This is a genomic window from Duganella sp. AC237 (assembly GCF_979254035.1).
Genome location: NZ_CEEDEW010000003.1, coordinates 2511135 through 2626477 on the forward strand (window position 1 = coordinate 2511135; position 115343 = coordinate 2626477).

Consider the following 115343-nt stretch of genomic DNA (forward strand, 5'->3'; position numbering starts at 1 on the left):
CGCCGGTTGCGACGAAGCGAAGGAAGAAGTCAACGAGATCGTCGACTTCCTCAAGGATCCGAGCAAGTTCCAGAAACTGGGCGGCCGTATTCCACGCGGCGTGCTGATGGTCGGTCCTCCAGGCACGGGTAAAACCCTGCTGGCGCGCGCCATCGCCGGCGAAGCCAAAGTACCGTTCTTCTCGATCTCCGGTTCGGACTTTGTTGAGATGTTCGTCGGTGTCGGCGCCAGCCGTGTTCGCGACATGTTCGAGAACGCCAAAAAGCATTCGCCTTGCATTATCTTCATCGACGAGATCGACGCGGTCGGCCGTCACCGCGGCGCCGGCATGGGCGGCGGTAACGACGAACGCGAACAGACCTTGAACCAGTTGCTGGTCGAGATGGACGGCTTTGAAGCGTCGTCCGGCGTGATCGTGGTCGCCGCGACCAACCGCGCCGACGTGCTGGATAAAGCGCTGCTGCGTCCGGGCCGTTTCGACCGTCAAGTCTCGGTCGGCCTGCCGGACATCCGTGGCCGCGAGCAGATCCTGAACGTGCACATGCGCAAAGTGCCGATCGGCACCGACGTCAAGGCCGACATCCTGGCCCGTGGCACTCCTGGTTTCTCGGGCGCCGATCTGGCCAACCTGGTCAACGAAGCGGCACTGTTCGCGGCACGCCGCAGCAAGCGCCTGGTCGACATGATCGACTTCGAAGATGCCAAGGACAAGATCTTCATGGGTCCGGAGCGCAAGTCGATGGTCATCCGCGAGGAAGAGCGCCGCAACACCGCGTACCACGAGTCGGGCCACGCGGTCGTCGCCAAGCTGTTGCCGAAGGCCGATCCGGTCCACAAAGTGACGATCATGCCGCGTGGCTGGGCGTTGGGCCTGACCTGGCAGCTGCCTGAGCACGATAATATTTCGGGCTACAAGGACAAGATGCTCGAAGAGATTTCGATCCTGTTCGGCGGCCGCATCGCCGAGGAAATCTTCGTCGGCCAGATGTCGACCGGCGCTTCGAACGACTTCTCGCGCGCCACCAAGGTGGCCCGTTCGATGGTGACCCGCTTCGGCATGTCCGACGCGATGGGCGTGATGGTCTACGAGGACAGCCAGAACGACGGCTTCTTCGGCGGCGCGTCGAAGACGATTTCCGAGGCGACCCAGCAAATGGTCGACGCCGAGATCCGCAACATCCTGGACCAACAGTACAAGCTGGCGCGCTCGCTGCTCGAAGCGAACCGCGACAAGGTCGAGGTCATGACCAAGGCGCTGCTGGAATGGGAAACCATCGACGCGGACCAGATCAACGACATCATGGCCGGCCTGGAGCCGCGCGCGCCGAAGCCTGGTGTGACGATCCGCAAACAGCCGCCTAGCGACGGCGGCACCGGCGTGACGCCCAGCGTGACGGCACCAGCCTAAGCAGTGGACCGCACGGTCCGCTGGCAGAGACAAGGGTGAGGAGAAATCCTCGCCCTTTTTCATTCCCCCACCCATTTTCTTCATGCGATCCACATTACAGTTCGGCCGATTCAATTACCCCCTGCAAGGCGAGTCCGCGCGCGCCCGCGTGATGGGCATCCTCAACGTCACCCCCGATTCGTTTTCCGACGGCGGCCACTACCAGTCGCTGGAGTTCGCCATCTCGCACGCCGAGCAAATGATAATCGACGGTGTAGACATCATCGACGTCGGCGGCGAATCGAGCCGCCCGGGCGCGCCGCCGCTGCCGCTGGAAGACGAGCTGCGCCGCGTGATGCCGGTGCTGTACGCGCTGCGCGACCAGGGGCCGGCGATCTCGGTCGACACCTACAAGCCGCAGGTGATGCGCGAAGCCATTATCGCCGGCGTCGACATGATCAACGACATCAACGGCTTCCGCGCGCCGGGCGCGCTGGAGGCGGTGCGCGACAGCGACTGCGCGCTGTGTATCATGCACATGCAATCCGATCCGCAACATATGCAGCTGGCGCCGTCGTACACCGACGTAGTGGCCGAAGTCATCGCTTTCTTGCGGGAACGGATCGATGCCATGATCGCATCGGGAATTGATCCGCGTCGATTGTGCATCGATCCCGGCTTTGGCTTTGGGAAGACGGTGGAGCATAATTACGCCTTACTCAGGGCCACAAGGCGGTTGATTGCGGAACTGGATATGCCGTTGCTGGCGGGCTTGTCGCGCAAATCGATGGTTGGCGCGGTGACGGGCAAACCGGTCGAGCAGCGCATGGCCGGCAGCGTCGGCGGCGCGCTGGCGGCGGTGGCGCACGGGGCGGTGATCGTCCGCGTGCACGACGTCGCCGAAACGGTTGACGCCCTCAAGGTATGGCAAGCGGCACATTAAAATAAGCAATAATTAAATAATAACAACACGACGATAAAGAGCACACGACATGGCACGTAAATATTTTGGCACCGATGGTATCCGCGGTCTGGTCGGCGAATCGCCGATCACGCCCGACTTCGTTATGCGTCTCGGCTACGCGGCCGGCAAGGTCCTGGCGGGCGCTCCGCGCACCGGCGGCAAGCGACCGACCGTCCTGATCGGGAAGGACACGCGCATCTCTGGCTACATGCTGGAAGCGGCGCTGGAGGCCGGCTTCGCGGCGGCCGGCGTCGACGTCATGCTGGCCGGTCCGATGCCGACCCCGGCGATCGCCTACCTGACGCGCGCGCTGCGCCTGTCGGCGGGCGTGGTGATCTCGGCGTCGCACAACCCGTTCCAGGACAACGGCATCAAATTCTTCTCCGACCAGGGCACCAAACTGCCCGATTCGGTCGAACTCGACATTGAAGCCGCCTTGGACCTGCCGGTGGTCTGCGTGCCATCGGAAAAACTGGGCCGCGCCAAGCGCCTGGACGACGCCCAGGGCCGCTACATCGAATTCTGCAAGAGCACCTTCCCGAACGAGTTGGACCTGCGCGGCATGAAGCTGGTGGTCGACTGCGCGCACGGCGCCGCCTATAACATCGCCCCGCATGTGTTCCACGAGCTCGGCGCGGAAGTAATTGCCATCGGCAATAAGCCGGACGGCTTCAATATCAACCTCGGCCACGGCGCGACCGCGCCGGAAGCGATGGCTGCGGCGGTGCGCGCCCATGGCGCCGACCTCGGCATCGCGCTGGACGGCGACGCCGACCGCCTGATCATGTGCGACGCCAATGGCCGCCTGTACAACGGCGACGAGCTGCTGTACCTGATGGTCATGGACCGCATGGCCACCGGCCCGGTGGCCGGCGCCGTCGGCACGCTGATGACCAATATGGCGGTCGAGGTGGCCTTGAAAGAGAAGGGCGTCGGTTTCGCCCGCGCCAAGGTCGGCGACCGCTACGTGCTGGAGGTGATGCAGGAAAACGGCTGGCTGCTGGGCGGCGAAGGCTCCGGCCACCTGCTGTGCCTGGACAAGCACACCACCGGTGACGGCATCATCTCGGCGCTGCAAGTGCTCTCCGCGCTCAAACGCGCCGGCAAATCGCTGGAAGAGTGCACGGCCGAGCTGGTGCTGTTCCCGCAAACCCTGGTCAATGTGCGCGTTGCCCCGGGTTTCGACTGGACCAAGAACGCCGCCATGGTGGCCGAAAAGGAAAAGGTCGAGCGCGAACTGGAAGGCAGCGGCCGAGTGCTGATTCGCGCCTCGGGCACGGAACCTTTGATCCGCGTGATGGTCGAAGCACGTAACGCCAAGGACGCGGATTCGATGGCCCAGCGCATCGCCGACAAAGTGGAAACGCAGTTGGCGGCATAGGGTGCCAACTGGGTTCAGCAATGAAAGATTAATCCGGCCCTCACATTGACGGCGAGGGCGCCAAGCGTTAGAATACTGTCTTCGGAGTGTAGCGCAGCCCGGTAGCGCACCTGGTTTGGGACCAGGGGGTCCAAGGTTCGAATCCTTGTACTCCGACCAAGAACTTTTAAAACGGGTTGTCTCTGACAACCCGTTTTTCATTTCCGCGATGAGTTCTCGTCGCGTTATCTCTGCCCATAGCTCAGTTGGATAGAGCATCAGCCTTCTAAGCTGAGGGTCGCAGGTTCGATTCCTGCTGGGCAGGCCAAAACATTCCCTATCTCGTTATTTCAGAGCCGGTCGTCGCAGTTCAGTGAATGAATCTCGCTGCCGCGAATGCGATGCCTGAAATGGCAACCGCTGTTCCGATAAACCATTTCAGCAGCGTGCCTTCCATCTTTGCAAGATCCTCTTTCGTTGCATAGTTTGATTTCACCACTGCTAAATCAACGTCCAGCGCAGATAGCAGGTCCAGGATATTTTGGTTTATCGATATTAGGTTCGCTATTCGGTTTTCCATAGCGGGATCTTTCGATCAAAAAACTAATTAAAAAATCTTGCTGCAGCAAAGGCTAATCCCGCAATAGTGACCGCCGTGCCGATGAACCATTTGAGCAAAGTGACCTCTAATCTTGCTATGTCTTCTTTTACTTTTGCGACGTCCTCTCTTGTCGCGTAATTTAATTTGATTACGGCCAAATCTACCTCAAGAACTGTGACCCGTTCCAAAGTTTTCTCAGCCATTAGTTCAAGCGACGAAGTCCGTGTTTCCATTGGATTGCTGCTCCCTCAATTCTTTTTTGCGCTACCAAGCCCGACCTATTCGTTAGACAGCGTCCTGAAGGGAAGGTTCAGCTGCCAACATCTAACTCAGAAGTCAGAGGGGCGTGCCAAAAATTAGCGCAATCGCACCGATTTCTGGCACATGATCCCTTAGAAGCGGTAGCGGGCGGTCAGCTGCACCGAGCGGGGTGAGCCGGGCAGGTTCAAATTCTTGCTGCTGCCGTGACCCGCTACGATGTAAGCGCGGTCGAAAAGGTTTGTCAGGTTCAAGGTCAAATCGACACCCGCGTGCCGATAATAGGTCATCGCGTCCGCAGTAACGTAGCTAGGCAGCGTTACCGTATTGCCCGGATTGGCGAAACGGTCGCCCACATAATTGACGCCGCCGCCAACGCCGAAACTGCCGCCAAGCGCTCTGCTCACCCATAAATTAGCGGCGTGCTTGGGAGTTAATGTCGGACGTTTTCCTTGGACGGCTTGGCCGTCATCCCGCGCGATGGAGGAAGTCATCGCTGCATCCAAGTAGGAATAGCCCGCCCATGTCTTCCAGCCATTACCCAAATCACCATTGAACGTCAGCTCTATGCCTTTGGTCCGCTGCGTGCCGAGAGGTAATAACTGGAGCGTCAGTGGGTCGGCGGTTTTAATATTCGTGCGCGTCAACTGGAATATGGATACGCCCGCCGAGGCGCGGCCATTGAACAAGTCATATTTGGCGCCGATTTCTTTATTCTTAGTAATCTCCGGCGCCATTTGTGCATTCGCCGCGGTTAATGCGAAGCCTTCACCCGAAGGCTGGAACGAACGGCTGAACGACGCGTAATACGATTGCACCGTGTTCGGCTGATAAACCAGGCCCGCGCGCGGACTCCAATTACGGTCGGTGCGGCTGACGTTCGGAACACCCACACGCCTTTCGACATTCTCCTGCTCAAACCGGTCGTAGCGAATACCTGCCAGCGCTTTCCATTGCGGCGCCAAGGTCACCATGTCTTGCAAATAAGCGCTGGCAATATTGAAGATGCCCAGGTTATTCGACGTCGGCGCGCCGCCGGCGGTGAATGGCACCACCGGATTGACCGGGTTAAACAATGACACGGTTGCCACGTTGGCTTGCGAACGCACCAGCTGATTCTTGTTCTGTTTGCCGAACTCGACACCGTACAGTATCTGATGCTGCATGCTTCCCAGTTCCGCCAGTTGCGTCAATTCAGTCTGGTTCGAGTAGCCGTCCTCATCGCGGGCGACATTGCCACGGGTGAGGGAAGCGGTACGCGCCGTCTCGTTGACCGAACCCACCAAGGTATTGTTGCGGTCGAGCGAGTAATCGTAGTGGCGGAAGGCGTTGCGGATCGACAGTTGGGGATTGAAGCGGTGGTCCAGGGTGAAACCGTAGGTCTTCACCTCCGACTCGCTGTAGTCGAAGTCTTCGGCGTTGGCCGCCCCGTAATAAGTACCCGCCGGCACGTCGACCGCGCGTCCCTGATACGAGGGGATGCCGAAGTCGGTCACGCGTTTGTCTTTCAGATACTCCGCCTGTAGCAGCAACAGCGTGTCCGCGCCCAGCTTGAACTGCACCGACGGCGCCAGCGCCTGGCGCTTGAGGAATTGCTGGTCGCGATAGCTGTCCGAGTCTTCCGCCGCGCCCGTCACCCGGAAGGCGACGCCGTTGTCGGTCAGGTTGCGCGCCAGGTCGAATTCGCCGCGTTTCTGTCCCCAGCGGCCCACTTGAAGGCTCACTTCGCTGCGGTCGATGCCCGGCTTTTTGGTGATGCGGTTGATCATGCCGCCGGACGAGCCGCGGCCATACAGCACCGAAGCTGGCCCTTTGATGACCTCGATCTGTTCGACATTGGATAAATCGCGGAAATACAGCGCATCGTCGCGCATTCCGTCGACAAACTGGTCGCTGATGGCGCTAAAGCCGCGAATGGTCACCTGGTCGCGCTGGCCGTCGCCGTGCGACAGGCCGATCCCCGGCACCGCCTTGAGCACATCCTGCATCGAGCGCGCGCCTTGATCGCGCAGCAGTTCCTGCGGCACGACGTTGATGGTTTGGGGAATGTCGCGCAGCTGGGCGTCGATCTTGGTGCCGGTGGTGGAGGTGGTGGGACGGTAGCCGTCTGCTTCGCCGCTAACGGTCACGACCGGCATGGCCTGCTCGGGCGCCGCGCCGGTCTGCGCCAGCGCGGCGTTGGCAAAGGAAAGGCTGGCCAGCATCAGGGCCAGCGGGGTCTTGGTCAGTGTCATGTGAATCCCTCGAAGTAGTTGTTGGCTGGCTACTTGGGTCGCATGACACTTCGCTGGCTAAATAGGAATAATTATCATCTGGATTATCCTCCTAAGATGCTAGTAACGCAAGAATCCGCGTTGAATCAGCGCGCCGCTGGCATGAGCTGCACTTCAATGCCAGAGTACATCGACGGCGACCGATAAATCCGCTGGGTCGCCTTTTGGAAATCCTCGGGCTTGGCTTTCGGAATGTCGACAAAAGTCTGGGGATTCAAGTCCACCAGCGGGAACCACGAGCTCTGGATCTGCACCATGATGCGGTGTCCGCGCCGGAAGGTGTGGTTGACGTCGCTCATGGTGTAGTTGACCGCCTCCACCTTGCCCGGCGTGAAGGGTTGCGGGTTCTCGAAGCCGTTGCGGAACTTGCCGCGCAGCGGATCGCCGCGCACCAGTTGCTGGTAGCCGGCCATGGTCAAGGTCGGCTTGGGCACGTCGGTGCGGTGCTCGTCGCTCTGTCCGGCGTTGGGATAGCTCGACGGGTAGACGTCGATCAGTTTGACGACCCAGTCGGCGTCGGTGCCGGTGGTGGAGACGAACAGGCGCGGCTTGACCGGGCCGCTCAGGGTCACGTCCTCTTCCAGCACCTCGCTGCGGTAGGTCAGCACGTCCGGCCGGGTCGAGGCGAAGCGCTGGTCGCCCACCATGTATTCCTTCGGCACGCCGGTCGCGGGATAGGCGGTGTACGGCACCGGCTTGCGCGGATCGGCCACATATTCGTCGAAGGCCTGGGCCGCGCCGGCAGGCTGCTTCCAGTCGAGCGTGCCGTTCGGTCCCAGATACAGGGTGCGGGTCTGGGCCTGCTTCGGCGGCCACGCAGCGTAGTTGCGCCAGACATTGCTGCCTGTTTCAAACGCATACACCTCCGACACATCCTTGTTCGGCACGCCTTTGAGATGCTGCTCGAAGAACGGGAATTCGATCTTGCTGCGGAAGTAGTCGCCGGTCTTCGAGTCGAACTGGACATGGCCCAGGCTCTTGCCGTCGTAGCGGCTCCAGCCGCCATGCGACCACGGACCCATCACCAGCCCGCTGTAGATGCCGGGATTGTTGCGCTTGATCGTGCTGTAGGTGGTCAGCGGGCCTTGCAGGTCTTCGGCGTCGTACCAGCCGCCCACCGTCAGCACCGCCGCCTTGATGTTTTTCAGGTGCGGCGCGATGTCGCGCGTTTTCCAGAACTCGTCGTAGGTCGCGTGTTCGATGGTGGGCATCAGCAGCGTGCGCTGGTTTGCCGTCATCGTGTTGGTGATGTTCGACAGCGTCAGGTGCGAGAGGAAGAATTCGTAGGCGTCGGCGGTGCCGTAGTCGAAGCGGGTCCAGCTTTTCGGCAGCGGCGTCGGGTTCGGCACGTCCACGAAGGCGGAGTAGAAATCGAAGTTCGCCGACAGCATGAAGGCGCCGCCGTGGTACGAATCGTCGTTCATGTACAGATTGGTCACCGGCGCCTGCGGCGAGGCCGCCTTGATGGCCGGATGTGAATCGATGATGCTGGCCGAAGTGTAAAAGCCCGGATACGAGATGCCCAGGATGCCAACCTTGCCGTTGTTGTTGGGCACGTTTTTCAACAGCCAGTCGACGGTGTCGTGCATGTCCTGGCTTTCGTTGCCTTCGCCTTTGGCGCGCTTGGGGTTGACGTGCGGCGTCATCTCCTGCCACTTGCCCTCGGACATGTAACGGCCGCGCACATCCTGCTGGACGAAGATATAACCGCTTTGCTCGAACTCGGGCGACGGCCCGACATGGTCCGGATAAAAATCGACACCGTAGTGCAGCTCGTCGTCGATTTCCACGCCGGCGCTGTAGGGCGTGCGTTCCATCAGGAAGGGATAGCGCTTGCTGGCGTCCTTGGGCACGTAGACGGCGGTGAACAGGCGCACGCCGTCGCGCATCGGAATGCGGTATTCGTACTTGGTGTAGTGCTCGCGCAGATTGTATTTTGCCGGCGCGTCGACCGCGGCGGCCGGAGCGGAGACGCAAAGTCCGCCCAGCACGAGCGCGTTGAGGGCAAAGGCGAGGGCGGTGAGGCGCGATGTCATGGATTCCTTGTAATCTGAAAAGCGAAGATGCATTAGTGTAATGCCAGTGGATAACTTTGGCTGCGACAAATTTTCGCACCGGCACATTTCTCTTTAAAAACATCAACTTGCCGGATGGGGGTGAGGCTTGTTAACAGCCTTATCCACAGAATTTGTTAACAACCGTCGATGATGCCATAAAAGCAATAACCTGTACTTTCGACACTTGTGTTGGTTACCGCACAGTTGATGCTGAGACAAAACTATATTCTCCGCATCACCGAATAAGGGTGTTCGGTAACTCTAATTGCTCAAATATTCACTATTGCGGAAATAAAAATGAAAATCAAAAATATCTTGTTGGCATCGATGATCGCAGGCGCCAGCCTGTTCGGCTCGGCCGCTTACGCTGCGAACGTGGGACAAACCGTCAGCATCAACCTGGAAAACGATGGCGCCGGCGGCTTCAACGCGCATTTCGGCAATACCTACGGCAGCGCTGACCGCACCAACACGTTCACCGACAAATTCATGTTTGCCCTGAACTCCAATTTCGACTCGTCCACCTCGCTGACGTCGAGCTACCTGTCGTCGAAGACCGTCAAGGATCTGCAGATCACTTCGTTCAACCTGGTGAAATATGATCCGATGACCAGCGCCGTGCTGGACACCTACGTCGGCAGCAACTTCACCGGTAATGGCGCGCATCCGACCGACCGTTGGGAACTGACCGCGACGGGCCTGTCGGCAGGCAGCTATTTCATTCAAGTTGACGGCCTGGTTGCCGGCACCGGCGGCGGCGCTTACGGCTCCGACCTGACCATCGCCGTGGCGGCGGTGCCGGAACCAGCAACCTACGGCATGATGGCCGCCGGCCTGGGCCTGCTGGGCTTTGTCGCACGCCGCAAGCAAGCCAAAAAAGCTTAACCTAGGGTAGGTGTTGCACGACGCGTCCGAGCCTACGAACTCGGACGCGTTTTTTTATGGCTGCAAGCTATCGATCAACGCCCTGCAAGCGGCCGACATGCGCCGATGCGGCGGATAAATCAGCGAAAACGGTTTGCTGCGGCCGCCTAAAGCCGGCAGCACTTCGACCAGTTGGCCGGCCCGCAGCCGTTCGTCGGCGACAAAGCGGTAAGTCTGGCAAATGCCCAAGCCTTGCTGCGCCAAGGTCACCACCCCCAACACATCATCGGCCACGCGCATGCGCGCGGGCGCCGTCCAATCGACATCCTTTCCGTCCACCCTCAGCAGCCACGGCGACAGCCGGCCCGTGCTCGGCATGGTGAACGGCAGGCACGCGTGGCGCGCCAGATCGTCCAGTCCCGTCGGCGTGCCCGCCCGCCGCAGATAGTCTGGCGATGCGACCAGGCAGATGCCGGCCTCGCCGAGGCGCTTGGCGGCCAGGCCGCTGTCGGCCAATTCCCCCAGCCGTATCGCCATGTCGTAGCCTTCTTCGACCAGATCCACATTGCGGTTGGAAATGCTTAGTTCGATCATGACTTTCGGATGCAACTCCATGAAAGGCCGCAGCAATTGAGGCAGGCGATAGTGGCCGTAAGTCGTCGGCGCGCTGATGCGTATCGTGCCCGACAGCTCGCCGCCCTGGCCCTGAATCGCGCGCTCGGCATCGGCGATCAGTCCGAACGCGCTGCGCGCCTGCTCCAGATACAAGGTGCCGGCCTCGGTCACGCTCAGGCAGCGCGTCGTGCGGCGCATGAGTTGCACGCCCAGCCGCGCTTCGAGCCGGGCAACGGCGCGGCTGAGCACAGAGGGCGTCGTACCCAGCGCCACCGCCGCGGCGCTGATGGTCCCCTTGTCGACGATGGTCACGAACGCTTCCACATCCCCCATATGATCGAATTGCCGCGCCATTCCCACCTTTCAAGAACAAATGATTTGAGTTTTCGGTTATTTACACACTTTACAGTCATCAATAAAGTAACGCCATAGCAAAACACCTCAGCAGGAGTACTTTCATGACAAATGCCATCCGCAACGCCTTCGCCACCGCCGCCACCGTCGCATTGGGTTTCTCGGCCTTGGGCGCCAACGCCGCCAACGTACTGGTCGTCCTGTCGGACGCGTCGCAGCTGGAACTGCGTGACAACCGGACCTTCGACACCGGCTTCTACGCCAACGAACTGATGCAACCAGTCAAGAAGCTGCTGGACGCCGGCCACACGATCACCTTCGCCACGCCACTGGGCAAGGCGCCGTCTCTGGACCGCCATTCGGTCGATAAGATGTACTTCGACAATGACGAGGCCAGCATGCAACAGCATCTGGCGTTGCTGGAAAAGTTACGCATCACGTCGGCGGAGCAATCGCCGGTGGTCAGCCTGGCACGGGTGGAGCAGGGCGGTTACGCCCGCTATGACGCGCTCTATGTTCCCGGCGGCCACGCGCCGATGCAGGATTTGCCGCACAGCGCCGCGCTGGGACGCTTGCTGCGCGACTTCCACGCGCGCGCCAAGCCGACCGCGCTGGTGTGCCATGGCCCGATCGCCTTGTTGTCGGCGTTGGAGCGGCCCGAGCAGTTCACCCGCAAGCTGATCTCGCCGGCCGCCTCCGTGGGGGCGGCGCCGGCATGGATTTATGCCGGCTACCAGATGACCGTCATTAGCAATAGCGAGGAAGCGGCGGCCAAGGGCATGTTGAACGGTGGCACAATGAAATTCCTGCCGCAGACGGCCTTGCAGCGCGCGGGCGGCATCTACAGTAGCGCCGCGAACTGGCAAAGCAAAGTGGTGGTGGACCGGGAGCTGATCACCGGCCAGAATCCAGCCTCGGCGTCGGCCGTGGCGGACCAGCTGCTGGCGCGCCTGAAGCGATGACGCAAGCGCGGCCGCGTCATCCGCAGGCCGGACGAGTCCGCTCGAGAGCACAATTCACCTCCTTGTGCGAAAATCCGGCCATGGCGCCGTGGCGCGCCGCACTCACCGGAACCATATGACCGACCGCTATTTTTACCAGCCATCACAGGGCCACGGCCTGCCGCACGATCCCTTCAACGCCATCGTCGGACCGCGTCCGATCGGCTGGATTTCCTCGCGCGGCGAACAGGGTAACCTCAACCTGGCGCCCTACAGTTTTTTCAACGCCTTCAACTACACGCCGCCGCTGATCGGCTTTTCCAGCCAGGGACGCAAGGACACGCTGCGCAATATCGAGCAGACCGGCGAGTTCGTGTGGAATCTGGCGACGCGCCCGCTGGCCGAGGCGATGAACGCCAGCTGCGCGCCGGCGCCGCCGGAAGTGGACGAGTTCGTGCTGGCGGGACTGACGCCGGCGCCGTCGCGCATCGTCGGGGTGCCGCGCGTGGCGGAAAGTCCGGTCGCGTTCGAATGTAAATGCACGCAGATCATCCGCCTGCAAAGCGCGTCGGGGGAGCCGACCAATGGCTGGCTGATCATGGGGGAGGTGGTGGGCGTGCACATTGCCAACGAACTGCTGCGCGACGGCATCTATGACACGGCGGGCTCGCGCACGATTTTGCGCGGCGGCGGCCCGGCCGATTACTTCGAGATAGGACCGGACAGCCTGTTCCGCATGCGGCGGCCAGACTATCCGTAAGGCACATTAATACGTGTAGAACATCTTCTGCACGGCCTTGCTGTCATTGGTTTTGGTCAATGCCAGCATCAGCAGGATGCGCGCTTTTTGCGGATTGAGCGTGTCGGCGGCAACGAAGTCGAGCTCGTCGTCGTTGGCTTCGCCGTTGCGCGCCAGGATGCCCTGGCCGACGCGGCTGCCACGCACGATCATCACGCCCTGTTTGCGGGCGGCGATCAGCGCCGTCTTGACCGAGGCGGCCAGGCTGCCGTCGCCGACGCCGGCGTGGATGATGCCCTTGGCGCCGGCGGCGACCAGCGCGTTCAGCGCGACCGGGCCGACGTTGGCGTAGCCGTAGACGATGTCCACTTGCGGCAGTTTGTCCAGTTTGCTGATGTCGAATTCGGTGTCAGCGGTGTGCTTGCGGGTCGAGGCGCGGTAGAAGTAAGGCTTGTTGCCCTGGATGTAGCCCAGCAGGCCCAGTTCGGTGGTCTTGAAGCTGTCCGGGGTCGAGGTGTTGGTCTTGCTCACGTCGCGCGCGCTGTGGATCTGGTCGGCCATGGCCACCAGCACGCCTTTGCCGGCGGCGTCGGGACTGGCGGCCAGCAACACGGCGTTGTACAGGTTGATCGGGCCGTCGGCCGACAGCGCGGTGCCCGGGCGCATGGCGCCGACCAGCACGACTGGCTTCTTGCTTTTCACGACCAGGTCGAGGAAGTAAGCGGTTTCTTCCAGGGTATCGGTGCCGTGGGTGATGACGATGCCGTCCACGTCCGGCTGCGCCAGCAGCACGTTGACGCGCTTGGCCAGGGTCAGCCAGTGTTCGTTGGTCATGTTTTCGCTGGCGATCTGGAACACCTGCTCGCCCTTGACCTGGGCGACCTTGGACAGTTCCGGCACCGCCTTGATCAGGGTATCGACGCCGACGGTGGCGGCGGTGTAGCCGACCGTGGTGGTGCTGCTGGCGCCGCTGCCGGCGATGGTGCCGCCGGTGGCGAGGATGGTCACATTGGCCAGTTTGTCCGCTGCCTCCGCATAGCTACCAAGCAACAAAGTACAGGCCAGTAAAACTTGGTAAACACGGTTGGTAATATTATGGTTATGTAACATGCGATCTCCTGATCAAACTGTAAAGCTTGGGATAGTAACAAATACACAGTCTGTCAACAATGCAAGGTGTTGCGGCGTTACGGTTGACAGACCTGCTATATTAGAGGTGATTGAGGGAATTACAAAAGAGAAAACATTATGACTTTAGCAAACACCCTTCGCCGGGGTGCGGTGCTGTCGGTGGCCTTGGCGCTGCTGGCTTGTGTGACCGCCTGCGGCAAAAGCCAGGCGCAGAAGCAGCAGGAAGAGGTTCTGACACAGACCAGTTTGGGCGAGAAATATGTGAAGGAAAAGATCCGCGACCCTGGTTCGGCGCAATTTCGCAACCAGTTCATCGGCAAGGGCGGCGCGCCCTGCGGCGAAGTCAACGCCAAGGATGCCTTCGGCGCCTACATCGGGTTCCAGCGCTACATCTCGGTCGCCCGCGGACTGACCTTGCTGGCGCAGGACGTAGCCCCGGCCGAGTTCGAGGAGTCGTGGCGCGAACTGTGCCGCTAGCGGCGGCGTCCCCGTTGGGCCGCCCAACAGCTTACGCCTCGCGCAACCGCTTGCTGTATTTGGTTGCGCGGCGCACCGGCGGATGCTTCCCGGCCGGATGCGCCAGCGCCTCCGTCGCCCGGTCATAGCCATACTGCCACTGGTCGTTCATGTGCTGCACAAAGGTGTCGTACGTCGACGGCATCGCCAGCTCGATGCGGTTGCGGCGCCAGTGCAGCTTTTGCTGCAACTGCTGCTTGGCCAGCACCCGCGACACATCGGACGAGTCGATGCGCAGGTCCGCCAGATACGTGTTGGCATACCGCAGGCGCGCGTTGCCGTTCAATCCCAGCACCGCGCGCCAGGCCGGTATCGAGAACACCTGGTCGAACGCCTCCTTGAACTCCATGATCACCTCGTCGCCGAGCCGGCGCGCGATTTCGACCGGGAACAGATCCAGCACGCCGCCGATGTATTCGTCGCCGCCATACTGGCGGCAGCGGAAGTAGATCATGTCGGCGATCGAGATGCGCGCCGCCTCGGCGATCGGTACGCCGCCGTCGATCAGCAGATCGGCGGACACCGCGTGCCGCCCCCATCGCGCGTCGGCCAGGGGCGAGGACATGCCGCGCAGCGCGGTCGCGGCACGCTCGCCGCAAAACACGGTTTCCGCGAACAGCTTGCGCTCGCCGCGCGGCTGGCCCACTTCCGAAGGATCGAACAGCAGCTTGCCGCCGATGATGGCGACATCGACTTCCGGCGCGCCGCTGGCGGCCGGGAAGGGAAGCTGCGGCGGAATGTCGAACAGGTAGTCGCCGAACAGGTCGGGGATGACGGGCACGCTCGCCGGCGACAGCCTGCGTTTGGCGGCGCGCGCCAGGGTGCCGATCAGCGCGGCGTGGCGGGTCGATTTCAGGCCGCACCAGAACTCGTACATAGCGCGCGAGGCCAGCCACCCGCGCTGCCCGCCCGGGTCGGGCAGGTTGTGGATGATGGTCGCGGCGATGGCGCCGCCGCAACTGGCCAGCAGGATGTCCGGCGCCTTGCCGGCTTGCCTCAGCGCCGCGTACATGCCGATGTAGATGCCAAACCGGAAGCCGCCACCCCCCATCACCATGCATCGTTCATACGGTTTATAGACTTTTTGTACAGGTTCGATTTGTGCGTGCGTCATGGATGAAACCTTACCACAGCACAGCCTTCAATCAAGCGCCGGACCGACGCTTGTCCCACATTTGAATCACCGCCCTTGCCGCACTTGATCCTACAGTTGATATTCCAGCATCACGCGCAGCGTGGCGCTGCCGGGCGTGACAGTCACCCGGTGCCGCATGCCTTCGGCGTCGGCGTAATCGTGCCACTCGGTCGCGGTTTGTCGCAGCAGGTTGCTGCCGGCGATACGCAACTGCGTCTTCGCGTCGATTTTCCATAGCGCGTAAAGATCCAGCTCCCGCTTGGCGCTGCTGCCCAGCCGGACCTGACGCGCCTGCCGCACCGCGCCGCCGGCCTGGTAATTCAGATTGCCGCCGAAGGTCAGCGCCGAGCCATCCGGGCGATAATCCGCGCCGAGGTTGGCGGTGAGCGGCGTCTGCGTCTCCAGCCGGTTGTCGGGTCCCGGCACATTGTCGACGCGCGACCAGTTGCGCGCCAGGTTGGCGCGCAGGTCGATCGCCGGCGCGCCCCGTACAAGGCGGCGCAGCGGCAGCTTGGCCTCCAGCTCCACGCCGCGCACGCTGGCATTGCCGTTGTTGAACGGCGCCTCGACCCATTCGCCATCCTGCTCGAACAGGCGCGTGATCGTGACGTCGCGTATCCGCCGCAGATAAGTGCTGACGCTGACCAGCGCACCGTCGCCCAGATAGTGTTCGTAGGCCGCGTCCAGCCCCCACGCCAGTTCCGGGCGCAGATTCGGGTTACCCTGTTCATCGGGGTTGGTGGGATTATTGTTGTTGTCGTTGGTGTAGCGGCGCGGCACCAACTTGGCCAGCGGCGGCGCCTTGTAGGTGCGGCTGACGGCCAGGCGCAGCACGTCCTTGTTCGGCAGCGCGTAACGGGTTTGCAGCGACGGACTCCAGACCGCCGAGCGCGAGTCCAGCGCATCGGGCGCGTTGGCCGCGTCGGCGCGGCTGGCGGTCTCCAGCCGCTCGTGGCGCAAGCCCAGATACAGCGAGTAGTTCCTGGTCGCCTCCCATTCGTCCTGTATGAAGAAGGCCAGGCGGTTGACGTTGGCGCGGTAGTCGGCGTTGTTGGCGCCGGTCTGCGCGCCGCCGGCATCGAAGGTCCTTTCGTTGCGGTCCTCGTCGCGCACGGCGCGGCTGACATCCCAGCCCAGCGCCAGCGCGTGGCGCTCGCCGACCGGATGGCGATACGTGCCGCTGGCTGTCACGCTGGTTTCCGACGGCCCGGAATCGACGAAGTGCCGCGCCTTGGGATTGCCCTGGTTATCCATGCCGTAGAAGTCGAAGACGCCGCTGCGACGGTTGCTGTTCACACCCAGTTTCGTCTCCAGTTTGGCGCCGTTGGACATCAGGTGGGTCCAATTGACATCGCTGCGCAGCATGACGAAGTCCGCCACGAAGTCGGCGAAGTTGCGCGGATACTCGCTGTTGCCGCCGACCAGCGCCGTCTCGTCGGCGCGGTTGCGATTGTCGACCCGGCGCAGATTGGCGAAACTTTGCCAGCTCACCGTGTCGCCACTTGCCAGCGTCCAGTTCAGGCGTGGCGTCAAGGTCAGCGAGTCCGTGCGGCCGGAATCGGTTTGCGGCGTGCGCCGCAGCACGAGCAGGGCGCCATTCGGGTCACGCTGTTCTTCAAAATCGGTAAAAGGCTTGTCCGTGTGCTTGCGCTGCATCGTCGCCGCCAGGCTGTATGAATAGCCTTTGTCCTGGTCGGAGAGCTGCGCCGTCAGCGTTGGCGTGGTCTCGCCGCCCTGGCGGGCGACGCTGGCGCTGAGCGAACGCTGGCCGCGTTTGACCGCCTTTTTCAGAATGACGTTGATGGCGCCGGCCACCGCCTGGTTGCTGAATTCGGCCGTTGCGCTGCGCATGATCTCTATCCGCTCGATCATCTCCGGGGCGATGGAATCGAGCGAGAATCCGGCCGCCACCGGTTCTCCGTTGAGCATGATCTGTGTATAGCCGTTGCCCAGGCCGCGCATGCTGATCGCGCCGCCCTGGCCTGGTGTGCCGGCGATGCTGATGCCGGGCAGCCGCTTGAGCGCGTCGGACAGGGACTGGTCGCCCTGGCGCACCAGTTCCTCATGTTGGATGACGATGGCGGTGGTGGTTTCGCGCTGGCGCTGGTCGGCGCGGGCGCCCGTGACCTGCACTTGCAGCGGCTCGGGACTATCGGCGGCGCTGGCGGCGGCGGTGATCAGCAGCAAGCTGCTGGCGATTCGGTGTAACGGCATGTGTGGTTTACCCTTGTGTGACGAGTGGGGTGATTATGCGACAAATGTCGCATACAGGTCAATCCGACGTCCATGAATTTGTAACATTGCTTCGTATTAATTCCTAATATGCTACGATTGAGTTTTTGCTAATTGCAAATAAAGTATGGTCGAAGCAGGTTGGACCGAAGGTATCGCGTCGCGGGTACCTGGTCGAATGCCGGTGAACGTGTCAGGCGCGCGATCACGGCCGGGGACGATGCGCTATACAATGCAGCTGGCCGCAGCACTCCCTGCCGTGGCCACATCTGCATTGGAAGCACATATGTATTACGGAGAGCGCTTCAACAGTATCACGCACGTTATCGGCGCGGTGCTGGCCGCCATAGGCGGCACGCTGCTGATCGTGCTGGCGGCGCGCAGCGGCGACATCTGGAAAGTGGTCAGCTTCAGCGTCTACGCGGCCACTTTGCTCGGACTGTATCTGACCTCGACCCTGTATCACAGCACGCGCGGCCGCGCCAAGGACGTGCTGCGGCGGATGGACCATTGCGCCATCTACCTGCTCATCGCCGGCAGCTACACGCCGTTCACCTTGGTCAGCCTGCGCGGGCCGTGGGGCTGGTCGTTGTTCGGCGTGGTCTGGGGCCTGGCCATTGTCGGCATCCTGCAGGAGATCTGGTACGCCAAAGGCGCGCGCGTGCTGTCCCTGGTGATCTATGTCGCCATGGGCTGGGTCGGCGTGATCGGCGCCAGTCCGCTGATCGACGCGCTGGGCTGGAACGGCTTCATGTGGCTGGCCGCCGGCGGCGTGGTCTACACGGTGGGCATCGCCTTCTTCGTCACCGACCACAAATGGCGCTACGGTCACGGCGTCTGGCATTTGTTTGTACTGGGCGGCAGCGCATGCCATTTCGGCGCGGTGCTGCTGTATGTGGCATAACCGTCGCGTAACGATTTTTTTGAGCTGAAAACGTGGATATCAATTCCGACGATCTGAAAACCTTCATCACCGTGATCGACAGCGGCACGCTCAGCGCGGCGTCGGTCCACCTGGGCCAGACCACGTCCGGCGTAAGCCGCGCGCTGTCGCGGCTCGAGGACAAGCTGGCCACCTCGCTGCTGACGCGCACCACGCGCCGCATGGAGCTGACCGAGGAGGGCCACCTGTTCCTCGAGCGCGCGCGGGCGATCCTGGGCGCGATGGAGGAGGCCGAGGAGACCATCCGCATCCGCCGCCAGAAGCCGGCCGGCCGTTTGTGCGTGGACGCGGCGTCGCCGTTCATGCTCCATTGCGTGGTGCCGCACCTGGCCGAATTCCGCGCGCTGTACCCGGACATCAAGCTCGAATTGAGCAGCAACGACCAGATCGCGGACTTGATCGAGCACCGCACCGACGTCGCCATCCGCATCGGCGCGCTGACCGATTCGACCTTGCACGCGCGCGCCCTCAGTTCCAGTCCGCTGTACGTGCTGGCCAGTCCCGAATACCTGGCGCGGCATGGCACGCCGCAAAAGCCGGAGGACCTGGCGGGCCATTCGCTGGCCGGCTTTGCGCAGTACGAGCAGGGCAACAGCTGGCCGTTGCGCCACGCCACCGGCAACAGCCTGCAGATCACGCCGTCGATCTCGGCCTCCAGCGGCGAGACCTTGCGCCAGCTGGCGCTGGCCGGGCAGGGCATCGTCTGCCTGGCCGACTTCATGACGCGCGCCGATCTCGACGCCGGCCGCCTGGTCAAGGTGCTGGAAGACAGCTACACCGGCTACCGGCAGCAGATCCACGCGGTGTATTACCGCAACACCCAACTGGCGCAGCGCATCAGCTGTTTCCTTGAGTTCCTGCAGCGTAAGCTGTGAGGTGGTCTCGATATCGCGAGTGTGTGGCGGCGTACAGATTTTGATAGCGTCACGACGTACACTGGCCTTGCGTGCTTGGAGCGCATCGTCAGATGAAAGCTCAGCAGCAGGTAAGCCGGTAGCCTCAAGTACCGGCACCAACAACAGGGTTGCTGACTGGGAGAACATCATGTCGCAGACTACGCATCCATCCAAGCATCTGGTCCGGGCCTACCTCGAGCGCCGCAAGCGCGACGTCAAGCCGCCGCCAAAGCCCGAGGAAATCCGCCGCCAGCTGGGGTGGGGCATGTTGATGTTCGAGCCCAAGCTCGGCAACGGTGGGCGTTCCTGAACCAAGGCGAGCGCTGCCGCGTTTCGCCACCCGTTTCGTCATTCACCGGCTCTTTTCCGCTATTCGCCGAATAGCGGTTCCCCCGCCTTCCGTTCCCCGGTATTGTTATGTCCATACCGAACAGGGGAACTCATATGAACGCAGAAATAGCATATCAATGGCGCAAACAGCTGGTCTGGGGGCTGCTGATGATCGCCGTCGGCTGCGCCTTCCTGCTGGAGCGCGCCGGCTACATCGACTTCGACGTCGACATTGTGCGCCTGTGGCGCTACTGGCCATGGCTGGTGGTCATGACCGGCATCATACAAATCATTCCGCCCACCACGCCGCAGTATTTATTGAGCGGCCTGGCGAACATCTTCTTCGCCGGCTGGTGGTACGTTTCCTTCAACCGCATCTGGGGCTGGGGCTTCGGCGACACATGGCCCGCGCTGATCGTCGCCTTCGGCATCGGCCTTTTGCTGCGCCCACTGTTGGACAACATCTTCGCTGCGGCAAAGGAGCAAAAATGAGCGCCTTCGCCAAAACCGATCCGAAATCGCAGATGGCCATCGGCATCGCGGTCATCGTCGTCGGCTTGCTGTTCCTGGTCGATAACCTGGGTTGGATCGACCTCGATTTCCGGCGCCACCTGCTGCCGACGGCGTTGATCTTCTTCGGCATCCTGAAACTGCTGCAAACCCGGACCTCCTCCGGCAAGTTGACCGGCGGCGGCTTGATCGCGGCCGGCTTGCTGATCTTCCTGAGCCGCTCCGGCATTTTGTATATCAGCTGGCATTCGCTGTGGCCCATCCTGCTGATCGTGTTCGGTTGCGCGGTGGTGTTCAAGTCGGGCACCGGCCGTTCGGTCTTCAAGCAGGCCGGCGGCGGGGCGAAGCCGGACCCGGACAGCGAGTTCGATCAGATGGGCGTCGACATCACCTCCTTCATGGGGGCCTTCAAGCGCCGCATCGTCACCGCCGATTTTCGCGGCGGCGAAATCACCGCGCTGATGGGCGGCTGCGATCTCGATCTGCGTCAAAGCTCGATCAACGGCGAGGCGGTGCTCAACGTCTTTTCGCTGTTCGGCGGCGTCATCATCAAGGTGCCGGTCGACTGGACGGTGGTGTTGCAGGGCACACCGATCATGGGCGGCTTCGAGGAAAAGACCGTGCCTCCGGCCGCGCCGGGAAAAGTGCTGTACGTGCGCGGCTACGCCATCATGGGTGGGCTGGAAGTACGCAATTAAGAACTAGCCGAGCATGCAGGAGAACTCCCCCGGCCCACGCGGCGCGGCCATCTACATGGTGGTGTGGCTGTTCATCGGCGTCGCGCTGGGCGCCGTGATCGCGCTCCTGGGCGACACGCCGATGGCCAACGCCATGCTGTTCGCCATTCCGATCAACCTGGTGTACGCGTTCGCGGCCGGCTACTCGGCCTACTACATGTGCCGCGCCTATCCGCTGGGCAGCCGCCGGCCGCTGTCGATCGCGCTGGTGCTGATGGCGGCAGCGCTGGTCTGCGGCATACTGTGGCTGCTGCTGGGGCATGTCTGGAACGGTGTGACCATGTTGCTGGGCGCCGACTGGGCCGGCATCGTCATCACCCGGCAGCTGTCGGCGCTGATCGTCGGACTGGGCATCCTGTTGTACGGTTTCGCGGCGGCCCTGCATTACATGGTGATCGAATTCGTGCGCGCCAAACACGCCGAGCAGCGCGAGCTCGAATCGCTGTTGATGGCGCAGGAGGCGGAGTTGCGCATGCTGCGCACGCAGATCGATCCGCACTTCCTGTTCAACAGCCTCAATTCGATCAGCGCGCTGACCTCGCAGGACCCCAAGGCGGCGCGCCGCATGACGCTGGAACTGGCGAGTTTCTTCCGTCAAAGCCTGGGCATGGAGGCGCACAAAAAAGTCACGCTGGGCGAAGAGATGGTGCTGATACGGCACTTCCTGGGGATCGAGCAGGTGCGCTTCGGCCAGCGGCTGTTGGTGGAGGAGTCGCTGGAGGACGCGGCGCTGGCATGCCTGGTGCCGCCGATGATCATCCAGCCGCTGGTGGAAAACGCCGTCAAGCACGGCATCTGCAATATGCCGGAAGGCGGCACCGTCCGGGTAGGCGCGCGGCGCGCCGGATCGATGCTGTATATCCGCGTCGACAATCCGGTCGACGCGGAGTCGCCGCCGGCGGCATCCACAGCGGGCAAAGGCAATGGCAACGGCATCGGCCTGACCAACGTGCGCCAGCGCCTGGCGGGCGCATACAAGCACGAAGCCAGCATCCATTGGGGCTACAACGAGAACGGCTTCGGCGTGGAGATCGCGATGCCGGCGCAAACGACCGGGGGTGAAGTGTGATGGTGGAGATCAGAGCATGCGTATCGTAATCGTCGACGACGAAATGCTGGCGCGCGCGGTGGTGCGCGAGTACCTGTCGGGGCACGCGGATGCCGAGATCGTGGCCGAATGCGCCAACGGCTTTGAAGCGGTCAAGGCGATCACCGAGCTGTCGCCGGACGTGGTGATCCTCGATATCCAGATGCCCAAGCTGGACGGCTTCGAAGTGGCCGAGCTGGCGGGCGCGAAGACGCGCTACATCTTCGCCACCGCCTTCGACCAGTATGCGATCAGGGCGTTCGAATTCCACGCGCTCGACTATCTGCTCAAACCCTTCAGCCAGCAGCGTTTCGACCAGGCGCTGGCGCATGCGCGCGCCAATCTGGGCAAGATGGGCGGCCCGGCGGATGCCGCGATGGATAACATGGTGCGCGAGGCGGCAGGGCGCAACAAGCCGCTGGGCCGCGTGCTGATACGCGACGGCGCCAAGGTGCATGTCATCAGCAGCGACAAGATCGACTATATCGAAGCGCAGGACGATTATGTGCAGATCAGGGCGGAGGGCAAATGCTACCTGAAGAACCAGCGCCTGGCGGAACTGGAGGGGCAGCTCGACGGCGAACAATTCCTGCGCATCCATCGCTCATACATCGTCAACATCGCCTGCGTGGAGCGGATCGAACAAGCCACCAAGGACAGCCACGTGGCGATCCTGCGCGACGGCGGCAAGCTTCCGGTCAGCCGCAGCGGTTACCAGAAAATCAGGGATGCGGTTCGGTAGGTGTGGCCGGGCGGCTAAACGGCTTGCTTTGTTGGCGCGCCGCGATGCCCAGCATGCTCAGGCCGAGCATGACCGTCAGCACCGCCGACGGCTCCGGCACGGAAGACACGGGCAGCACCAGCCGCGTGTCGTTGGCGGTGGCGATCACCGGGCTGGCGCTGTAGTCGTACTTGGACAAGTAGGCTTGAGGATCGATGCTGGCATTCCAGACGGGCGACGGGCCGGTGGCGACGTCATCGTTGGCAACGATAATCACGGCGGCGAATGATGGTGAGCTGATCAGCGATAGCGCGCACAGCATGAAGCGTATTGTCTTCGGCATTGGCATATACCTGTTCAGTTATAAACAAAAGCCTTGTGAGCTCAGTCGATCATCATACTATGGAATAATTATCATTATATTATTGGATTTTCCCATTGTGACAATCATCGCAATAGTGTGCGGCTATGGTGTGGGAGTGGCGGATTCGATGCGCCACCAGGCCGGCATCAGCTGCTGGATTTCCGGGCGGCCGAAGCGGTCGTCGATCAGGTAGACGGTGCCCTGGTCGGACTGCGTGCGGATCACGCGGCCCGCCGCCTGCACCACCTTCTGCAGGCCGGGATAGGTGTAGGTGTAGTCGTAGCCGGCGCCGAAGATGGCGTCCATGCGCAAGCGGATTTGCTCGTTGACGGGATTGATCTGCGGTAGTCCCAGGGTGGCGACGAAGGCGCCGATCAGGCGCGCGCCGGGCAGGTCGACGCCTTCGCCAAAGGAGCCGCCCAGCACCGCGAAGCCGATGCCTTCGCTCTCCAGCGTGAAGCGGGCCAGGAACTGCGCGCGTTCCGCTTCGTCCATGCGGCGCGACTGGCGCCACACCGGCACGTCCGGATAGGCCTCCGCGAACTGGTTGGCCGCCTTTTCCATGTAATCGAAGCTGCTGAAGAAAGCCAGGTAGTTACCGCGCTGGCGCTGGTACTGGCCGCCCATCAAGGCGGCGATGGGACGCAGCGATTGCTGGCGGTGCTGATAGCGCGTGGAGATGTGCGACGCCACCTGCACCGACAGCTGCTCGGCCACGAACGGCGATTCGACATCGACCCAGGCGGTGGTGTCGGGCATGCCGAGCATGTCGCCGAAGTAGTTCCAGGGGCTGAGCGTGGCCGAGAACAGCGCGGTGGTGTGCGTGCTCTCGAAGCGCGGCTTGAGGAAGGGCGCCGGCACGATGTTGCGGATGCAGAGCACCGAGTTGGAATGGCTGGCGCGCGCGCCTTCGCTCTTTTCGATGTCGAACAGCGCGTGGTCGCCGAAGCTCTCGGCCAGCCGCGCGAACATCAGCGCGCCGAAGTAGAACTCCTGCAGGTCGGCGTCGGCATGGCTCGGATGGTCGGCCATGTAGTCGGAGATCGCGGTGGCCGCCGTCTGCAGCGCGCCCATGAACTTCTCGGGCAAGGAGGCGTAGCACTGGTATTCGGCCGTCTGGTCCTTCTCCAGCTGGTTCCATTGGCGGTGCACGCGGTCCAGCGGCTTTTTCAATTCCTCAGGCACCACCTTGCGCAGCTTGCGCAGGCTGGCGTGCTCCATCTCCGCCGAGTACATCTTGCGCGCGCGGGACACCATGTTGTGCGCCTCGTCCACCAGCACATTGACTTTCCAGTCGTTGAGCAAGGTGAGGCTGTGCAGCATGGCGCTGATGTCGAAGTAGTAGTTGTAGTCGCCGATGACGATGTCGCACCAGCGCGCCATTTCGCTGCTCAGGTAATACGGGCAAACGTCGTGCGCCAGCGCGACCGCGCGCAAGGTCTCGCGGTCCAGCGCCAGGAACGGTGCCTTGGGCGCTTCGTCGCATTCTGGTGCAGGCGGCAGCATGATGTCCAGCGCCGACTGGCGGGCGGCCGGCAGGCGGTCGTAGAAGCCCTTGGCCAGAGGGCACGACTCGCCGTGGCAGGCCTTGTCCGGATTGACGCAGGCGGTCGACTTGGCCGCCAGCTCCAGCGTGCGCAAAGGCAGCAGCGGCGCGCCCTCGCGGATGATGTCGACGGCGTCCAGCGCCATCTGCCTTCCCGAGGTTTTCGCGGCCAGGAAAAACACCTTGTCGACGCCATGTTCGGCGCTCGCCTTCAGCATAGGGAACAGGCTGCCGACGGTCTTGCCGATGCCGGTCGGCGCCTGCGCCAGCAGGCACACGCCGCGGTTGCTGGCCTTGTACATCGCCTCCGCCAGTTGCCGCTGGCCGGGACGGAAATCGGCGTGCGGAAAACGCATCGCCTTGAGCTGCGCATCGCGTGCCTCGCGGTGCGCCATCTCTTTTTCCGCCCATTGCAGGAACAGGCCGCACTGTTGTTCAAAATACGCGCGCAGGCCGAGCGCAGTATGCTCTTCGTGCAGCAGGGTTTCCTTCTGGCTGCCGATGTCGAAGTAGACCAGCGCCAGATGCACCTTGTCGAGACCCTGCTCCTTGCACAGCAGATGGCCATAGATCTTGACCTGCGCCCAATGGAGCTGGCGCTGGTTGTCCGGCATCTTCTTCAAGTCGCCGCGATAGGTCTTGATTTCCTCCAGCCGGTTGGCGCGGCGGTCGTAACCGTCGGCGCGGCCGCGCACATGCAGCGGGCCGAAGTCGCCGGACAAAGGAATCTCGGTTTCGTAATCCTCGTCGCGGCGCGACGTCACCAGCGCGTGGCCGGCGATGCCTTCCTGCGCGGTGGGCGAGGGCGTGAAGCGCAAATCCAGGTCGCCGGTCTTGGCGGTGAACTCGCACAGCGCGCGCACGGCGACGGTGTAGGTGGGTAGGGTAGCAATCGCGCTCATGCCGCCCATTGCAGATAGCACACCGAGATCGGCATCTGGTGCGTGGCGCAGTATTCGATCCAGCGCAGCTGGTTGTCCTGCAGGCGGTCGCCGGGGCCCTTCACCTCGATCATGTTGTAGCGCCGCTCGGCGGGCCAGAACTGGATCAGGTCGGGGAAGCCGCTGCGGTTGGCCTTGATGTCGAGCAGGATGCGCTCGAAGGCGCGCTTCAGGTGCAGCGGCGGGATGCAGTCGAGCGCCAGCCCGATCAGGTCCTCGTCGAGCGCCTCCCAGTACAGGAAGGGCGACTGGATGCCGGTCTTGGCGGCGTAATTGGCCAGGATGGTGGCGCGGTACTGGTCGCCGTCGAGCTGCGCCAGGCAGTGGGCGAATTGCTGCGCGCGGCGGCGCTGGAAATCGGCGCTGTGCAGGTCGGCGGGTCCGCGATGGTAGGGATGGAAGAAGGCGCCCGGTATCGGGCAGAACACGGCATCCCAGCACAGCAGGCCGAACAACGAGTTGATCAGCGAATTTTCGACGTAGTAGACCGGCGCGTCGTCGCGCGTCAGGTGGTCGCGCACGACGAATTCGACATAGCTCGGTTCCTGCGGCGGCGGCAGGCTCAGGTCGATGCGCAGCGCCTGTGCCAGCGGCGTGCGCGGCAACTTGGCGTGGCCCAGCTTGCGCGCCAGGCGCGGCGCCATGCGCAGCAGCTGCTGGCGTTCGGCCTCGCTCTCCGGCTGCTGCATCGCGATTTGCAGGAGGTCGAACGCTTCGCGCGGCTGCTCGTCCTTTTCCAGCACGCGGATGGCGCGCGCGCGGGCGCCGGGATAGTGGCAGCTTGCGTAGAGCGCGTGCGCGGCCTTCCAGTCGGCCAGCTTTTCCACGTGCTGGGCGATGGTGAAGGTCAACTTGTCGCGGCGGCTGCGCAGCCACTCGTTATCGTCGGAGCAGGGCGGCAGATCGCGGATCACGTCGGCCGGGTCCTCGCCGTCGACGAAGCGCTCGTGGCACTGGTGCAGCATCAGGAAATCGTCGATGTCGCGGCGGCTGCGGAAGCCGCGCGCGGCCGGAGAGAACGCCACCTTTTCGTACTGGTAGATGCCCAGGTCGGACAACACGAACTCGGTCCAGTCCTGGTGATAGTTGCCGAAGAAGATAAGGCGCAGACGGTCGCACAACTGCTGCGTCAGATGGCTATAAACATGGTCGCCGGAATTCTCGTACCAGTTGGAAAAGCGGTGCTGGCCGTCGTACTGTTCGCGCAGCGCTTCGAGCTGCTCGGCCTTGCGCAACTGCCGCACGTGCGGCGTCAGCTGGAAAATCTTGCCGATCTCGGGCTTTTGCAGCAGATCGAACAGCTGTTCCAGGTCCAGCAGCGGATCTTCCTCGATCAGGCCCAGCGCCGTCAGCGGGCGGGCGGCCTCGTGCGCGCTACCGATCTCTGCATACGCCAGCTTGCTCGCCCGGAAAAGCGTTCCCTTGCGCATGACCATGCGCACCAGCAGCGCGCGCGACGCTTGCGGCAGCGTGGGAAAGGCGGTGATGAAGTCGCGTTCCTCGGTGGTCAGCAGATCGTCGTAACGGTCGCCTATCCACGTCAGCACCTGATGGAAGTTATCCAGGTAATAAAACGCGTTATCGAGAACTTTGATCATTGCAGGGGAAGCGAGGAGAGCGATAAACTGTATTTATATACAGTGTATCGCGTTCCGAACCGCTTGCCCAGCAAAATCAACTCCGGGGTCAGGTCCACCAATTCTACACAAGCTCGGCGCTGTCACGCCGTCACAGCTTAGGCCGTGTAGAAATGGTGGACCTGACCCCGAATTGGAATCACAGCTTAGGCCGTGTAGAAATGGTGGACCTGACCCCGAATTGGAATCAAACCGATCAGGCTTGCTTGGCGGCGGGGGTGTTTTTTTCCACCATTTCGCTGGCTTTGGCGATTTGCGCCTCTACCGACTGTACCGCCTGCTTGGTGGCTTTGGTGACCTGCTCGTAGCCGTTGAAGGCGTTGTCGATGGCCGTTTTGACGATCTGCACCGCGTTTTCGGAGCCGGGACGGACGTTTTTGGTGACGTCGTAGATCAGCGCGCTCAGATTGCTCTTGGCTTCGGCCACGTGGGCGTCGGCGGCGCGGGTGAATTCTTCGCGGATCTCGGCGATGATCACGCCCAGCTGCTGGTTGTAGGCGTTGGCGCCGGCGACGCCCGGCTGCAGCTTGGCGGCGGCCAAAGTCATCGCCGCTTTCGGATCGGCCGCCTGGCTCATTTCCCTGCCGGTGGCCAGGCCTTCCTCCATCTGCGACTTGGCGGTGGCCATGTTCAGCGCGACCACCTGCTCGACGCCTTGCACGGCTTTGCTGGTGAGCGCGTTAAATGTTTCGAGTTGGAATTCAAACAGGGCTTTGGTCGCGTTGGCAAATTGCTCGGGATTCGTAAACATACAGTCTCCTCATGATGATGATGGTATGTAATGCCCCGGGGTTCTCCCGTGTTGTTGTGGGTCCATTATTTAGCAAGAACTAACTTTTCGCAACGGCTATCTTTGTACGGTCCCGCAGCCTTCTCCCAGCCGGCGCCGAGCGGGGTTTGCGAACACGCCAGCTTGCCGTCGATTTTGCTGCGGTACTGCCACCAGGGCGCCGGACCGGCGCTGAGCTGGCCGCAGCACAGCAACAGTGTCAGCAGGACGGCGACACGCGTATTGATATTGTCATGCTTTGAGCGTACAGCAAATCGGCGCCGGTGGCGATGCATGTCGATCCGACATCGTGCGGTGGAGTTCACAGCGGCGCCACCTTCGGCAGGCGCAGGGTGAAGCGCGCGCCTTCGCCCTCGGCGCTGCTGGCGTCGATGCGTCCGCCCAGCACGCCGGTGACGATGTTGTGGGTGATGTACAGGCCCAGCCCGGAGCCGCCGGAGCCGAGCCGGGTGGTGAAGAAGGGGTCGTAGATGCGCGGCAAATTGGCGGCCGGAATGCCGGCGCCGGTGTCGCTGACTTCGATGACGAGCTCGCCGTTGCCGCCGTCGCGGGCCGACAGCATGATCGTCCCGGAGGTGCGGCCGTCGAAGCCGTGCACGATACTGTTTTCGATCAGATTGTGCAGCGCCTGGCTCAGCGGACCCGGATAGCTGTCCATTTCCAGCATGTGGTCGACATTCTCTTCCAAGGTCAGGCCGTGCTGGCGCAGGCCGGCGTCGAGCGGTTGCAGCAGTTGCGAAATCGGGTCGCCCAGCACGAAGCGGGCCCGCTGCGAACTGGCGCTGTCGACGGCGATGTGCTTGAAGCTGGCCACCAGCGCCGCCGCGCGGGTGAGGTTGCGCACCACCACCTCGTCGGCGCTGGCGGCCTGGTTCAGATAGCTCTCCAGCACCGAGCGGCGCAGGCCGCTGTCCAGGTCGCGCCGCAGTTCCGCCGTGCGCTCGCTCATGCTGCTGGCCATCACCAAGCTGTTGCCGATCGGCGTGTTCAGCTCGTGCGCCACGCCGGCCACCAGCGCGCCCAGCGCCGCGAGCTTGTCGCGCCGCACCAGCTCGTCCTGCGTCAGGCTGAGGTTGTCGAGCGCGGTGCTCAGCTCTTCGTTGATGTGCTCGGCGTCCTCCTTGGCCTGCAACAGCTCGGCCGTGCGCGCCGCCACCAGTTCCTCCAGGTGCTCGCGGTGGCGCCGCAGTTCTTCTTCGCGGCGGGTGCGGACGATGGCGATGCCGGCAATATAGGTGGCAGCGCCGATCAGGCTCAAATCCTCGGGGCTGGGCGTGCGCACCTCGCGGTAGTACATCGCGAGCGAACCGAGCACGGTATCCCTGTCGAGCATGATCGGCACCGACCAGCAGGCGCGCAGCCCGTATTGGGCGGCCACCGCCTTGTAGTCGGCCCACAGCGGGTCGTTCATGATGTCGGCCACCACCACCGTTTGCTTGCGGTGGATGGCGGTGCCGCAGGAGCCGGCCACCGGGCCGATCGACAAGCCTTCGAGGGCGGCCAGGTAGTCCGGCGGCATGTTCGGACCGGCGCCGACCTGGACGGTGACGCCGTCCGGCGCCAGCAGCATCGCCGTGCACATCACGTTCTCGGACTGCGATTCGATCAGCAGCATCAGGCGGTTGAGAATCTCGCGCAGCGGCGCGGCGCGGGCGATCATCTCCAGCAGGCGGTTCTTGCCGTCGCGCAGCGCGTCGGCCAGCTTGCGCCGCGTGACATCGACCACCCGCACGTGCATCAGCCGGTGTGGCCCGGAGTTGAGCGGCACCATGCGCAGTTCGCAACACACGGCGCGGCCCAGGCTGTGCCGCATGGTCAGTTCGAACACCTGCACGCCGCCGGCCATGACTTGCTCGACGTGCGCCTCGAATACCTGTGACGAGGCGCGCCCGTCCGGCTGCGCTGGCGGACACAGCGACAGGAAGTGCGCTTGCACCAATTCGGTTGCGGTCAGTCCGAACAGTTCGCGCGTGCGGCGGTTGACGTCCAGGATGCGGTAATTGCCGCGTTGCAGCAGCAAGATGGCGTCCGGCGAGCCGGACAGCATGGCATGGTAGTTGACCTCCAGCGTGGACATGGCGGGCAGGTCCGCCGCGACCGGCGCCGGCTGGATCACCTTCAAGCGCAGCAGGATTTTTTCGGCCAGGTCGTCGGCGTTGAGGCCGAGCGGCAGATAAGCGTCGGCGCCGGCCGCCCGGGCGCGCTCGTGTTCGTCCTCGCTGGGCGAGCTCGACAACACATAGATGGGCAAATTCCGACCGCACACCTGCTGCAGGCGCTGGCAAAGCTCCAGGCCGGCGCTGCCGGCCAGTGCCGCGTCCAGCACGGCCAGGACGACGCCGCCGGCGTCCGCCTCGGCCAGCGCCTCGTCGCCGCGGCTGACCGCGCGCACGTCGTAGCCGTACCTGCCCAGCGTTTTGCCGAGCGTGACGTGGTCGTACGCCGAGCTGGTGGCAATCAGTATCGTGTGCGGCTGATCGGGTGAGAACGGCGGCATCATGGTGTGGGTCCGGTTCCGCAAGGCGGAGGTAAAAACGAGTGTATTACAAGATGGGTGGGACCCGCCAGCGTTTATGCCACCGCAACCGTGGCCGCCTCCTGCGCCTGTTTGATTTGTGGGAAGTTATCCTCGATCCAGTCGACCAGCACCTCCAGCCGCTCGGCCGCCTCGCGTCCCAGCGGGGTCAGGCTGTACTCCACGTGCGGCGGCAATACCTGTTGTGCCACGCGCAGCACCAGGCCGTCGTAGGCCAGCGCGTCCAGCGTTTGCGCCAGCATTTTCTCGCTGACGCCACCAATCGCGCGCCGCAGCTGGCTGAAGCGGTGGGTGCCGTCGAGCAGCACCACCAGCACCAGCACGCCCCAGCGGCTGGTGATGTGGGCCAGCACGGCGCGCGACGGGCAATCGGCGGCGAGCACTTCGGCGCGCTGGCCGTCGCTGAGCGCTGCAAGGCTGTTGCGCAGGGATTTGCTGGTTTTCGGCTCGGTCATGGCGGTTTCCATTCTTGATAATCTGTACTTACTAAATTGTACGTACTTACAATTCGAAAGTATAGGCTTTATGATGCTCCAAACCGCGCGGAACGTCCCTGCGGAGCTCAACTCAAAGGAAAAGTCATGATTATTGTTACTGGTGCGACCGGCCAACTGGGCCGTCTGGTGATTGCCAGCTTGTTGAAGACCACGCCCGCCGCGCAGATCGTCGCCGCCGTGCGCGACGTCGCCAAGGCCGCCGACCTGGCCGCCCAGGGCGTGCAAGTGCGCCGCGCCGATTACAATGATGCCGCGTCGCTGGACAACGCCTTCGTGGGCGCCACCAAGGTGCTGCTGATCTCGTCGAGCGAGGTGGGGCAGCGCGTGCCGCAGCACCGCGCCGTCATCGATGCCGCCGCGCGCGCCAAGGCCGGGCTGTTGGTCTACACCAGCGTGCTGCATGCCGATAGCAGCCAGCTGGGGCTGGCCGCCGAGCACCGCGAAACGGAAGCGCTGATCCGCGCCTCGGGCCTGGCTTACAGTCTGCTGCGCAACGGCTGGTATGTGGAAAATTACACCGCCGGCCTCGCTGGCGCGCTGGCGCACGGCGCGTTGGCCGGCGCGGCGGGAGAAGGGCGCATCGCCGCCGCCGCGCGCGCGGACTATGCGGACGCGGCGGCGGCAGTGCTGTCGAGCGCGGGGCCGGTCGAGCAAGTGTATGAACTGGCGGGCGACACCGCCTTCACGCTGGCGGACCTGGCGGCCGAATTGTCGCGCGAGGCCGGCAAGCAGGTGCCTTTCCATAATTTGCCGCAGCAGGAATACCGCGAGATGTTGATTGGCGTTGGCCTGCCGCCACCGGTGGCCGACCTGATCGCAGATTCCGACGCCGCCGCGGCCAAGGGCGCGCTGGACGACAGCGGCCATGCGCTGAGCAAGCTGATCGGCCGCCCGACGATCACTTTGGCGGACGCCGTCAAGGCGGCGCTGTAACTTTAGAAGTCGAGCTGGACGGTGGTAACGCCCAGCGTGGTGGCGGTTTCAACAAAACCGAGCGGGAATGAAAAAAGCTCCATCAGACCTTTCGGCTGATGGAGCTTTTTTGCGTATCCGGTAGAGTGGTGCCCACGGAGGGACTCGAACCCCCACACCTTGCGGCACATGGACCTGAACCATGCGCGTCTACCAATTCCGCCACGTGGGCACTGAACTGCTTGCTGCTTCTTGCTTGCTGCGTGTTCTGCAACAGAGGCCCGAATCTTAAAGGAGGGCAGGCACCCCGTCAATAGCAATCTGGTGCCCGGGCGAAATTATTTAAATTTCAAAGTTGCGGATGTGCTGACACCGAAGCCGGCGCGCAAATGAAAAAAGCCTCCAATCTGCCCGGAGGCTGATGGAGGCTTTTTTGCGGAATTTTGTGGTGCCCACGGAGGGACTCGAACCCCCACACCTTGCGGCACATGGACCTGAACCATGCGCGTCTACCAATTCCGCCACGTGGGCACTGTACTGCTTGCTTCGCTGCTGCGTGTTCTGCAACAGAGGCCAGAATCATAAGTGAGCCGCTCACCGCAGTCAAGGGAGAAAGCATTTTTTTGTGAAAGAAATCCGCGCGCCACACCCTGCCGCGCGCAGGGGATTTCGCGCTTGCTTGTTCAGTCGCACTTTCGTAAGCTCCAGTTTGCTCACCCGGCGCCCAAGAAACGGAGACAGGTAATGGAGATGTTGAACAACTGGTTTAACAGCCAGGGATTTATGCCGCACGGCCACTGCTTTTTGTGGATACCGTCCATCCTGTGGACCAGCGTCGTCGCCGACGCGCTGATCGCACTGGCCTATCTGACCATCCCCATCACCCTGATCTACTTCATACGCCGCCGCAGCGACATGCCGTTCAACTGGATGTTCATCGCCTTCGGCGTGTTCATCCTCGCTTGCGGCAGCACGCACCTGGCCGAGATTTGGGTGGTCTGGCGTCCCGACTACGTGCCGCTGGTGATCCTCAAGGCGATCACGGCGGTCGCCTCGGTGGTGACGGCTATCGCGCTGGTGCGGCTGGTGCCGGTGGCGCTGCTGATACCAAGCCCGGCCCAGCTGGCCGCCGTCAACGCCGAACTACTGCAAGCCAACAAGGACCTGCGCGCCGCGATGGAGCGCGCCGAAGTGGCGAACCGCGCCAAGAGCGCGTTTCTGGCGGCAATGAGCCACGAGTTGCGCACGCCGCTCAACGCCATCCTGGGCTACACGCAAATCCTCAGGCGCGACAAGCACCTGTCGCCGACGCAGCAAGCCGGCCTCGGCACGATCCATCAGGGCGGCCACCACCTGCTGGCGCTGATCAACGACGTGCTGGACCTGTCGCGGGTAGAGGCGGGCAAGATGGAGTTCCACCCCAAGCCGGTGCGGCTGGGTGAGCTGTTGACGGTGGTCGCCGACATCATGCGCGTGCGGGCAGAGCAGCGGCACTTGCATTTCGAGTTGGAACTGGTCGGCGGGCTGCCGATGGCGGTCAGCGTCGATGAAACGCGGCTGCGCCAAGTGCTGTTGAACCTGCTTGGCAACGCCGTCAAATTCACCGACCACGGCGCCGTGCGCCTGCGCGTTTCTCCCGCACCCGTGCGCGCGCCGGTCCCGGTGGTCGCGGCGGCATCTGGCCCGGCCGGCATTGCCGCCGTCGCCAAAGTCACGGCCACCGCCCATCTGCGTTTCGAAGTGCTGGACGAGGGTGTGGGCATAGACGCCTCCCTGCTGGAAAGCATTTTCGCGCCGTTCGAACAGGTCGGCGACACCGCGCGCCGCGCCGGCGGTACCGGCCTGGGCCTGGCGATCAGCCGCCAACTGGTGCGCCAGATGGGTGGCGATGTGAAAGTGGAGAGCATGCCGGGCCGAGGCAGCCGCTTCTGGTTCGATGTTCCAATGCCCGTCGTCGACGCGCCCGGCCCGGCGGTGGGTGGCGATGACATCCCGAGTGGCTACCTGGGGCCGCGTAAAACCTTGCTGGTGGTGGATGATGTCGCGACCAATCGCGCTTTCCTGCGCGATCTGTTGGGGCCGCTTGGTTTCCGCATGCAGGAGGCTGACAATGGCGCCGCCGCGCTGCGTCAGGCGAAAATCGATCCGCCCGACCTGGTGCTGATGGACATGGTGATGCCGGACATGGACGGAATTGAAACGACGCGCAGGTTGCGCGCCGAGCCAGGCACCGCCAGCACGCCGGTGCTGATTACTTCGGCCAGCTCGACGCCGGAGGAGGGACAGCGCGCGATCGCCGCCGGCGCCGATGCGTTTCTCAGCAAGCCGGTCGACGAGCACGCGTTGCTCGGTGAAATCGGCGTCCGCCTCAACCTGCAATGGATAAGGTGAGGGCAACCGGCGCGGCAATGAAAAAAGCCCCCAGCGCGCCGTGAGGCTAACTGGAGGCTTTTTGCGGAATTTTGTGGTGCCCACGGAGGGACTCGAACCCCCACACCTTGCGGCACATGGACCTGAACCATGCGCGTCTACCAATTCCGCCACGTGGGCACTGATACTACTGAACAACAACTGCTGTATTATAGCGACAGGGTGAGTTTCGCGCCAGATGAACTTTCGTTCCATACTGCGCATCAACCCGGTCTAGCAGTTTCTCGGTTAAACTCTGTTTTTCAACATTGTCGCTGCGAGAGACCAAGATTATAGAGCAATCCTGCGCAATGTCAAACACCAAATTCGATATCTGTCTGAAAAATCCTGCACAGGGGTGGCGAATTAGGCTATCCAGGCGTTTCCAAGTACACTACGCCTGTCGTCGTGTCATATATATGCACCCGACGATTTTGCCAGGCCGGATTTCCTCTGAACACTGTCAATAACAACTACAGAAATACTTTTGAACCAAACTACCCACACCATTCCCAGCCGGGAGGAAATTCTCGGCATCTTCCGCAGCGCCAAGGCGCCGCTTGACCTGCTCGCAGTAGCGAAGTCGCTCAAAGTCGCGCAAGACGCACAAGCCGTGCTGTCGCGCCGGCTCAACGCCATGCAGCGCGACGGCCAGATCGTCGCCGACGACAGCGGTCACTTCTCGCTGGCGACCGAGACCGGCTTCGTGGCCGGCCGCGTCAGCAGCCACCGCGACGGCTTCGGTTTCGTCATCCCGGACGAGCCGGGCGAAGACCTGTTCCTGCCCGAAAAAGAAATGCAGAAAGTGCTGCACGGCGACCGCGTGCTGGCCAAGGTCATCGGCGTCGATCGACGCGGCCGGCCGGAAGGCACCATCGTTGAAGTGGTGCAGCGCGCCAACACGCACGTCATCGGCCGCCTGCTCAACGAAAACGGCACCTGGATCGTCGCGCCGGAAGACCAGCGCATCGCCCAGGACATCCTGATCGAAGGTTCGATCGGCAAGGCGAAATCGGGGCAGGTCGTCAGCGTTGAGCTGACCGAGCAACCGATGCGCTTCAAGCAGCCGGTCGGCAAGATCGTTGAAGTGCTGGGATCGCTTGACGATCCGGGCATGGAGATCGAAATCGCCGTGCGCAAGTTCGGCGTGCCGCACATCTTCTCGGACGCCGCGCTCAAGCAGGCCAACAAGCTGCCCGACGTGGTGCGCGAGATCGACCTGGCCGACCGCGTCGACCTGCGCGACATTCCGCTGGTCACCATCGACGGCGAAGACGCGCGCGACTTCGACGATGCGGTCTACTGCGAGCCGGTCAAGATCGGCCGCGCCAACGCCTTCCGCCTGATCGTCGCCATCGCCGACGTCAGCCACTACGTCAAACCGAACGACGCGCTCGACACCGACGCGCTCGAACGCAGCACCTCGGTCTATTTCCCGCGCCGCGTGATTCCGATGCTGCCGGAAAAACTTTCCAACGGCTTGTGCTCGCTGAACCCGGCGGTCGACCGTTTGACCCTGGTGTGCGACGCCGTCATCACCGCCAAGGGCGAGATCAAGGCCTACCAGTTCTATCCGGCCGTGATCCACTCGGCCGCGCGCTTGACCTACACCGAAGTGGCCGACATCCTCGGCAACACCAAGGGACCGGAAGCGGCGCGCCGTCCGGGCATCGTGCCGCATCTGCTGAACCTGTACGACGTCTACCAGGCCTTGTTGAAGGCGCGCAGCGAACGCGGCGCGATCGACTTCGAGACCACCGAAACGTACATCGTTTGCAATCCGTCGGGCAAGATCGAAAAGATCATCCCGCGCACCCGCAACGAAGCGCACAAGCTGATCGAAGAGTGCATGTTGACCGCCAACGTCTGCGCGGCCGACCTGCTGATCCGCCACAAGCATCCCGGCACTTATCGCATCCACGCCAGCCCGACCGCTGAAAAGCTCAAGCAGGTGCGCACCTTCCTCAAGCAGGTGAACCTGAACTTGAACGGCGGCGACAAGCCGACCGCCGGCGATTACGCCGAGCTGATGCGTCAGGTCAAGGAGCGTCCGGACGCGTCGCTGCTGCAAACCATGCTGCTGCGCTCCATGCAGCAGGCGGTCTACTCGCCGGACAACATCGGCCACTTCGGCCTGGCGTATGAGGCCTATGCCCACTTCACCAGCCCGATCCGCCGCTACCCCGACTTGCTGACGCACCGCGCCATCAAGGCGATTTTGCTCGGTAAAAAATACGAGCCGAAGATCCCGTCGACCAGCGTGCTCAACACCAATGTCTCGAACGCCACGCGCAAGCAGCAGGCCAAGGACAAGGCCGACGGCAAAGAGAAAAAAGCCGCCGTCGACCTGACCGTGTGGGACGCGCTCGGCGTGCACTGCTCGGCCAACGAGCGCCGCGCCGATGAAGCGTCGCGCGACGTCGAAGCCTGGCTGAAGTGCTACTTCATGCAGGACAAGCTGGGCGAGGAATTCACCGGCATCATCACCGGCGTGACCAGCTTCGGCATCTTCGTGCAGCTGGATCAATTGTTCGTCGAAGGCATGGTGCACATCACCGACCTCGGCACCGATTACTTCCAGTACGACGACGCCCGTCACGAACTGCGCGGCGACCGCACCGGCAAACGCTTCCAGCTGACCGACAAGGTCGACGTGCAAGTGGTCCGCGTCGATCTGGAATCGCGCAAGATCGATCTGCGCCTGGCCGGCGTCGACGCGCCGCCGCCACGTCCGGAGAAACCGGCCAAGGACAAGGATCGTAAGAGCAACGTCAAGCCGGGCCCGACGACGTCGCAGCGCCACGAGGTCAAGACCAGCGAGCCGAAGTCGGCGCCGTCCAAGTCCAGGTCGTCCGCTCCGCAGCCGTCCGCTTCCCAGCCCGCCGCCAAACCGGCGTCGCGCTCCAGGGGCGGACGCGGCAAGTCCAATGCCGCGGCGGGTGCCGCGGTAGCACCCCGAGCAGCGCAGCCTGCCTCAAAAAGTAAGAAGAAGCGATAAATAATGAAGAACAAAATGATTTTTGGTTTCCATGCGGTGACCTCGCGTTTGCGTCATGAGGCCTCATCCGTGGAAGAGATTTTCATCGACGCCACGCGCGACGACCGCCGCATGAAGGATCTGGTCGCCAACGCCAAGGCGGCCGGTGTGCGCGTCATGCCGGTCGACTCGGCACGGCTCGACAAGATCGTCGGCACCCGCCGCCACCAGGGCGTGATCGCCTTCGCCTCGCAGCTGGCGCTGGCGCGCAACCTCGATGAACTGCTCGACGCCATCGAAGGCCCGCCGTTGTTGCTGGTCCTCGACGGCATCACCGATCCGCACAACCTGGGCGCCTGCCTGCGCGTGGCCGACGGTGTCGGCGCGCACGCGGTCATCGTGCCGAAGGACCGCGCCGTCGGTTTGAACGCCACGGCCGCCAAGGTCGCCAGCGGCGCGGCCGAAACCGTGCCTTACATCACCGTCACCAATCTGGCGCGCACCTTGCGCGACCTGAAGGACCGCGACATCTGGCTGATCGGCACCTCCGACGACGGCGAAAAAGGCCTGTACGAAGCCGACTTCACCGGCCCGACCGCCCTGGTTATGGGTTCGGAAGGCGAGGGCATGCGCCGCCTGACGCGCGAGACCTGCGACATGCTGGTCAGCATCCCGATGTTCGGTTCGGTTGAAAGTTTGAACGTCTCCGTGGCCTCCGGCGTCTGTCTGTACGAAGCGCGCCGCCAGCGCCTTGCCAAGGAAGCTTAAACAGCATCCCGGCAAAGCAGTTCCGGCGGCCCGCTTCGAGGGCCGCCGCTGTGTCACCAGCTCCCCCTCCAAGTCTGCCGCTTCTTAGCAACCTCCAACCGGATACGCTAACATGGGCGTTTCGGTTGTCATTCCGTACAGCTATGTTCAACCACCTGCGACAAGACATCAACAGCATCATCGAACGCGACCCCGCCGCCCGCAACATGTGGGAGGTGCTCACTTGCTATCCCGGCCTGCAGGCGATCGTCATGCACCGCTGGGCCAGCTGGTGCTGGTGGCACGGCATGAAGTGGCCGGGCCGCTTCATCGCCTACCTGGCGCGCATCATCACCGGGATTGAAATCCATCCGGGCGCGACCATTGGCAGACGCGTGTTCATCGACCATGGCTTTGGCGTGGTCATCGGCGAGACGGCCGAAGTGGGGGACGACTGCACCATCTACCAGGGCGTGACCTTGGGCGGCACCTCGCTGCACACCGGCAGCAAGCGCCACCCGACGTTGGCGCGCGGCGTCATCGTCGGCGCCGGCGCCAAGGTGCTGGGCGGATTCACGGTGGGCGAATACGCCAAGGTCGGCTCGAACGCCGTACTGCTCAAGCCGGTGCCGGCGGGCGCCACGGCGGTGGGCAATCCCGCGCACATCGTGCAGAAGGAAGCGGCCGCGCCGGTCAGCGCCACCGCGCATTTGTTCTCGGCCTACGGCGTGACGCCGAACGGCGACGATCCGCTGTCGAAAGCGCTGCACGGGCTGATCAATCACGCCGTCCAGCAGGAGCAGCAGATCGAGCGCATCCTGGCAGTGCTGAAGGCGGCTGGCTTGCCCTGTCAGGGAGTAGCCGAATGTGATAAATTGAATTCCGACCAATTAAACAAGCTCGTCGAATAAGGATCATGGACATGGAATCACCCGCAGGCGCAGAACTACTGGACCCGTTTGAAATCCGCGTGCTGGCCGTGCTGGCCGAAAAGGAAGCGCTCACGCCGGACAACTATCCGCTGTCGCTGAACGCGCTGGTCAATGGCTGCAATCAATTGTCGAGCCGTGATCCGGTGATGTCGATCTCGGAAGAAACGGTGGCCGAGGTCTTGCAGCGGCTGATGCAGCGCAAGTACGTCAACGGCATCACGCAGGCGGGCGCGCGGGTGACCAAGTACGAACACCGGATGCGCATCAAATGGTCGCTGGAGCAAGACAAGCTGGCGGTGTTGACGATCCTGATGCTGCGCGGCTTGCAGACGGCGGGCGAGATCCGCACCCGCACGGGGCGGTTGCACGACTTCAAATCGGTGGCGGACGTCGAGAACGCGCTGCAATTCCTGATCGACAAATATCCGCCGCTGGTCTCCAGGCTTGCCCTCGCGCCCGGCACCAAGGAACCGCGCTACGGCCAGTTGCTCGGTGGCGAAGACGCGCTGGCGCGTGAAGAAACGGCCGCCGGCCTGGGCGGCTCGGTCAGCTCCGCCTCGTCGGGCGGCCGCGTCGCCGCGCTGGAGCAGGAAGTGCAGCAACTGCGGCGCGACTTCGACGACCTCAGCGCCCAGTTTGCCGACTTCCGCAAACAGTTCGAATAATCAACTCCGGGGTCAGGTCCACTTTTTCTACACGGGCTGATCCGTTAGACCTCCGGCGCGGATCGCGGATTGCAGCGCCGCAGCGAAAATCGCCCCGCAGCTGGTACTACGGTTGAAGCCGTGTAGAATTGGTGGACCTGACCCCGGAGTTGCTGGTGGGTTAGCCTTCCTCGCGGCGGCGGCGCATCCAGATGGCCACCGCGATCATGGCGGCCCCGGCGGCGACGCCGATCCATACATTGGCGTTGCCCAAGGTTGCCCAGGATTCGCCGAAGATCTGCGGAACGGGCAAGCGGTGCGGTACGCCTTCCGTCAAGACGCGGGCGTCGTCAAACAGCAGCCACGCGCCCGGCACCACGCTGAGCAACAGACGGCAGACGATGTTGCTGACGAACCAGGCCGAGTCGATGCCGATGTGCATGGCTTTTTCGGCCCACAACAGCAGCAGCGCCGTCACCAGCGGCGTGCCGACCGCCCACAGGAACACCTTGGAGCGCGCCATGCTCGACACCATCAGCAGCCAGCCCACCGTCGGCAGCGCCCACATCACGTACAAAGGGAGCAGGCCGAGCATACGCAGCGGCGTCAGATACAGGTCCGGCGTGACGAGCAGTTCGCCGAACACGTTGGTGCCGTGCGTCAGCAACAGGAAGGCGCCAATCAACAGGATCAGCAGCGACAGCACGAAGCCGATGCCCAGCGTGATCAGCGGCGCCACGACAGCGGCGAGCAGGACCTTCGACAACACCGTCATCGCGTCCGATACCGGCAGCGATTTCCAGAACAGCAGACTGCGGTCGCGCCGCTCGTCATGCAGCGCGCCCAGGCAGTAGAAGAACACCAGCACGCCAAGCACCAGCAGCACCGGCGCGGACGAGGCCATGTACGCCTGCGCCATCGTTTCGACGACTTGCGTGCGCACCTTGCCCTCCAGCGTGACGGACAGGATTTGCGATGGCGAACCGTCACCGTTGATGCTGATGTTCTTGTCGAACGAGGCCGCGACCAGCGCCAGCACCGCGACCAGTGCGGCGATGACCGCCGGCGCCCACACCAGCATGCCCTTGTGTTCCCACATTTCGCGCTTGATCAGCCATTTCATGGTTTTCATGCGTAGGTTCCTTTCATGGTGGCGACGAACAAATCGGCGACGCTGGGGGTGCGCAGCTCGCCGAAGTTCGCCAGTTGCTCGCGCGGTACCCCGTCGAACAACATGATCGATTTGCCGAACACGGTGCGCTGGGTCATCGGTTGCAGCGCGTTGGCGGCGGCGATGAACGGTCCCTCGACCATCACTTCCGTGAAGCGCTCGCCGACTTCATCCATCGTCGCGGCCAGCGAGATCTTGCCGTCCTGGATGAACATCAGGTCGGTCAGGATGTGCTCGACCTCTTCGATCTGGTGCGTCGTGATGACGATGGTCTTGTTCTCGTCGAAATAATCCTCGAGCAGGTTCTGATAGAACTGCTTGCGGTACAGGATGTCCAGGCCGAGGGTCGGCTCGTCGAGCACCAGCAGCCTGGCGTCAATCGCCATGACCAGCGCCAGGTGCAGTTGCACCACCATGCCCTTGGACATGGCCTTGACCTTCATCTGCGGATTCAACTTGGTGATGGCCAGATACTTCTCGGCCTTGCTGCGGTCGAAGCGCGGATGCACGCCTTCCACGAAATCGATCGCATCCTTGACCTTGAGCCACTTCGGCAGGATGGCGACATCGGCGATGAAGCACACCTCGTTCATCAGCGCGTCGCGCTGGGTGCGCGGGTCCATGCCCAGCACCGAGAGCTCGCCGTCGAACTGCGTCAGTCCCAGCATCGCTTTGAGCGTGGTGGTCTTGCCCGAACCGTTGGGGCCGATCAGGCCGACAATGCGACCTGCCTCGACCGTGAAAGTGACGCCGTCCAGCGCGGCTTGCTTGCCGTATTTTTTACTGAGGTTGCTCGCGGTGATGATGGCGCTCATGAAGCACCTCCCGGTGTGGCCCGCTTGAGCAGCGATTCGGGTTGCAGGCCGAGCCGGCGAATGCGTTCGAGCATGGCTGGCCATTCTTCGCGCAGGAAGCGTTCGCGTTCGCTGGCCAACAGTTTTTCGTGGGCGCCATCAGTAACGTACATACCTAATCCCCTTCTTTTTTCGACCAAGGTTTCGTCCACGAGCTCCTGATAGGCGCGCGAGACGGTAATCGGGTTGAGTTGATAATCGGCCGCAACTTGCCTGACCGAGGGCAGGGCATCGCCCGCCTTGAGGACGCCATCGAGCATCATGCCGATGACCTTGTCCTTCAGTTGCCGGTAGATCGGCGCATTGTCATTCCAGCCTATCGTGGACATACATGTGGTCCCCTAGATGTGTGTTGATGAAGTGGTGTTGTAGTGAACTATAACAGTGATGCAAAAAAACGCAAGCAAAAATGCAACTTGATCTTTCGGCGCGACGATTTAGCCCAGTTTGGCCATCAAATCCAGCGCATTGGGGAGCGCCGCACCGGACGCGGTGTTATCGAAGATGCACCAACCGGGGTGTTTTTTTAGATACTCGGCAACTTGATTTAGATATTTTTCGTCATATGGCGAGTAATAAATTCGCGGACTACCGTGCAAGCGCGCGTAAACCATGTCGGTGGTCGGCACGAAAACGCCGGCCTGGCCCGCCGGCGGGTCGGCGATGACTCGCGTGACGCGATGCCGCTTCATCAACTCGGTCGCATCGTCGCCGAACCAGCTGCCGTGCCTCGCCTCGCAGGCGAGGGCGCATGGGAAGCTTCCGATCAAGCGCTCGAAGAACCCTCCGGCAACTTTTAGATCGAAAACCAGACTCGGCGGCAATTGCACCAGAATGCAGCCGAGTTTCTCGCCCAGCGTACCTGCCTCGGTAGAAAAACTTGCCAATAAATCATCAATGTCGACTAATTTTTGATAATGACTGATGCTTCGCGGTAACTTGACGGAAAAGCGGAAAGCATCCGGCACGCTTTCCGCCCAGCGCGCGTAGGTCGAGGCCTGATGCGGCTTGTAGAAGGATGAGTTGATTTCGGCTGCGTTCAGGACAGTGGCGTAGCGCTGCAAATGGCTGCCTTCGCCCGCAAAGTGCGCTGCCGACTGTCGGTCGATACTCCAGCCGGCGCAGCCTATACGTATATTTGAAATCATTATTATTAACTCCCCGCTCAAAAAAGAACACCTCGGTTCATTTTAAGACTTCCAGGCAATCGACGGCGCTCAATTCAAAGGATTGCCTGGACCGTTTAAGCGATCAAATTGTTGATTATTTGGAGCAACTAGCAATCCTGTATCTTCCGAATATATCTGGTATATGAATTAGTTATTATTCATTCTGCCTAAGTATAATGCCGGACTTGACATATTAAATAGCACCAAATTGGTGCGGCCAATAAAATGGCAATAGGAAATTTTTGTTTAAAATATGAATTGTCGAACAATGTTGCCATGTCCGAAAAGTCCGTGCTATATTGTTTTCACCGCTGAAGCCTTTGGTTGTCATCCTCCGCGTGGTTATCAACCACGATAGCTGTCGCGCTGAGATATTCCAATTTTCCACACGCCTGCGCAGGCGTCCTGGTTAATTGGTGGTACTGCCCTCGATAACCTTTTGTTTAAATCTCTTCCAATTCGATGTCATCTCGATCATCGGTGGATGATGGCTGGCGCCTGTCTGACTAATCATAGTCATCCGTTTAAATCATTCATCAGCATGGATATTGATTATGAATAAACTCAAATACGATATACCGGCCGCTATTGTGGTCTTCCTGGTTGCCCTGCCGCTATGCCTGGGCATTGCCCTGGCCTCCGGGGCGCCGCTGTTCTCCGGCATCATCTCCGGCATCATCGGGGGCATCGTCGTGGGGATGATCAGCGGTTCGCAGACCAGCGTCAGCGGTCCCGCCGCGGGTCTGGCCGCCGTGGTGCTGGCCTCGATCACCAAGCTCGGAACCTTCGAGATCTTGCTGGTGGCGATATTGATCGCCGGGGTGTTGCAGCTGGCAATGGGCGTATTCCGCGCCGGCTTCATCGCGAACTATATTCCCTCCAATGTGATTAAGGGCCTGCTTGCGGCGATCGGTATATTATTGATACTCAAGCAGATCCCGCATGCGATCGGCTACGACAAGAGCGACGTCGATAATTTCTCCTTCACGCAGGGCAATGGCGAGAATACATTCTCTGCGATTATCAATGCTTTGAATGTCATTACGCCGGGCGCGCTGATTATTTCATTGTTGTCTGTTTTGATCCTGGTCTACTGGGATAAAACGCCATTCAAGCGGTTCAAGCTGCTGCCGGCGCCGCTGTTTGTGGTTGCCCTCGGTATTCTGCTGAATATCATGTTCAATAAATATATGCCGGCGCTCGGCATCGAACAAACCCATTTGGTGGATATTCCGCCGATCGATACGAGCAATCTCGGCGCTTATCTGCATTTGCCGGATATTACCCATTTCGCCAATCGCGACGTCTGGTTCGTCGGCATCACCATCGCCATTGTGGCCTCGCTGGAAACACTGCTGAATGTCGAAGCGGTCGACAAGCTCGATCCCCACAAGCGTGAAACCCCGCCGAACCGCGAGCTGGTGGCCCAGGGAGTGGGTAACATCTTCGCCGGCCTGTTGGGCGGCTTGCCGGTGACTTCGGTGATCGTGCGCAGCTCGGTGAACGTCCAGTCCGGCAACAAAACCAAGGCTTCGGCGGTATTACACGGCGTCTTCATGCTAGTCAGCGTTGCATTGTTGAGTCCCTTATTGAATCTCATTCCGCTCGCCGCGCTGGCAGCCATCCTCATCACTACCGGCTATAAACTGGCGAAAATATCGTTGTTCCGCGATATGTACCAAAAGGGCTGGTCGCAATTCGTTCCGTTCGTCATTACCGTGCTGGCAATTGTTTTCACCGATTTGCTGATGGGCGTATTGATCGGCTTGGCGGCAGGCGTGTTTTATCTCATGCGCAGCAATTTCCGCAATCCTTTCTCCTTGGAGCAATACCGCCTGCATATCGGTGAAGTGGTGAAGATGGAATTGCCGAACCAGGTATCGTTCCTGAACAAGGCCACGATCAAAACCGCACTGTGGGAAATTCCCGATGGCTCCAAGGTTCTGATCAACGCCAGCAATGCCGATTTTATCGATAATGATGTTTTGGAAACTATCCAGGACTACCGTGTAGTCGCCGCCGAGCGCGACGTGCAGCTGAACGTCATCGGTCTGCGCGACAAATATGCGCTGAACGATCCGATCCAGTTCGTGCCCGTGCTGGACCAGGAAACCCAGAAAAAGCTGCGTCCGCATGAAGTGTTGCAACTGCTGCGCGATGGCAATGAGCGCTTCAAGGCCGGCCGCTGCTTCGAAAAGTACTACCTGCACCAGGCCGACGCGACCGCCTCCGGCCAGCATCCGATGGCGGTGGTGGTGAACTGCATCGATTCCCGCACCTCGCCGGAGATCATTTTCGATGCCGGTCTGGGCGACTTGTTGACGATCCGTATCGCCGGTAACGTCATCAGCCAGGAAATCATCGGCAGCCTGGAGATCGCGCACAAACTGGGTGCCAAGCTGATCGTCGTCAAGGGCCACTCGTCGTGCGGCGCCATCGGCCTGGCGATGGCGAACGAGCATGCGCACAGCATCGGCGCGATCACCGGCAAGATCCAGATGGCGATCCACCAGTGTTCGGGACATGGCGTGGCCGGCAGCAAGGAGTTGCGCGATCAGATCGCCCGCCAGAACATCGAGAACTCGCTGGCGGAGGTGATCAACGGCAGCGAACACCTGCGCGATTGCATCGAGCGGGGCGAAATGGGCCTGGTCGGCGCTTATCACGACATCGCCGCCAGAACGGTGCAGTTCGGCGAGTTGGTCACTGGCGACAAGGTACAGCGTTACCGCTCGTCCGATAGCCATCTCGCCGCCTGAGCCGGAACGCCGCAGGTCGGTCATAATGTCGACGAGTTCATCTCGAAACGGACCCTATGATCGACCTTAAACGCTCTCTCAAGTTTGTCTTCCCGCTGGTGGCGGCCGCGCTGCTGCTGGCTGCCTGCGCCTCCCTGATCGGCCCTCGCGAGATCGATCTCCCGCAGGAGCGGCTGCAACAAAATCTCGACCGAAAATTCCCCATGCGCCAGCGCGTGCTGGGCGTGTTCGAGGTTGAGCTGAGCCATCCTCAATTGACCATCCTGGCCGAAAACAATCGCGTCGCATTGAACGTCGACCTGAACGTGACGCCGCTGCTGGCGCGCCAGGCCTGGCGCGGCAATATGACGGTGTCCGGCCGTCTCAACGTCGACAGCGTGCGCAACACCGTCTATCTGAGCGAAGCCCACGTCGATCGCTTCGCCATGGACAATATGGACGAAGGCAAACAGGTGCAGCTTGCCAGTGTCGCGAATTTGCTGGGCGATAATGTCGTCAAGGATATCGCGGTGCATACCTTCGACCCCAAAGAGTTGCGCTACGCGGGCGTGCAGTTCGTCCTGACCGGCATCAACACCCGTCCGGGCGGCCTGGTCGCGAGTCTGCGGCCGGCTGAGCAATCGCGCTAGCGTCGCTCTTTTTAGCGGGTAAGATGTCAATTCCACCCGCCAAGGACGTCCAGCATGCAACAAAAGATCGCCGCCGATATTGCCGTCATCCAGTCGATGGCCGTCGTACCGACGATACTGGAGACGGTCGCGGCGCTGACCGGCCTGCGATTTGTGTGCGTGGCACGGGTGACCGCCGATTCCTGGACCACCTGCGCGGTGCTGGACAAGCTTAACTTCGGCTTGAACGTGGGCGACGGCCTCGACGTCACCACCACCATCTGCGAGGAAGTACGCGACACCCGCCACGCCGTCGTGATCGACCACGTGGCGCAAGACGCGCGCTACCGCGACCATCACACGCCGCGCATGTACGGCTTCCAGAGTTATTTTTCGATTCCGCTGTTTCGTCCGGACGGGGACTATTTCGGCACCTTGTGCGGGCTCGACCCCGTGCCCAACGAGCTGTCGACGCCCAAAGTCAGCCAGACGCTCACCTTGTTTGCCCAGCTCATTTCGGCCCAGTTGGAGTGCGAGCGCGAGCTGGCCGAAACCCGTACGGCGCTGCTGGACGAGCAGGCCGGCGCCGAGCTGCGCGAGCAGTTCATCGCCGTGCTGGGCCACGACCTGCGCACGCCGCTCAGTTCCATCGTCACCGGCGCCGACGTGCTCGGCATGCTGGCGCTGCCGCCCCAGGCGGGCAAAGTGGTCGAGCGTATCCGCCGCAGCGCGATGCGGATCGCCGGCCTGGTCGACGACGTGGTCGATTTCACGCGCGGCCGCATGGGCGGCGGCATCGCCATCGAACTCAAGCTGGAAAGCAAGCTGCAAGCGGCCTTCGAGCAAGTCATCGCCGAATTGCGCGGCGCCCATCCGGACAGCGAGATCATCGCCGACATGTCGCTGGGCGGGCCGCTCATGGTCGATGCCGGGCGCTTGGCGCAGCTGTTGTCCAACCTGCTCAAGAACGCGCTGGTGCATGGCGACACCACGCGTCCGGTGCGCGTGCATGTCACGCAGCAGGGCGGGGCGCTGGAAATCATCGTCGCCAACGAAGGCCCGGCCATCCCTGAGGAAACCGTCAGCCAGCTGTTCAAGCCGTTCTGGCGCGGCAAGCCCGTCTACGGCCAAAAAGGGCTGGGCCTGGGCTTGTTTATCGTGTCGGAGATCGCGCTATCGCACCATGGCGAGCTCGATGTGATCTCCACCGACAACGCCACCTCGTTTATTTTCAGGATGAAAGACGCCGTTCGCGCCGGCTGACGGCAATTCGCGCCGCAATCGGGCATTTCGTCGCATCGCGCCGGCCTGGCGCCTGGCCGCAGGCATAGTGGAGGCAACTTAACCAGCCCTGCGGAGCACGCCATGATTCAGCAAATTATTTCCCATACTCCCACCTATGTGTGGGCCTTGCTGGCCTTCCTCGTCTATCGCGGCGTGATGGCCTCCCGGGACCGTGAAGTAGCGCTGTCCAAGCTGTTCATCATTCCAGTCGTCATGCTGGTGATTTCGCTTGCCGGCATCAACGGTCACGGCCTGCTGGGCGCAGGCATCTGGGGAGTCTGGCTGACCGGCATGCTGGCCACCGTCGCCATCGTCTGGACCACCGGCCAAGGCGAAATCGTGGTCGACCGCGCCGCCGGCACCGTGCTGCAGCGCGGCAGCTGGGCGCCATTGGTGCTGATGATCGCCATTTTTGTCACCAAGTACACGGTCGCCGTGCTGTCGGTGATGCATCCCGAGTTGCAGCGTCAGATACTGTTCGTCGTTGCCGTGAGCGGCTTGTTCGGCGTGTTCAACGGCGTCTTCATCGGCCGCCTGCTGCGTTGCGTCGCCGCCTATGCGCGCCAGCCGGCGGCGGCACTGGTTTGATTTAGCCAGCCCTTAAACGGCCCCGGCCTTCCTTGCGGCAGGCGGCAAGAGCTCTTACAATGGGCCGCATCGATAACATTGTTGGGGCGTTTTATGGCTATATTTGGGATCGGCATACACGTGCTGGTGGCGATTTTCTTTGCCATCCACGTGATCCGCAGCGGCCAGCAGATGTACTGGCTGATGATACTGTTCATGTTTCCCGGCATCGGCAGCGTGGTGTATTTCATCGCGATCTACCTGCCGAACTCCAAGCTGCAACACGGCGCGCGCAAGGTGGTGACGGTGGCGGCCAAGACGCTCGATCCGGGCCGCGAGCTGCGCGAGGCGCGGCAGGCCTACGAGTACACGCCGACCGCGCAGAACCAGATGCGCCTGGCGAGCGCCTTGCTGGAGGCGGGCGATGCGGACGAGGCGGCGACGACCTATGAAAGCTGCTTGCAGGGACCGTTTTCGGGCGATCTGGAGATTCGTTTCGGCGCGGCGCGCGCCACCCTGGCGTGCGGCAGGCCGGGCGCTGCGGTGACGCATTTGCAAACCATCCGCGCGGCCAATGCCAATTTCAGGCCGGAACAGGTGTCGTTGTTGCTGGCGCAGTCGCTGGCGGCGGCTGGGCGGCAGGACGAGGCGAGGGCGGAGTTCGACTACGCGCTGGGCCATCACAACAGCTTCACCACGCAGGCGGAATGCGCGATCTGGGCCGCCGGCGTGGGCGATGCGGCCAAGGCCAATCAGCTGGATCAGGAATTGCAGCGCACGATACAGCGCTGGACCAGCCATACGAGGGAATTGAACCAGCCGTTGATAAAACGGTTGAATGCCGCGATGGCGTCGGTGCGGCGATAACCGTTAAATAACGGTGCCGCTCAGGTCGTGGCGGGTGATCGCGCCGTTGGCGTCGATCGCGATCCAGCCGCCGCGCGGCGGTGTCGCGTCCGGCTCCCAGTCGGGCAGCACGTAGCGGCGCGTGGCGCCGACCTGGTGCAGGGCGGGGCGGTGCGTGTGGCCGTGGATCATGACGTCGGTCCCGGTTTGCGCGAACACGTCGCCGATCGCCTGCGGCGTCACATCCATGATCTCGTAGGATTTGGCGCCTTGCTCGCTGCGGCTGCTTTCGCGCATGCCGGCGATGATCGCCTTGCGCTGCGCCAGCGGCATCGCCATGAATTGCGCTTGATACGCCGGCTGCCGCACCATCGCCCGGAATTCCATGTACTTCACGTCCTCGGTGCACTGGGCGTCGCCATGCAATAAAACCAGGCGCTGGCCGCCGATCTCGGTGACGTAAGTCTCCGGCAGCAACGTCAACCCGGCCGCCTCGGCAAAGCCGGTGCTCACCAGGAAATCGCGGTTGCCGCCTATCCAGTAGACGCGCGTGCCGCCCTCGCTCACCTGACGCAGCGCGGCAACGACTTGCTGATGATAGGGATCGCCGATGTCGTCGTCGCCCGCCCAGAATTCGAACAGGTCGCCGAGCAGGTACAACTGTTGCGCGCGCCGCGCATGCCGCTCCAGGAAGTCGAAAAACGCTGCACTGGTGGCGGGATGCGCGGGCTGCAAATGCAGATCGGAGATAAACAGCGCGAGAACGTCGCTCGCGCGCTCGCCGGTCTGGGATTGGTTCATTGAGTCTGGTTCGCTAAAAAATTATGCGGCCAGCTCGATGCTTTCGATGATGACGTCTTCGGCCGGCACGTCGGCGAACATGCCGCTGCGGGTGGTCTTGACTTTCTTGATGGCGTCGACGATTTCGGTGCCTTCGATGACTTTACCGAACACGGCGTAGCCCCAGCCGTCCTGGCCTGGATAGTCGAGGAAGGAGTTGCCCTTGACGTTGATGAAGAACTGCGCCGAAGCCGAGTGCGGCGCCGAGGTGCGGGCCATGGCCAGGGTGTAAGGCTCGTTTTTCAGGCCGTTCTTGCCTTCGTTTTCCACGGTCGCGTCGGCCGGCTTTTGCTTCATGCCTGGCTCGAAGCCGCCGCCCTGGATCATGAAACCGTCGATCACGCGGTGGAAAATGGTGTTGTTGTAGTGGCCGGCGTTCATGTAGGCGAGGAAGTTTTCCACGGATTTCGGGGCTTTTTCGTCGTTCAGTTCGACGGTCATTTTGCCCATGTTGGTGGTGATGATTACGTTGGTCATATTCTTATCCTGTATGGTAAATGAGTTATTTTGATGCCGCAGGCCGCTATTTTACAGTTTTGGCTGGATCGGGGTTTTCAAAATCGTCGCGGACTTCACAACGACCGGGATCACCGGGATGTTCTGGAAGATACCTTTGTCGTCGACCAGCACGCCTTTGATCTTGTCGACCACTTCCTGGCCCTGGATCACTTTGCCGAACACCGTATAGCCGAAGCCGTCGCGGCCCGGGTAGTTCAGCGCCTCGTTGTCGGCGACGTTGATGAAGAATTGCGAGGTGGCCGAGTTCGGGTCGCCGGTACGCGCCATCGCCAGCGAATAGGTAACGTTGGTCAAGCCGTTCTGCGACTCGATCGGCACCGGCTTGTTGGTCTTTTTCTGCACCAGCTTTTCATCGAAACCGCCGCCCTGGATCATGAAGCCGTCGATCACGCGGTGGAAGATGGTGCCCTTATAAAAGCCCGATTTGACGTAGCCGAGGAAATTTTCCACCGACTTCGGCGCCTTTTCGCGGTCGAGCTCGACGATGATGTCGCCCATGGTGGTCTTGATCTCCACCTGCGGGGTGGGGCTGGCCGGCACGGCGGCCTTGGTCGCCGGTCCCGCCGCCAGCGCGGCGCCGGACAGCGCGACACCCGCGAACATGGTCATCAGTTTGCCGAACAGCGATGTCTGCGATTTGTACATTCTTGCTTCCCCCTAGTGATTTTGTTGGTGACGATCGGCCCGACGAGCCAAAATCCTCAGTCATATCGGGCCAATACGATTTTTATCAATGCTATACTTCTCCAATACATTCCATTCTACCCGCTGTCCGGTGGAATGAAATAAGGCAACGAACTAACGAAATAACTATACCGAGGGTCTGTCAGTCTCCACGGCATGCGATGAAATACACGGTGCGCCCCGCTTGTTTGGCGCCGCGCCAGGTTCTCGTATTGCCCGGGGCCGACGGGCGCTTCTATAAAAGAATACCAAGAGTCCGATGAGCAATTTAAAGATTTACAACACGCTGGCGCGTGACAAGCAGACATTCGTTCCCATGGAAGCCGGCAAGGTCCGCATGTATGTCTGCGGCATGACCATCTACGATTACTGCCACATCGGCCACGCCCGCATGATGATGGCGTTCGACGTCATGTACCGCTGGCTGATGGCCTCCGGCTACGAAGTCACGTACGCCCGCAACATCACGGACATCGACGACAAGATTATCAAGCGCGCGGTGGAAAACGGCGAGACGATCTCGCAGCTGACCACCCGTTTCACCAGGTACATGGACGAGGACACCGGCGCGCTGGGCATTTTGCCGCCCACCCTGGTGCCGCGCGCGACCGAATACGTGCCGCAGATGCTGGCGCTGATCGAAACGCTCGAAAGCAAGGACCTGGCCTACCAGGGCACCGACGGCGACGTCAACTACGCGGTGCGCAACTTCCCCCACTACGGCCGCCTGTCGGGCAAGTCGCTCGACGACCTGCGCGCCGGCGAGCGCGTCGACGTCAACACCGGCAAGCGCGATCCGCTCGATTTCGTGCTGTGGAAGGCGTCCAAGGAATCGGAGCCGGAAGAAGTCAAATGGGACTCGAAATGGGGCAAGGGCCGTCCGGGCTGGCACATCGAGTGCTCCGCGATGTGCTCGGCGTTGTTGGGCGAACAGTTCGACATCCACGGCGGCGGCGCCGACCTGCAGTTCCCGCACCACGAGAACGAGATCGCCCAGTCCGAGGGCGCGTTCGGCCACACGATGGTCAACTACTGGGTGCACAACGGCTTCGTGCGCGTAGACAATGAAAAGATGTCTAAGTCCCTGGGCAACTTCTTCACGATCCGCGACGTGCTGAAGAAATACGATGCCGAGGTGATCCGCTTCTTCATCCTGCGCGCCCACTACCGCAGCCCGCTCAATTACTCGGACGCGCATCTCGATGACGCCCGCGTCGCGCTGACCCGCCTGTACACCGCGCTCGATGGCGTGGAAGGCGACGGCGCAGCATTGGACTGGCAGGAACCGCACGCCGCGCGCTTTGCCGAGGCGATGGACGACGACTTCAATACGCCGGTCGCGCTGGCCGTGCTGTTCGACCTGGCCAGCGAGTTGAATCGCGCGAAATCGCCGGCCGTGGCACGCCAGCTCAAGGGCCTGGCCGACGTCATCGGCTTGCTGGCGCGCACGCCGCAGCAATTCCGCCAGGCTGCCGTCGGCGAGGCGGACACCAGCGGCGACGCCGCCATCGCCGCCGCGATCGCCCAGCGCATCGCAGCGAAAAAGGCGCGCAACTTCGCCGAATCGGACAAGATCCGCGCCGACTTGCTGGCCGCCGGCATCATCCTCGAAGACAAGCCTGACGGCACCACCAACTGGCGCCGCGCATAATGGTCACCGCCAAGGATAACGAGGGCGGAGTTAGCCCGGTATCGGCCGTGCCGCCGTACTGGGAAGAGGCCAAGATCGAGCTCATGAAGCGTGACCGCATCATGAAAAAGCTGATCCCGCAATTTGGCGACCTGCACCTGGTCGGCCACGACGACCCCTTCACCACCTTGGCGCGTTCCATCGTCGGCCAGCAAGTCACGCCCAAAGTGGCCGACGCCGCCTGGCACAAGCTGCTGCTGGCCTGTCCCAAATGCACGCCCGCGCAAGTAATCAAGGCCGGCGCCGAGCAATTGTCGGCCTGCGGCCTGTCCAAGCGCAAGACCGAATACATCCTCGACCTGGCCGATCACTTCAAGAACAAACGCGTCCACAGCGCCCAGTGGGGCCAGATGGACGACGAAGCCGTCATCGCCGAACTGGTGCAAATCCGCGGCATCGGCCGCTGGACGGCCGAGATGTTTTTGATCTTTAACCTGCTGCGCCCCAACGTGCTGCCGCTGGACGACCCCGGTCTGATCCAGGGCATCAGCCAAAATTATTTCTCGGGCGAGCCCGTCTCGCGCAGCGACGCGCGCGAGGTGTCGGCCAATTGGGAGCCGTGGCGTACCGTCGCGACGTGGTACTTATGGCGTAGTTTGGACCCAGTTACTGTAGAATAATCACTCTAATCGCTGCGCGAGGCCTTTTTGTGCGCGTCACAAGATGGCAACTGAGCCGCAGCTGAGAATAAACTCGGAGGTACAATGACCAAAACGACTTTCCTCAATTTTGAGCAACCGATTGCCGAACTCGATGGCAAAATCGAAGAACTACGATTCGTCCAGGATGATTCGGCCGTCGATATCTCAGAGGAGATCGACCGCCTGGCCAAGAAGAGCCAGCAACTGACCAAGGACATCTACGCGAAGCTGACCCCTTGGCAGGTCGCGCAAATCGCGCGTCACCCACAGCGTCCGTACACCATGGACTATGTGAATGAAATCTTCACCGACTTCCACGAACTGCACGGCGACCGCACCTACGCCGACGACCTGTCGGTCGTGGGCGGGCTGGCGCGCTTCAACGGCCAGGCGTGCATGGTCATCGGCCACCAGAAGGGCCGCGACACCAAGGAACGCGCGATGCGCAACTTCGGCATGCCCAAGCCGGAAGGCTACCGCAAGGCCATGCGCCTGATGAAGCTGGCCGAGAAATTCGGCATCCCGATCTTCACCTTCGTCGACACCCCGGGCGCCTTCCCCGGCATCGACGCCGAAGAGCGCGGCCAGTCCGAGGCGATCGGCCACAACCTGTACGTCATGGCCGAACTGAAAGTGCCGCTGATCGCCACCATCATCGGCGAAGGCGGCTCCGGCGGCGCGCTGGCGATCGCCGTCGGCGACGTCGTGCTGATGCTGCAATACTCGACCTACTCGGTGATCTCGCCGGAAGGTTGCGCCTCGATCCTGTGGAAGACCTCGGAGCGCGCGGCCGACGCCGCCGAAGCGCTGGGCCTGACCGCGCACCGCCTCAAGGCCATCGGCCTGATCGACAAGATCGTCAGCGAACCGCTGGGCGGCGCCCACCGCGATCCGAAGCAGATGGCCACCTTGCTCAAGCGCGCGCTGGCCGACTCGCTGCGCCAGTTCCACGGCATGAAAACCAAGGACCTGCTGGAAGCGCGTCACGAAAAGCTGATGAGCTACGGCAAATTCAAAGAAACCACGCCGCAGGAATAAGCGCGAGCGGCACCGCCGAAACCCGCACACCGCAGGCCGCGGTCGTACCCCTTGGGGTACGACCCCTTCGTCTTAGGGTTAAGGCGCAGAGTAATCAACCACCGGGAGCTCACGCTCCCGGTTTTGCATTTTGGAGCAGCACTTGAAGAAGCAGCAAATCCCGACCCTGTCCCATATTTTCGAACAAGCCGCCGACGCCGCATTGGCGCGCGTTGGTGCGGAGCAGGGCGGCCGCATCGCCATCGCCCTCAGCGGCGGCCTGGACTCGTCCGCGCTGCTGCATCTGGCGCACGCCTACGCGCAGGCGCACGGCGTCGCGTTGGTCGCCTTCCACATCCACCACGGCCTGAGCGCCAACGCCGACGCCTGGCAGGCGCACTGCGAGCAGGCCTGCGCCGCGCTCGGCGTCACCTTCGAGGCGCGCCGCGTCGAGCTGGTGCGCAAGGAAAAGACCGGCACCGAGGAGGCGGCCCGCAAATCGCGCTACGCCGCGCTGGGCGCGCTGTGCCGCGAGCACGGCGTCCAGTTGCTGTTCACCGCCCACCACCAGGACGATCAGGCCGAAACCGTGCTGCTGCAACTGCTGCGCGGCTCCGGCACCGCCGGCCTGTCCGGCATGGACGCCGCCAACGCCGCGCCGGACCTGCTGGCCAATCCGGACCTCATCATGGTGCGCCCGCTGCTGCCGGCCTCGCGCAAGCAACTGGCCGCCTATGTCGCCGAACACGGCATTGCTTATATCAACGACGAATCCAACGACGACCCGCGCTTCGCCCGCAACGCGCTGCGCCACAAGGTCATGCCGGCACTGGCCGAGGCCTTCCCCGGCTTCCAGGAACGCTTCGCCCGCAGCGCCCAGCACGCGCAATCGGCGCAGCGGCTGCTGACCGAACTGGCGCAACAGGACCTGGCGATGTGTCTCGACGGCGATTGCATCGTGATCGCCAAACTGCGCACGTTGAGCACCGACCGCAGCTACAACCTGCTGCGCTACTGGTTCGGCACGCGCGACCTGCGCATGCCGAGCGCCGCCTGGCTGTCCGAGATGCTGACGCAACTGCTGGAGGCGCGCGACGGCGCCCAGTTGCTGGTCACGCATCCGGACTGCCACGTGCGCCGCCACCGCGACCGCCTGCACCTGACGCCCAAGCTGGCCGACCTGGAAGGCACGCGCGAGGACGAATTCGACCAGACGCCGGGCACCTCCTTCGTCTGGAACGGCGAGAGCGAAATGGCGTTCCCTGCCTACGGCGGCGTGCTGCACTTCGATGTCGCCACCGATGCCAGCGCCGGGTTGGCCCCGGAATGGCTGCGCGGACAAAAGCTGGTGATCGAATTCCGCAAGGGGGGCGAGCGCCTCAAGCCGGCGCACAACCGGCCGACGCGCGGGCTCAAGTACCACTATCAGGCGCTGGGCATTCCGGCGTGGGAGCGCGGCCGCCTGCCGCTGGTGCGCGCCGATAAGCAGATGCTGTTCGCCGCCGGTATCGGCATGGATTGCAACCAGTTGACCGAAGGCTTGGGGCGCATCACCCTGCGTTGGCAAGCGGCATAAAAATTTCCTGGCATTCGCCGAATTTTGTATGTGCATATGCTTATAAGGTATGACTTTATGAGCTTTTTGACTTGTTATTTTGCACTGCGGCATGTAGAGTTAAGGGTTCCATTTACCTTTATTTGAGCGGAAACCTCACTGTTATGGCTTTAATCGTGCACAAATACGGCGGTACGTCGATGGGTTCGACGGACCGTATCAAGAACGTCGCGCGGCGTGTCGCCAAGTGGCATGACGCCGGGCACCGCATCGTCGTCGTGCCATCGGCCATGTCCGGCGAGACCAACCGCCTGATCGGCCTGGCCAAGGAAATCCAGGCGCAACCGGACCCACGCGAGCTGGACATGATCGCCTCGACCGGCGAGCAAGTCTCGGTCGGCCTGCTGTCGATGGCCCTGCTGGCGATCGGCAAGAAAGCCGTCTCCTACGCCGGCTGGCAAGTCGCGATTAAAACCGATTCCGCTTTCACCAAGGCCCGCATCCAGTCGATCGACAACGAAAAGGTCAACCGCGACCTGGACGACGGCAAGATCGTCATCATCACCGGCTTCCAGGGCGTCGATGAAAACGGCAACATCTCGACCCTGGGCCGTGGCGGCTCGGACACCTCGGCCGTGGCCATCGCCGCCGCCATGAAGGCGGCCGAATGCCTGATCTTCACCGACGTCGACGGCGTCTACACGACCGACCCGCGCGTGGTTTCCGAAGCGCGCCGCCTGAAGGCGATCACGTTCGAAGAGATGCTGGAACTGGCGTCGCTGGGCTCGAAAGTGCTGCAGACCCGTTCGGTGGAATTCGCCGGCAACTACCGCGTGCCGACCCGCGTGCTGTCGTCGCTGACCGATCCGCTGCTGGATATCGAAGAAGAAGCCAACTCTGGCACCCTGATTTCGTTTGAGGAAGATACAAACATGGAACAAGCAGTCATCTCCGGTATCGCGTTTAACCGCGATGAGGCCAAAATCACCGTGCTGGGCGTGCCGGACCGTCCTGGCGTCGCGTACCACATCCTGGGACCGGTGGCCGAGGCCAACATCGAGGTCGACATGATCATACAGAATCAGTCGGTCGACGGTAAAACGGACTTCACCTTCACCGTCTCGCGCAACGACTACCAGCGCGCCGTGGACGTGCTGACCGGCACCCAGGCCGAACTGGGCGCGGCCAGCATCACCGGCGACGCCAAAGTGTCGAAGATCTCGGTCGTTGGCGTGGGCATGCGCAGCCACGTGGGCGTGGCCTCGCAGATGTTCCGCACCCTGTCGGAAGAGGGCATCAACATCCTGATGATCTCGACGTCGGAGATCAAAATCTCGGTGCTGATCGACGAAAAGTACATGGAACTGGCCGTGCGCGCGCTGCATAAAGCGTTCGAACTGGAAAAGGCATAAATTTTTAAAAATAATTGGTCTGGTTTCCTTGACCAGATCAGTCCCGGTCTATACCATGGCGGTCGTCTGCTCTGGTGAAGTTTGGCCGGTCGGACAAGGTTGAGCAATCAACTGGGAGACGTGGCCGAGTGGCCGAAGGCACATCCCTGCTAAGGATGCATACGGCTTATACCTGTATCGTGGGTTCGAATCCCACCGTCTCCGCCAAGAATCAGAAAAAAAGCCCCGGCAACGGGGCTTTTTTTCGTCCGTGCCATCGGTTTAACCGATGTTGGGGCGGATTGTCAGAATCTGGGCCAGCGTCCCGATCGGCCCCGTTTCATCATAAATGGTCGAGCTGGTCAGGCCCAGGCCATCGGCGCCAAACGACACCGAGGTGTCAAAGCCCAGCCATTCTCCGCGCGGCGTCGCGAACAGGTGCGCTGTCAGGTCGAGGTTGGGGAAGGCCACGGCCGTCGGCGCGGCGCGTACCGCCATGCCGTTGGCGATATCGAACAAGGACGCGGCGCGGGCGAGGGCGCTGACCGGTTCGTCCGCGAGCAGCGGCTGGCGGGCGCGTGCCCAATACGCCGCGCGGCCGGGCTCCTCGGACGCGCGATGGATGTCGATCGTGGCGATAAAGCCACCCGGCCACACCGTGGTGGGATCCCATCGCGCCATCGCGTCGGGACCGGGTATCCGGTGAATGGCGTTGCCGGCGATGGCGCTCGTATCGTTTGGTTTGACCAGCCAAGCGCGGGCCCGCAGCGCCGGGCGTCCGTTGTGGAGCAGGGTCGCCTCGACCAATTCGATGGTGCGGCCCGAGCGCAGCGACTGCACTTCGGTCTGAACTTCCTCGATCGGGATGACGCCGAGAATATCGAACGCCAGGCGGCCGATTTTGAACCCGTTGCCGCGCCGCGCGCAGTCCCGTTCGATGACGTGGGTGAGCAGCCCCATCGGCGCTGCGATGTGTTGTTCGTTAACGCTCCAGGCGCCGCCGGTGTGTTCGGTGGCGAGAAAGTTTGTATCGCTAAGGCGCGTGAAATAGGCCATGTCGGGTATCCGTTCCAATGCGATCCACTTTGGCCGCATGATTGATCAAATCACTATCATAAGCCAAGGTTGTGCAGTCGGGAAAACGCCCGGCGGCGCGGGTCGCTGGCACGGCAAGTGCCCGGAATCACATTTGTCGGGCGTACCCTTGACCAACTGGCTACCGATCTATATCATAACTCGCGTCCACATTGCTGCTTCACGGCAAGTGGTCATAGTTGAGCGATCGACTAGGAGACGTGGCCGAGTGGCCGAAGGCACATCCCTGCTAAGGATGCATACGGCTTATACCTGTATCGTGGGTTCGAATCCCACCGTCTCCGCCAGAATCAAATAAAAAAGCCTCCCCTGCGGGAGGCTTTTTTATTTGTGCGGCACTTCCGCATGTTTAGCGATAATTAACGAAACATTAATCGGGAATTCTCCCGGTGTTTTCCATCTGCCTTGTTCCATGCGAGTATGGCTAAAGGAGCGTTTGGAAAGCCGCATGCAGTCATTGCAGCAGGTAGCGGGGTCCCGCGACTTCACCACGGAACAACATTTCGTTAATAATCAGGCGCCCCGGCGCGCCTAATAAAAAAGAGAGACATCATGACGAGACTGACCACCGCTGACGCGCAGCCGCGCGTGCAGCCGATTCACCCATCCGTTGCCGATCCATTCGCGGGCCGACTTGCCGTCGGCATGCTGGCCGTCCTGCTGACTGCCTGCGGCGGATCGGGCGCCACATCGGCGGCGGCCGTCGCGCAGCCCGTCGTTGCCGTGACGCCGGCACCGACGCCGGCACCGACGCCCACGCCAACGCCAACGCCAACACCAACGCCAACACCGACCCCCTTGCCTAGCGGCGCCACCTGCAGCAACGCGGTCACCGTGCCGCCGTTCCAGACCAAGACCAGCCTGCCGTTCTGCGCCAGCCTGTCGACTGCCGCAACCGGCGGCGTCGGCAGCGAGGGCGGCAAGTCCTGCCAGCAGCGCGGCGGCTTCGATATCGTCGCCGAAATGGGCGCCGGCTGGAACCTGGGCAATACGCTTGACGCCACCGGCAATACCTCCAGCCCCCTGGCCGACGAAACCGCCTGGGGCAATCCTGTCACGACCAGGGCCAATCTCGACGCGCTCAAGAAGGCCGGCTTCAACACCTTGCGCCTGCCCGTCAGCTGGGACGACCACGTCTCTGGAGCGGCCAAAACCATCGACCCCGTCTGGCTGAACCGGGTCGAGGAGATCGCCAACTACGCCTTGGCCAACGACATGCTGGTTATCCTCAACATCCACCACAACGACGGCTGGGAAATGCCGACCGTGGCGAACGAGGCCAATGCCAAGGACGTGCTCACCAAGTTGTGGGCGCAGATCGCCGCGCGCTTCAACAAATATGAATACCGGCTGATCTTCGAAGTGATGAACGAGCCGCGCGTGACAGTCGCCGGGGTCGAGGATTGGGTTGGCAAACCGGAGTACTACCCGGTGCTCAACCGTCTGAACGCGAGCGCGCTGGCGACCATCCGCGCCAGCGGCGGCAACAACGCGCGCCGTCTGGTGATGGTGCCGACCTACGTGGCGGCGCCGGGCCAGCAGCAGCTCGATGGCTTCGTGCTGCCCGACGACAAGATGGTCGCGCTGTCGACGCATGCCTACTCGCCATACGAATTCGCGCTCAACCAGAAGGGCACGGCGGTGTTCTCCGGGCAGGCCGAACTCGACGCCATGTTCGCCCGCCTCTCCAGCAGGTACATCCAGAAGGGTACACCGGTGGTCATGGGCGAATGGGCCTCGACCGACAAGAACAACGCGGCCGAGCGGGTCAAACATGCGCAATACTATGTGCGCGGCGCGCGGCTGGCCGGCATTCCCACGGTCTGGTGGGACAACGGCAACATGACCTGGTCGCAGACCGCAAGCGACGTGATGGGCATTTTCGAACGCAGGAACAATAGCTTCCCGCGCCAAGATATCGTCGACGCGATCATGTGCGGAGTCCGCTAACGCAGCCATGCTAATGACGGCATTGATGCCGGCGTTCTCGCGCACGGTCGCGTCGAATGGCGCGGCCAATGCCGTGCTGCTTGAAATTTGTTCCGCCATGGGCGTCAAGGTCTCGAAGTCGCCGGATTCGGACGGCGAGCAAACCGGCATGATGAACGACTGCCCCTATTGCCGGGTTCACTTCGACGTGCCTGTGCTGCCGCCCGCGCCGGCCCAGCTGCCACACTTCAACATCACTTCGGAACGGCCCGCGCTGTTCTACCGTTCCCCGACGCCGCTGTTTTCCTGGGTCGTCGCCAATCCGCGCGGTCCTCCCGCAGCCTGATATCCGCCTAAGTGTGCCGCCGGCCCGTCCGGTCCGCGCACGCAAGTTACTCCCGACCGACGTACCCGCCAGCGGCCCGTACCCGCATCGCCACCTTTTGCGCGCTTGTGCTGCCGCTGTTGGCAAACGCCAATTACCGGCGCCGCGGGCACCAACGACTATTTATATTTGAACAATGTCGCAACGGGTGCGGATATTTACCAACAGCGGGTGGGCGACGATTTGTATATCACATCGTGGTCGGATATCCAATAACAGTGGAACGGGGGATTCCGGTGTTATGCTCCTGGGATGGTTTACCGGGGGAATACGATAGAATTCTTTGTTACCGCAGACAACTCGACGTATCCGGTGTCCTGATAAGGAGCGAAAGATGACCACCATTTCCAACAATAGCGTCCCAAGCGCGGACGCGATAGCGCCGCGGCGCCCCACCAGCGTCGCTGTCACCGGAAGGAGCGAGTCGTACCTGGGTAAAGCCCTGGTGCAAACGCCCGAAAAAAAGCTGAAATCGTCAAAGCCAGGGCCGATATGGCGGCGGCGTCGACCGCGTCCGAGAAGCAACTTCAGGATGTGAAAAAAAAGTTCTCGGCCGAAGGCATGGAAAGTCATCAAATGTACTTGCCGAACATCTCCGACTTGTCGCTCGAAAATGCCAGGAAGTCGTTGGGCGTCGCCGAAGTGATGATCAAAAATAAGGAGGATGTGGGGGTCACCGTCAATGGCCGCTATGGCGACAAGGACATCTCCGACCTTGGCAGCTACAAGGCAGCGTTGACTGACTACATCAGCAAGTATGAGACGGCGGTGTCGACGGCGACCGGGGGAGGCGGAAGCGTCCCCTCCCAGGCGAGCACGACCGCCGCATCGACCTATCGTCAGATGCAAGTTCTGATCGACAAGGGCGGCAACAAAAGCTAGTTGCACGGCGTCTGCAGGCGCGCGCGAGGTGTTCATTGTCGGCACCCCGGCGCACATGGCGTAAAATAGTCGAATGTTCATTCCACGACAGCGACGACGGTACGTCGCATGGCTGCTTTGCGCAGCCATGCTGATGACGGCATTGATGCCGGCGTTCTCGCGCACGTTCGCCTCGGATGGCGCGGCGAACGCCGTGCTGCTTGAAATCTGTTCGGCCATGGGCGTCAATATCGTCAAGTCGCCGGATTCGGACAGCAAGCAGACCGGCATGATGAACGACTGCCCCTATTGCCGGGTTCACTTCGACGTGCCTGTGCTGCCCCCCGCGCCGGCCCGGCTTCCCCACTTTCAGATCACCTCGGAACGGCCAACGCTGTTCTATCGTTCCCCGACGCCGCTGTTTTCCTGGGTCGTCGCGAATCCGCGCGGTCCGCCCGCCGCCTGATATCCGCCTGGCCTGTGCTGGCGGCTTCGCCTGTCCGCATAAGCACGTACTCCAGACCCACGCACCTGACCGCGCCGCTGCACAGAGGCAGCCCCTGCCAGGTAACGCCGTCTGCCGAGGGCCGCCCATGGCGGCCCGGATTATCCATTTCGCGTCCCGATACCATGAACACTATTTCCCATTTGCCTGCGGCCCGCACCCGCGTCGCCACTTTTTGCGCGCTGGCGCTGCCACTGCTGGCCGCCAACGCCAGCGCCTTCCCCGCCGGGGAGGACGCCACCTTGCCAACGGTGGTCGTGTCCTCGCGCGCCGACAACGGCGGCCTGCGTTCCCAGACCGGCACCGGCTCCAACCTCGACCTGAGCCGCTTCGACACGCCGGCCAGCGTCGACGCCATCACCCGCGACCAGCTCGAGCGGCGCGGCGACACCAGCCTGCTGGATGCCATCACCCGCGCGCCCGGCATCAGCGCCATGCCGCATCCCGGCAATGGCGGCTCCTCGGTCGCCGCGCGCGGCTTCACCGACACGCTCTCCGTGATGCGCCTGTACGACGGCATGCGCCAGTACGGCGGCGCCGGCCTCACATTCCCGTTCGACACCTGGTCCATCGAGCGCATCGAGGTGCTGCGCGGACCGGCCTCGGTCATCTACGGCGACGGCGCGATCGGCGCCGTGATCAACGTGGTGCCCAAGAAGCCCACGCGCGGCGCCATCCAGACCGAGCTGCAGGCCGGCCTGGGGACCGAGGGCAGCCGCCGATTCGCCGTCGGCAGCGGCGGCGCCATCGACGACAAATGGTCGTACCGCGTCGACGCCAGCACCGACCGCTCCGACGGCTGGGTGGAGCGGGGCGAATACAGCACCCGCGCCTTCTCGGGAGCGCTACGTCTCGACATCTCCCCGCACCTGAATGTGCAGCTTGGCGTGGCAAAGGGCAGGCAAAAGCCGATGAAGTACTTCGGCACGCCGCTGATCGACGGCAAGCCCGATCCGGCCTTGGCGGAAAAGAACTACAACGTCGCCGACAGCGTGATGCGCTATGACGACCGCTGGATCGATCTGCTGGTGAACTGGACCCCGAACGACAACGTCAGCGTGCGCAGCCGCTTCTACGACATCGACAGCGACCGCCACTGGCGCGATGTCGAAGCGTACCGGTACAACCCCGTAACGCGCCTGATCGACCGTTCCGACGCCACCGAGATCTACCACCGGCAATCGCAAACGGGCAATACCACCGACGCCGCGTTCAAAGGTGCCTTGCTCGGTCTGGCCAATCAGTTCTCCGTCGGTTTCGACGTCAACTCCAGCGACTTCAGGCATACCAACAACACCTATGTCGGCAGTGCGCCCTCGGTCGATCCATATCATCCTGTGCCGGGTTCGTTCAGCAGCCCGGTGCCGACCATCCCGCGCTACGACAGCGACGCGAAGCAGTACGCGCTGTTCGCCGAGGACCGGCTGGCGCTGGACGAGCGCTGGTCGCTGCTGGCGGGCGTGCGCTACGACCATGCGACCTTGCGCCGCACCGACCTGGTCGCCAACCGACCGGCCTACGACAAGACCTCGACCAATGTCGGATGGCGTCTGGGCACGGTGTTCCAGGTGACGCCGTCGCTGGCGCTTTACGGCCAGTACGCCAAGGCGGCCGATCCGATCAGCTCCCTGTTCTTCCTGTCGGCGGCCAACAGCCAGTTCAAGAACGCGACCGGCCGGCAACTCGAGGTTGGTGTCAAGCAGGCCTTCGCGCAGGGCGGCGAATGGACGCTGGCGCTCTACGACATCACCAAAAACAATCTGCTCACGCGCGACCCGGCCAATCCGGCGCGCAGCGTGCAGGTCGGCGAGCGCAGCTCGCGCGGCATCGAGGCGACGGTGATGGCGGTGCTGGCGCCGGGATGGAGCGTGGAGGCCAACGCCTCGCTGCTGCGCGCGCGGTTTGACGATTTTAGTGAAGCGTCGGGCGCAAGCCTGGTCTCGCGCGCGGGCAACGTGCCGCCGGATGTGCCCCGGCGCCTGGCCAACATCTGGCTCAACTGGGAGTTGATGCCGGCATGGACCGCCAGCGCCGGCTTGCGCTATGTCGGCGAACGCAACGCCGACAATGCCAACACGCTGAAGCTGCCCGCTTACGCTGTTACCGACGCGTCGTTGCGCTGGAAGCTATCGGCCGACACCAATCTGACGCTGCGGGTCGCCAATGTCTTTGACAAGCGCTATTTCACGACCGCGTATTATTCGGCGACCCAGTGGTTCTACGGCCAGGACCGGCGCGTCGACATGATCGTCAACCACCGCTTCTGACCCGGAGGCGCGATGCGACGCTATATTTATCTGCTGCACCGCTGGACCGGTATCGTCATGTGTGTGTTGATGGCGCTGTGGTTCGTCAGCGGCGTGGTGATGCTGTTCGTCGGCTATCCCAAGCTGACGCCGTGGGAGCGCCTGGGCGCGCTGCCGCCGTTGCCAACAGCGGGCTGTTGCATCGAGCCCGGGCGCGCGCTGGCGCACAGCGCCGCGCCGGCCGACGTCCAGCGGCTGACGCTGACATCGATCGCCGGCCGCCCGCATTATCTGTTGCTGGAAGGGGACGGGCGATACACGCGGGTGGACGCCGTCGGCGGCACCGCGTCCGGCCGGGCGGACAAGTACGCCGCAATCGCCGCTGCGCGCACTTTCAAGCCTGGCGCCGGCGCGCTATACCTGGGCGCGGTCGATGAAGATCGCTGGACCCATTCGCGGGCCTTGAATCCACACCGGCCGCTGCATATCGTGGACCTCGGTGACGAGGCGTCCACGAGGGTGTACGTGTCTTCCTCGACCGGCCAGGTGGTGCTTGACGCGCCGCGCGCCGAGCGCTATTGGAACTTCGTTGGCGCCTGGTTGCACTGGATGTACATGATCCGCCAGCAGAACACCGATCCGGTGTGGACCTGGACCCTGATCGGCCTGTCCGCCGTCGGCGTGCTGTCGGCGCTAACCGGCCTGCTGAACGGCGTTTGGCGCTGGCGATTCAGCGGCCGCTACAAAAGCGGCCAGCGCACGCCGTACCGCGACGCATATATGCGCTGGCACCACATCCTTGGCCTCGTTTTCGGGCTGGTGCTGTGCACCTGGATGTTCAGCGGGTTGATGTCGATGAATCCCTTCAATATTCTCGGCGCCAAGGGCGCGCGCCCCGACGCGATCGCGATGCAGGGCGCATCGCCGGCGAGCTTGCGCCTGCCGCAAACCGTACCGCAGGTGCTGGAGCGCCTGCGCACCGGGTCCTTTGCGCCGCGCGAGCTGGAGTGGGGCGTATTGAATGGCCACCCGTTCATCCTGGCGCGCGACGGCATGAACGACACCCGCATTGTGGACGCGACCGGCAGCGGCTTGCGCATCCTGACGTCCTGGCCCCTGACGCAACTTGAGGACGCGGCGCGCCGGCTGCTGCCGTATCGGGTGGCGTCGTTCGACATGCTGACCAGCTACGACGCGCAGTATTTCGCGCGCGAACAGGCGTCCATGTACGGCGCCAACGAACGCCGCTTGCCGGCCTTGCGCGCGGTGTTCGACGATCCGGAAAATACGTGGGTGTATCTGGATGCGCGCACCGGCCAGGTCGAGCTGAGCGCCGACAAAACCCAGCGCCTCGGACGCTGGCTGTTCAACTTCCTGCACAGCTGGGATATTCCCGTATTGCTGACACCGTCCTGGCCGCGCGAAGCGGCCATCATCGCGCTCAGCATCGGCGGCTTGCTGCTGAGCGCGACGGCTGCGGTCATCGCGTTGCGCCGGCTGCGTGCCATCGTCAGGCATTAGCGCGGCGGTTTCCAGTTCCCTGGCGGGCGCAACTAGTGGACAATGTGGTGTCGTCCACAAACCTGTCGAACCCCGGAACCGCCAACGATGAAACCAAGCCGCCGCCACGCACACGCCCGATTTTTCGTTCACTGCCTCGCCGGCATCCTGCTGGCGAACGCCGGACCGGCGGCTGCCGCCGCCGAACCGCTCAAAATCGACGTGCGCGGCAGCCAGATCCTCGGCCCCGATCAGCAGGACAGCGGCGAGGCGGACTGGCTGGCCCGCCTGAACAACTGGAAGCGCGACACCACCGGCCAGCACGCCCCCTGGCTGGCGGCGATGCGCGCGTGGCGCGTCGACCAGCTCGCGAAGATGGGCTACGACGACGCCCAGTACCGGCGCCCGGAACTGCGCTGGACGCAACGCGATTTCGTGCAGACCCAGGCGATGATGGAAGACCGCTACCTGTACGATCCGGCCACCGGACGCTACACCGTCGACCGCTTCCTCGACGATTTGAAGCAACGCTACGGCGGCATCGACAGCGTGTTGCTATGGCCGGTCTATCCGAACATCGGCATCGACGACCGCAACCAGTGGGACATGCTGCGCGACCTGCCCGGCGGCGTGGCCGGGGTGCGGCGGATGATCAAGGACTTCCACGCGCGCGGCGTCAAGGTGTTCTTCCCGACCATGCCCTGGGATACCGGCTCGCGCGATCCGGGCACGACGATCCACGAGGCGACGGCCGCGCTGATGGCCGAGATCGGCGCCGACGGCATCAACGGCGACACGATGTTCGGTTTGCCGCTGGAGTACCGCACCGCCGCCGACGCCACCGGCCACGCCATGGCGCTGGAGCCGGAGCTATCGTTCAGCGATGACCGCATGCTCGCGTACAACAACCAAAGCTGGGGGTACTGGCCGGCGTCGCCGGTGCCGCTGGTGAGCAAATGGAAATGGCTGGAGCCGCGCCACCAGGTCCATGTGTGCGACCGTTGGGCGACCGACCGCACCACCTTGCTGCAGGACGCCTTCTTCAACGGCGTCGGCGTGCAGAGCTGGGAAAATGTCTGGGGCTGGTGGAACCGGATCACGCCGCGCGACGGCGAGGCCTTGCGCCGCATCGCGACGATTTACCGCGCCTTCCCCGAACAGCTGGTCGGCAGCGGCTGGCGGCCGCACGTGCCGACCTTGCACCACGGCGTCTATGCCAGCGAATTTCCGCTGCCCGGCAAGACGCTGTGGACGCTCATCAACCGTACCGACTGGCGCGTCGACCAGCGCGTCATGCGCGTCCCGCATGCGCAAGGCCAACGCTACTTCGACGTCTGGGATGGCAAGGAAATGACGCCGACGGTGGCGAACGGTTACGCCGAGCTGGGCGTCGCGCTGGAAGCGCATGGCTACGGCGCCGTGCTGCGCCTCGATCCGGGCGTCGATGTGGAGGGCCTGGCGACGACGTTGAAGATGCTGGCGAAGCAGGCCGCGCGGCCGCTGGCATCGTACGCGAACGGCTGGACGCCGCTGCAGCAAAAGATGGTGGCCATCGCCGCCTCCCCGGCGGCACGTACCACGCCAGACGGCATGGTGAAGGTGCCCGGCGCGCTGTTCGACTTCCAGGTCCACGGCATCGAGATCGAAGGCGAGAACAAGCCGGGCCTGGATGTGCAATATCCGTGGGAGCCGGTGGCGCGCCGGCACCATGTGCGCAGCGTGCCGATCAAAACCTTCTACATCGACAAGCACCTCGTCACCAACGCGCAGTTCAAGCAGTTCCTCGACGCCAGCGGCTACCGGCCGGCGGACGCGCATAACTTCCTGCGCCACTGGACCGCTGGCGCCCCCAAGGCGGACGATGCGCAGCGCCCGGTGGTGTGGGTGTCGCTCGACGACGTGCGCGCCTACCTGCGCTGGGCCGGCAAGCGCCTGCCTAACGAATGGGAATGGCAGTATGCGGCGCAGGGCCGGGACGGCCGCCTCTACCCATGGGGCAACGAGTGGAACGCGGCGATGGTGCCGGCGCCGGAAAAGGGGCGCGAATTGACCGCGCCGGAAGCGGTCGGCCAGCGTCCGCAGGCGGCCAGCCCGTTCGGTGTCGAGGACCTGGTGGGCAATGTCTGGCAATGGACCAACGAGTTCGCCGACGAGCACACCCGCGCGGCGGTGCTGCGCGGCGGCAGCTACTACCAGCCGCAAAACTCGTATTGGTACTTCCCGCAAGCGTACAAGCTCAACGAGCATGGCAAGTACCTGTTGATGGCGCCGTCGAAAGACCGCTCGGGCGCGCTGGGCTTCCGTGGCGTCAAGGACGCGGCGGACTGACGTGGATGTTCACCGTGGCCGGAAGCTGCGCCGGTAGTCTTGCGGACTGGTCCCGACCTGTTTGCCGAAGCAGGCCCTGAAGGCAGCGCTGGAACCGAAGCCGGTGGCGTTCGCGACTTGCTCGACCGACAGCGCGCTCGTTTCCAGCAGCGACTGGGCGCGCCGCACGCGCGCGCCGAGCAGCCATTGCAGCGGCGAGGTGCCGGTCTGCTGGATGAAGCGCCGGCACAGGGTGCGCTTGCTCAGCGCGGCATGGTCGGCGATCGCTTGCAGGGTCAGCGCCCGGTGCAACTGCGACTCCATCCACTTGAGCACCGGCTGCAGCGCCAGCGACGACGACGGCTCCGGGTGCACGATGAACTGCGCCTGGCCGCCGCTGCGCTCGAGCGGCATCACCGCTTCGCGGGCGGCGTCGGCGGCCGCCGCCGCGCCATAGTCGCGCCGTACGAGGTGCAGGCACAGGTCGAGTCCGGCGGCGGCGCCCGCCGACGTCAGCACTTTGCCGTTGTCGATGAACAACACGTTCGGATCGACGTCGACGGCCGGGAAGCGCCGCGCCAGCGCGGCCGCCGCCATCCAGTGGGTGGTGGCGCGCCGGCCGTCGAGCACGCCGGCGGCGGCCAGTACGAAGGCGCCGGTGCAGATCGAGGCGATGCGCGCGCCGTCGGCGGCCGCCGCCCGGACGGTCGCGAGCACCGCCTCCGGAATCGGCACGTCGATGTCCTCGATGCCCGGCACGATCAAGGTATCGGCGCCGCGCGCGTGGCCCAGGTTGAAGCGGGTGTGCAGATCGAACAGCCTGGTGGCGACCGACGGCGCCTCGCCGCAGACGATGACCTCGTAGGGAACGGGCACGCCCGCCACGTGGGTGCGGCTGAAGACCTCGCTGGCGATGGACAGGTCGAGTGGGATGACGCCATGTTGCGCCAGGATGGCAATTTTATGCATGGCAGGATTATATCGGCCGTATTGATTTACGCCAGCGCTCCGGGCGGCTTTGGCGCGAAACCGGCGCAACTCGGCCATCCAGCCCGTGTTCGTCCGCGGGCGCCGGGCCGATGCCATCACGCGGCGCGGCGCATGACGTATCTTTTGCTCAAAGCCCTGCACATCATCGCGGTGGCGACCTGGATCGCCGGCATGCTGTTGCAGGTGTTTTTGGTGCGCGCCATGGCGGCGCGCCTTGGGGATCAACAACCGGGCGCCGCCATGGCGCTCGACGCCGCCGTGCGGTGGGAGTGGCTAGGGCGCTTACGCCCGGCGCTCAAGCAGGCGGTCGATCAGCAGCACGCACGGCGCCGACAGCGCCAGCAGCGGCATCAACGCCAGGCCGGCCAGGGCCGCCAGCAGCCATCCCGGGCCGACCGCGCGCCAGGCGCCCGCCGGCAGCCTGGGCAGACCGAGCGCGCCGGGCTTGCGGCGCTTGAAATACATCACCCAGCCGGAGACGATCGAAAACAGCATCGCCACGCCGAAGCCGATCAGCAACGCCTGGTTCCACCATCCCAGCTCGCCCCGGTGGAAGGGGATGCCGGCCGTCGTCAGTTTGCCCAGCAGCGGTTGCTGCGCCCAGCCGTATCGGTGCAACACCGCGCCGCTGTAGGCATCCAGCGCGGCCTCGAAGCGCAGCGTCGGCGCGCTGCGCTCGGCCATGGAAACGCGCCAGACGCCGCGCGGGCCGGCCGGCGGCGTCAGTTGCAGCGCCAGGCCCGGCGCCAGCGGCCGCGCCTTGTCGAGCGCGCCTTGCCAATCCAGCGCCGGCGCCATGCCTGCCATTGCCGGCGCGCCCCGCATCGTTGCCGGCGGCGTCGACACCAGTCCGCGCGGCATCGTCGGCGATGCCTGCCCGGTCAGTTGGCGCAGATAGCGGATGTCCGGCCCGGCGTAGGCGCTCCAGGTCAGTCCGGTGGCCAGGATCGCCAGGGTCAGCAAGCCGAAGGCGACCCCGATGAAAGCGTGCCACTGGCGCCACGCCTGGCGGCCGCGCAGTTTCCACGCCGGCCAGGCGGCCTTGGGCCACCACAGCGCCACGCCGGTCGCCAGCATGACCATCAGCCAGCTGGTGGCCAGTTCGATCATCCAGCGCCAACCGTCGCCCTGCAGCAGGCGCGAATGCAGCCGCTTGGCCCACTGGCCGAAGCGCTCATCGTTGGCCAGGGTGCCAAGCACGCGCGCGTCGGCGGGATCGACAAACACGGTCACCGCGCCGGATGGCTGTCCAAACGCCGGCCGCGCCGGCGCCGCCGGCTGGTCGGCGCCGTGGCGATGTGCAGGCGCCATGTCGGTAGCGGCGGCAAACGTCACCTGCACCGATGCGTCGCGCGCGCCCGGCACGAGCACCGAATGGACGAGCGATGACGCCGGCGCCGCCGCGCGCGCGGCCGCCACCATCGCGTCGAGCGCGACCTGGCGCGGCGCCGGCGCCACCCGCTCCAGCTTGCCGTACAGCGCGTCCTCGATCTGCGGCGTGAACGCGTACAGCAGTCCGGTCAGCGCGGCCACCACCGCGAACGGCGACGCCACCAGCGCCGCCCACCAGTGCACCCGCCATAGCAGCGCGGTGCGCGCAGCCTGCATGCGATTGTCGGTCATGGCGTCATTTCCCATAGGTGTAGGTCAGGCCCAGCGCGACGCTGCGCGGCGCGCCCTGCGTGTACTGGTTCTGGCTGTTGGGGAGGTAGGGGCCCAGGCCGGCATAGGAGCTGGAGGCCGCGTCGGCGAAGCGCTTGTCGGTCAGGTTGCGCAGGTGGATCCAGACGTTCCAGCCGCCCGGCAGGCGCTGGCTGCCGCGCAGGTTCAGCAGGGTGTGGCCGCCGTAGGCCGCCGTGTTGGCGTTGTTCATCCAGTAGCGGCCCTGGTGCGCGAGGCCGACGGCGATGCGGGTGCCGGGCGCCGGTTTGAACCCGACCTCGGCGGTGGTCATGTCGTGCGGCGCCTGCGGCATCTCGTTGCCGCCGAAATCCTGGCTCGCCGACACGCGGTAGCGTTGGTAGCGGTGGCGGGCGAGGGCCGTGCCGAAGCGGGCGTCGATCCGCTTGCCGTCGTAGTTCAGGCCCAGTTCGAGGCCCTGGCTGCGCGTGCGCCCGGCGTTGCGGTTCTCGCTGTTGCCAGGCGAGATGGTATAGCCGACGATGGTGTCGCGCCCGGTAAGGCGGTACAGCGCCGAGTCGAGCCGCAGCGCGCCGCCGAGGAAGGCCAGCCGCAGGCCGAGCTCCAGATTGCGGTAGGTGGCCGGATGCAGGTCGGGGATGCCGGTCTTGCCGTACAACTGGCTCACGTCCGGCGGCGTGAAGCCGTCGGCGATGTTGGCGTACACGTTGGCGTCGGGCCCGAGCACATAGCTGGCGCCGGCCTTGGGCGTGAAGCGGGCGAAGCGGCGCCGCTCGTCCGGCGCGCCGTAGTTGGCGCTGCCACCGGGCGCGAGGTGGTTGCTGTAGTCGTAGCGGATGCGGTCGTAGCGTCCGCCGGCCACCACGCGCAGGCGCGGCAGCGGCGTGAACTCCCACTGCGCGAAGACGGCGTCGTTGGCGATGCCGGTGTCGTAGTCGCGCACGCCGAGCGGCTGCGCTGCGCTCGCCACCGTGTAGCCGGTGTAGCGGCCGCTGGCCGGATCGCGCACGACGGCCAGGTTATCGCTGACATAGGGATTGTCGGTGCGGTCGATGTAGACGCCGGCGATCAGCCGCGTGTCCAGCCAGGCGAAGCTTTGCACGTGCTTGAGGTCGAGCCCGAGCGAATCGACGTGGTTGTTGTTCTTCGCGCCCCGGCACGCGCTCGGGCCGCAGTTGCCGATCTGGTAGCTGGGGATTTGCCCATGGTCGTTGCGGCGCGCGAACAACGTCACGGTGCTGACGCCGCGCGCGCTCGTCTCGCCCTCCCAGGCCAGGGTCGCGCGCGTGGCCTTGTCGCGGCGGTAGGTGAAGGTGTTGAGGCTCTTGCCCGCACCGGCGCGGTAGTCGTCCTCGAACACGCTGCCCGGCATGGCCGAATCGAGGTCGGTGCGCACCACGGTGGCGCGCAATTGCGACGTGTCGGTGAGGGCGTAGTCGGCGCGCAAGGTGAACGAGTCCTTGTCGCCGTAGCTGTATTGTTGCCAGTTGTCGCTGTCGCGGCGGCTGCTGTAGTGCGAAAAGCGCAGGCCAAGGCGGCCCCACGTGTCGCTGGCGGCCGTGTCGTAGCGGGTGAAGCCGGCCACCGGCTCGCGCCGCACGCCGAGCATCGCGTAAGGCTTGCGCGAAGGGGCCGCCGTCACCAAGTTGACCGCGCCGGCGACGGCGTTGCTGCCGTACAGCGACGAGGCCGGGCCTTTGATCACCTCCACGCTGTCGGCGCCGGCCAGGTTCATTTCATTGAGCGAGTTGTGGTTGAACACGCCGAGCGGGCGGATCGGAATGCCGTCCTCCAGATACTGGTACACCGCGCTGGTGGTGATCGGCTGGCGGATGGCCATGCTGTGCTGCTCGTTGCCGAGGTCGTTCCAGTGCACGCCGGCGATGCGGTTCATGGCGTCGCCCATGGTCTTGGGCTGGTCGCGCCGCAGCACGTCGAGCTCGACGACGCCGATGGCGCTGGGCGTCTCGGACAGTTTGGTGGCGGCGCGCGCGCCGCTGACGACGACCACCTCGACGACCGGGGTGTCGTCCGCGCGCGCCGGAGCGGCCAGCGCCATGAGCGTGGCGAGCGCGGTCAGTGTGGTAAGGCCGGTGGCGCGCAGCCGGGGCGATGGCGGTGCGCCGGCGCCGGCGTGGCCGAACGGTGGGCGAGGGCGGGCCGGCGCCGCGAACACGCGGGCGCCAGAAATGGCTGGGGTCATATGGACTCCTGAAAAGGTCGAAACGAAGCCGTCCGCGCAGGCGCGGCCGGCACCGGCCGCAAAGGCCGGTTGGCTCAAGGACGCGAATCAGGAAGTGGCGGGCGGGGCGCGCGATTGCGCGGGCGTCCAGGTGAACAGCGGCCGCGGGGCCTGCAGGAACAGGCGGGGAACGATTTCGCCCAGGCCGACAGGGTGAACCATGGACGGCGCTTGTGGCAGCGGTCCGGCCAGGTCGGCATGGTGGGCGCAGAAGGGACAGTGCTCGCCCTGCATCAGCGAGCCCGACGGCGAACGCGTGCCGTCGTCGTCTGCCAGTTTGACCAGCTTCATGCCGGCGCTGGTGCAGATCTCGGCCCAGCCGCCGACGGCGGTGGCGCGCGAAATCGACGGCGCCAGCACGGCGAACACCATCGCCAGGCAGGCGAGCCAGGCGGTCAGGCGGTGGAGGCGGGAGGCGGTCTTCATTTGCCCGGAAGTTTAGCATAAAGCTAATCTTGCTGTGAGGCCGTGGCGGCCATCGCCGCGCCGGCAGACCGACCAGCCCTGGTGCCGGAGCCCGCTGCGCTTACGCGAACGCCCGCTCGAGGTCGAGCGTGGAGCGCACCCCAAGCTGGTCGGCGTCGGTGCACAACCATTGTTCGGCCGCCTCCACTCCGCGCCGGTGCAGATGGGTGATGAAATCGCGTTCCGCGTTGAACTTGCTCGACACGCGGTAGTCCGACAAGGTGTCGTTCCCACTGATCAGGTGCAAACGCGATCGGTTGGCGTGCACGGACGTGCCTTCCTGCTCGTCGGGCGCGTCCAGCCCGTGCTTGAGGGTCGCAAGTTCGCGCACGAAGCTGATGTTGAAGGCGATTTCATTGGCACGGTTGCTGATGTCCGCAAGGTTGCGCGGCATGGTCGAGCGCGAGACCGGATTGTTCTGCACCACGATCACGTCGCCGGCGTTGCGGTCGAGTAGCGGCGCCAGCGGCGGGTTGGCCACATAGCTGCCGTCCCAATAGCTTTCCCCGTCCACCTCGACGGCGGCGAACACCGTCGGCAGGCAGGCCGACGCCAGCAGCGACTGCACGGTGATCTCGTCGCGCGTGAAGATGCGGCCCTTGCCGGTGCGCACATTGGTGGCCGCGATGAACACAGGGATGGTGTCGGCGGCGCGGACCCGGTCGAAATCGATCAGGCGCGACAGCAAAATGCGCAGCGGATTTTGCGTGAGCGGAATCTCGAACACCGGGCCGGCCAGCACGCCGGCCATTTCCAGCCCGTGATAGGCGGGCGACGCTTCCATCGTCCAACCGCCGATCAGGTGGTCGAGCAAGGTGCGCCGCATCGGGCTGAACGAGGCGGCAGTTGCCAGCCCGGTCCAGAAGCGTCGCAACGCCCCTTGCGCGCCGCGCCGGCCGCCGCCGTGGGCGTAGCCGTCGGCCAGCACCGCCGCGTTGATCGCGCCCGAGCTGCTGCCGGTCAGGCAGTCGATTGCCAGGTCGTCCTCGTCGAGCAGCCGGTCGAGCACGCCCCATGTAAAGGCGCCGTAGGCGCCCGCCCCCTGCAGGCCGATGCTAACCGTTCTGGGCTTGGAGTCGCGCATTGGCCGATCCTTTCAAGAGATGACCGGCCGCGATGCCGCCTGCCAGCGCCAGGACCAGCGCCGTGGTGCTGCCGGAAAAACCGACCACGCCGCTGGCGGCGATCGTGCCCGCCTTGCCGCCGACCAGTTGCAGCCGGCGCTTGGTCATCTGGATGCCCATCTCGCTCAGCTGGTCGGCGCTGAGCAATTTCTCCGCATTGGCGAGCAGCACGGTTTCCTCGTCGGCCACATGATGCATGACGATGCGCATCAGTTCCATCAGCAGGCGGTCGTGCTCCTCGTCGATGGTGGTGCTGGCGCGCAGCCGGGCGATGAGTTGCCGCATCTCATCGTGTTCGGGTTCGCTCTTGGCGGTGACGGCGTCGGAGCTGAGGCGGCGCATGGTGGGATAAAAACATTCCTCTTCCAACGTCGCGTGGATTTCCAGCGCGGTGCAGATATGGGTGGTCAGCGCTTTTTTGACCCGCTTTTTGGCCCCGCCCGTGTATTGGTGAAAGGCGAGCAAGACATGGCTGTGGTCCATGCGGATCATGTCGGTGATGGAAGGGCTGAGTTTGCTAAGTGAGAACATGGCTGACTCCTCGATATTTAAAATGGCGTGGCGCCGCAGTTCGCGGTCGCTTATTTCTCTTGCGCAGCGGCGGCCTGTGCGCTGAGTTTCCATGCCGCCAGCAAAGTTCCGCCCACCAGCAGCGACAGCGCCAGCGGCTTGCCGCGCGTGCTCAGGTAGGTGTAGGCCGAGCGTTCATGCACCTTGTTGCGATGGCCGCCCATGCGCTCCTTCAACTCCATGCCGTTCGACGCGTACAGCGAATCGGCGCGGTTGGGCACGGTCGGCTGGTCCTTCTGCTGCTGCTTGAACATGAACAGGTTCATGAACTTGTCCATCGCGCGCGGCATGATTTTGCTCTCCAGCGAGATCATCTTCGAGGCGCCGCCGACGTAGATGTCGCGCTGCGGGTGCTCGGCCGCGTACAGGATCGCGTCGGCCACCACCTCGGGCGCGTACAGCGGCGCCGGCAGTTCGGGCTCGTTCGCCATGTAATTGCGGGCGTGGCCGGTAAACACGGTGTCGATACCGGCCGGCTTGACCAGCGTGACCGAAATCGGCACGTTGTCCTTTTCGATTTCCATCCGCAGCGAGTCGGTGAAACCTTTGACCGCGTGCTTGGAGGCTGAATACATGCCCTGCAGCGGCACCGCGCGGTCGGACAGTTCGCTGCCAAGATTGATGAGCGCGCCGCCGTGGGCCTTCATCAAGTCCAGCGCCACCAGCGAGCCGTGCACGACGCCCCAAAAGTTGGTTTGGAACAGTTTTTCCTGGTCGGCCAGCGGCACGTCCTGGTTGCGCCCGTAAATCGAGATGCCGGCGTTGTTGACCCAGGTGTCGATGCGGCCGAAGCGCTGGATGGCCGCGCGGCCGAGGGCCGCCACCTCGTCACGGTTGCCGACGTCGGTCGGCACCGCCAGCGCCTCGCCGCCGGCGGCGCGCAGTTCGGCCACCAAGGTATCGAGCGCGGCGCTATCGCGCGCCGCCAGCGCCAGGCTGGCGCCCTTGCGCGCGGCCGCGCGCGCGGTCGTCAAGCCGATGCCGCTGGTGGCGCCGGTGATGACCATCACTTGGGAGTGCAGGGGTTTCAAACGGCTCGTCATTTTTTTTCTCCAGAAAGGTGGGTGATTAAATCAATTGTTTCCGTTGGCCACGGCCCACGGCATGTCGCGGTTGCTGCGCGCGCCGCTGTCGGTGGGGCTGACAGCGATCAGGCCGATGTCGATGGCCGGCTCGAACAAGGTCAGCGCGCGCTCCAGCGCCGCCGGCAATGCCATGCCGTCGGCCAGCCAGCCATGCACCCGGTGCGCCAGCAGGTGAGGCACGATGTGCTCGCCGATACCGGTGACGGCCACCGCGCCGGCCGGCCCGGCATAAAAGCCGGCGCCGATGATCGGCGTGTCGCCCACGCGGCCGAGCAGGGCAGGCGCGCAGCCGCCGGTCGAGCCGGCCACGGCGAAGTGGCCGGCGGCGTCGCGCACCACAGCGCCAACGGTGTCACACGGTTCGCCCGGGGCGATCGCCGGCGGCGTCGGGTAGTTCCAGTATTGCGCGAAGCTGGCGTTGTCTTCGCCGGGAACCAGGCGCTTGCCGTGTTGCAGATCTTCAAGCATTTCCCGGTGCTTGCGCAGCGCCTGTTCGGTGGTGGGATTGTGGTCGCCGGCGCCGATGTGGCGGGCGAAACGCAGCGCGCCTTCGCCGCACAGCAGCCAGTGTGGCGTGCCGGCGACGGCCGCCGCCACCTCCACCGGATGGCGCACGCGGCGCAGGCCGGCCACGGCCCCGAGGCGGCCCAGGCTGTCCATGACGGCCGCGTCCATTTCGATGGTGACGCCGTCCATGCGCAGCACCGAGCCGGTGCCGGCGTTGAAGCGCGGGTCGTCCTCGAGCATGCGGACGGCGGCCACCGCCGCCTGCACCGCGTCGTCGCCCGCGCGCAGCCGCGCCAGCCCGGCGCCGGCGGCGGCCACGCAGCCGTCCTGGTCCGCGATATCCGCGCCGGCGCCGCCGTGCGCGACCACGACCGGGGCCTGGCGCGAAAATGTTGGGTTGGAAATTGCTGTCATCGGGGTTCACTGATGGGGATTGAAGCCTTCATCATGCACGCGATCCGCGTCGCGCGATGTAGGCGCTTCTCGAAGGACGAGGTAGGAATTTGACGTATGTGGATGAGTGCGTTAAAGCGGCGCCAGCGTGCGCTGACACACAGTCCGCTTCAAGCGCGCTGGATACAGTGGTGGCTACCCATTTCAGGAATCGCCATGGACGACCATCTCACCGCCGCGCCGCTCGAGGCGGCCATCAACACCTATCCCGTCAACCTGCGCATCAACGGCCAGCCGCACCGCTTCGAGGTCGAGGCCTGGGTCACCCTGCTGGACCTGCTGCGCGAACGGGCAGGCTTAACAGGCAGCAAGAAAGGCTGCGACCACGGCCAGTGCGGCGCCTGCACGGTGCTGGTTGGCGGCAAGCGCATCAACTCTTGCCTGACCTTGGCGGTGATGCAAAATGGCAAGGACATCACCACCGTCGAGGGCTTGGCCGACGGCGCCCGGCTGCATCCGCTGCAGCAAGCCTTCATCGAGCATGACGCCTTCCAATGCGGCTACTGCACGCCCGGCCAGCTGTGTTCGGCCGTCGGGCTGATGAACGAGGGGCAGGCCGGCACGGTCGCCGAGGTGCGCGAGCTGATGAGCGGCAACGTCTGCCGCTGCGGCGCCTATCCCGGCATCGTCGCCGCCGTGACCGAGATCATGGGGCTGCCCGGGCGCAAGGATAATCCCGACCGGCCGTATCTGCCGGGGACGGTGCCGGCATGAATCCGATCACCTATGTGGAAGCGGCCGACGTGGCCGGCGCGCTGGGCCACCAATATGTCTCAGGGCGGGCGTTCATCGCCGGCGGCACCAACCTGATCGACCTGATGAAGGAACAGGTGATGCGGCCGACCACGCTGGTCGACGTCAACGGCCTGCAACTCGACGCCATCGAACCGTCCGCGTCGGGCGGCTTGCTGCTGGGCGCGACCGCGCGCAACGCCGACACCGCCTACCACCCGCTGGTGCGCGACGGTTATCCGCTGCTGACGGCGGCGATCCTGGCGGGCGCCTCGCCGCAGATCCGCAACATGGCCAGCAACGGCGGCAACCTGTTGCAGCGCACCCGCTGCCACTATTTCTACGACCTCGCCACCGCCTGCAACAAGCGCGCGCCCGGCAGCGGCTGCGCGGCCATCGGCGGCCTGACGCGCCAGCACGCCATCCTCGGCGCCAGCGCGCACTGCATCGCCACCCATCCATCGGACATGTGCGTGGCGCTGGCCGCGCTGGAGGCGGTGGTGCACGTGGTGTCGGCCGACGGCGCGCGGCAAATCGCCTTCGCCGATTTCCACCGGCTGCCGGAAGACCATCCCGAGCGCGACACGACCCTGGCGCCGGGCGAGTTGATCACCCATATCGAACTGCCGCCGGCGGCGCAATTCGCCGCCCACTCGGCCTACCTGAAGTTCCGCGACCGCGCCTCGTACGCGTTCGCGCTGGTGTCGGTGGCGGCCATGCTCGACGTCGGCGACGACGGCGTGGTGCGCGACGCCCGGCTGGCGCTGGGCAGCGTGGCCCACAAACCGTGGCGCGCGCCGCTGGCCGAAGCGGCGCTGATCGGCCGGCGCGCCGGCCCGGAAACGTTCGCGCACGCGGCCGAGCTGCTGCTGTCGGGCGCCCAGGGGCAGGGTGAGAACGACTTCAAGATCACGATGGCGCGCCGCGCCGTGATCCGCGCGCTCGAGCAGGCGCTCGAAGGCACGCATGACAATTCCCATGAATACGCCGGCAAGGAGCAACCGTGACCGATCTGATTGAAGCATTGCGCACCCCCGTGGCCGACCAGGGCACCGGTAACGTCAACATTGGCATGGCCGTCTCGCGCGTGGACGGGCGCGACAAGGTCACCGGCCAGGCGCGCTACGCCGCCGAGCACTGGCCGGAGGCCGGCGAAGGACCGTTGCTGTACGGCGTGGTGGTCAGCGGCAGCGTCGCCAAGGGCCGCATCGCCGCCATCCACGCGGACGCCGCGCTGGCGTTACCGGGCGTGGTGGACGTGATCTCGCACGAAAACCGGCCCCGCATCCGCTCCTTCGACATTTTCTACAAGGACATGACGGCGCCGGGCGGCTCGCCGTTCCGCCCCCTGTACGACGACAAGGTGCTCTACAGCGGGCAGCCTGTCGCGCTGGTCGTGGCCGAAACATTCGAGGCGGCGCGCCACGGGGCCGCGCTGGTGCGCGTCGACTACGACGTCGAGCCGCACGAGACCTATCTGCTGCAGCATCGCGGCCGCGCCTACACGCCCAGCCGCCTGAAGGCCGGCTACACGCCGCCGCCCGACACCAAAGGCCATCCGGACGACCGCTGGGACAGCGCCGCCGTCAGAATCGAGGGCGAGTACTACAGCGGCGTCGAGCACCACAATCCGCTGGAGATGTTCGCCTCGACCGTGATCCGCGGCGCCGACGGCCACCTGACGATCTACGACAAGACCCAGAGCTCGCAAAACAGCCGCTGGTATGTGTCGCACGTGTTCGGCCTGTCGAAGGACAAGGTCACCGTGCGCAATCCCTACGTGGGCGGCGCGTTCGGCTCGGGGCTGCGGCCGCAGTACCAGTTGCCGCTGGCGGTGATGGCCGCGCTCAAGCTGGAACGTTCGGTGCGCGTGGTCCTCACGCGCCAGCAGATGTTCAGCTTTGGCCACCGGCCGGAAACGCAGCAGCGCGTCCGGCTGGCGGCCGAGCCGGACGGCACCCTGAGCGCCATCATCCACGAGGCGGTGGCGGAGACCTCGCGCATTGAGGACTACGTCGAGGTGGTGGTCAACTGGTCGGGCGAGCTGTACGCCTGCGAGCATATACGGCTCGGCTACAAGCTGGTCGATCTCGACCACGCCAGTCCGATGGACATGCGCGCGCCGGGCGCGGCGCACGGCGTGCACGCGCTGGAGGTGGCGATGGACGAGCTGTCCTATGCGCTCAAAATGGACCCGCTGGCGCTGCGCCTGAAGAACTATGCCGAGGTCGATCCCAGCCACGGCCTGCCGTATTCGACCAAGGAGTTGCGCGCCTGCTACGAGCAGGGCGCGGCGCGCTTCGGCTGGGACAAGCGCCCGCTGGAGCCGGGCACGATGCGCGAAGGGCGCGAATTGATCGGCTGGGGCATGGCCACCGGCATGTGGGACGCGATGCAAATGTTCGCCCGGGCCAGCGCCGTGCTGCACGCGGACGGCAACCTGGTGGTCAGCAGCGCCGCCACCGACATCGGCACCGGCACCTACACGGCGATGAGCATCATCGCCGCCGAGTCCATGGGCCTGCCGCTGGAGCGGGTGCGCTTCCAGCTGGGCGACTCGACCTTGCCGGTGGCGCCGATCGAAGGCGGCTCGTCGCACGTGGCCACCGTCGGTTCGGCGGTGGACGGCGTGTGCGACAAGCTCAAGGAGCGGCTGTTCAACATGGCCCGGAGGATGGACGACTCGCCGCTGGCCACGGCGCGCCTGGCGGACGTGGAATTCGCCAACGGCGGCGTGCGCCTGACCGCGCGGCCGGAGGTCGCCGTTTCGCTGACGGACATCATGGCCGCCAGCGGCGAGGCGCGCATCGAAGAGAAATACATGATGCTGCCCAATATGCTCAAGCAGATGAAGTACCAGCGCGCCACCCACTCGGCGGTGTTTGTCGAGGTGCGGGTCGATCCGGAGTTCGGTACGGTGCGGGTGACGCGGGTGGTCAGCGCGGTGGCGGCCGGACGCATCATCAACGCCAAGACGGCGCGCAGCCAGATCGTCGGCGGCGTAGTATGGGGCATCGGCCAGGCGCTGCACGAGGAGACCTTTTGCGACCATCACGAAGGCCGCTTCATGAACCACAACCTGAGCGAGTACCACGTGTCGGTCAACGCCGACATCCACGATATCGATGTCATCTTCGTCCAGGAGGACGACCGCATCGTCAGCAGGATCGGCGCAAAGGGCGTCGGCGAGATCGGCCAGGTGGGGGTGGCGGCGGCCGTCTGCAACGCCATCTACCACGCCACCGGGCGGCGCGTGCGCAGCACGCCGATGACGCCGGACAAGGTTATGCTGCCGTAAAAACATTGGAGAATGCCATGCCGATAAAAACCGTGGACGGATACGAGATCGACTACACGGCCGAAGCGCTGGAGGGTTGCGGCGACTGGGGCGCGTACGTCGCGGTCTTTGCGCCGTCCGACAATCCCATGCACATGAATAATATCGTTCCCAAAAAGCGCGTCGCGGCCGACGTCGCGCTGACCAGCGAAGCCATGGCCGAGCAGGAGGCCGAGAAGGCGGCCATGGAGATCCTCGGCCAGCTGCGGTCCGGGGCGGCCTAGTCAGAAACCCTGGCTGAACAGGTTGGGAGTGTTTCAATTGTTGATCGTGGAGTGATCTATGAACATGTTGTCGTCCGGTGATCTGGTCAAACCCAAACTCGGCGGCCCTGAAATGATCGTGGTGGGCGTCGCGGACTTCCACCGCGACCGGCCCGAAGCCCTGTCGGTGTTTTGCGTGTGGGACGAGGACCATTTCCTGCATGAGGAAGTGTTTCAAACCAAACATTTGGCCTTGATCCGCAAGGAGCGCCGGCGCGCCGTGCGCAGGACCGACGCGGAATACCGCGCCTGCGCACCGAGCCAGCCGACGGCCGGCATCGAGCTGCAGGACGTGTCGCTGTCGATGGACGGGCAGCGGGTCACCTTTTATGTGCAGGTCGCAACGGCGGCGCGCAAGTTCGCGATGATTTCGGCCAGCGCGTTGGCCAGGGCATTCCCGCAAACCGGCGGTGGCGCGCTCGCGACGTTCGAGGCACACCGCAGGCTCATCAAACTGGCGTGCCAGCGAAAGATGCGCGCCTATCCTGGATTTCCCGTGCTGATTCTGCACGCGACGGATTTCGAATAGGCCGCCAGAGCCACTTGCCCTTCAGCGGGCTTGGGTTTTTTCTGTTGCGGCATTGGTGAATATCGCAATTGCCGAAGCCGGTGTCCCCGCCGACAATAGCGGAAAGGGGACTCAATATGATGTTAGCAAGATTTACAGGCGGTGCCCGCAACGGCGTCGCCTTCATCGCCGCGTTGCTGCTGGCCGGGCAAGCCTGGGCGGCCGTCACGGTCGGCGCCGATAACGCCAATCTGCAGTACACGGGACGGGTCGACCAACGTGCGGCCGCCGCGCCGGTGATTTCCTGGCCGGGCACCCGCATCGAGGGCAACTTCACCGGCGCCACTTTGGCCATCAAACTCGACGATCAATTCGGCAAGAACTTTTTCGACGTCTACATCGACGGCGACCTGACGCGGCCGGTGCTGGTGCAGGCGGAGAAGGGGGCCAAGACCTATCCGGTCGCCGACAAGCTGGCGCCGGGCCGTCACAACTTTCTGATCACCAAGCGCTCGGAGGGCGAGGAGGGCGCCACCGTGTTCCAGGGACTGGAACTGGCCGAGGGGGGCGCATTGCTGGCGCCGCCGCCGCGCAAACAGCGGCGCATCGAGTTCTTCGGCGACTCCATCTCCAGCGGCATGGGCAACGAGTCCCCCGCCGACGGCCCCGACCATCTGGTCAAGGACAAGAACAGCTTCATGTCGTACGCCTCGATCACGGCGCGCGCGCTGGACGCCGAACTGCACCTGATCTCGCAAAGCGGCATCGGCGTGATGATCAGCTGGTTCCCCTTCACGATGCCGGATTTCTATGACCAGTTGAACGCGGTCGGCAACAACGATAGCGTGTGGGACTTCAAGCAGTGGACGCCGGACGTCGTTGTCATCAACCTGTTCCAGAACGACAGTTGGCTGATCGACCGCGAGAAGCGCCTGTCGCCGGTGCCCAACGACGCCCAGCGCGTGGCGGCGTACCGGAAGTTCGTCCAAACGATACGGTCGAAGTACCCCAAGGCCTACATCATCTGCGCGCTGGGCAGCATGGACGCCGTGAAGGCCGGCTCCAAGTGGCCGGGCTACGTGCGCACGGCCGTCGATCAAATGCGGGACGAGAACAAGGACACCCGTATCGATACGGTGGTATTGCCTTACACCGGCTTTAACGGCCATCCGCGCATCCCGCAACACCAGGCCAACGCGGCGCTGCTGACGGCGGTGATACGGACAAAAATGGGCTGGTAATCGAAAGTCTCGTGGCGGACTAACCTTCGCCCTGGGAGACCGCAAAGTCCTGGAATAACGTCACGTCCAACGTGTTGCCGCCGCCATCGATAGCCTGACTCCTGACAATGGGCAGGCCGGTTACGCCACCGGCGCATATCAAAGTTATCTCTACCCATGAATAATTTGTATACGTACCGGCTTTCGGCTGCGTGTCAAAACAATACTGGATATACTGCGCCGTGATAACTGCCGGACGCCGCCATGCGTCGGCGGTCGCCTGTTCCATTCTTTTTTATCCGGTATTTTTGGGGAGTTCCACGCACTATGACCAGTTTTATTTCGAGTCTACACAAGCAGGCGCGGGGCTTCCCGACCATCGGTTTGCTGGCACTGGCGGTGAGTTCGGCGGCCAGCGCCGCCACCACCAGCCTCAATCAGTCCTGGGACTTCTACCGCGACGACGCCAAGACCGCCGACACCGTCGACAAGGTCGCGCCGGGCGCCTGGACCAAGGTCGATCTGCCGCACACCGCCCGCCTCGAAGCGAAAATCCCGGTCAACTCCTGGCAGGGCAGCGCCTATTACAAGAAAAGCTTCGACGCCAAGGTAGCTCCCGGCGAGCAAGCGGTGCTGCGCTTCGAAGGCGCTATGAACGTCGCCGACGTCTGGGTCAACGGCAAGCATCTCGGCACGCACCTGGGCGGCTATCTGCCATTCTCGTACGACGTCACGCCGCACCTGAAGGCCGGCGGCGCCAACGAGCTGGTGGTGCGCATCAATAACGAAGACAACGCCGTCACCGGCCCGAAACCGCTGAAGGACCTGGACTACATCCAGTACGGCGGCATCTACCGCGACGTCACCTTGAGCATCAAGCCGGCGGTGCATATCAGCGACGAAATGCTGTCCAATACCGAGGCGGGCGGCGGCGTGTTCGTCACCTATCCGCAGGCCGATAAAAAGTCCGCCATCGTGCGCGTGAAGGCCGAAGTGTGCAACACCGCCGCCGAAGCGCGCACCGCGCAACTGGGCCAGCGCCTGTTGTTCAAGAACGCCCGCGTCGCCGACGGGACCGGGAAGATCGAGCTGGCCGCCGGCGAATGCCGCCACGTCACCCGCGACCTGAAGGTCGACCGCCCGCAATTGTGGTCGCCGAAGTCGCCGAATCTGTACGCGATCCAAACCACCGTCTCGAGCAAGGGGCAGCAGGACGTGGTCACCACCCGCGCCGGCATCCGCCGCATCGCGCTTGAAAAGGGCAAGTTGCTGATCAACGGCGAACAGACTTTCCTGCGCGGCGTGAACCGCCACCAGGAATTCCCGTACGTCGGTTACGCCTTGTCGCCGCAGGCCGACTACCGCGACGCGCTGCTGATCAAGCGCGCCGGCTTCGATTACGTGCGCCTGTCGCACTACCCGCATTCGCCGGCCTTCATGGCCGCCGCCGATGAACTGGGCCTGATGGTGTTGCCGGGTATTCCGGGCTGGCAGTACTTCAATCCCGATCCGGCGTTCGCCACGCAGGTGCTGAAAACCTGCAGCGACATGGTGCGGCGCGACCGCAACCACCCCAGCGTATTGGCGTGGGAATGCTCGCTGAACGAAACGCAGATGCCCGATCAACTGATCGACAAGCTGCATAAGACCGTGCACCAGGAGTATCCGGGCGACCAGGCCTATTCCGCCGGTTGGGTGCCGCAGACCTACGACGTGTATCTGCAAGCGCGCCAGCACCGGCTGGAGGACAAAAAGCCGTTGCCGAACAAGGCGCTGATCGTCTCCGAATACGGCGACTGGGAATACTATGCGATGAACGCCGGCTTTAATCAAACGGCGTGGGGCGACCTGAAAGAGGCCGACCGCAGCAGCCGTCAATTGCTGACCGATGGCGAAACCCGTTTGCTGCAGCAGGCGAAGAACCTGGCCGAGTCGCACGACGACAACTTCAAGACCGGCGCCGTGGCCGACGGCTACTGGGTGATGTTCGACTATGGCCGCGGCTACGCGCCGGACCTGGAGTCGTCCGGCGTCATGAGCATCGACCGTCTGCCGAAGTTCTCGGCGGAGTTTTTCCGCTCACAGCGCAGCGCGTCGGAGACATCGGCGAAATGGGGCGGTGGGCCAATGGTGTTCATCGCCAGCCACTGGACCAAGGATTCGCTGCCGCAGGTGCGCGTGTTCAGCAACACCGACGAGGTTGAGCTGTTCTTGAACGGCAAGAGCCTGGGCAAGGTCAAGAGCGGTCCGTCGACGACGCATCCGAACCTGGCGCATCCGCCGCTGGAGTTCGACGCCGGCCAGTTCCAGCCCGGTACGCTCAAGGCGGTGGCTTACCTGAAGGGCCGCAAGGTGGCCGAGCATGTCGTGCAGACGCCGGCCGAGCCGGTCAAGCTTGGCATCGCGGTGGATGACCTGGCGGTGAGGTCGACCGACGGCGACCTGGTGTTCATCCGCGCCAAGCTGCTCGACGCCAACGGCACCGTGGTGCCGGACAGCGGCAAGTCGGTGACCTTCGCCGCCGCTGAAGGCTACGAGATCGTCGGCCCGAGCGTGGCGACGACCGAAGCCGGCATCGCCAGCGTGCTGGTGCGCGTGAAGGGTGCCAAGGGTTCTATAAACGCCGAAGCGGGATCGCTGCGCGGCCGTCTCTAATCCGTTTGTTCCTACGAAAAAGCCGGCTTTCAAGGAAGCCGGTTTTTTTCGCCTGAACCCATCGCGCCGCTCAGCCGTGCGCTCCCCCGGCGTTTTCGGCATTCTCCCACGAAGGGCCGGTCGTCCGCATGCAATACCGGAGGGCGGGTCGCAGATCTCGCACTGATGGCCGCCACTGGCGGCCGCGTAGCCGCGCCGGACGCGATGGGGTGCGGGCGAAAAAAAGCCGATGCGAACGTGGTTAAACGTCGGCATCGGCCTTGGTCCTGATCGCCGCGCGGGAAGGCGGCGACCGTGTCCAGCTTAGGTCGGGCTGGCTGTCTCGTCCGGGAAGGCGTTGGTGGCCTTGGAGCCCCACAGCGCGTAGAACAGCACATACATTTCGCACAGCGCGGTTAGCAGGAAGGACATCTGCAGGCCGTAGATGTCGGCCAGCCAGCCTTGTACCACCACCAGCGCGCCGCCGGCGATGGCCATGATCAGCAAGCCGGCGCCTTCCTCGGTCATCGGGCCCAGGCCCTTGATGCCGAGCGTGAAGATGGTCGGGAACATCACCGAGTGGAACAGGCCGACCGAGATCAGCGCCCACATAGCGACGTGGCCGGTGGTGAAGGTGGCGATCAGCATCACGATGGCGGCGCCGATGCTGGCGCCGGCCAGCACGGTTTCGGCCGAGACGGTGCGCATCAGCGCGGCGCCGACGAAGCGGCCGATCATCATGCCGCCCCACAGGATGAACAGGTAGGTCGACGCGGTCTGGTGGTTGACGTTGCCGATTTCAGGCTGCGAGACGAAGTTGATGAACAGGTTGGCCACGCCGATTTCGGCGATCAGGTAAATGAAGATCGCCGGGATGCCGAACACCAGGTTGCGGTGGCGCCACAGCGAGTGCTTGCCGCGCTGTTCCTTGGTTGCACGGCTGGTGCTGGACGATTTCATTTCCGGCAGCGGGAAGCGGGCGATGATGACGGCCAGCACGATCAGCACGCCGGCGACGATCAGATACGGCAGTTGCACCGCCTGGGCGTCGGCCAGGCGCTCGGCCTGGGTCAGCACCTGGCCGGCTTCGAGCGTGCCCGAGCTGGAGCGGCCCAGGATCAGGTAGCCGCCGAACAGCGGCGCGAACGTGGTGCCGAGCGAGTTGAACGCCTGCACCAGGTTCAGGCGCGACGAGGCGGTCTGCGGCGAACCGACGACGGCGACGTAGGGATTGGCGGCCACTTGCAGCAGGGCGATGCCGCAGGCGATCACGAACAGCGCGAACAGCGTGACAGGATACGACGGCAGGCGCGCCGCCGGGATCATCATCAGCGAGCCGGCGGCCATAATGCCGAGACCGACCACCATCGATTTCTTGTAGCCGATGCGCTCGATCAGGCGCGCGGACGGGATCGAGGCGACGAAATAAGCGATGAACCAGACGGATTCAATCAGCGTCGTTTGCGTGTAGTTCAGGTCAAATACGCTGCGGAGATGCGGCAGCAGCGTATTGTTAATTACCGTGATGAAACCCCACGTAAAAAACAAACTTGCAAGCAGCGACATCGTCGCACGGTAGCTGACAACGGGAGACGAGGTCGTCTCCATAGTGCGAGCAGATGAAATTGGCGCTGCCATAATCTTTCCTTTCCAACAAGCGGGAGGAATATGGTAGAGCCAATCCCGTTATCTTGCCAATGAATAAATAACAATGTCCTATATCTTTTTCGATATGGCAGATATCACCAGATCGTAGTACTGGTAAAAATGCGGGCTGCAAGCCTGTTTCAGGCCTGCACCTTGTGGTCTTCCGACTGGGCTTTTTCCATCGCTTCGGGCTCCAGTTCCTCGGCCGAGCGGTTCAGGTGCACGAACACGCCCCACGCCGCCAGCAGCACGCCGACGCTGCCGACCAGCGCCGCCACGTACACCAGGCCGGCCAGGTCGTCATGCACGGCGTGGAAGGTCGCCACCAGGCCCTCGATCGCCAACGCCACCACTACCACGACGAAAAAGCGCGACAGGAAGCGCCGCACCCGGGTCGGCGCGCTGATGTCGGCGTCGCGCACCACTTCCTCTTCGATGATGGTCTCGGCGATTTGCAGCGCCACCACGGCGGCGGCCAGGATGCCGATCGCCTCGATCACCTGCTGGGCGGCGGCAAGGCCGATCTCGCCGGTGGCGGCGTCCCAGCCAATGCGCGCGCTGATGGCGATCAGAAACAGTGCGGCGGCCGCGAACAGGAACGCGATCAGCGCGTGGATCGCGCCGAAGGCCGTCAGGAGCTTCTTCATGGGGTATCCTTACAAGTTTCAGTTATTGCTTAATTGTAAGGTGATAGGGCCGTGCCATATGTTCGCTAAGCAGCATATGCTGGGCAATAACAGGCGAGGCCGCCTGAAAAAATCGGAGACGCAAAAAAACGCGCCGGCAGGCCATCGAGGGGATGGTCTGCCGGCGCGCCGGTATGCTGCTGGAGGGCGCGTTGGCCCTCCTCGCTGATTACTTCTTCGCTTTACGACGAGCGACCGCACCCATCAGGGCCAGGCCGCCGAGCATCATGGCGTAGGTTTCTGGCTCAGGCACAGGCGTTGGGATGGCCGACACGGTGGCGCCGTAGCGCGCACCAGCCAGACCGCTGGTGCCGGTGATGCTGACGCTGTAGGTGCCGGCGCTCAGTGGGCCGTTCCAGCTCAGGGTCTGCGAACCGGCGCCGCCGACCAGACCGAAGCTGGTGCTGTTCAGCACAGCTGCGAAATTGCTGATCGAACCTTGGGTGACGGCAAACGTCTGGACTGCCGCGAACGATGTGCTCGACGGCTCCAGCAGCGTGAAGCTCCAGGTGTCGTTGATGGCGGCGTTGGCGCCGAACTTGATCGACGAGCCGAACAGGGTATCGAAACCGGTTGGATCGAGGATGCCCAAGTCATAGGCGGTTGCCGACGCACTAAACGAAGCGGCGGCGAGCACGGCGGTTGCAACAACAGATTTTAATTTCATATTAATCCTCGGCGAAGGTAGGGGGGTATCGGGTGCATCAGGGGTTGGGTGTAACTGAGGCTCATAATAGCATCCTTTGATTTGCAATTTCAACCACATACTTATCGTTTTTACACTTGCTTTCACTTATTTACACATCAGTTGTACGGACGCGTCACTTTCTGTTGCGGCGCAGCAAATCAGCTGGGCAGGTGTCATGTCATTTGAGTATATTTACAACGATAAAAATGATTGGTTGCGTGGCGGAGCGCGTTTTAGGATAGCGTCGCAGGTAATTCGGCACGCAGCCCACCTTTAAGAAAGATGCTTATTTATGTCACTCACACCAATCAAACTTGCCATCGTCGGCGTGGGCAAAATCGTCCATGACCAGCACGTGCCGGCGATCGCGGGCAACACCGATTTCGCGCTGGTCGCCTCGGCCAGCCGCAACAACACCATTGAAGGCATTCCGGGTTTCAAGTCGATCGAGGACATGCTGGCCGCCATGCCGGAGATCGAAGCGGTCTCGCTGTGCATGCCGCCGCAATACCGCTACGCCGCCGCCCACGTGGCGTTGACTGCCGGCAAGCACGTGTTCCTGGAAAAGCCGCCCGGCGCCACCCTGTCGGAAGTGGCCGACCTCGAGGCGCTGGCCGCCGCCAAAGGCGTGTCGCTGTTTACCAGCTGGCACTCGCGCTACGCGCCGGCGGTGCAGCCGGCCAAGGCTTACCTGGCCGAGCACCCGCCTATTCATATGCAGGTGACCTGGAAGGAGGATGTGCGCCACTGGCATCCGAACCAGGATTGGATCTGGCAGGCTGGCGGCCTGGGCGTGTTCGATCCGGGCATCAACGCCTTGTCGATCGTTACCGAAATCCTGCCGTCGCTGGTGTTCCTGACCGGCGCCACCCTGGAATTCCCGGAAAACCGCGACGCGCCGATCGCCGCCGCGCTGCATTTCAAGAACGCCGCCGGCGTGCCCGTCGACGCCGAGTTCGACTGGCGCCAGACCGGCAAGCAGAGCTGGGACATCGTGGTCGGCACCGCGCAGGGCGAGGTCAAGCTCAGCGACGGCGGCGCGCGCCTGTGGATCGCCGGCGCGGAACAGCCGCTCGAGAAGGAAGCCGAATACCCGTCGCTGTACCGCCGCTTCGCCGAGCTGGTCAAAACCGGTCGCTCGGATGTCGACGTGGCGCCGCTGCGCCACGTGGCCGACGCCTTCATGCTGGGCAAACGCAAGGTCGTCGACGCGTTCCACGATTGATGGCCGCCATCACACGACGCGCCGCGGCGCTGGCGGCGGGCCTGCTGCTGGCCGCAATGCAGCATAATGCCGCCCACGCGGCCGCCGGCGGCTTCGCCAAAGGCGCCGATATCAGCTGGATCACCGAAATGGAGGCGGCCGGCCGTCCCTTCCTCAACCGCGACGGCAAGCGTCAGGATTTGTTTGCCACGCTCAAGGAGCAGGGCATGGACGCGGTGCGCCTGCGCGTCTGGGTCGATCCCGCCGACGGCTACAACGGCCTGGCCGACGTGCTGGCCAAGGCCGGGCGCGCCAAGGCCGCCGGCATGCGGCTGATGATCGACTTTCACTACAGCGACAACTGGGCCGATCCGGGCAAGCAATTCAAGCCGGCCGCCTGGAAGGGCTACAGCGTCGCGCAGTTGGCCAAGGCCGTCGGCGAGCATACCCGCAGCACGCTGGCGGCGCTGCGCGATGCCGGCATCACGCCGGAATGGGTGCAAGTTGGCAACGAAACCACGCACGGGATGCTGTGGCCGGAAGGCGCCGCCGGTACGCATATGAAGAACTACGCGCGCTTTGTCGCCAGCGGCTACGATGCTACGAAGCAAGTGTTCCCGGATGCGCAGGTGATCGTGCATATCGATAACTGCCACGACAACCGCCAGTTCCGCTGGAATGTCGACGGCCTGCTGGCCAACGGCGGCAAGTTCGACGTGATCGGCGCATCCGCCTATCCGACCACCGTCAAGGGTGTCGACTGGCGGGCGGCGACGGCGGCCTGCCAGCACAACATGAACGACCTGGCCGCCCGCTACGGCAAGCCGGTCATGCTGGCCGAGGTCGGCGCGCCATGGAACCATCCGGAGGGCAAGGCCATCATTGCCGACCTGATCGCCAAGGTGCGCCAGGTCGACCACGGCAAGGGCGTCGGCGCGTTCTACTGGGAACCGCAGGCTTACAACTGGAAAGGATATCCGATGGGCGCCTTCGACAACAGCGGCAAGCCGACCGCAATCATGGACGCGTTCCGGGACTAGGGCGCCTCTTGGTGGCTCATGAGGGCTCATGAGGGCTCATGATGACTCATGATGGATTACGTGGCAGTAATCCATCATTTGTTTTTTTCACGCGCCACGCCCCCGTTTAGTTTGCTTTGATGTAGATTGGCAAGTTCGATCCATCCATCACGCTTTCTATGTCTTTTCTCACCAAGCGAACATTGTCGCTTCGGCACTTGCTTATCATCCTGACCGCGATCGGACTGCTGCCCATGGCCTTGCTGGGTGTGTGGAGCATCCACGCGGCCAGCCAGTATCAACTGCGGGAACAGGAAAGATCGATGCTCGACCTGGCGCGCGCGCTGTCGAGCGCGGCCGACGCCGAACTCGACGCCTCGGTCGCCATGCTCGCCAGCGCCGCGCGCGCACCGACCTTGATGGCCGGCGACATCGACGGTTTCTATGATGTCGCGTTCGGGCTGGCGGAGGCCCAGGCCGAATGGCAAGCCCTGATTCTGACGGACGACAAGGGCAACGTGCTGTTCAATACCGTGGCGAGGCGGGGCGCGGCGCCGCCCAGGGTGGTCGATACCGAAAGCCTGAAACGGGTCTTGGCCACGCGCCAGCCGGTGGTGGGCCACATCCTGCGCGGGTCACGAGGCCGCGCGGCGTTCCCGGTGCGCATTCCGGTGATCGACGACGACGGCGCGCTGTACACGCTCACCGCCGTGATCCGGCCCGACCGCATCGTGCAGATGATCCAGCGCCAGAGCATGCCGGAGGGCTCGGTCATTTCGATTATCGACGCCGCCGGCAAGATCGTGGCGCGCTCGCGCAACCACGAAGGCACGGTCGCCGGCGTGCCCAGCGCGTCGCTGATGCAACTGATCGGCAGCGCCAAGTCCGAAAACGTCGGCACCGCCGCGACGCTCGAGGGCGACGAGGTGGTCTCGGCCTACACCACCTTGTCGCATTACGGCTGGACGGTGGTGGTGGGACAGCCGGCCGAGCAGTTGCGCACGGCCGCCTACCAGCGCCTGGCCGTCTACGGCGCCGGCATCCTGGTCTCGCTGGGCGCCTGCATCGGCATCGCCTCGCTGCTGTCGGCGCGCATCGTCACCACCATCAAAGGGCTGCAAACGGGGGCGGCGGCGCTGGGCACCGGCGCCCCGGTCACCGTGGTGCCGTCGCGCATCGCCGAATTCCAGTTGATCGGCGCGGCGCTGGAGGAGGCCGAGCGCCAGCGCGCCGCGCAGGAGCGCGAGCGGGCGCTGCTGCTCGATTCGCTGCAGCGGGCGATGGAAAACCAGGAGGCGGCGCTGACGCGGGCGCGCGAGGCGGGCCGCGCCAAGGACGAGTTCCTCGCCGTGCTGGGCCATGAATTGCGCAACCCGCTCAGCCCCATCGTCACCTCGCTCGACCTGATGGACATGCGCGACGAGCCGGGCGCGCGGCGCGAACGCGCCGTGATGCGGCGCCAGACCAACCACCTGCGGCGGCTGGTCGACGACTTGCTCGACGTCTCGCGCATCACCTCGGGCAAACTGCGCATCGACGCCAGACAGGTCAATTTCGCCGACGTGGTGCGGCACGCGGTGGCCGCTTCGCCCCAGCCGGTGACGCTGTCGGCGCCGCCGGCGCTGTGGGTGCGCGGCGACGACAGCCGCCTGACCCAGGTGCTCAACAACCTGCTGTCGAACGCGGTGCGCTTCGGCAGCGACGACACGCGCGTGTCGCTGGCGGCCGACGGCGGCCAGGCGCGCCTGGTGGTCAGCGACAACGGCATCGGCATGGGCCGCGACCTGCTGGCGCGGGTGTTCGAACCGTTCATGCAGGCGCCGCAGACCTTGGAGCGCCGCACCGGCGGGCTGGGACTGGGGCTGGCGATCGTGCGCAAGCTGGTCGAGCTGCACGGCGGCACCGTCACGGCCGACAGCGACGGTACTGGCCGGGGCAGCCGCTTCGAGGTGGTGCTGCCGCTGAGCGAGGCGGCGGCCGACGCGCCGCAGGACGCGCCGCGCGGCGCCAGCGCCGGGGTGCGCGTGCTGCTGGTGGACGACAACGTCGACGCCGCCACGTCCGGCGCGGCGCTGCTCGAACAGCTGGGCCACGAGGTGCGCGTGCTGCACAGCGCGGAGGCGGCGCTGGCGCAGTTCCGCCAGTACGCGCCGGCGGTGGCCATCCTCGACATCGGCCTGCCGGACATGGACGGCTACGCGCTGGCGGCGGCGATGCGGCGCGCGCAGGGCGGCGCGCCGCTAAAGCTGGTGGCGCTGACCGGCTACGGGCAAAAGGAGGATGTCGAACGGGCCGCCGCGGCCGGGTTCGACCTGCACCTGACCAAGCCGGCCAGCGCCGAGGAGCTGGAACGGGCGGCCAGCGTGACCGGGTGACGGGCCGCCCGTCTAGCCGTGCAGGGCGCGTTCGCGGCCGACCGCGTAGCCCTGCGCGAAGTCGATGCCGATGCTGCCGATCACATCCAGGGTGACCGTGTCCTCGACGTACTCGGCGATCGTCTGGATGCCGATCACCTGGCCGACCTTGTGAATCGCCTCGACCATCGCCCGGTGCACCGGGTTTTCGGCGATGCCGCGGATGAAGGAGCCGTCGATCTTGAGAAAGTCGACCGGCAGCGATTTCAGATAGCCGAACGACGACAGGCCGCTGCCGAAATCGTCGAGCGAAAACCGGCACCCGAGCAGCTTGAGCCGCGCCATCAGCTCCTGCGCCTTGGGCAGGTTGCGGATCGCCGCCGTCTCGGTGATCTCGAAGCAGATCTGCGCCGGGTCGACGCCGTGGTCGACGAACTGGTCGATGATGAATTGATGCAGCTTGTCGTCGTTCATCGACGGTCCGGACAGGTTGACCGCGTACAGCGGCCGCGTGCCGTTGCCCGGCGTCCCGGCCGCCTGCGCTGCGGCGATATGCCGGCACACCGCGCGGATGACCCAGCGGTCCAGCATCGGCATCATATGGTAGCGCTCGGCGGCCGGGATGAAGCGGTCGGGCCGGATCACCTCGCCGGCGTCATCCTTGAGCCGCAACAGGATTTCCTCGTGGGGCTGCGGATTGCCCTGCAGGCCGCTGATCGGCATCGAATACAGTGTGAAGCGGTCGTGCTGCAAGGCGTCGTTCAGGCGCGGCACCCACATCATTTCGGTGTGCCGCCGCGCCAGCGCCGCGTCGCTCTCGGAATAGACGTGGATGCGGTTGCGGCCCTGGTCCTTGGCCATGTAGCAGGCCTCGTCGGCCGCGACCAGCAAATCGCTGACGGACTTGCTGTCGGCGCTGATCTCGACCATGCCGATGCTGGCGCCGATCTCGAAGCTGTGCTCGTCCCAGACGAAGCGGAAATCCTTGACCAGCTGGCGGATCTCCTCGGCGATCAGGCGCGCCTGGTCGAACTTGCAATAGCCGAGCAGCACGGCGAGCTCGTCGCCGCCAAGGCGTGCCAGCACGTCGCTGTCGCGCATTTTCTCCTGCAGCAGGTTGGCCAGGATCTGCAGCAGCGCGTCGCCGGCGGCGTGGCCGGCCGTGTCGTTGACCAGCTTGAACCGGTCCAGGTCGATGTACAGCAGCGCGTGCGTGTGGTCGTCGTGTTTGGACACGTGCAGCGCGTGGGCGACGTGCCGCTCGAACTCGCGCCGGTTGCACAGGCCGGTCAGCACGTCGTGGCTGGCGTGCCAGGATAGCTGGCTCGACAGGGCGCGCTGGTGGGTGACATCGCGGAACACCAGCACCGCCCCCAGCATGTCGCCGTTGGTCTGGCGGATCGGCGCGGCGGTGTCCTCGACGGCGATGCGGCGGCCGTCGCGCGTGACCATCATCGCGTGCGCGGACAGGCCGACCGCCTCGCGCTTGAGCAGGCATTTGTAGACGGCGTGCTCGATGGGCAGGCCGCCGGCCTCGTCGACGAGCGGCAGCACCTCGCTGACGTCGCGGCCGGCGGCGCGCGCGCGCGTCCAGCCGGTCAGCCGCTCGGCCGCGCCATTGAGATAGCGGGTGGTGCCGTATTGATCGGTGGTGATGACGCCGTCGCCGATGCAATCGAGGGTCACCTCGGCCATGCGTTCGCGGTCCCGGGCGACGCGTTCCTGCTCGACCACGGCGCTCACGTCCCAGATCAGCCCAAGCGTGCGCACCGGCGCGCCCTGGTCGTCGCATAATATCTTTGCCTGGGCGCGCAGCCAGCGCAGCGCGCCATCGGCCGAATGCAGCCGGTAGCCGACCTGGTAGTCGCCGCGCGCGTCGATCGTGCCTTGCATGGTATCGAGCAGCGCCTCGCGGTCGTCCTCGTGCACCATCGCCAGGAACCGCCGGAACGGCTGCTCGGTCTCCTGCGCGGGCAGGCCGATCATGGCGGCGCCGCGCGCCGACCACAGAATCGTGCCCTCGACCGCCCGTCCATTGACGACGGTGGCGTCCCAAATGGCCATGCCGGCCGCGTCGATCGCCATGCGCGACCGCAATTCATGCTCATCCATGCTCATCCTGTCACCTAGCGCGTTGATACAACTCAATACTGGTGCTTTTTTCGAAGAAGCAATTGATCAAACGCAAACGAACACGTAAAACGGGGGCGAATCGGCGGAAAGTTGGCGGAAACGAATGGCGAAAGGCCTGGGCGCCGCCGTCCGGTTATACTGCCGGGTGTGCGGCGGCAGTGGCCCGCCAGCGGCAAGTCATTCGGGGGATAGATGGTGCAGCAGGTGACGGCGGGGACCGGTGCGACGGCGTCTGCGGACGATTTGAGCTGGCTGTCCGGCGGCGGCGAAATGGGGCAACTGATCCGCTCGATGGACTGGTCCGCGACCGCGCTCGGGCCGCTCTCGGGCTGGCCGCAAAGCCTGCGCACCTCGGTCAGCCTGTGCCTGTCGTCGACCTTCCCGATCCTGGTGGCCTGGGGCCCGGACGACATCCAGATCTACAACGACGCCTACCGTCCGATCTGCGGCGCCAAGCATCCGGAGGCGATGGGCGCGCCGTTCAAGATCTGCTGGGCCACGGCGCTGCCGGTGGTGGGCGATGCCTTCGACCGCGCCCACGCCGGCGAGGGTGTCTACATCCGCGACCAGCGCATGTTCCTGGACCGCTACGGCTACCTTGAAGAAGCGTTCATGACGTTCTCGTTCTCGCCGATCCGGGTCGAATCGGGCAATGTCGGCGGCATTTTCCACCCGATCACCGAATCGACGGCGCAGGTGCTCAATGCCCGCCGCACGCAGAACCTGCGCGACCTGACCGGCCGCATCGCCCGCTCGCGCACCATCGCCGAGCTGGCGGGGCTGATGGAACCGGACAGCGACACGCTGGCGCTGGACGTGCCGTTCATGCTGCTGTATGAACTGGTGGAAGCGGGGCCTGAGAAGGGCGCCGCCAGCCTGCGCCTGCGCGGGTGCACCGGCCTGCCCGCCGGCAGCGCGCTGGCGCCGGCCGAGGTGGCCGCGGACTCGGGCGATGGCTGGGATTTCGCCGCCGCGCTGGCGCTGGCCGACGGCCGCCACATCGACGACCTGGCGCGCCGCTTCGGCGCCTTCGAGTGCGCGCCGTATCCGGAAGCGCCGGCCGGCGCCATGCTGCTACCGCTGTTCGTGGCCGGCAGCGACCAGCCTTACGGCATGCTGGTGGCCGGCGTGAGCGCCCGGCGCGCGCTCGACGACGACTACCGCAATTTCTATGAACTGCTGCGCGCCGCCTTCAACACCGCCATCGGCAATGTGCTGGCATACGAGCAGGAGCAGCGCCGCGCCGCCGCGCTGGCCGAAATCGACAAGGCCAAGACGGCATTCTTTTCCAACGTCTCGCACGAATTCCGCACCCCGCTGACCTTGATCCTGGGGCCGCTGGAGGACGCGCTGGCCGACGCCGGCGAACCGCTGGCGCCGCGCCAGCGCGAGCGCATCGACCTCACCAACCGCAACGCGCTGCGCCTGCTCAAGCTGGTCAACTCGCTGCTGGACTTTTCGCGCATCGAGGCCGGCCGGGTGCAGGCCCGCTACGCCCCGGTCGACCTGGCGCGGCTGACGGCCAACCTGGCCAGCGTGTTCACCGCCGCGATGGACAAGGCCGGCCTGGCCTACCACGTCGACACGCCGGCGCTGGCCGCGCCGGTCTACGTCGATCTGGACATGTGGGAAAAGATCGTCTTCAACCTGCTGTCGAACGCCTTCAAGTTCACGCTGTCGGGCGCGGTGACGGTGACCCTGGCGCCCGGCGCCGACGGCCGCACGGCGCGCCTGACGGTGCGCGACACCGGCAGCGGCATTCCGGCGGCCGAGCTGCCCAAGGTGTTCGAGCGTTTCCACCGCGTCGAGGGTGTGCAGGGGCGCAGCTATGAAGGCACCGGCATCGGCCTGGCGCTGATCCAGGAGCTGGTGCGCCTGCACGGCGGCGGCATCGGCGTCGAGAGCGAAGTCGGCGTCGGCACCGCCTTCCACGTCGACATTCCGTTCGGCGCCGCGCACCTGCCGCCGCAGTACGTGGTGGCGCTGCCGGACCGCGACGACGACGCCCGCATGGGCGCCGCCTTCGTCGAGGAGGCGCTGCGCTGGCTGCCCGACGAACCGGCCGCCCCCCGGCCGGCGATGCCACGCCCGCGTTGGCGTTGGCGCCGGCGCCCATCGCGGCGGCGCGCGCGCGCATCCTGGTCGCCGACGACAACCAGGACATGCGCGGCTACGTGCGCACGCTGCTCGAGCGCGAGTACATCGTCGAGACCTGCGCCGACGGCGAGGCGGCGATGGAGGCCATCCTGCGCGATCCGCCCGACCTGCTGCTGAGCGATGTGATGATGCCGCGCCTCGACGGCTTCGGCCTGATGCGGCGCATCCGCGAGCACCCGGCGGTGGCCGGCCTGCCGATCATCCTGCTGTCGGCGCGCGCCGGACAGGAGGCCAAGATCGAGGGCCTGGAGGCGGGCGCCGACGATTACCTGGTCAAGCCGTTCGCGGCCAACGAGCTGCTGGCGCGCATCCGCAACCACATCGAGCTGGCGCGCGAGCGGCGGCAGGCCACCATCGCGTTGCGCCAGCGCGAGGAGTATTTCCGCTCGCTGGTGAACGCGTCGCCGGCGATGATCTGGACCACCGACGCGAGCGGCCATCGCGATTTCCTGAGCCAGCGCTGGTCCGACTACACCGGCCGTTCGCTGCACGAGGACCTGGGGCGCGGCTGGCTGGAACTGATCCACGCCGACGACGCCGCACGGGTGGAGGAAGCCTACAGCGCCGCCTTCGGCAAGGCCGCGCCGTTTTCCGTCGACTACCGCCTGCGCAACCGCCACGGCGCCTTCCGCTGGATGATCGACGCCGGCGCGCCGCGTTTCGACCAGGACGGCAAACTGCTCGGCCACATCGGCACGCTGGTCGATGTCCACGAGCGGCGCCTGCTGCAGGACCGTTTCGCCAACGTCACGCGCGCCAGCGGCATCGGCGTCTGGTACGCCGACGCGCCGCTGTCGCTGATGCAGCCCAACGCCCAGCTGCGCAAACAATTCGGCCTGCCGGCCGAGGGGCCGGTGACGATGGCGCAGTTCTACCTGCGCGTGCACCACGAGGACCGGGCCCGCGTCGAAGGCGACTTCCATAGCGCGATGATCGAGGGCGTGGCCTACGACGACGAGTTCCGCATTGCGCTGACCGTCGCGTCCACGGCGGCACAGGCGACGGCGCGCTGGATACGCATGATCGCCTGGTGCCAGCGCACGGAGGGGAAGGAGGGCGGCGTGGCCCATTTCGACGGCGTCACGCTCGATGTCTCGGACCAGAAAAGCGGCGAGCACGAACTGCGCGCGATGACGGCCGAGCTGTCGCAGGCCAACCAGGCGCAGCGCGAATTCCTGGTGACCCTGGCGCACGAACTGCGCAACCCGCTGGCGCCGATCCGCAGCGGCCTGGAAATGATGCGCGCGCACGACCTGGCGCGCGACGAGTTCGAACGCGTGCGGGCGATGATGGAGCGCCAGGTCGGCCACCTGGTGCATCTGGTGGACGACTTGCTGGACCTGGCGCGCATCGCGCGCGGCAAGGAGGTGCTGGTGCACAGCCTGGTGGACCTGGACAAGGTGGTGCGCGGCGCGGTCGAGATCAGCACGCCGCTGATGGATGCCAAAGCCCACCGCCTGCTGGTGTCGGCGCCGTCGAACGCGCCGCCGGTGTGGCTGGACGCGCACCGCGTGGCGCAGGTGATCGGCAACCTGCTCAACAACGCCGCCAAGTACACGCCCGACGGCGGCACCATCGAGTTGATGGCGGTGGTCGAGGCCGGGGAGTTGACGGTGACGGTGCGCGACAACGGCGTCGGCATCCCGGCCGAGGCCTTGCCGACCGTGTTCGACATGTTCACCCAGGTGCCCGGCAGCGAGGGCCAGGCGCAAGGCGGGCTCGGCATTGGCCTGAACCTGGTGCGCCGGCTGGTCGAGCTGCACGGCGGCGAGGTCTTCGCGCACAGCGGCGGCGCCGGACAGGGCAGCGCGTTCACCTTGCGCCTGCCGGTGACGCCGTCGCTGGCGGCCGAGACGATGGCCTTGTCGGCGCCGGAGGCACAGCCGGCCCCGGCTGTGCGGCGCATCGACGAGGCGTCGGCCAGCAGCCTGCGGGTGCTGGTGGTCGACGACAACGTCGACGCCGCCGAGACCCTGACCGCGTTGCTGGAGTTCAAGGGCCATACGGTGGGGGTGGCGCACGACGGTCCGCAGGCGCTGGCGGCCGCGCTTGCGCTGTTGCCGCAGGTAGTGTTCCTCGACATCGGCCTGCCGGGCATGAGCGGCTACGAGGTCGCGCGCGAGTTGCGGGCGACGCCGGCCTTGGACGGGGTCACCTTGATCGCGCTGACGGGCTGGGGCACGGACGCCGACCGCCTCAAAACGGACGCGGCCGGGTTCGACCACCATTTGACCAAACCGGTCAGTTTCGACGAGATATTGCGCATGCTCACCGAGCTCGAGCGCAAGCGAAATAGCTGACGCGGTCGCGGGGGCGGACAAAAGCGGTAACGGAAATGCGTCTATCGTGTGGTGCCTCACACATGCAAGACGAATTACCGCCGCGCGCGATTGAAAAATTCTAGTTTTGCCTAGTAAAATGTTGATAATAAAGCATTTCTAGCAAGGAGTTGTCTGTCATGTCTCAGCCCAAACCCTACGATCCGAACGCAATGCTCGACACCATCCTGGCGAAAATGCAGCTGCGCAATGACGCAGCCCTGTCGCGCTTGCTGGAAATCCAGGCCCCCGTGATCAGTAAAATCCGTCATCACCGCATGCCGGTCAGCGGCGCGCTACTGGTGCGCATCCACGAGGCCACCGGCCTTAGCGTGCGCACTTTGCAGGACCTGATGGGCGACCGCCGCAGCAAGTTCCGCCTGTCCTCGGCCCAGGGCCGCGCCGGCGCCCAGACCGACACCGCCGCCGGTGCCGAATGACGTTGCCTGCGACGGTAGCCGGTGACGAGATGTTGGCGCTGGCCGCACTGCTGCGCAAACGCGGATACCGCTTCACCACCGTTACACCGGCCACTCACGGCCGCGTATTGAATCGCCCGGTCGGGCAGACTGCGCCGTGCCTGCGCGATATCTTCGGCTGGAGCAAGCCCTTCACCGCCGACCAGATCGACGCGACGATCCTGTCGCAGATGCAAAAAGCGGGCGTGCTGCGCGACGACGGCGGCATGCTGCGCAGCACCGTGCGCGCCTCGACCATCGGCGAGCATCTTTACTTTCACTCCGCCTATCCGACCGGCGACGCCGAGTCGGTGTTCCTGGGGCCGGACACCTACCGCTTCGTGCGCGCGGCCGGCCAGGTGCTCGACCAACTCGGCGACGGTTCCGGCGCCGGCGTGCGGCGCGCGGCCGACATCGGCTGCGGCGCCGGGCCGGGCGCCATCATGCTGGCCAAGCGCTTTCCGGAGGCGCAGATCTATGCCGTCGACATCAATCCGCGCGCGCTGGCGCTGGCCGAGGTCAACAGCCGGCTGGCAGGCGCCGCCAACGTCGCCTGCGTGCACAGCGACATGCTGTCGGCCTTGGACGGCGAGTTCGACCTGATCATCTCCAATCCGCCGTACCTGCTCGACGCCGAACAGCGCGCCTACCGCCACGGTGGCGGCGAACTGGGCGCAGGTTTGTCGCTGCGCATCGTCGAGGCGGCGATCGCGCGGCTGGCGCCGGGCGGCACCCTGCTGCTGTACACCGGCGTGGCGATCGACAACGGCGAGGACCCGTTCCTGCGGCAGGCCGGCCTCATGCTCGAAGCGGCGCGGCTTTCGTGGAAGTACGAGGAAATCGATCCCGACGTGTTTGGCGAGGAGCTCGATACCCCGGCCTATGCCGGCGTCGACCGCATCGCCGCCGTCATGCTGCTGGCCCGAAAGGGTGCTGCTTAGTGAAGATATTGTGATGAAGATATTGTGATGAAGGTTTTATGATGAAGGTATTACGGCAGCGCTTGCTGCGGGGCGCCAACCTGTATAGCCGCTTTCCGTGCATTGTCGCGACCATCGCGTTCGATGCGACCGATGTGCCGCCGGCGGACGTCGCCGCCGCCGTGGCGCGGCAATTGGCGTCGCCTTTGCCTTCGCCGGCGAGCGCCGATGTCGGCCAGCTGGTGGCGCAGGTCGCGTTGCAACTGCAGCGCGCATGCGGCCACGCGCTCGATTTCGCCCACGCCGAAGCGCTGTCGCCCGGTTCGGCGCGGCGCCGCGTGGTGATCCAGTACGCGCTCGAGCACGTGGCGCAGCGGGCGCTGTCGATTTCGCTCGATATCGTCGGCGCCGCCATGCGCGGCGAGATCTACGATGTCGCCGGGGCGCTGGCCGCGCTGCGCGCGCTGGCGGCCGGTCTGGCGCTGCCGCCGCGCATCGGCGAACTGGCGGGACTGGCGCGCGCGCTTGGGATTCCCGTGCTGCGCGCCAGCGAGCACGCCGATCTCGTCCAATTCGGCTGGGGCAGCCGGCAGTGGCGCTTCGTCGATGCGCCGGTGGCCGACACGCCGCTGCTGACCAACACCGTCGTGCGGGACCGCCTGTTGACGCGGGCGTTGATGGTCGAGGCGAATATCGAGGTCCCGGCCGGCACCACCGTCAACCGGCTCGAGGACGCGCTGCGCGTCGGCCGCCGTTACGATTGGCAGGCGGTGGTCAAGAGCCGCCAGGTCACCGGCGACAACCGTCAATGGCGCTGCACCAGCGAGGCCGAGCTGACGGCGGCGTTCGCGCTGGTGCACGCGGCCGGTGGCGATGTCGTCATCGACAGCTTTGAAGACGGCCCGCTCGCCATCGTGCCGGTGGGCCCGGACGGCGCCCTGCACGCGTCGGCCGATGTGCGCCATCTGTGCGCCGGCGCGGCCGCCAAGCTGGGACTGGCCGAGGCGCGCGTCAGCGTCGTCGAGAGCGGGGTAGGGCCGCTGGTGACCGCCATCAGCGGCGGCCACGCGTCGGCCGACGTCGCCGATGCCGCCACGCGGGCGCGCCTGATGCTGGCGCAGCCGGACCAGGGCCGCATCCCGCTGATCGCGGTCACCGGCACCAACGGCAAGACCACCACCACGTTGATGATCGCGCATGCGGTCCGGCTGGCGGGGCTGCGCACCGGCCACACAACCACCCAAGGGATCTTCATCGGCGAGCGGATGGTCGGCCACGGCGACTGCACCGGTTACTGGTCGCACCGCACCGTGCTCGGTTCCCCCGACGTCGATTTCGCCGTGCTCGAGACCGCGCGCGGCGGCCTGCTCAAGCGCGGCCTGGCGTTCGACGCCTGCTCGGTGGGCGTCATGCTCAACGTCTCGGACGACCACCTCGGCCTCGATGGCGTGGAGACCATCGAGGATCTCGCGCGCGTCAAGTCGACGGTGATCGCGGGCGCGCGAACGGCTGTGCTCAACGCCGACGACCCGCATTGCGTGGCCGCGCGCGCGCGCCTGGCGCCGGACGCCGCCACCATTTTCTTTTCGATGAACCCGGCCAACGCCAGCTTGCTCGCGCATCTGGCCGACGGCGGCTGCGGCGTGTGGCTGCAGGACGAGACGATCGTGCTGGCCGAGGGCGCCGGCGGCGCCGTTCAGCCGGTCATCGGCGCGGACGCGATTCCGGCCACCGTCGGCGGCATGGCCCGCTATAACATCGCCAACAGCCTGGCGGCGACCGCCGCGTTATACGCGGCCGGTTTCAGCGCCGCGCATATCGCCGCGGCGCTGGCCAGTTTCGTTTCCGACGCCGCGACCAATCCCTTGCGCTCGAATATCTTCGCGGTGCGCGACTTCCACATCGTGCTCGATTACGCGCATAACCCGGCGGCCTACGCGGCGCTGGGCGCGATGGCGCGCGGCATGGCGGCACGGACGCCGGGCGCGCGTGTGTTCGGCGTGGTGACGTCGCCGGGCGACCGGCGCGACGCCGACCTGCGCCGCATCGGCGAGACCTGCGCAGAAGCGTTCGACGTGCTGTTCGTCTACGAGTCGCTGGCGCGTGGCCGGCCGGCGGGCGAGGCGGCAGCTGTCATCGGCGAAGGCGTGGGCTCGGCGGCCGCGCGGCCGGTAAGTATGCAAACCTTTGGAGGCGCGGCCGAGGCGTTGCGCGGCGCTTACCGCCAATGCGGCGCAGGTGATGTGCTGGTGTTCGCCTGCGGCACCGCTGTCTCGACCTTGATCGAGGGCGTGCGCGCGATCGACCCTGAGGGCGCCGCCGCGATCGAGTCGCAACTGGGCGGCGGCTCGGACTGACCCGATTTTGTAGGGAGGATTAGGCGGAACGCCGTAATCCGCCATGAGCCGTCGACGGCTCATGGCGGATTACGCTCCGCTAATCCGCCCTACGCGGTCTTTGGTTCAGACCTTGGCTTCGACGCCTGGCGTGGCGTCGCGCACCAGGAAAGCGGTGGTGGTCGAGGGCAGGTTTTGCAGCAGCCAGGCGGCCATCGCCTGCTCCTGCTTGAGGATGGCCTCGCACACGGCCTGCGTCTGGGTGTCGCCGGCCACGCCGGCGGCGGCGATCAGCGCCGTGTAGCTGGCGATCTCCAGGTTCTCGAAGATGTAGCCGGCCATGGCGCCCTTGACAACTTCGTCGCTGGCGAACATGCCGCCGACGGCCTGGCCGAACGCCATCATCTTGCCGCCCATGTCCTTGATGATCGAGGGGCTGCTGCCCAGCCGGGACAGGCAGGCCTCAAGCTGCTCGCGCTGCCACCGTGTTTCCTCGATGTGCTGGACGATGCGCTCGCGCAGCGCCGGATAGTGTTCCAGCCGCGAGGCCTGGGCCTCGAGCATGGACTCGGCCTGCTGTTCCATCCCGTGCGCGTCGCGCAGCCAGTCGACCAGATTTTCGTTTGCGGAATTCGTCATCATGTCACTCCATAGTGTGGGGTTCAGGAAAGCGCGGTGTCGAGCACCATCATCACGATGAAGCCGATCACCAGCGCGCAAGAGGCGGTCTTGCAATGGCCATGGCGGTGCGCCTCGGGCACGACGTCGTGGCAGATTACATACAGCATGGCGCCGGCCGCGCTGGCCAGGCCCCACGGCAGGAAGCGGGCGCTGGCCTCGATCAGCAGCGCGCCGCTGACCGCGGCCAGCGGTTCGACCAGCCCCGATACGGCGCCCAGCACGGCGGAAAATACGCGGCCGTAGCCGACCGAGCGCAGGGCGATGGCCACCACCAGCCCTTCCGGGATGTCCTGGATGGCGATGCCCATCGCCAGGGTGTGGGCCTTGGCCGCGTCGACGCCGCCGTAGCCGACGCCGATCGCCAGGCCTTCGGGCAAGTTGTGGATCGCCACCGCGCCGACGAACAGCCAGGCGCGCGTCATGGCGGTGGTGTCGGTGCGGACCGCGCCGTCGCCCAGCACGTGCTCCGAACGCACCAGGTAACCGAGCAGCATCACCAACAGCATGCCGAGCAGGATGCCGCCGCCAACCGTCATGCTGGCGACGGCCGAGCTGGCCCCGGCGCTCTTGCTGGCATTAATCGCCGGCAGCACCAGCGAGAACGACGTCGCCGCCAGCATAATGCCGCCGCCGAGGCCGAGCGCGGCGTCATAGGTGCGCTGCGAGAATTTCTGCGCCAGCAGCACGGGCAGGGTGCCCACCGCCGTGGCGGCGGCGGCCCACAGGCCGGCTGTCAGCGCCAGTTGTGCCGGAGCTGGCAGCGACGCGATCGCCAGCGCCAGGTCGCGCGTGAGCAGCAGTGTGCCGAGGACGCCGATGAAGGCGCCCATGGCGAGGCGCCAGGTGGGGCGGTGGCCGGATCTGAGCATGGGGTTCATTTCTCTGGTTTTCTCCTGATGGTGCGGCCATCTTATGGCGGCTGCAAAGCCGCGTCTGTCGGTGCGCAACGCTTGCAGATGTAAGACGGCGCTCGCACGGTTTTGTTTAGCCCCCCGGGCATCCGGCCACTCCGGCTCAGCTCAGCGGACGCTGGCCGTCGCCGCCGCGGCCATCGGCGCCGGGCGGAAGGCCGGCCGGGTCGATGGCCGCGTCCAGCCCGTCATCGTCGTCCGGCGCCCCGGCCGCCATCCCCGGCGCCATGCCAGCACCCAGCTCGGCCCCGGTCACCGGTTCGACGGCCGGATTGGACATGGTGCGCGCAGCCATCTGGCTCAGCACCGTTTCCTCCATCGACGTCAGGCCGACGCGCGCGCCGCCATCGCCGCCGTCGACGGCCATCTGCTGCGCGGGATCGCTGACGACGCGCCATTTCGGTCCGCTGTTCCACGGCCCCTGCATTTCCGGCCCGCCCTGCGACATATTGAAGTAGACGCTGGTGAACTCGGCCCGGCCCGGACGTTTACCCGGCGGGAAGTTCGGCTCGATCGCGTACAGCGCTTTCTCGAACGACTTCTGATGGGCGATCTCGCGCGTCATCAGGAAACCGAGCGCCTCCTTGACGCCGGGATCGGTGGTCAGGTTGATCAGGCGTTCGTAGACGATCTTGGCGCGCGCCTCGGCCGCGATGTTCGAGCGCAGGTCGGCCGTCGGCTCGCCGATGGTGTCGATGTAGGCGGCCGTCCATGGCACGCCGCCCGAATTGACCAGCGGCGCGCCGGCGCCGTACAGCACCTGCGTGAGGTGGCTGTCGTTGCCGGCACCGGTGATCGAGCGATACAGTTCGCCTTCCTCCTCGACGCCCTCGGCCAGGCGGCCTTTGGCGCCCTTGTTGAGCATGCAGACGATGTTGCCGATGACTTCGAGGTGGCTCAGTTCCTCGGTGGCGATATCGAACAGCATGTCCTTGCGGCCTGGATCGTCCTCGGCGACCGCCTGCGTGAAGTAGCGCATGGCGGCGGCCAGCTCGCCTTGCGGTCCGCCGAATTGTTCGAGCATCAGATTGGCCAGGCCGGGATTGGTCTCGCTGACGCGCACCGTGTACTGCAACCGCTTATTGTGAGCAAACATACTTTTCTCCTGTTGGTTGGCGAACGGGTGTTGAGCGCGATGCCGAGCCCGATACCGAACTCATGCATCGAACGACCATGCTATGTCGTCGGCGCGACGGGTGACATCGGCGCGCGGCCCCCGCTGATGTAAGACTGCGCTGGCAAAATTTTCCCACCACAAATATGCAGTGGCAGCGCACGGAATTGTTGAGTAATTCAGGTCGAATGCAATCAAAAACCGTCGGTCAAAAAACGCCAGCGCATTCCTACTTGATGATGTCGCATGCGCCGATAGGTGCCGTTGTTCGTCACGCTTAAGATGACCTTTCTCGAGTTTGCTTCTGCAAAACGGCAGACCGATTCCTTAGTTTCATCAACCATCAATCAGGAGAAGAATCATGGCTAATTCGAACCAAGGTAATGGCGGCAACCAAGGCGGCAACAAGGGCAACAAGCAGTCCGATGGCACCAGCGCACGTGGTTTCGCGTCGATGGATCCTGAGCAGCAACGCGAGATCGCGTCCGAAGGCGGCCGCGCGGCACACGCCGCCGGCACGGCCCACGAATTCACGTCGGAAGAGGCGCGTCGCGCCGGCAGCATGAGCCACAAAAACGACGGCAACAAGCAAAGCGCTTCGAGCTCGGGCTCGGGTTCCGGTGGCGGCAATGAAGGCGGCGGCAAGGGCGGCTCGGGTGGTTCGGGCGGCACGCGCGGCGGTACGCCGGAGCAGCATGCCGAGGCTGGCCGTCAAAGCCACAAGAACGACCGCAAGTAAGCTGGTCTTCTAGTTTGCCAAAAGCTCCGGCAGGTTTGCCGGAGCTTTTTTTCGTTTGTACCTTTGCCGCATCGTCCTTGCCGAAATTGCTTGACAATAAGGTAAGGTGATTCTAAAGTGATATCACTTTGATGTCATCTACCTGAGGAGCAATCGAGCATGAATGGTGCAAACACTCGCCGCGAAACGGCGTTCTCATCGACGAATGGTTACCTGGCCGCTTGCGCCGGCATCGTTTTACTGTTGGGCGGCGCGTTCCTGTTCAAGACGGCGATCGGGGACGGCGCCGGTATCTCCGCGCTTTTCGGCGCGATCGCGCTTGTGCTGGCGGGACTGTTCTTCATGCTGGGCTTGTACATGCTGCAGCCCAACGAGAGCGCCATCCTTACCCTGTTCGGCAAGTACATCGGCACCGACCGCAGCGAAGGCTTGCGCTGGGCGTTCCCCTTATACGTCAAGCGCCGCCTGTCGCTGCGCGCGCGCAATTTCAACGCGCCCACGCTCAAGGTCAACGACAAGCGCGGCAATCCGGTGGAGATCAGCGCGGCCATCGTCTGGCGCGTGCGCGACACCGCCCAGGCCGTGTTTGAAGTGGACGATTTCGAGCGCTACGTCTCGATCCAGGCCGAGGCGGCGCTGCGCCATCTCGCCTCCCAATATGCGTATGACGAGGCCGAGGATTTGTCCGCTGGCGAAACCACGCTGCGCGGCGGCATGGACGTGGTCGTCGACGCCCTCAAGTGCGAGCTCCAAGCGCGCTTCGAAGAGGCCGGCGTGCAGGTGGTAGACGCCAAGCTCACCCATCTGGCCTACGCTCCCGAGATCGCCCAGGTGATGCTGCGCCGCCAGCAGGCCGAGGCGATCATCAGCGCCCGCTCCAAGATCGTGCACGGCGCCGTCAGCATGGTCGAATCCGCGCTGAAGGGCCTGTCGGAGCGCGGCATCGTCGAGCTGGACGACGAGCGCAAGGCGGCGATGGTCAGCAATCTTCTCGTGGTACTGTGCTCCGACAAGGAAACCCAGCCGATCATCAACACCGGCACCCTCTACAACTAGCGGCCCAGCATGGCGAGTCCCGGTAAAAAAGCTTATCCGCTGCGTATCGATCCCGCGTTGTGGGAGGAGTTGCAACGCCTGGCCGCGCGCGACCTGCGTAGCGTGAACGCGGAAATCGAGTTCCTGCTGCGCGAGGGCCTGGCCCGGCGCGGTGTGAAGATCAAAGAGGACAACGGTAAAGCCGACGATTCCGGCAGCGAGTAGCGAACGCTCTCAGCTTCGGCGCCGGCCGTGAATAACCCCGGGGTCATGAATAACCCCGGGGTCAGGTCCGACATTCGGACATTTGGGAACGTTTTGTACGCTGAAAAGTTCCCTGTTATTTCAGTTTGTCCGAATGTCGGCACTGACCCCCGGTGTTTTGCTGCTCCCCGGTGTGGCGGCGAGCATCGCTTCGATCTGTTCGAAGCTCACCGGCTTGACCAGGTGGGCGTCGAAGCCCGCTTCCGTCGCCAAATCCCGGTCCTTTTGCTGGCCCCAGCCGGTGACCGCCACCAGCGTGGTGTGCCGCAGGGCGGGCAGGGCGCGCAGCGCGCGCGCCAGGTCGTAGCCGTTGAGCGACGGCAGGCCGATGTCGAGGAAGGCGAATTCCGGCATGAACGCGGCGGCATTGGCAAGCGCGCTCTGGCCGTCGTAGGCGACCGACACCACATGGCCGCGCGACTCCAGCAATGCGCCCATGCTGTTGACGAAGTCGATGTTGTCGTCGGCCAGCAGGATGCGCCGGCTGCCGCCGGGACCGGCCGCCGTGCCGGCCTTCGCGCCGGTAGCGGCCGGGTTGGCGACCGAACTTGCGGGCACTTCGGCGTCCCTGGGCAACGGCAGGGTCAGCACGAATTCGCTGCCGTAGCCCAGGCCCAGGCTGTGCAGGCTCAGCTCGCCGCCGTGCAGCTCGGCGAGCCGCCGCGCCAGCGACAGGCCCACGCCGAGGCCCGCCGTGGTGCGCTCGAGCGAGGCGTCGGCCTGCACGAACATCTGGAACACGGCTTCGCGCATCTCCGGCGCGATGCCGATGCCGTTGTCGCGCACGTGGACGCGCACGCGCCGCTGCTCCAGCTCCACATCGACCGCGATGCGCCCGCCGCGCGCGGTGTACTTGGCGGCGTTGTTGAGCAGGTTCGACAGGATCTGCGTCAACCGCGTGGCGTCGCCCTCGATCAGCAGCGGATGCGCCAGCGGCGCGGCCGTCAGCACGTGCCCCTGCTGCTCGACCAGCGGGCGCACGATTTCGAAGGCGTCGTGGATGATTTGCTGCAGGTCGACCAGGTCGCGTTTGATGGTGAGCTTGCCGGTGTTGATGCGCGACACGTCCAGCAGGTCGTCGACCAGCCGCACCATCTGGCGCAGCTGGCGCTCCATGATCTCGCGCGCGCGCTGGCCGGCGCCGAGGTCGGCCGGGTTGATGCGCATGATGTCGAGCCCGGTCCTGATCGGCGCCAGCGGGTTGCGCAGCTCGTGCGCCAAGGTGGCGAGGAACTCGTCCTTGCGGCGGTCGGCGATGCGCAGCGCGCGCTCGGCCTCCTGGCGCACCGCCATCTCGCGTTCCAGGGTGCGGTTGGTGGCGATCAGGCCGCTGGCGCTTTTCTCCACCTCGGCCAGCATGGCGTTGAAGGCGTCGACCAGGGTGCCGATCTCGCCCGGCGCCGAGCCCGGCACGCGCAGGCTGAAGTCGCGCCGCTGGATGACGGCGCGCGCGGCCGACGTGACCCCTTCCAGCGGCGCGGTGATGCTGCGTTGCAGGCGCGAGGCCACCAGCGCCGCCAGCAACAGGCTGCACAGCATGACGGCCACCAGGATCGAGCCATACGAGGCGATGCGCTCGCCGATGCGGTAGCGCGCTTCCAGGTACACCGTGCCGATGCGCTCGCCATGTTCGACAATCGGGTGGTTCAAGGTCAGGCTGCCGTTGACGATCTGGTGGCCCAGCGGTCCCGGTTTTTCCAGGAATACCGGCGTCTCCAGCGCGGCCTGGGTGTAGGAGGCGAACATCGCGCCGCCGCTGTTGTAGATGGCGCCGGCCAGGATCTCCGGCCGCATCCGCAACATGTCGAGGTTCTTGCGCGCGGCAGGGGCATCGTTGAAGTTGATCGCCGGGGCGCTGGCCAGCGCGATCATTTCGGCCTGGGTGCGCATGTCGTCGATCCAGGAGCGCTGGAACGTGCCCAGGTCGTAAAACAGGATGGCGCAGGTGCACAGCAGCAGGGCGGCGGCGGTGGTGGCCAGGGCCATGGCGATCAGCCTGGCGCGCACGGTGGACAAGCTCACGCCCAACCACGCCATCAGCCGCCGCCTTTCTGCACCGCGTACGCCACCGACAACAGGCGCGAGCTTAGCTTGAGCCGGCCCTTGTCGGCCGCCGCCAACGAGACCTCGAAGCGCACGCGCTCGTCGACCAGCTTAAAATTGATGACGCTGCCCGATTCGATGCCGGTGGCCGATTCGGTGACCGTCAGCACGCCGGCCGGCTGCGCGGCCTTGACCAACGCCGCCTCGTCGGCGCCTTCGTCCGCGCCGATGAACAGCAGGTGCAGGCCGCCCGACGGGTCGTGGCCCTGCATTTTGCGCACCACGACGGCGTGGTTGTTGACCAGGCGCCCGGCGGTCAGCCGCGTCAGTTCGGCGGCGATGTCGTCGGCGCCGACCACGCCCACCACGTACGGCGTGCCGGGATCGAGCGGGCCGGCGGGAAAGTCGACATAGCCGAGGAATTTGTACAGGAAGCCGGCTTTCACGCTGGTCGGCGAGGCAGCGTCCAACTGGTCCTGCAGGGTGGCGCTGGCTGCGGAATCGGAGAAGGCGGCCAGCGCGGTTAGCGCGGCCATCCCCGCCATGTCGACCGTCTCGGCGCCGTCCGCCATATCGGTCTGCGCGGCGGCGGACGTTGCCATCGCCAAGGCCAGCGTAAGGGCGGCTGCGCGCGTCGGCATCCAGTTCGCGCCTCTCACTTTGCCAAGCATTTGCTTTCCTTTTAAATCACGTTGGAAAATTATACTGGTGCAAGGTGGTGCCATGGGTACTTGTGTCGAATAACAACGTCGAACCTGCATGCAGCCACACTGCGGGGACGGATGCGGTAAGTTTATGCTTGCAAGTGACTCCTTGTCCTGGACGGACGATTGACAGCTTGCTCAGCAACGTTTCCCGACAGCTCCTTTAGAATTCGGGTGAGAGTACACGACTGTTTCGTGTCACGAGGAATCCTCATGCAGCAAGAAAACCCGTCGACCACCCTGGCGCTCGAAGCCGAGCGCTTTCGCCATTTCATCGTCAGCGTCACCGATTACGCGATCTATACGCTGTCGCCCGAGGGCGTGGTGATCACCTGGAACGCCGGCGCCCAGCGCTTCAAGGGCTATCGCGAGGACGAGATCGTCGGCCGCCATTTTTCCGTCTTTTACACCGCCGAGGAACAGGCGCGCGGGCGGCCGGCGCTGGCGCTGGAGCAGGCCAGGACCACCGGCAAGTTCGAGGACGAGGGCTGGCGCGTGCGCAAGGACGGCACCCGCTTCCTGGCCAGCGTGGTGCTCGATCCGATCTGGGACGATGCCGGCGAATTGCTCGGCTTTACCAAGATCACGCGCGATATGACGGCCCAGCGCGCCGCCCAGGACGAACTGCATGCCAGCGAGGAGCGCTTCCGGCTGCTGGTGCAGGGCGTGACCGATTACGCGATCTATATGTTGTCGCCCGAGGGCGTGGTGACCAACTGGAACGAGGGCGCGCGGCGCATCAAGGGCTATGAGGCGGACGAAGTGGTCGGCGAGAGTTTCGCGATGTTCTATACGCCCGAGGACCAGGCCGCCAGGGCGCCGGCGGTGGCGCTGAGCACGGCGCTCAAGGAGGGCCGGTTCGAGCGCGAAGGCTGGCGCGTGCGCAAGGACGGCACCCGCTTCTGGGCCAACGTGGTGATCGATCCCATCCACGATGCCGGCGGCAAGCTGCTCGGCTTTGCCAAGGTGACGCGCGACATCACCGAGCGCCGGCAGGCCGCCGAGCAACTCGAACGCACGCGCGAATCGCTGTTGCAATCGCAGAAACTGGAGGCGATCGGCAAGCTCACCGGCGGTATCGCCCACGACTTCAACAATTTGCTCAACGTCGTCATGAACGGGCTCGACATTCTGCGCACGGTGGTCGATCGCACCGCGCAGCGCCGCGCGATGGACGCGATGGAGCGGGCCGCGCAGCGCGGGGCGGCGCTGACCCAGCAGTTGCTGGCGTTCGCGCGCCAACAGCCGCTGCGGCGCGAGGCGCACGATATCGGCCGCGTGATCCGCTCGTTCGACGCGGTGCTGCATCGCGCGGTGCCCAGCCGCATGCGGCTGCGCATGCAGGTGGCGCCAGACCTGCCCGGCGTCCTGATCGATCCGACCCAGTTCGAGGCGGCATTGCTCAATCTGGTCGTCAACGCGCGCGACGCCATGCCGGACCACGGCGACGTGACGGTTGCCGTCGACACGGTGCGACTGGCCGACGGCGATGTTGGACAGTTGCCCGCTGGCAGCTACGTCAGGGTGGCCGTGACGGACTCGGGCACAGGCATGGCGCCAGAGACGGTGGCGCGCGCCATCGAGCCGTTCTTCACGACCAAGCCCGTCGGCAAGGGCACCGGGCTGGGGTTGAGCCAGGTGTACGGACTGGCGCAGCAATGCCAGGGCGACCTGGCAATCACGTCGGTAGTGGGCGAGGGCACGACGGTGGCGCTGTATTTCCCGGCCATCGTCGACGCCGATGGCGTCCACGCCGATAACGGACACAGCAAATCGGAAAAGGTGCTGCTGGTCGACGACCAGCCCGACGTGCTGGAAACGGCGGTGGCGCTGTTCAGCCATCTCGGCTACGACGTACTGTCGGCCAACAACGGCGTCGAGGCGCTGGCGACCTTGCGCGCCAGCGGCGACATCGCCATCCTGTTCACCGACGTGGTGATGCCGGGCATGGGCGGCATCGAGCTGGCGAAGATCGCGCGCGGCGAATTTCCGAACGTGAAGGTGATACTGGCCTCCGGCTACACCCGGTCCAGCCTGCAGGACAAGAGTCCCGAGCTCGATGTCTTCGATCTGATCCCCAAGCCTTACCGGCTTAGCGACCTGATCAAGATTTTGCAGACCGCCCATGCCGATAAGGCGGGCGGTACTGATCGGGCCGTGTAGAAATGGTGGACCTGACCCCGGATTGATCCAGCCGTCTTACGCCAGCATTTCGCCGATGCGCTCGGCGCTGACGGGGTCGACCGGGCGCAGCGCATCGACCAGCTCCGCTACCGAGGCGCCGCAGGCGTAGAGCAAGACGTCGCCCGGCCGGCAGCGCGCCAGTCCGGCGCGCAACGCGGCGGCCGGCTCCAGCTCGACCAGCAAGCCGTGCGGTCCGCCCCGGGCGGCGCTGGCGGCCGCGTGCATCAGCGCGGCCCGCTGGCCGGCCTCGCGGCCGCGGTGCTCGCTTTCCCATTCGTAGAAGATGGCCTGGTCGAAGCCGGCCTGGCAGGTCTCGCCGATGCGCCGGAAGTCCTCGTCGCGGCGGTCGCCCGGCGCGGTCACCACCGCCACCGTGCGGTCCGACGTCATGGCCCGGGCGGTGGCGGCCAGCGCGGCGAAGGCGGCCGGGTTGTGCGCGTAGTCGACGATCACCTGCACGCCGCCAACCTCGTAGACGTTGGCGCGCATCGGATTGCGCCGCGCGTCCGAGACGAACGAGCGCAGGCCGGCGCAGATCATGGCCGGCACCAGGTCGCTGGCCATCAGCGCGGCGGCGGCCGCCAGCGCGTTGGCGAGGTTGTGGCGCGCGCGCCCGTCCAGCGCGGCCGGGATGGCCTTGGCATCGAGCAGCCGTTGGCGCGCCTTGCCGTCGGCCAGCATGACGGCGCCGCGCTCGAGCCAGGCGGCGCGCCCGCCGTGCGCCAGGTGCGCGACCAGCACCGGGTGCTCGGCCTGGCAGCTGAAATAGATCACCTCGACCTCGGGGTCGAGGCCGGCGCCGACGGCCACGCAGCGTTCGTCCTCGGCGTTGAGCACCACCGCGCACGAGGCGGCATGCGCCACCACTGCCTTGACCCGCGCCAGGTCGTCGACCGTGTCGACGCCGTCCAGTCCCAGGTGGTCGTCGCTGATGTTGAGCAGCACCGCGACGTCGCAGCGGTCGAACGCCAGGCCGCGCTTGAGGATGCCGCCGCGAGCCGTCTCCAGCACCGCGAATTCGACCTCGGGCGCGGCCAGCACCGAGCGCGCCGACCAGTAGCCGCTGCAGTCGCCCCGGGTGATCGCTTCGCCGTTGATGAACACGCCTTCGCTGGTGGTGCAGCCGGTGCCGATGCCGGCCTGGCGCAAGGTGTGCTCGATCATCAACGTGGTGGTGGTCTTGCCGTTGGTGCCGGTGACGGCGATGACCGGAATGCGGCCGTCGCCGGCGCCGAACATCGATTCGACGATGGCCGCACCGGCGTCGCGCGGGGTGCCGGCGCTTGGGTATTCGTGCATGCGCAGGCCGGGCGCGGCGTTGATTTCGATCACCGCGCCGTTCCTGCCGTCAAGCGGCACGCCGATGTCCTCGCACACCAGGTCGATGCCGGCGACGTCCAGGCCGATCTTGCGCACCGCCCGTACGCACATGGCCAGCGTTTGCGGCGGCAGCCGGTCCGTCACGTCCTCGGCGGTGCCGCCGCTCGACAGGTTGGCGTTGCCGCGCAAGAGCACGCGGCGTCCGGCCGCCGCCACGCTGTCGAGCCGCAAACCTTGTTCGGCCAGGGTGGTCTCGGCGTGGCCGTCGAGCGGGATGCGGGTCAGGATGTTGCTGTGGCCGTCGCCGCGCGCCGGATTGGCGTTTTCCCGTTCCACCAGTTCGCGCACGGTCGATACGCCGTCGCCGGTGACGGCGGCCGGGCGCCGCAGCGCAGCCGCCACCACGCGTTCGCCGGCCACCAGCACGCGGTAATCGTCACCCTGGATATAGCGTTCGACGATGATGGTGCGGCCGTGCTCGCGCGCGCGTTCGAACGCCAGCGCCACCTCGTCGGGCGTGCCGCAGCGGGTGGTGACGCCGCGCCCGTGGTTGCCGTCGAGCGGCTTGATGGTGACCGGGCCGCCGAGCGCCAGGGCCGCGCGCTGCGCCTGCTCAAGCGAGCGCACCGTCGTGCCTTCGGGCACCGGCAC

General features: G+C 64.5%; 99 protein-coding genes and 7 tRNA genes (2 of these 106 cut by a window edge). 60 read left to right on the forward strand and 46 right to left on the reverse strand.

Annotated features, from left to right (window positions below):
* The 5 genes from ftsH to AC0IYS_RS11565 all read left to right on the forward strand — a co-directional run.
* Positions 1-1408, forward strand: partial view of an ATP-dependent zinc metalloprotease FtsH gene (gene ftsH, locus AC0IYS_RS11545; RefSeq protein WP_471705271.1) — the 3' portion only. Its footprint begins 476 nt before the window's first position; only the last 1408 of its 1884 coding nucleotides appear in the window; the start codon falls outside the window, past its left edge; its stop codon occupies positions 1406-1408.
* An 82-nt stretch (positions 1409-1490) separates the two neighbouring features.
* Positions 1491-2330: a dihydropteroate synthase gene (gene folP / locus AC0IYS_RS11550; protein WP_471705272.1), complete on the forward strand. Its 840-nt coding sequence runs from the start codon at positions 1491-1493 to the stop codon at positions 2328-2330.
* Positions 2331-2379: 49 nt separating this feature from the next.
* Positions 2380-3732: a phosphoglucosamine mutase gene (glmM, locus tag AC0IYS_RS11555; RefSeq protein ID WP_471705273.1), complete on the forward strand. Its 1353-nt coding sequence runs from the start codon at positions 2380-2382 to the stop codon at positions 3730-3732.
* 82 nt (positions 3733-3814) lie between these two features.
* Positions 3815-3891, forward strand: a tRNA-Pro gene (locus AC0IYS_RS11560).
* A gap of 71 nt (positions 3892-3962) precedes the next feature.
* A tRNA-Arg gene (locus AC0IYS_RS11565) sits at positions 3963-4039 on the forward strand.
* A gap of 42 nt (positions 4040-4081) precedes the next feature.
* Here AC0IYS_RS11565 and AC0IYS_RS11570 read toward each other — a convergent pair.
* The 4 genes from AC0IYS_RS11570 to AC0IYS_RS11585 all read right to left on the reverse strand — a co-directional run bounded on the left by AC0IYS_RS11570 (position 4082) and on the right by AC0IYS_RS11585 (position 8879).
* A complete protein-coding gene (locus AC0IYS_RS11570) occupies positions 4082-4291 on the reverse strand; it encodes a hypothetical protein (protein WP_471705274.1) in 210 nt (69 codons plus the stop codon).
* Between the two features lie 23 nt (positions 4292-4314).
* A complete protein-coding gene (locus AC0IYS_RS11575; RefSeq protein WP_471705275.1) occupies positions 4315-4545 on the reverse strand; it encodes a hypothetical protein in 231 nt (76 codons plus the stop codon).
* 159 nt (positions 4546-4704) lie between these two features.
* The gene (locus AC0IYS_RS11580; protein WP_471705276.1) at positions 4705-6804 is read right to left on the reverse strand and encodes a TonB-dependent receptor; all 2100 of its coding nucleotides are present in this window, start codon (positions 6802-6804) and stop codon (positions 4705-4707) included.
* A 125-nt stretch (positions 6805-6929) separates the two neighbouring features.
* Positions 6930-8879, reverse strand: coding sequence for a CocE/NonD family hydrolase (locus AC0IYS_RS11585; protein WP_471705277.1), 1950 nt, complete (start codon positions 8877-8879; stop codon positions 6930-6932).
* Positions 8880-9197: 318 nt separating this feature from the next.
* On the opposite strand from AC0IYS_RS11585, the gene AC0IYS_RS11590 reads away from it, so the two are divergent.
* Positions 9198-9785 (forward strand): FxDxF family PEP-CTERM protein, encoded by a 588-nt coding sequence (locus AC0IYS_RS11590; RefSeq protein WP_471705278.1) that lies wholly within the window; start codon positions 9198-9200, stop codon positions 9783-9785.
* Positions 9786-9839: 54 nt separating this feature from the next.
* Here AC0IYS_RS11590 and AC0IYS_RS11595 read toward each other — a convergent pair whose 3' ends face one another.
* Entirely contained in the window at positions 9840-10733 is an 894-nt protein-coding gene (locus tag AC0IYS_RS11595) for a LysR family transcriptional regulator (RefSeq protein WP_471705279.1), read from the reverse strand.
* Between the two features lie 104 nt (positions 10734-10837).
* On the opposite strand from AC0IYS_RS11595, the gene AC0IYS_RS11600 reads away from it, so the two are divergent.
* On the forward strand, positions 10838-11695 hold the full coding sequence (locus AC0IYS_RS11600) for a type 1 glutamine amidotransferase domain-containing protein (protein WP_471705280.1): 858 nt from the start codon (positions 10838-10840) through the stop codon (positions 11693-11695).
* Between the two features lie 115 nt (positions 11696-11810).
* Complete coding sequence (locus tag AC0IYS_RS11605; RefSeq protein WP_471705281.1) at positions 11811-12434, forward strand: flavin reductase family protein; 624 nt, start codon at positions 11811-11813, stop codon at positions 12432-12434.
* 6 nt (positions 12435-12440) lie between these two features.
* Here AC0IYS_RS11605 and AC0IYS_RS11610 read toward each other — a convergent pair whose 3' ends face one another.
* The gene (locus AC0IYS_RS11610; protein ID WP_471705282.1) at positions 12441-13523 is read right to left on the reverse strand and encodes a type II asparaginase; all 1083 of its coding nucleotides are present in this window, start codon (positions 13521-13523) and stop codon (positions 12441-12443) included.
* Between the two features lie 138 nt (positions 13524-13661).
* On the opposite strand from AC0IYS_RS11610, the gene AC0IYS_RS11615 reads away from it, so the two are divergent.
* A complete protein-coding gene (locus AC0IYS_RS11615) occupies positions 13662-14021 on the forward strand; it encodes a hypothetical protein (protein ID WP_471705283.1) in 360 nt (119 codons plus the stop codon).
* A 31-nt stretch (positions 14022-14052) separates the two neighbouring features.
* Here the strand turns inward: AC0IYS_RS11615 and AC0IYS_RS11620 are convergent, their stop codons facing one another.
* Positions 14053-15174 (reverse strand): patatin-like phospholipase family protein, encoded by a 1122-nt coding sequence (locus AC0IYS_RS11620; protein WP_471705284.1) that lies wholly within the window; start codon positions 15172-15174, stop codon positions 14053-14055.
* A 90-nt stretch (positions 15175-15264) separates the two neighbouring features.
* Positions 15265-17409 (reverse strand): TonB-dependent receptor plug domain-containing protein, encoded by a 2145-nt coding sequence (locus AC0IYS_RS11625; protein WP_471705285.1) that lies wholly within the window; start codon positions 17407-17409, stop codon positions 15265-15267.
* A gap of 304 nt (positions 17410-17713) precedes the next feature.
* On the opposite strand from AC0IYS_RS11625, the gene trhA reads away from it, so the two are divergent.
* The 7 genes from trhA (at position 17714) to AC0IYS_RS11660 (ending at position 22672) form a co-directional block, all read left to right on the forward strand.
* On the forward strand, positions 17714-18331 hold the full coding sequence (gene trhA / locus AC0IYS_RS11630; RefSeq protein ID WP_471705286.1) for a PAQR family membrane homeostasis protein TrhA: 618 nt from the start codon (positions 17714-17716) through the stop codon (positions 18329-18331).
* 32 nt (positions 18332-18363) lie between these two features.
* A complete protein-coding gene (locus tag AC0IYS_RS11635; RefSeq protein WP_471705287.1) occupies positions 18364-19245 on the forward strand; it encodes a LysR substrate-binding domain-containing protein in 882 nt (293 codons plus the stop codon).
* Positions 19246-19414: 169 nt separating this feature from the next.
* Positions 19415-19576, forward strand: coding sequence for a hypothetical protein (locus tag AC0IYS_RS11640; protein WP_471705288.1), 162 nt, complete (start codon positions 19415-19417; stop codon positions 19574-19576).
* A gap of 134 nt (positions 19577-19710) precedes the next feature.
* On the forward strand, positions 19711-20088 hold the full coding sequence (locus tag AC0IYS_RS11645; protein ID WP_471705289.1) for a LiaI-LiaF-like domain-containing protein: 378 nt from the start codon (positions 19711-19713) through the stop codon (positions 20086-20088).
* Positions 20085-20804: a LiaI-LiaF-like domain-containing protein gene (locus tag AC0IYS_RS11650; RefSeq protein WP_471705290.1), complete on the forward strand. Its 720-nt coding sequence runs from the start codon at positions 20085-20087 to the stop codon at positions 20802-20804. Before AC0IYS_RS11645 ends, AC0IYS_RS11650 begins: the two co-directional genes overlap by 4 nt.
* A gap of 13 nt (positions 20805-20817) precedes the next feature.
* Positions 20818-21912, forward strand: coding sequence for a sensor histidine kinase (locus AC0IYS_RS11655; protein WP_471705291.1), 1095 nt, complete (start codon positions 20818-20820; stop codon positions 21910-21912).
* Between the two features lie 16 nt (positions 21913-21928).
* Complete coding sequence (locus AC0IYS_RS11660) at positions 21929-22672, forward strand: LytR/AlgR family response regulator transcription factor (RefSeq protein ID WP_471705292.1); 744 nt, start codon at positions 21929-21931, stop codon at positions 22670-22672.
* Here AC0IYS_RS11660 and AC0IYS_RS11665 read toward each other — a convergent pair.
* From AC0IYS_RS11665 to AC0IYS_RS11695, 7 genes are all read right to left on the reverse strand, one after another.
* Positions 22653-22994 (reverse strand): PEP-CTERM sorting domain-containing protein, encoded by a 342-nt coding sequence (locus tag AC0IYS_RS11665; RefSeq protein ID WP_471705293.1) that lies wholly within the window; start codon positions 22992-22994, stop codon positions 22653-22655. The genes AC0IYS_RS11660 and AC0IYS_RS11665 overlap by 20 nt on opposite strands.
* Before the next feature lie 123 nt (positions 22995-23117).
* Complete coding sequence (locus AC0IYS_RS11670; RefSeq protein WP_471708846.1) at positions 23118-25472, reverse strand: ATP-dependent DNA helicase; 2355 nt, start codon at positions 25470-25472, stop codon at positions 23118-23120.
* The gene (locus AC0IYS_RS11675) at positions 25460-27100 is read right to left on the reverse strand and encodes a VRR-NUC domain-containing protein (protein WP_471705294.1); all 1641 of its coding nucleotides are present in this window, start codon (positions 27098-27100) and stop codon (positions 25460-25462) included. Before AC0IYS_RS11675 ends, AC0IYS_RS11670 begins: the two co-directional genes overlap by 13 nt.
* Positions 27101-27335: 235 nt before the next feature.
* Positions 27336-27890 carry a phasin family protein gene (locus AC0IYS_RS11680; protein WP_471705295.1) on the reverse strand — a complete coding sequence of 185 codons (555 nt, stop codon included), beginning with the start codon at positions 27888-27890 and terminating at the stop codon, positions 27336-27338.
* Positions 27891-27955: 65 nt separating this feature from the next.
* The gene (locus tag AC0IYS_RS11685; protein WP_471705296.1) at positions 27956-28234 is read right to left on the reverse strand and encodes a hypothetical protein; all 279 of its coding nucleotides are present in this window, start codon (positions 28232-28234) and stop codon (positions 27956-27958) included.
* Positions 28231-30429, reverse strand: coding sequence for an ATP-binding protein (locus AC0IYS_RS11690; protein WP_471705297.1), 2199 nt, complete (start codon positions 30427-30429; stop codon positions 28231-28233). Before AC0IYS_RS11690 ends, AC0IYS_RS11685 begins: the two co-directional genes overlap by 4 nt.
* Before the next feature lie 71 nt (positions 30430-30500).
* Positions 30501-30920 carry a winged helix-turn-helix transcriptional regulator gene (locus AC0IYS_RS11695; protein WP_471705298.1) on the reverse strand — a complete coding sequence of 140 codons (420 nt, stop codon included), beginning with the start codon at positions 30918-30920 and terminating at the stop codon, positions 30501-30503.
* A 126-nt stretch (positions 30921-31046) separates the two neighbouring features.
* Between AC0IYS_RS11695 and AC0IYS_RS11700 the strand changes: the two genes are divergently transcribed.
* Positions 31047-31895 carry an NmrA family NAD(P)-binding protein gene (locus AC0IYS_RS11700; protein WP_471705299.1) on the forward strand — a complete coding sequence of 283 codons (849 nt, stop codon included), beginning with the start codon at positions 31047-31049 and terminating at the stop codon, positions 31893-31895.
* A 126-nt stretch (positions 31896-32021) separates the two neighbouring features.
* Here the strand turns inward: AC0IYS_RS11700 and AC0IYS_RS11705 are convergent.
* Both AC0IYS_RS11705 and AC0IYS_RS11710 read right to left on the reverse strand, forming a co-directional pair.
* Positions 32022-32106: transfer RNA gene (locus AC0IYS_RS11705), tRNA-Leu, on the reverse strand.
* Positions 32107-32320: 214 nt separating this feature from the next.
* Positions 32321-32405, reverse strand: a tRNA-Leu gene (locus tag AC0IYS_RS11710).
* Between the two features lie 213 nt (positions 32406-32618).
* Between AC0IYS_RS11710 and AC0IYS_RS11715 the strand changes: the two genes are divergently transcribed.
* Positions 32619-34265, forward strand: a complete 1647-nt coding sequence (locus AC0IYS_RS11715; RefSeq protein ID WP_471705300.1) for an ATP-binding protein — start codon at positions 32619-32621, stop codon at positions 34263-34265.
* A 74-nt stretch (positions 34266-34339) separates the two neighbouring features.
* Here AC0IYS_RS11715 and AC0IYS_RS11720 read toward each other — a convergent pair.
* Positions 34340-34424 (reverse strand) — tRNA-Leu (locus AC0IYS_RS11720).
* Positions 34425-34770: 346 nt separating this feature from the next.
* Here AC0IYS_RS11720 and rnr point away from each other — a divergent pair.
* The 4 genes from rnr to AC0IYS_RS11740 all read left to right on the forward strand — a co-directional run bounded on the left by rnr (position 34771) and on the right by AC0IYS_RS11740 (position 39604).
* Positions 34771-37281, forward strand: a complete 2511-nt coding sequence (rnr, locus tag AC0IYS_RS11725) for a ribonuclease R (RefSeq protein WP_471705301.1) — start codon at positions 34771-34773, stop codon at positions 37279-37281.
* A gap of 3 nt (positions 37282-37284) precedes the next feature.
* Positions 37285-38028: a 23S rRNA (guanosine(2251)-2'-O)-methyltransferase RlmB gene (rlmB, locus tag AC0IYS_RS11730; RefSeq protein ID WP_209718812.1), complete on the forward strand. Its 744-nt coding sequence runs from the start codon at positions 37285-37287 to the stop codon at positions 38026-38028.
* A gap of 143 nt (positions 38029-38171) precedes the next feature.
* Positions 38172-38918 carry a serine O-acetyltransferase gene (cysE, locus tag AC0IYS_RS11735; RefSeq protein ID WP_471705302.1) on the forward strand — a complete coding sequence of 249 codons (747 nt, stop codon included), beginning with the start codon at positions 38172-38174 and terminating at the stop codon, positions 38916-38918.
* 11 nt (positions 38919-38929) lie between these two features.
* On the forward strand, positions 38930-39604 hold the full coding sequence (locus tag AC0IYS_RS11740; protein WP_471705303.1) for a YceH family protein: 675 nt from the start codon (positions 38930-38932) through the stop codon (positions 39602-39604).
* Positions 39605-39764: 160 nt separating this feature from the next.
* On the opposite strand, the gene AC0IYS_RS11745 is transcribed toward AC0IYS_RS11740, so the two are convergent.
* From AC0IYS_RS11745 to AC0IYS_RS11760, 4 genes are all read right to left on the reverse strand, one after another.
* Positions 39765-40715 carry a hypothetical protein gene (locus tag AC0IYS_RS11745; protein WP_471705304.1) on the reverse strand — a complete coding sequence of 317 codons (951 nt, stop codon included), beginning with the start codon at positions 40713-40715 and terminating at the stop codon, positions 39765-39767.
* The gene (locus AC0IYS_RS11750) at positions 40712-41569 is read right to left on the reverse strand and encodes an ABC transporter ATP-binding protein (RefSeq protein ID WP_471705305.1); all 858 of its coding nucleotides are present in this window, start codon (positions 41567-41569) and stop codon (positions 40712-40714) included. The genes AC0IYS_RS11745 and AC0IYS_RS11750 overlap by 4 nt, the downstream gene beginning before the upstream one ends.
* On the reverse strand, positions 41566-41937 hold the full coding sequence (locus AC0IYS_RS11755) for a GntR family transcriptional regulator (protein WP_471705306.1): 372 nt from the start codon (positions 41935-41937) through the stop codon (positions 41566-41568). The genes AC0IYS_RS11750 and AC0IYS_RS11755 overlap by 4 nt, the downstream gene beginning before the upstream one ends.
* Positions 41938-42045: 108 nt before the next feature.
* Positions 42046-42756, reverse strand: coding sequence for a DUF72 domain-containing protein (locus tag AC0IYS_RS11760; protein WP_471705307.1), 711 nt, complete (start codon positions 42754-42756; stop codon positions 42046-42048).
* 575 nt (positions 42757-43331) lie between these two features.
* Between AC0IYS_RS11760 and AC0IYS_RS11765 the strand changes: the two genes are divergently transcribed.
* From AC0IYS_RS11765 to AC0IYS_RS11785, 5 genes are all read left to right on the forward strand, one after another.
* A complete protein-coding gene (locus tag AC0IYS_RS11765) occupies positions 43332-45536 on the forward strand; it encodes a bifunctional SulP family inorganic anion transporter/carbonic anhydrase (RefSeq protein ID WP_471705308.1) in 2205 nt (734 codons plus the stop codon).
* Between the two features lie 56 nt (positions 45537-45592).
* Positions 45593-46165, forward strand: coding sequence for a DUF1439 domain-containing protein (locus tag AC0IYS_RS11770; protein WP_471705309.1), 573 nt, complete (start codon positions 45593-45595; stop codon positions 46163-46165).
* Positions 46166-46219: 54 nt separating this feature from the next.
* Entirely contained in the window at positions 46220-47407 is a 1188-nt protein-coding gene (locus tag AC0IYS_RS11775; protein WP_471705310.1) for a GAF domain-containing sensor histidine kinase, read from the forward strand.
* A gap of 102 nt (positions 47408-47509) precedes the next feature.
* Entirely contained in the window at positions 47510-48016 is a 507-nt protein-coding gene (locus AC0IYS_RS11780; RefSeq protein WP_471705311.1) for a DUF6622 family protein, read from the forward strand.
* A 93-nt stretch (positions 48017-48109) separates the two neighbouring features.
* Entirely contained in the window at positions 48110-48862 is a 753-nt protein-coding gene (locus AC0IYS_RS11785; protein ID WP_471705312.1) for a tetratricopeptide repeat protein, read from the forward strand.
* Between the two features lie 3 nt (positions 48863-48865).
* Here AC0IYS_RS11785 and AC0IYS_RS11790 read toward each other — a convergent pair whose 3' ends face one another.
* From AC0IYS_RS11790 to AC0IYS_RS11800, 3 genes are read right to left on the reverse strand one after another with little or no spacing between them, the layout of a single operon-like run.
* Positions 48866-49642, reverse strand: a complete 777-nt coding sequence (locus AC0IYS_RS11790; protein WP_471705313.1) for a UDP-2,3-diacylglucosamine diphosphatase — start codon at positions 49640-49642, stop codon at positions 48866-48868.
* Positions 49643-49663: 21 nt separating this feature from the next.
* Positions 49664-50158, reverse strand: coding sequence for a peptidylprolyl isomerase (locus tag AC0IYS_RS11795; RefSeq protein WP_471705314.1), 495 nt, complete (start codon positions 50156-50158; stop codon positions 49664-49666).
* A gap of 51 nt (positions 50159-50209) precedes the next feature.
* A complete protein-coding gene (locus AC0IYS_RS11800; protein ID WP_471705315.1) occupies positions 50210-50845 on the reverse strand; it encodes a peptidylprolyl isomerase in 636 nt (211 codons plus the stop codon).
* 298 nt (positions 50846-51143) lie between these two features.
* Here AC0IYS_RS11800 and cysS point away from each other — a divergent pair, with 298 nt between their 5' ends.
* The 6 genes from cysS (at position 51144) to AC0IYS_RS11830 (ending at position 57406) form a co-directional block, all read left to right on the forward strand.
* The gene (gene cysS / locus AC0IYS_RS11805) at positions 51144-52535 is read left to right on the forward strand and encodes a cysteine--tRNA ligase (protein ID WP_471705316.1); all 1392 of its coding nucleotides are present in this window, start codon (positions 51144-51146) and stop codon (positions 52533-52535) included.
* Positions 52535-53194 (forward strand): DNA-3-methyladenine glycosylase family protein, encoded by a 660-nt coding sequence (locus tag AC0IYS_RS11810; RefSeq protein ID WP_471705317.1) that lies wholly within the window; start codon positions 52535-52537, stop codon positions 53192-53194. The genes cysS and AC0IYS_RS11810 overlap by 1 nt, the downstream gene beginning before the upstream one ends.
* A gap of 84 nt (positions 53195-53278) precedes the next feature.
* The gene (locus AC0IYS_RS11815) at positions 53279-54253 is read left to right on the forward strand and encodes an acetyl-CoA carboxylase carboxyltransferase subunit alpha (protein WP_090321062.1); all 975 of its coding nucleotides are present in this window, start codon (positions 53279-53281) and stop codon (positions 54251-54253) included.
* Positions 54254-54395: 142 nt separating this feature from the next.
* Positions 54396-55808, forward strand: coding sequence for a tRNA lysidine(34) synthetase TilS (gene tilS / locus AC0IYS_RS11820; protein ID WP_471705318.1), 1413 nt, complete (start codon positions 54396-54398; stop codon positions 55806-55808).
* A gap of 143 nt (positions 55809-55951) precedes the next feature.
* The gene (locus AC0IYS_RS11825; RefSeq protein ID WP_463451570.1) at positions 55952-57199 is read left to right on the forward strand and encodes an aspartate kinase; all 1248 of its coding nucleotides are present in this window, start codon (positions 55952-55954) and stop codon (positions 57197-57199) included.
* Positions 57200-57313: 114 nt separating this feature from the next.
* A tRNA-Ser gene (locus tag AC0IYS_RS11830) sits at positions 57314-57406 on the forward strand.
* 54 nt (positions 57407-57460) lie between these two features.
* Here AC0IYS_RS11830 and AC0IYS_RS11835 read toward each other — a convergent pair.
* The gene (locus AC0IYS_RS11835; protein ID WP_471705319.1) at positions 57461-58234 is read right to left on the reverse strand and encodes a thioesterase family protein; all 774 of its coding nucleotides are present in this window, start codon (positions 58232-58234) and stop codon (positions 57461-57463) included.
* 233 nt (positions 58235-58467) lie between these two features.
* On the opposite strand from AC0IYS_RS11835, the gene AC0IYS_RS11840 reads away from it, so the two are divergent.
* The 8 genes from AC0IYS_RS11840 (at position 58468) to AC0IYS_RS11875 (ending at position 68027) form a co-directional block, all read left to right on the forward strand.
* Positions 58468-58560: transfer RNA gene (locus AC0IYS_RS11840), tRNA-Ser, on the forward strand.
* 265 nt (positions 58561-58825) lie between these two features.
* Positions 58826-60223: a glycoside hydrolase family 5 protein gene (locus tag AC0IYS_RS11845; RefSeq protein WP_471705320.1), complete on the forward strand. Its 1398-nt coding sequence runs from the start codon at positions 58826-58828 to the stop codon at positions 60221-60223.
* Positions 60224-60236: 13 nt separating this feature from the next.
* Positions 60237-60548 carry a DUF2946 domain-containing protein gene (locus AC0IYS_RS11850; RefSeq protein ID WP_471705321.1) on the forward strand — a complete coding sequence of 104 codons (312 nt, stop codon included), beginning with the start codon at positions 60237-60239 and terminating at the stop codon, positions 60546-60548.
* Between the two features lie 531 nt (positions 60549-61079).
* Entirely contained in the window at positions 61080-61469 is a 390-nt protein-coding gene (locus AC0IYS_RS11855; protein ID WP_471705322.1) for a hypothetical protein, read from the forward strand.
* A 73-nt stretch (positions 61470-61542) separates the two neighbouring features.
* Positions 61543-61914 (forward strand): DUF2946 domain-containing protein, encoded by a 372-nt coding sequence (locus AC0IYS_RS11860; RefSeq protein WP_471705323.1) that lies wholly within the window; start codon positions 61543-61545, stop codon positions 61912-61914.
* A 164-nt stretch (positions 61915-62078) separates the two neighbouring features.
* Entirely contained in the window at positions 62079-64220 is a 2142-nt protein-coding gene (locus AC0IYS_RS11865; protein ID WP_471705324.1) for a TonB-dependent receptor, read from the forward strand.
* A 12-nt stretch (positions 64221-64232) separates the two neighbouring features.
* A complete protein-coding gene (locus tag AC0IYS_RS11870; RefSeq protein WP_471705325.1) occupies positions 64233-65720 on the forward strand; it encodes a PepSY domain-containing protein in 1488 nt (495 codons plus the stop codon).
* Positions 65721-65807: 87 nt separating this feature from the next.
* The gene (locus AC0IYS_RS11875; protein WP_471705326.1) at positions 65808-68027 is read left to right on the forward strand and encodes a formylglycine-generating enzyme family protein; all 2220 of its coding nucleotides are present in this window, start codon (positions 65808-65810) and stop codon (positions 68025-68027) included.
* 9 nt (positions 68028-68036) lie between these two features.
* On the opposite strand, the gene AC0IYS_RS11880 is transcribed toward AC0IYS_RS11875, so the two are convergent.
* The 8 genes from AC0IYS_RS11880 to AC0IYS_RS11915 all read right to left on the reverse strand — a co-directional run bounded on the left by AC0IYS_RS11880 (position 68037) and on the right by AC0IYS_RS11915 (position 77044).
* The gene (locus tag AC0IYS_RS11880; protein WP_471705327.1) at positions 68037-68975 is read right to left on the reverse strand and encodes a GlxA family transcriptional regulator; all 939 of its coding nucleotides are present in this window, start codon (positions 68973-68975) and stop codon (positions 68037-68039) included.
* Positions 68976-69278: 303 nt separating this feature from the next.
* Complete coding sequence (locus AC0IYS_RS11885; RefSeq protein WP_471705328.1) at positions 69279-70619, reverse strand: PepSY-associated TM helix domain-containing protein; 1341 nt, start codon at positions 70617-70619, stop codon at positions 69279-69281.
* A gap of 4 nt (positions 70620-70623) precedes the next feature.
* Positions 70624-72840 (reverse strand): TonB-dependent receptor, encoded by a 2217-nt coding sequence (locus AC0IYS_RS11890; protein WP_471705329.1) that lies wholly within the window; start codon positions 72838-72840, stop codon positions 70624-70626.
* 87 nt (positions 72841-72927) lie between these two features.
* Positions 72928-73305: a DUF2946 domain-containing protein gene (locus tag AC0IYS_RS11895; RefSeq protein WP_471705330.1), complete on the reverse strand. Its 378-nt coding sequence runs from the start codon at positions 73303-73305 to the stop codon at positions 72928-72930.
* A 100-nt stretch (positions 73306-73405) separates the two neighbouring features.
* Positions 73406-74428 carry a patatin-like phospholipase family protein gene (locus AC0IYS_RS11900; protein ID WP_471705331.1) on the reverse strand — a complete coding sequence of 341 codons (1023 nt, stop codon included), beginning with the start codon at positions 74426-74428 and terminating at the stop codon, positions 73406-73408.
* A complete protein-coding gene (locus AC0IYS_RS11905) occupies positions 74400-74999 on the reverse strand; it encodes a hemerythrin domain-containing protein (RefSeq protein WP_471705332.1) in 600 nt (199 codons plus the stop codon). Before AC0IYS_RS11905 ends, AC0IYS_RS11900 begins: the two co-directional genes overlap by 29 nt.
* Positions 75000-75049: 50 nt before the next feature.
* Positions 75050-76081 carry an SDR family oxidoreductase gene (locus AC0IYS_RS11910; RefSeq protein ID WP_471705333.1) on the reverse strand — a complete coding sequence of 344 codons (1032 nt, stop codon included), beginning with the start codon at positions 76079-76081 and terminating at the stop codon, positions 75050-75052.
* Between the two features lie 30 nt (positions 76082-76111).
* Positions 76112-77044: an isoaspartyl peptidase/L-asparaginase gene (locus AC0IYS_RS11915; RefSeq protein WP_471705334.1), complete on the reverse strand. Its 933-nt coding sequence runs from the start codon at positions 77042-77044 to the stop codon at positions 76112-76114.
* Between the two features lie 195 nt (positions 77045-77239).
* Between AC0IYS_RS11915 and AC0IYS_RS11920 the strand changes: the two genes are divergently transcribed.
* The 6 genes from AC0IYS_RS11920 (at position 77240) to AC0IYS_RS11945 (ending at position 83164) form a co-directional block, all read left to right on the forward strand.
* Entirely contained in the window at positions 77240-77797 is a 558-nt protein-coding gene (locus AC0IYS_RS11920; protein WP_471705335.1) for a (2Fe-2S)-binding protein, read from the forward strand.
* Positions 77794-78822, forward strand: a complete 1029-nt coding sequence (locus AC0IYS_RS11925) for an FAD binding domain-containing protein (RefSeq protein ID WP_471705336.1) — start codon at positions 77794-77796, stop codon at positions 78820-78822. Before AC0IYS_RS11920 ends, AC0IYS_RS11925 begins: the two co-directional genes overlap by 4 nt.
* Positions 78823-78887: 65 nt before the next feature.
* The gene (locus tag AC0IYS_RS11930) at positions 78888-81113 is read left to right on the forward strand and encodes a xanthine dehydrogenase family protein molybdopterin-binding subunit (RefSeq protein ID WP_471708847.1); all 2226 of its coding nucleotides are present in this window, start codon (positions 78888-78890) and stop codon (positions 81111-81113) included.
* A gap of 17 nt (positions 81114-81130) precedes the next feature.
* Positions 81131-81376, forward strand: coding sequence for a hypothetical protein (locus tag AC0IYS_RS11935; RefSeq protein WP_471705337.1), 246 nt, complete (start codon positions 81131-81133; stop codon positions 81374-81376).
* A 58-nt stretch (positions 81377-81434) separates the two neighbouring features.
* Positions 81435-81944, forward strand: coding sequence for a DUF1488 family protein (locus tag AC0IYS_RS11940; RefSeq protein ID WP_471705338.1), 510 nt, complete (start codon positions 81435-81437; stop codon positions 81942-81944).
* A 116-nt stretch (positions 81945-82060) separates the two neighbouring features.
* Positions 82061-83164: an SGNH/GDSL hydrolase family protein gene (locus AC0IYS_RS11945; protein ID WP_471705339.1), complete on the forward strand. Its 1104-nt coding sequence runs from the start codon at positions 82061-82063 to the stop codon at positions 83162-83164.
* A 19-nt stretch (positions 83165-83183) separates the two neighbouring features.
* Here the strand turns inward: AC0IYS_RS11945 and AC0IYS_RS11950 are convergent, their stop codons facing one another.
* Positions 83184-83432: a hypothetical protein gene (locus AC0IYS_RS11950; RefSeq protein WP_471705340.1), complete on the reverse strand. Its 249-nt coding sequence runs from the start codon at positions 83430-83432 to the stop codon at positions 83184-83186.
* A gap of 38 nt (positions 83433-83470) precedes the next feature.
* On the opposite strand from AC0IYS_RS11950, the gene AC0IYS_RS11955 reads away from it, so the two are divergent.
* Positions 83471-85798, forward strand: a complete 2328-nt coding sequence (locus tag AC0IYS_RS11955; RefSeq protein ID WP_471705341.1) for a glycoside hydrolase family 2 protein — start codon at positions 83471-83473, stop codon at positions 85796-85798.
* 303 nt (positions 85799-86101) lie between these two features.
* Here the strand turns inward: AC0IYS_RS11955 and AC0IYS_RS11960 are convergent, their stop codons facing one another.
* The 3 genes from AC0IYS_RS11960 to AC0IYS_RS11970 all read right to left on the reverse strand — a co-directional run bounded on the left by AC0IYS_RS11960 (position 86102) and on the right by AC0IYS_RS11970 (position 88777).
* Positions 86102-87415, reverse strand: coding sequence for a sugar MFS transporter (locus AC0IYS_RS11960; protein ID WP_471705342.1), 1314 nt, complete (start codon positions 87413-87415; stop codon positions 86102-86104).
* Between the two features lie 149 nt (positions 87416-87564).
* The gene (locus AC0IYS_RS11965; RefSeq protein WP_471705343.1) at positions 87565-88071 is read right to left on the reverse strand and encodes a hypothetical protein; all 507 of its coding nucleotides are present in this window, start codon (positions 88069-88071) and stop codon (positions 87565-87567) included.
* 208 nt (positions 88072-88279) lie between these two features.
* The gene (locus AC0IYS_RS11970) at positions 88280-88777 is read right to left on the reverse strand and encodes an FxDxF family PEP-CTERM protein (RefSeq protein WP_471705344.1); all 498 of its coding nucleotides are present in this window, start codon (positions 88775-88777) and stop codon (positions 88280-88282) included.
* A 313-nt stretch (positions 88778-89090) separates the two neighbouring features.
* Here AC0IYS_RS11970 and AC0IYS_RS11975 point away from each other — a divergent pair, with 313 nt between their 5' ends.
* A complete protein-coding gene (locus AC0IYS_RS11975; protein WP_471705345.1) occupies positions 89091-90023 on the forward strand; it encodes a Gfo/Idh/MocA family protein in 933 nt (310 codons plus the stop codon).
* Positions 90023-91042: a glycoside hydrolase family 53 protein gene (locus AC0IYS_RS11980; RefSeq protein ID WP_471705346.1), complete on the forward strand. Its 1020-nt coding sequence runs from the start codon at positions 90023-90025 to the stop codon at positions 91040-91042. Before AC0IYS_RS11975 ends, AC0IYS_RS11980 begins: the two co-directional genes overlap by 1 nt.
* Before the next feature lie 74 nt (positions 91043-91116).
* Here AC0IYS_RS11980 and AC0IYS_RS11985 read toward each other — a convergent pair whose 3' ends face one another.
* Positions 91117-91509 (reverse strand): hypothetical protein, encoded by a 393-nt coding sequence (locus AC0IYS_RS11985; RefSeq protein WP_471705347.1) that lies wholly within the window; start codon positions 91507-91509, stop codon positions 91117-91119.
* A gap of 792 nt (positions 91510-92301) precedes the next feature.
* Here AC0IYS_RS11985 and AC0IYS_RS11990 point away from each other — a divergent pair.
* The gene (locus tag AC0IYS_RS11990; protein WP_471708848.1) at positions 92302-93396 is read left to right on the forward strand and encodes a hybrid sensor histidine kinase/response regulator; all 1095 of its coding nucleotides are present in this window, start codon (positions 92302-92304) and stop codon (positions 93394-93396) included.
* Positions 93397-93408: 12 nt separating this feature from the next.
* Here AC0IYS_RS11990 and AC0IYS_RS11995 read toward each other — a convergent pair whose 3' ends face one another.
* Positions 93409-95487: an EAL domain-containing protein gene (locus AC0IYS_RS11995; protein ID WP_471705348.1), complete on the reverse strand. Its 2079-nt coding sequence runs from the start codon at positions 95485-95487 to the stop codon at positions 93409-93411.
* A 213-nt stretch (positions 95488-95700) separates the two neighbouring features.
* Here AC0IYS_RS11995 and AC0IYS_RS12000 point away from each other — a divergent pair, with 213 nt between their 5' ends.
* The 5 genes from AC0IYS_RS12000 to AC0IYS_RS12020 all read left to right on the forward strand — a co-directional run bounded on the left by AC0IYS_RS12000 (position 95701) and on the right by AC0IYS_RS12020 (position 103718).
* A complete protein-coding gene (locus AC0IYS_RS12000) occupies positions 95701-97782 on the forward strand; it encodes a sensor histidine kinase (protein WP_471705349.1) in 2082 nt (693 codons plus the stop codon).
* Positions 97671-99965, forward strand: a complete 2295-nt coding sequence (locus AC0IYS_RS12005) for a response regulator (protein ID WP_471708850.1) — start codon at positions 97671-97673, stop codon at positions 99963-99965. The genes AC0IYS_RS12000 and AC0IYS_RS12005 overlap by 112 nt, the downstream gene beginning before the upstream one ends.
* 158 nt (positions 99966-100123) lie before the next feature.
* The gene (locus tag AC0IYS_RS12010; protein WP_471705350.1) at positions 100124-100423 is read left to right on the forward strand and encodes a hypothetical protein; all 300 of its coding nucleotides are present in this window, start codon (positions 100124-100126) and stop codon (positions 100421-100423) included.
* Positions 100420-101382, forward strand: coding sequence for a methyltransferase (locus tag AC0IYS_RS12015; protein ID WP_471705351.1), 963 nt, complete (start codon positions 100420-100422; stop codon positions 101380-101382). Before AC0IYS_RS12010 ends, AC0IYS_RS12015 begins: the two co-directional genes overlap by 4 nt.
* 38 nt (positions 101383-101420) lie before the next feature.
* On the forward strand, positions 101421-103718 hold the full coding sequence (locus tag AC0IYS_RS12020; protein ID WP_471705352.1) for a Mur ligase family protein: 2298 nt from the start codon (positions 101421-101423) through the stop codon (positions 103716-103718).
* Positions 103719-103823: 105 nt separating this feature from the next.
* Here the strand turns inward: AC0IYS_RS12020 and AC0IYS_RS12025 are convergent, their stop codons facing one another.
* The 3 genes from AC0IYS_RS12025 to AC0IYS_RS12035 form a co-directional block, all read right to left on the reverse strand.
* Positions 103824-104336, reverse strand: a complete 513-nt coding sequence (locus tag AC0IYS_RS12025) for a ferritin-like domain-containing protein (RefSeq protein WP_471705353.1) — start codon at positions 104334-104336, stop codon at positions 103824-103826.
* Positions 104337-104359: 23 nt separating this feature from the next.
* Positions 104360-105247: a ZIP family metal transporter gene (locus AC0IYS_RS12030; RefSeq protein WP_471705354.1), complete on the reverse strand. Its 888-nt coding sequence runs from the start codon at positions 105245-105247 to the stop codon at positions 104360-104362.
* Between the two features lie 145 nt (positions 105248-105392).
* On the reverse strand, positions 105393-106385 hold the full coding sequence (locus tag AC0IYS_RS12035; RefSeq protein ID WP_471705355.1) for a manganese catalase family protein: 993 nt from the start codon (positions 106383-106385) through the stop codon (positions 105393-105395).
* A 379-nt stretch (positions 106386-106764) separates the two neighbouring features.
* On the opposite strand from AC0IYS_RS12035, the gene AC0IYS_RS12040 reads away from it, so the two are divergent.
* The 3 genes from AC0IYS_RS12040 (at position 106765) to AC0IYS_RS12050 (ending at position 108402) form a co-directional block, all read left to right on the forward strand.
* Positions 106765-107142, forward strand: a complete 378-nt coding sequence (locus AC0IYS_RS12040) for a KGG domain-containing protein (protein WP_471705356.1) — start codon at positions 106765-106767, stop codon at positions 107140-107142.
* Positions 107143-107301: 159 nt separating this feature from the next.
* Positions 107302-108198, forward strand: a complete 897-nt coding sequence (locus AC0IYS_RS12045; protein WP_471705357.1) for an SPFH domain-containing protein — start codon at positions 107302-107304, stop codon at positions 108196-108198.
* A 9-nt stretch (positions 108199-108207) separates the two neighbouring features.
* Positions 108208-108402: a type II toxin-antitoxin system antitoxin gene (locus AC0IYS_RS12050; RefSeq protein WP_471705358.1), complete on the forward strand. Its 195-nt coding sequence runs from the start codon at positions 108208-108210 to the stop codon at positions 108400-108402.
* 120 nt (positions 108403-108522) lie between these two features.
* Here the strand turns inward: AC0IYS_RS12050 and AC0IYS_RS12055 are convergent, their stop codons facing one another.
* Both AC0IYS_RS12055 and AC0IYS_RS12060 read right to left on the reverse strand, forming a co-directional pair.
* The gene (locus AC0IYS_RS12055) at positions 108523-110463 is read right to left on the reverse strand and encodes a sensor histidine kinase, YfiR-like protein-associated (RefSeq protein ID WP_471705359.1); all 1941 of its coding nucleotides are present in this window, start codon (positions 110461-110463) and stop codon (positions 108523-108525) included.
* Positions 110464-110477: 14 nt separating this feature from the next.
* Positions 110478-111155: a TOL_0243 family YfiR-like periplasmic protein gene (locus AC0IYS_RS12060; RefSeq protein ID WP_471705360.1), complete on the reverse strand. Its 678-nt coding sequence runs from the start codon at positions 111153-111155 to the stop codon at positions 110478-110480.
* Between the two features lie 246 nt (positions 111156-111401).
* On the opposite strand from AC0IYS_RS12060, the gene AC0IYS_RS12065 reads away from it, so the two are divergent.
* Positions 111402-113351, forward strand: coding sequence for a hybrid sensor histidine kinase/response regulator (locus AC0IYS_RS12065; RefSeq protein ID WP_471705361.1), 1950 nt, complete (start codon positions 111402-111404; stop codon positions 113349-113351).
* Positions 113352-113387: 36 nt separating this feature from the next.
* Here AC0IYS_RS12065 and cphA read toward each other — a convergent pair whose 3' ends face one another.
* Positions 113388-115343, reverse strand: the 3' portion of a protein-coding gene (gene cphA, locus AC0IYS_RS12070; RefSeq protein ID WP_471705362.1) for a cyanophycin synthetase. It continues 729 nt past the right edge of the window; 1956 of the gene's 2685 nt are visible here — the last part of the coding sequence; its start codon lies off the right edge, out of view; the stop codon is at positions 113388-113390.

Coding starts and splice junctions, on each gene's coding strand:
- cysE (WP_471705302.1), top strand. CDS start 38,172: ATGTTCAACCACCTGCGACAAGACATCAACAGCATCATCGAACGCGAC.
- AC0IYS_RS11750 (WP_471705305.1), bottom strand. CDS start 41,569: ATGAGCGCCATCATCACCGCGAGCAACCTCAGTAAAAAATACGGCAAG.
- AC0IYS_RS12050 (WP_471705358.1), top strand. CDS start 108,208: ATGGCGAGTCCCGGTAAAAAAGCTTATCCGCTGCGTATCGATCCCGCG.
- AC0IYS_RS11980 (WP_471705346.1), top strand. CDS start 90,023: ATGGCCGCCATCACACGACGCGCCGCGGCGCTGGCGGCGGGCCTGCTG.
- AC0IYS_RS11770 (WP_471705309.1), top strand. CDS start 45,593: ATGATCGACCTTAAACGCTCTCTCAAGTTTGTCTTCCCGCTGGTGGCG.
- AC0IYS_RS11880 (WP_471705327.1), bottom strand. CDS start 68,975: ATGCATAAAATTGCCATCCTGGCGCAACATGGCGTCATCCCACTCGAC.
- AC0IYS_RS11625 (WP_471705285.1), bottom strand. CDS start 17,409: ATGCCGTTACACCGAATCGCCAGCAGCTTGCTGCTGATCACCGCCGCC.
- AC0IYS_RS12005 (WP_471708850.1), top strand. CDS start 97,671: ATGCGCGGCTACGTGCGCACGCTGCTCGAGCGCGAGTACATCGTCGAG.
- AC0IYS_RS11615 (WP_471705283.1), top strand. CDS start 13,662: ATGACTTTAGCAAACACCCTTCGCCGGGGTGCGGTGCTGTCGGTGGCC.
- AC0IYS_RS11670 (WP_471708846.1), bottom strand. CDS start 25,472: ATGGGCGGCATGAGCGCGATTGCTACCCTACCCACCTACACCGTCGCC.
- AC0IYS_RS11690 (WP_471705297.1), bottom strand. CDS start 30,429: ATGATGCCGCCGTTCTCACCCGATCAGCCGCACACGATACTGATTGCC.
- AC0IYS_RS11585 (WP_471705277.1), bottom strand. CDS start 8,879: ATGACATCGCGCCTCACCGCCCTCGCCTTTGCCCTCAACGCGCTCGTG.
- AC0IYS_RS12025 (WP_471705353.1), bottom strand. CDS start 104,336: ATGACGAATTCCGCAAACGAAAATCTGGTCGACTGGCTGCGCGACGCG.
- AC0IYS_RS11600 (WP_471705280.1), top strand. CDS start 10,838: ATGACAAATGCCATCCGCAACGCCTTCGCCACCGCCGCCACCGTCGCA.
- AC0IYS_RS11910 (WP_471705333.1), bottom strand. CDS start 76,081: ATGACGAGCCGTTTGAAACCCCTGCACTCCCAAGTGATGGTCATCACC.
- AC0IYS_RS11790 (WP_471705313.1), bottom strand. CDS start 49,642: ATGAACCAATCCCAGACCGGCGAGCGCGCGAGCGACGTTCTCGCGCTG.
- AC0IYS_RS11845 (WP_471705320.1), top strand. CDS start 58,826: ATGACGAGACTGACCACCGCTGACGCGCAGCCGCGCGTGCAGCCGATT.
- AC0IYS_RS11695 (WP_471705298.1), bottom strand. CDS start 30,920: ATGACCGAGCCGAAAACCAGCAAATCCCTGCGCAACAGCCTTGCAGCG.
- AC0IYS_RS11755 (WP_471705306.1), bottom strand. CDS start 41,937: ATGTCCACGATAGGCTGGAATGACAATGCGCCGATCTACCGGCAACTG.
- AC0IYS_RS11605 (WP_471705281.1), top strand. CDS start 11,811: ATGACCGACCGCTATTTTTACCAGCCATCACAGGGCCACGGCCTGCCG.
- AC0IYS_RS11890 (WP_471705329.1), bottom strand. CDS start 72,840: ATGACCCCAGCCATTTCTGGCGCCCGCGTGTTCGCGGCGCCGGCCCGC.
- AC0IYS_RS11905 (WP_471705332.1), bottom strand. CDS start 74,999: ATGTTCTCACTTAGCAAACTCAGCCCTTCCATCACCGACATGATCCGC.
- folP (WP_471705272.1), top strand. CDS start 1,491: ATGCGATCCACATTACAGTTCGGCCGATTCAATTACCCCCTGCAAGGC.
- AC0IYS_RS11800 (WP_471705315.1), bottom strand. CDS start 50,845: ATGTACAAATCGCAGACATCGCTGTTCGGCAAACTGATGACCATGTTC.
- AC0IYS_RS11930 (WP_471708847.1), top strand. CDS start 78,888: ATGGCCGTCTCGCGCGTGGACGGGCGCGACAAGGTCACCGGCCAGGCG.
- AC0IYS_RS12015 (WP_471705351.1), top strand. CDS start 100,420: ATGACGTTGCCTGCGACGGTAGCCGGTGACGAGATGTTGGCGCTGGCC.
- AC0IYS_RS11965 (WP_471705343.1), bottom strand. CDS start 88,071: ATGAAGAAGCTCCTGACGGCCTTCGGCGCGATCCACGCGCTGATCGCG.
- trhA (WP_471705286.1), top strand. CDS start 17,714: ATGTATTACGGAGAGCGCTTCAACAGTATCACGCACGTTATCGGCGCG.
- AC0IYS_RS11870 (WP_471705325.1), top strand. CDS start 64,233: ATGCGACGCTATATTTATCTGCTGCACCGCTGGACCGGTATCGTCATG.
- AC0IYS_RS11575 (WP_471705275.1), bottom strand. CDS start 4,545: ATGGAAACACGGACTTCGTCGCTTGAACTAATGGCTGAGAAAACTTTG.
- AC0IYS_RS12045 (WP_471705357.1), top strand. CDS start 107,302: ATGAATGGTGCAAACACTCGCCGCGAAACGGCGTTCTCATCGACGAAT.
- AC0IYS_RS11825 (WP_463451570.1), top strand. CDS start 55,952: ATGGCTTTAATCGTGCACAAATACGGCGGTACGTCGATGGGTTCGACG.
- AC0IYS_RS11855 (WP_471705322.1), top strand. CDS start 61,080: ATGGCGGCGGCGTCGACCGCGTCCGAGAAGCAACTTCAGGATGTGAAA.
- AC0IYS_RS11995 (WP_471705348.1), bottom strand. CDS start 95,487: ATGGATGAGCATGAATTGCGGTCGCGCATGGCGATCGACGCGGCCGGC.
- AC0IYS_RS11815 (WP_090321062.1), top strand. CDS start 53,279: ATGACCAAAACGACTTTCCTCAATTTTGAGCAACCGATTGCCGAACTC.
- AC0IYS_RS12065 (WP_471705361.1), top strand. CDS start 111,402: ATGCAGCAAGAAAACCCGTCGACCACCCTGGCGCTCGAAGCCGAGCGC.
- AC0IYS_RS11745 (WP_471705304.1), bottom strand. CDS start 40,715: ATGAAAACCATGAAATGGCTGATCAAGCGCGAAATGTGGGAACACAAG.
- AC0IYS_RS11990 (WP_471708848.1), top strand. CDS start 92,302: ATGGAAAACCAGGAGGCGGCGCTGACGCGGGCGCGCGAGGCGGGCCGC.
- AC0IYS_RS11785 (WP_471705312.1), top strand. CDS start 48,110: ATGGCTATATTTGGGATCGGCATACACGTGCTGGTGGCGATTTTCTTT.
- AC0IYS_RS11885 (WP_471705328.1), bottom strand. CDS start 70,619: ATGACCGACAATCGCATGCAGGCTGCGCGCACCGCGCTGCTATGGCGG.
- AC0IYS_RS11590 (WP_471705278.1), top strand. CDS start 9,198: ATGAAAATCAAAAATATCTTGTTGGCATCGATGATCGCAGGCGCCAGC.
- AC0IYS_RS11970 (WP_471705344.1), bottom strand. CDS start 88,777: ATGAAATTAAAATCTGTTGTTGCAACCGCCGTGCTCGCCGCCGCTTCG.
- AC0IYS_RS11955 (WP_471705341.1), top strand. CDS start 83,471: ATGACCAGTTTTATTTCGAGTCTACACAAGCAGGCGCGGGGCTTCCCG.
- AC0IYS_RS11935 (WP_471705337.1), top strand. CDS start 81,131: ATGCCGATAAAAACCGTGGACGGATACGAGATCGACTACACGGCCGAA.
- AC0IYS_RS11810 (WP_471705317.1), top strand. CDS start 52,535: ATGGTCACCGCCAAGGATAACGAGGGCGGAGTTAGCCCGGTATCGGCC.
- AC0IYS_RS11925 (WP_471705336.1), top strand. CDS start 77,794: ATGAATCCGATCACCTATGTGGAAGCGGCCGACGTGGCCGGCGCGCTG.
- AC0IYS_RS11715 (WP_471705300.1), top strand. CDS start 32,619: ATGGAGATGTTGAACAACTGGTTTAACAGCCAGGGATTTATGCCGCAC.
- AC0IYS_RS12060 (WP_471705360.1), bottom strand. CDS start 111,155: ATGCTTGGCAAAGTGAGAGGCGCGAACTGGATGCCGACGCGCGCAGCC.
- AC0IYS_RS11660 (WP_471705292.1), top strand. CDS start 21,929: ATGCGTATCGTAATCGTCGACGACGAAATGCTGGCGCGCGCGGTGGTG.
- AC0IYS_RS11895 (WP_471705330.1), bottom strand. CDS start 73,305: ATGAAGACCGCCTCCCGCCTCCACCGCCTGACCGCCTGGCTCGCCTGC.
- glmM (WP_471705273.1), top strand. CDS start 2,380: ATGGCACGTAAATATTTTGGCACCGATGGTATCCGCGGTCTGGTCGGC.
- AC0IYS_RS11610 (WP_471705282.1), bottom strand. CDS start 13,523: ATGTTACATAACCATAATATTACCAACCGTGTTTACCAAGTTTTACTG.
- AC0IYS_RS11760 (WP_471705307.1), bottom strand. CDS start 42,756: ATGATTTCAAATATACGTATAGGCTGCGCCGGCTGGAGTATCGACCGA.
- AC0IYS_RS11680 (WP_471705295.1), bottom strand. CDS start 27,890: ATGTTTACGAATCCCGAGCAATTTGCCAACGCGACCAAAGCCCTGTTT.
- AC0IYS_RS11875 (WP_471705326.1), top strand. CDS start 65,808: ATGAAACCAAGCCGCCGCCACGCACACGCCCGATTTTTCGTTCACTGC.
- AC0IYS_RS12040 (WP_471705356.1), top strand. CDS start 106,765: ATGGCTAATTCGAACCAAGGTAATGGCGGCAACCAAGGCGGCAACAAG.
- AC0IYS_RS11960 (WP_471705342.1), bottom strand. CDS start 87,415: ATGGCAGCGCCAATTTCATCTGCTCGCACTATGGAGACGACCTCGTCT.
- AC0IYS_RS11650 (WP_471705290.1), top strand. CDS start 20,085: ATGAGCGCCTTCGCCAAAACCGATCCGAAATCGCAGATGGCCATCGGC.
- cysS (WP_471705316.1), top strand. CDS start 51,144: ATGAGCAATTTAAAGATTTACAACACGCTGGCGCGTGACAAGCAGACA.
- AC0IYS_RS11570 (WP_471705274.1), bottom strand. CDS start 4,291: ATGGAAAACCGAATAGCGAACCTAATATCGATAAACCAAAATATCCTG.
- AC0IYS_RS12010 (WP_471705350.1), top strand. CDS start 100,124: ATGTCTCAGCCCAAACCCTACGATCCGAACGCAATGCTCGACACCATC.
- AC0IYS_RS11675 (WP_471705294.1), bottom strand. CDS start 27,100: ATGATCAAAGTTCTCGATAACGCGTTTTATTACCTGGATAACTTCCAT.
- AC0IYS_RS11950 (WP_471705340.1), bottom strand. CDS start 83,432: ATGGAACAGGCGACCGCCGACGCATGGCGGCGTCCGGCAGTTATCACG.
- AC0IYS_RS11780 (WP_471705311.1), top strand. CDS start 47,510: ATGATTCAGCAAATTATTTCCCATACTCCCACCTATGTGTGGGCCTTG.
- AC0IYS_RS11860 (WP_471705323.1), top strand. CDS start 61,543: ATGTTCATTCCACGACAGCGACGACGGTACGTCGCATGGCTGCTTTGC.
- AC0IYS_RS11850 (WP_471705321.1), top strand. CDS start 60,237: ATGACGGCATTGATGCCGGCGTTCTCGCGCACGGTCGCGTCGAATGGC.
- AC0IYS_RS12000 (WP_471705349.1), top strand. CDS start 95,701: ATGGTGCAGCAGGTGACGGCGGGGACCGGTGCGACGGCGTCTGCGGAC.
- AC0IYS_RS11915 (WP_471705334.1), bottom strand. CDS start 77,044: ATGACAGCAATTTCCAACCCAACATTTTCGCGCCAGGCCCCGGTCGTG.
- AC0IYS_RS12030 (WP_471705354.1), bottom strand. CDS start 105,247: ATGCTCAGATCCGGCCACCGCCCCACCTGGCGCCTCGCCATGGGCGCC.
- AC0IYS_RS11975 (WP_471705345.1), top strand. CDS start 89,091: ATGTCACTCACACCAATCAAACTTGCCATCGTCGGCGTGGGCAAAATC.
- AC0IYS_RS11595 (WP_471705279.1), bottom strand. CDS start 10,733: ATGGCGCGGCAATTCGATCATATGGGGGATGTGGAAGCGTTCGTGACC.
- AC0IYS_RS11900 (WP_471705331.1), bottom strand. CDS start 74,428: ATGCGCGACTCCAAGCCCAGAACGGTTAGCATCGGCCTGCAGGGGGCG.
- AC0IYS_RS11620 (WP_471705284.1), bottom strand. CDS start 15,174: ATGACGCACGCACAAATCGAACCTGTACAAAAAGTCTATAAACCGTAT.
- AC0IYS_RS11580 (WP_471705276.1), bottom strand. CDS start 6,804: ATGACACTGACCAAGACCCCGCTGGCCCTGATGCTGGCCAGCCTTTCC.
- AC0IYS_RS11920 (WP_471705335.1), top strand. CDS start 77,240: ATGGACGACCATCTCACCGCCGCGCCGCTCGAGGCGGCCATCAACACC.
- AC0IYS_RS11940 (WP_471705338.1), top strand. CDS start 81,435: ATGAACATGTTGTCGTCCGGTGATCTGGTCAAACCCAAACTCGGCGGC.
- AC0IYS_RS11795 (WP_471705314.1), bottom strand. CDS start 50,158: ATGACCAACGTAATCATCACCACCAACATGGGCAAAATGACCGTCGAA.
- AC0IYS_RS12035 (WP_471705355.1), bottom strand. CDS start 106,385: ATGTTTGCTCACAATAAGCGGTTGCAGTACACGGTGCGCGTCAGCGAG.
- AC0IYS_RS12020 (WP_471705352.1), top strand. CDS start 101,421: ATGATGAAGGTATTACGGCAGCGCTTGCTGCGGGGCGCCAACCTGTAT.
- AC0IYS_RS11655 (WP_471705291.1), top strand. CDS start 20,818: ATGCAGGAGAACTCCCCCGGCCCACGCGGCGCGGCCATCTACATGGTG.
- AC0IYS_RS11665 (WP_471705293.1), bottom strand. CDS start 22,994: ATGCCGAAGACAATACGCTTCATGCTGTGCGCGCTATCGCTGATCAGC.
- AC0IYS_RS11765 (WP_471705308.1), top strand. CDS start 43,332: ATGAATAAACTCAAATACGATATACCGGCCGCTATTGTGGTCTTCCTG.
- AC0IYS_RS11700 (WP_471705299.1), top strand. CDS start 31,047: ATGATTATTGTTACTGGTGCGACCGGCCAACTGGGCCGTCTGGTGATT.
- rlmB (WP_209718812.1), top strand. CDS start 37,285: ATGAAGAACAAAATGATTTTTGGTTTCCATGCGGTGACCTCGCGTTTG.
- AC0IYS_RS11835 (WP_471705319.1), bottom strand. CDS start 58,234: ATGGCCTATTTCACGCGCCTTAGCGATACAAACTTTCTCGCCACCGAA.
- AC0IYS_RS11945 (WP_471705339.1), top strand. CDS start 82,061: ATGATGTTAGCAAGATTTACAGGCGGTGCCCGCAACGGCGTCGCCTTC.
- AC0IYS_RS11865 (WP_471705324.1), top strand. CDS start 62,079: ATGAACACTATTTCCCATTTGCCTGCGGCCCGCACCCGCGTCGCCACT.
- AC0IYS_RS11775 (WP_471705310.1), top strand. CDS start 46,220: ATGCAACAAAAGATCGCCGCCGATATTGCCGTCATCCAGTCGATGGCC.
- AC0IYS_RS11740 (WP_471705303.1), top strand. CDS start 38,930: ATGGAATCACCCGCAGGCGCAGAACTACTGGACCCGTTTGAAATCCGC.
- AC0IYS_RS11640 (WP_471705288.1), top strand. CDS start 19,415: ATGTCGCAGACTACGCATCCATCCAAGCATCTGGTCCGGGCCTACCTC.
- AC0IYS_RS11645 (WP_471705289.1), top strand. CDS start 19,711: ATGAACGCAGAAATAGCATATCAATGGCGCAAACAGCTGGTCTGGGGG.